Origin of the sequence: Dickeya oryzae (genome assembly GCF_009372235.1) — a bacterium.
GTDB lineage: Bacteria > Pseudomonadota > Gammaproteobacteria > Enterobacterales > Enterobacteriaceae > Dickeya > Dickeya oryzae.
This window is the reverse complement of the sequence record NZ_ML762920.1, coordinates 913682-1015630: the sequence shown is the minus strand read 5'-3', so window position 1 is coordinate 1015630 and position 101949 is coordinate 913682. Positions and strand designations below refer to the sequence as shown.

Sequence of the window (101949 nt, the reverse complement as noted above, 5' to 3'; positions counted from 1 at the left end):
AGTGGTGGGTGATGACGGGATCGAACCGCCGACCCCCTCCTTGTAAGGGAGGTGCTCTCCCAGCTGAGCTAATCACCCCCGCTGTGTGGAGTCGCATTATAGGGATAGTTGACTATGAGTCAACGCTTTTTAAAACGAAAATGGTCGTTCGTTGTAAAATTAGTCGATATGCCGTATTTCTGGGCGTTGTCGTTGAATCCCTGCGCATTTTAGCGCGAAGAGACTGGCCTCGACGTGGTTATGGCGTTGAGGAATCGAGGGGGAGTGATAGAATATTGCCCACTTTAAGCAGGCTGTGTCTCGCGCTGACAGCGCGCACCCTTGATGGCGGGGCGCAGTCCGGAATCCTGGTTGGTGTTAACCGACCGTTGCTGTCTAATTAAGGCCGTAATCCCAATGAAAATCAAAACCCGCTTTGCGCCCAGCCCGACTGGTTATCTTCATGTTGGCGGTGCCCGTACCGCACTGTATTCCTGGTTGTTTGCCCGTCATCATGGCGGCGAATTTGTTTTGCGTATTGAAGATACCGATCTGGAGCGTTCGACCAAAGAGGCGATTGACGCCATTATGGATGGCATGAACTGGTTGAATCTGGACTGGGATGAAGGCCCGTACTATCAGACCAAGCGTTTTGATCGCTATAACGCGGTCATCGATCAGATGCTGGAAAACGGTACGGCTTACAAATGCTACTGCTCTAAAGAACGTCTGGAAACGCTGCGTGAACAGCAGATGGCTAATGGTGACAAGCCACGCTATGACGGCTGCTGCCGTGATTCTCATGAACACCATGCTGATGATGAACCGCATGTGGTGCGTTTTCGCAACCCCCAGGATGGTTCGGTGATCTTCGATGACCGTATTCGCGGGCCGATTGAATTCAGCAACCTTGAGCTCGATGATCTGATCATCCGCCGTACCGACGGTTCACCGACCTATAACTTCTGTGTGGTTATCGACGACTGGGATATGGGGATCACCCACGTTATTCGTGGCGAAGACCATATCAATAATACGCCGCGTCAGATCAATATTCTCAAAGCGCTGGGTGCACCAGTGCCGGAATACGCGCACGTTTCCATGATTTTGGGCGACGACGGTAAGAAGCTGTCCAAGCGCCACGGTGCCGTCGGTGTGATGCAGTACCGTGATGATGGCTATCTGCCGGAAGCATTACTCAACTATCTGGTGCGTTTGGGATGGGCTCACGGCGATCAGGAAATTTTCTCTATTGATGAGATGAAGCAGTTGTTCTCACTGGATGCTGTCAGCAAATCCGCCAGTGCATTTAATACAGAAAAGCTGCAGTGGCTGAATCACCACTATATTAACCATCTGCCTCCGGAATACGTGGCGACCCATCTGTCGTGGCATATCGAGCAGGCTGGTATTGATACCCGTACTGGTCCTCAGTTAAGCGAACTGGTGACATTGCTGGGCGAGCGCTGCAAGACGCTGAAAGAGATTGCCGAGTCCTGCCGCTACTTCTATGAAGAGTTTGCAGAGTTCGATGCTGATGCCGCGAAGAAACACTTGCGTCCGGTAGCACGTCAGCCGCTGGAATTGGTTCGCAGCAAGCTGGCTGCCATCACTGACTGGACACCAGAAAATATTCACCATGCTATTCAGGGCACGGCCGACGAATTGCAGCAAGGGATGGGTAAAGTAGGGATGCCGTTGCGTGTGGCGGTAACCGGTGCAGGCCAGTCACCGGGCGTGGATGTGACGGTGCATGCCGTCGGTCAGTCACGTACACTGACGCGTATCGATCGGGCACTGGCGTTTATCAGTGAGCGCGAAGCCCAGCAATAATCCTCTATTGTCGGGATAGTGACTCTTCAAAACCCTGGCTTGCCAGGGTTTTTTTACGTCCAGTATCCACTCTTGCAATCGCCATCATTTTTAAAATGATGGCGATTGACTACCGTGACGCAACCGGAATATCAGGCATTGAGTGCCTGATTCAGGTCGTCCAGTAAATCTTCTATTGCTTCGATGCCGACTGACAGGCGAATCATTTCCGGTTTAACGCCAGCCTTAGCCTGTTCTTCTGGTGTCATCTGGCGATGAGTGGTCGATGCCGGGTGGCAGGCTAACGATTTGGCATCACCAATATTGACCAGCCGTTTAAAAATTTTCAGGGCGTCATAGAAGCGTACTCCCGCGTCGTAACCGTCTTTGAGGCCGAACGACAGAATAGCTGACGGGGTACCTTTCATGTATTTCTGTGCCAGAGCGTAATGCGGGTGATCCGGCAGGCCAGCGTAGCTGACCCAGGCTACGCTGGGGTGCGACTGCAGGTATTCCGCCACTTTTTTGGCATTTTCCACATGCCGCTCCATGCGCAGCGACAGTGTTTCTAACCCCTGCAGTAATAAGAAGGCATTCATGGGAGCGAGCGCTGAACCGGTGTTACGCAGTGGAACGGTGCGGGCGCGGGCAATAAAAGCGGCTGGGCCGAATGTCTCGGTATAGACCACGCCATGATAGGCCGGTTCGGGGAGATTCAGGCCCGGGTATTTTTCAGGGTATTGCGACCAGGGGAATGTCCCGGCATCCACAATGACACCACCGAGTGAGTTACCGTGACCGCCAACGTATTTCGTGATCGAATGCACGACGATGTCTGCACCGAATGCAATCGGTTTGCACAGTACTGGCGAGGCCACGGTGTTATCCACCACCAGCGGTACACCATGCTGGTGAGCAACCTGTGCCAGCGCTTCAATATCGACAATATTGCCCGCTGGATTGCCGATACTTTCGCAGTAGACCAACCGGGTTTTCTCATCAATCAGTTCTGCGATAGCTTGCGGTGAGTCATCCGCTGCGAAACGGACTTCTACCCCGAAACTCGGCAGCATGTGAGCAAACAGGGTATAGGTGCCACCATATAACTGTGGGGTCGACACAATATTGTCACCCTGACGGGTCAGCGTTTGAATCGCATAAGTTATGGCGGCACTACCGGCAGAAACCACCAGCGCCGCAATACCACCTTCCAATGCCGCCAGACGTTGTTCCAGCACATCATTGGTCGGGTTCATAATCCGCGTATAGATATTGCCTGGGACGGCAAGGTTGAACAGATCTGCACCGTGCTGTGCATTCTCGAATTCAAAGGCGACATTTTGATAAATCGGCACGGCTACGGCTTTGGTGACGGGATCGGAGGTAAAACCATGGTGTAGAGCGAGTGTGGCATCTTTCATGTCTGGAAAACTCCGGTAGATGAAATAATGACGCATTGTTAAGGTTTTTGTGAAAAGTAAGAAAAACTTTTTTGTCATAAGCTAATAGCAAACACGCTTGATTTGCAGCGTTTTTTACCTTTGGGGTAAAACGTGCGTTGCTGCATGACACCTGGCGTCTTGCGTTGACGGCTTTTTCAGCGGTTGATCGGAGAAATGGATTTTGGCGTTGACAGGGGTAGGGGCGTTGCATATCATGCGACCCGTTCACACGATACTGTGTCGGTACGGGGCTATAGCTCAGCTGGGAGAGCGCTTGCATGGCATGCAAGAGGTCAGCGGTTCGATCCCGCTTAGCTCCACCAAACCTTCATCCCAAAAGGTCTGGTTATCGATAGTGTCATCAGATGTGGGGCTATAGCTCAGCTGGGAGAGCGCTTGCATGGCATGCAAGAGGTCAGCGGTTCGATCCCGCTTAGCTCCACCATATTTCTTCGCAGTACTTCCCTTGTTCCTTCCTTTTATTTTCTTACGGTTCAACCAGTTTTTTGCTTTTATGCTGCTGATGATGCGTCATTGCCTCTGACCAGCAAAGGCAATGACAAACCCGCTATTGGACGTTTTCTGGTAACCGGGGTGTCCAGTCGATGGGCGAATCTCCCTGTTGCTCCAGCAACTGATTGGTTTTCGAGAAATGATGGCATCCTAAAAAACCACGATGCGCGGATAACGGCGACGGATGCGGTGCTTTCAGAACATGGTGCCGTTGTGTATCAATAATGCTGCCTTTCTTCTGTGCATGTGATCCCCACAACAGAAATACGATCCCTTCCCGGTGTGCGTTCAGATTTTCTATCACTTTGTCGGTGAATGTTTCCCAACCCAGATTTGCGTGTGAATGTGCTTTGCCTGCTTCCACCGTCAGTACGGTATTCAGCAGCATCACGCCTTGCTGCGCCCAGCTTTGTAAAAAGCCGTGGGAGGGAATTTCAAATCCAGCAATATCGTTAGCCAGCTCTTTGTAGATATTGACTAAAGAAGGGGGAGCCGGCACGCCCGGGCGCACTGAAAACGATAACCCATGCGCCTGATTCGGGCCGTGGTACGGATCCTGCCCCAGAATCACGACTTTGACGTCGTGAAACTCAGTAAAGCGGAAGGCGTTAAAGACATCTTTTTGTGGCGGATAGATAACCTTGCCTGCCGCACGTTCCTGATGGACAAACGACAAGGTGTTAACAAAGTAAGGCTGTTCTTTCTCTTGGGCCAGCACATCGTGCCAGGTCAGGGAAGTGGTCATGGCAAGGCTCTTTGCTCAATCGGGTAAATGGCGACAACCTGGGTACGCAGGTTCAGCCTGATTCATCAGTTCAGGTGACTAAGATTACCGTCAAACACGGCAGAGGGAAAATTATTCGCGGCCTTTTATTGCTGGTAAATGGTGGGTTGCGAAATTTTTTTAAAATTTACAAAAATAATTGCATCGTGAGTTTTGGGGTAAATTGATATAAAACAATTAATTATACGCCAGCCCTCAAGTGGTGGGTGGTTAAAATTGACTTGCATCAAAGAGTGAGAGGGGAAGGGCTGGTATACAGAGTGTTAGATTCGATTGGTTTTGCGCTGGCGTTAACGTTGCTGGCAGTTTGTTATCAATCGTGGATTTTGTATTCGGTTCAATAGACGCCGCTTAACGGAGGCAATAATGGTTACAGGTATTCAAATCACCAAAGCAAATAACAATGCCCTGGTTAACTCTTTCTGGCTGCTGGATGAAGAGAAATCTCAGGCGCGTTGTGTCTGTGCCAAATCGGAGTTTAACGAAGATCAAATCGTGGCTATCAGCGATCTGGGGCAGTTCGAATATCGCGAAGTACCACTGGAAATCAAACCGGAAGTGCGCGTTGAGGGTGGCCAGCATCTGAACGTGAACGTATTGCGTCGTGAAACACTGGAAGATGCAGTGAAGAACCCGGAAAAATACCCGCAGTTGACCATTCGTGTGTCGGGTTATGCCGTTCGTTTCAACTCGCTGACGCCTGAACAACAGCGTGATGTCATCGCCCGTACCTTTACTGAAAGCCTGTAAGTACGTCGGCAAGACAGAGCGTCAGGCGAAGAACGATAGCTTTACCTGAACATGCGTTATACAAGCTATCGTCATGCAAACCATGCCGGTCACATAATGTGTCCGGCATGTTTTTTATGGCATGGTTTTTATGAGACGGTTTTTATGGCGTGGGATTAGCAGGTATCGATAGCCTGACACTGATTTTCAGTTGTCCCTAAAAACACAGGGAGCCATTTGGCTCCCTGTGCGGTTTAACGGTCAACACACTTGCTTTAGGTATTATCTGCGGGTTTTTCTTTCGGTTGTTCCGCTGACGCTTTGGCGCTGGGCTGACGACGTTTACCGATATTTTTACTATCGCGGTGGCGCACCTTGACCTTTGCCTTCTGCTTTTCTTTCTCTTTTTCTTTCTGCTCTTTGCGCTTAGCCAGCACTTTCTTCGATGGCTTACCCGTAGATTTGGGGCTTGGCGCACGGGTACTCGGGCGCAATTCATCAATGACGCGCGCTTTCAATGGCTCGTTCAGATAACGACCAATTTTATCGAGCAGCAGATAGTCATGCGCCTCGACCAGCGAGATAGCGCAGCCTTTACGGCCCGCTCGTCCGGTACGGCCAATGCGATGCAGATAAACGTCAGACGTGCGAGGCAAATCGAAGTTGAACACGTGGCTGACATCCTGAATATCCAGACCGCGTGCGGCGACGTCGGTAGCAACCAGCACTTTCACTCGGCCTTCACTCAACCGTTTGATGGCTTCATTGCGTTTGGCCTGCACCATTTCTCCTTCCAGGTAACAGGATTCGATGCCAGCAGATCGCAACCAGTCTACCAGTTCATGCACTCGCTCACGTTTGCGCACAAACACGATGGAACGCGTGACGTCCGGCTGTTTGAGCAGGTTGCTGAGTAGCGCGGTCTTGTGCTGAATATCGTCGGCACGGTAGTACCATTGCAGGATTTTTTTACGCTCACGCCGTGACGGTTCGGCTTCCACTTCTATAGGGTCATTTAGCAGTCGCTCAGCAAAATCCTGAATAGCATCCCCTTCAAGCGTTGCAGAGAACAACATGGTCTGCTTACGCCAGCGAGTTTCACCGGCAATATGCTCGATGTCCTGCGCAAACCCCATGTCCAACATGCGGTCTGCTTCATCCAGAATCAGGGTTTCTACTGCACGACAGTCAAAATTCTCTTCTTTGATGTATTGCAATAAACGACCCGTCGTGGCGACAACCACATCCTGATTTTCGCTAAACACCTCGGCGTGGTTCATATAAGCCACCCCGCCGGTGATGGTCGCAATGTCCAGATGAGTATGAGCTGCTAACGCCCGAGCCTGATCGGCCACCTGCATCGCCAGTTCCCGGGTCGGTGTCAGTATCAGGATCCGCGGCGGGCCGGATTTTTTACGTGGAAAATCCAGCAAGTGTTGTAAAACCGGCAGCAGATAGGCTGCGGTTTTGCCGGTTCCGGTCGGCGCGGAGCCTAGTACATCACGCCCTTCCATCGCCGGAGGAATTGCCTCGGCCTGAATGGCGGTCGGACGGCTGAAGCCCATGTCGCGCAAGGCGTCAAGCAGGCTATCATCAAGATCAAACTCGGAAAAATTGGTCGCAGTCATGGTCTACCTCTGTTCGGGGCGCTGATTATAGACGCATTGGCGGGGTTGTTCATCTGTTTAAGCGGCATTCGCCACTTTTCCCGGGCGGGTGTTTCTCCTATGCTAGCCGCAGTTTGACAACAATACGGCATAAATACGGCATAGCAATGACCTTCCAGCAGCATACACCGGCTCCGCGCGCCGGAGGATTTACTTTTAAACAGTTTTTTGTCGCGCATGACCGTTGCGCGATGAAAGTGGGAACCGATGGCGTGTTGCTGGGCGCATGGACACCACTGCATCAGGAAACGCGGATACTCGATATCGGCTGTGGTTCCGGCCTGTTGGCCTTGATGCTGGCGCAACGCAGTGGCGGGCAGGTACCTATCGACGGTGTAGAGCTGGATTCCGCTGCCAGTGCGCAGGCGGCAGACAATGTGGCATTGTCGCCCTGGGCTGACGCTATACGAATTTATCAGACCGATATTCTGGCCTACGCTCGGGATACTGCTTCGCGTTACTCGTTGATCGTGAGTAATCCGCCCTATTTTTCCCCCGGTGTGGATTGCGCATCGACCCAGCGTGCACAGGCGCGTTATACCACCACGTTGACACACGACGCGTTATTGGATTGCGCCAGTCGGCTACTGATGCCTGAGGGGCGATTTTGTGTCGTCTTGCCGGTAAGTGGGGCGGAAGATTTCTTAACGTTGGCACAGCAGTTGGCATGGCGTGCTGATATCCGCGTCGATGTGGCGGACAGTGCGAGTCGGCCGATCAATCGGGTGCTGCTGTCACTGCGGCGTGCAGGTGAGTCAGAGATAAGCGCGATAGCGGTGAATCGAACGTCGTTAATCATTCGTGATGACGACCGCCAATATTCGTCGTCTTTTCAGACCTTGACGCGGGATTTTTATTTGTCGATGTGAAAGGCAATTCAGGCAGGGATGCGCTCTCCTGAGCAGCGCGTTTTTGCCCGGTAGGTGAAGGGATGCTGCCGGGGGAGACCCGGCAGCGGCACTGAGTTATGCATTAAGGATGAAGTATCGTGGGGTGTGAGTCTGGCGAACGTTCTGGATAATCGAGCGTGTAGTGCAACCCCCGGCTCTCTTTACGCTCCAGCGCACAGCGCACAATCAATTCTGCGACCTGAACCAGATTGCGTAGCTCCAGCAGATTGTTAGAGAGACGGAAGTGGGCGTAATACTCACTGATTTCCTGCTGTAGCAGTGTGATGCGCCGCAGTGCACGCTCCAGTCTTTTGGTGGTGCGCACAATGCCGACATAATCCCACATAAATAGCCGCAGCTCATGCCAATTATGTTGAATCACGACCCTTTCATCCGAGTTTTCTACCTGGCTTTCATCCCAACGAGGCAGTGATTCCACCAGTGTTTTTTCGGGTAAGTGCTGCAAAATGTCTTCGGCGGCAGACCAGCCATATACCAGGCATTCCAGCAGCGAGTTCGATGCCATACGGTTGGCACCATGCAACCCGGTATAGCTGACTTCGCCAATGGCATACAGGCCGTCCAGATCGGTACGCCCTTGCTGGTCAACCACGACGCCGCCACAGGTATAATGCGCGGCGGGAACAACAGGAATAGGTTCCCGGGTCAGATCAATGCCCAGTGACAGTAACTTTTCGTAGATAGTCGGGAAGTGCTGCGTGATAAAGTCCGCGGGTTTATGACTGATATCCAGATACATGCAGTCTACGCCCAGACGTTTCATTTCATGATCGATAGCCCGGGCGACAATATCACGTGGTGCCAGTTCTGCCCGCTTGTCAAAATCGGGCATGAAGCGGCTGCCATCTGGCCGGGTTAACCAGGCACCTTCACCCCGCAGCGCTTCGGTCAGCAAAAAATTGCGGGCCTGTGGGTGATACAAACACGTCGGGTGGAACTGGTTAAACTCCATATTGGCTACCCGACAGCCCGCCCGCCAGGCCATAGCGATGCCGTCCCCGGAGGAAATATCAGGGTTGGTGGTGTACTGGTAAACTTTGGCAGCACCGCCGGTGGCGAGTACCACGGCTTTGGCGCGACAGGATTCAACGTGCTCTTTTTCGCGGTTCCACAAATACGCGCCGACAACCCGTTTGTGGCCCGGCAAGCCGAGTTTGCTGGAGGTGATCAAATCCACCGCATTGCAACGTTCCAGCAAGACAATATTGGGGTGTTGTTTCGCCTGGCTCACCAGCGTGGTTTCTACCGCTTTGCCTGTGGCGTCTGCCGCATGCAGGATACGGCGATGACTATGGCCACCTTCGCGTGTCAGGTGGTAGCGTGCTTCGCCATGCGGTGCGGGTTCGGTGTCGAATAACACGCCTTGATCGATAAGCCACTGCACGCAGTGACGCGCGTTACGGGCAATAAACGAGACAGCTTCCCTGTCGCATAAACCGTCGCCAGCAATCAGGGTATCGTTGATATGGGCGTCAATGCTGTCGGTTTCATCAAAGACGGCGGCTATCCCGCCTTGTGCGTAGAACGTAGCGCTTTCGCTAAGCGGGCCTTTACTCAGCACCATGACACGTGCATGGGGTGCCAGACGTAGCGCCAGTGATAATCCAGCGGCTCCGCTGCCGATAATCAGCACATCACAGTGGTAGTCTGTAACTGAAGACATCATGATCGTTGTTTAATTTATAAAACGGTATTTTTGAATCTAGCACAATATTTATCTTAAATGCACGTGGGTGTTTAGTGTATTAAACATTGTGGGTGTAAAAAGGTGGAACGGGGTGCCAGCAACGGGCTTTTGACGTATGATTTGCCCATTGGTTGGGGAACGTCATGAGAATAAAACCCCACAGAGCAGCACGGTGACACGCAGCAGGTATCCGACAGGATGCAAAAAAAGCGTCGTCTGGTGGAACTTTATGACATTAAAAGACTCCAAGCCGATGCTTGCTCGATTTCAGATATATGGCTGGCAGTACATGACTTAGGCGTGGCGACACGGTTTTGGGGAGACATTATCTCGGATGAGCGAGCAGTTAGCGGATCAGGTGCTGGTTGAGCGGGTCCAGAAAGGCGACAGAAAAGCGTTTAATTTACTGGTCGTTCGTTATCAGCATAAAGTGGCGAGTCTGGTATCGCGTTACGTCCCCTCAGGGGATGTACCCGATGTAGTGCAGGAGTCGTTTATTAAAGCCTATCGCGCGCTGGAGTCGTTTCGTGGCGAGAGTGCCTTTTACACCTGGTTGTACCGCATTGCCGTGAACACGGCGAAGAATTATCTGGTGGCTCAGGGGCGACGTCCTCCCTCCAGCGATGTGGATGCGAACGACGCTGAAAATTACGAAAGTGCCAGCGCGTTGAAAGAAATATCGAACCCTGAGAATTTAATGTTGTCTGAAGAGTTACGACGGATCGTTTTCCATACTATCGAGTCATTGCCCGAAGATTTACGTCTGGCAATTACGTTGCGTGAACTGGATGGGCTGAGTTATGAGGAGATCGCCGACATCATGGATTGCCCGGTCGGTACAGTTCGCTCGCGCATATTCCGCGCACGGGAAGCGATTGATAATAAAGTGCAACCGCTTATTCAGCGTTAGCTTGTTCTTAGCGTTACTCATGACGGGTTTGACAAGGTAAGGTGAAGTTATGCAGAAAGAAAAACTTTCCGCTTTAATGGATGGTGAGGCAGTGGATAATGCGCTGCTAGGCGCCTTGTCCAAAGACGATGCATTGCAGCAAAGCTGGCAGCGTTACCATCTGGTACGTGACACGTTACGAGGGGATATCAGTGAAACGCTGATGCAGGTTGATATCGCTTCGCGTGTGGCAGCCGCCCTCGAACAGGAACCGGTTCCGTTTAAAACGAAAGCCGAGCCGGAATCTCAGCCGCATCCTCAGTCCTGGCAGGCGTTGCCGTTCTGGCACAAAGTCCGTCCACTCGCCAGTCATCTGACACAAATTGGTGTGGCCGCGTGCGTTTCGCTGGCAGTGATTGTTGGTGTTCAGCACTACCAGCAAAGCAACGTCGTTAGCGATACTATGGCGGAAAACACGCCGGTATTGAGCACGTTACCGGTGATGGGGGGCTCCGCTTCTCCAGTGAGTCTGAGCGTGCCTGCGGAAAATAGCGTAGCGCATGCCGGACAGCGTCAGATGCAGGCGCAGCATGAGCGTATTAATGCGCTGCTGCAGGATTACGAACTGCAGCGCCGTGTGCATTCTGATCAGCTCCAGTTGCAGCAGCAAGGGAGCCAGCAACAGGCCGCCGTACAGGTGCCTGGTACTCAGTCATTAGGAATTCAACCGCAGTAATGAAGCGCTTCTGGTTTGCCGCATGTGTATTGCTGGGCAGCCTGTCTTATTCCTCCCTCGCCCCGGCAAGTGATTCCGGGGCGTTGTTGCAGCAGATGAGCAGCGCCAGCCGATCATTAAATTACGAAATTTACTACATCAATGTTTCCCGTCAGGGCATTGAGTCATTGCGCTACCGGCATTCGGTACAAAATGGCGAAACGCTGGCTGAACTTATTCATCTGGATGGTCCGAAGCGCGAAGTGATTCAGCGTGGTGGCGATATCAGCTATTTCGAAGCGGATGCCGAACCTTTTACGTTATCTGGCGATCACATTGTCGATTCGTTGCCAGCACTGATTTTCGCCAACATTGAGCGTTTGTCTGCTTATTACGACTTTATTCCTACCGGTCGTATCCGTCTGGCTGATCGCCAGGGCGATGTTGTGAGGATAGTCTCGCGGGATGGCACGCGTTTCAGTTATATCGTCTGCCTTGATGCGGAGTCTCGCCTGCCATTGCGGGTCGATCTGCTCGATCAGAATGGCGAGTTGCTGGAGCAGTTCCGGGCGATTTCTGTCACAGTGGATAAAAATGTGCAGCTAGCCATGAAACCACTTGATAAAGTCAGTCAGCCGCCCTCTCTCAGTATTTCTACGACGTCTGTTGCCGATTTTAACTGGACGCCGGAATGGCTGCCGGTTGGTGTTGAAGAAGTGTCGCGCAGTCAGCGTCCTCTGCCGGGCGTGACCGGTCTGACAGAGTCGCGTCTTTATAGCGATGGCTTGTTCAGCTTTTCCGTTAATATCAGCCCCGTAGGGGAAAACCACCCTGACCAGAATGCCTCGTTGGGGCGCAGAACTATCCATACCGAAGTACGGAATAACCGTGAAATCACCGTGATTGGTGAGTTGCCGTTGGCAACCGCCAAACGTATTGCGGATAACGTGCTCTTCAAGGCGCAGCCATGATTAAAGAATGGGCGACGGTGGTATCGTGGCAGGCGGGTATCGCCGTGTTGCATTGCGAACAACGCTCCGGGTGTCAGAGTTGCCAGTCCCGTACATCATGCGGCACCGGTTTATTGAATCAGATGGGTGGTGCGCCAACGCACCAACTGAGCGTTGCGTATTCGCAGCCTTTGTCTCCTGGTCAACGGGTAGAAATCGGTCTGGCGGAGTCCAGCCTGCTGCGATCGGCAATGCTGGTTTATCTGCTGCCGTTGCTGGGTCTGATGCTGGGGGCCACACTGATGCAATACTGGCTGGAGAACGAACTGGCAACAGTCATCGGCGCCTTTGTCGGCGTGGCGGTGAGTTTCGCTCTGGTAAAGCGTTTATCCGCGAAAATTAGCAATAATCAGCGTTATCAGCCGGTGATTCTGCTGGTGTCTTTGCCTGAAAATCTACTGCGAACCGATATGACGCCGGAGCGTTGAAACGCAGGTGGCCAGCAGGGTAGCAGGCTGGTGGCCGGTTTGCTTTTTTCCCTTTAATGACTTTTTACCTCTGCTTTCATCTTCTCATCCATAACCTTGCCATAATCAAGAAATTGATTCGATGCGCCATGACTAGGTTTTCCTCCGCATGGCATGTAGAATGCTGCGATTCAGGTATATGACAGTAGCTATGGCTGTCATCACATTGCGCATGCCGTTCGGCAAGAATTTCAGAAATACCAAGGTAGAAAAACTTTTATAATGAAGCATATACGAAATTTCTCCATTATTGCTCACATCGACCACGGTAAGTCGACGCTCTCTGATCGCATCATCCAAATTTGTGGTGGCTTGTCCGAACGTGAAATGGAGGCGCAAGTGCTGGACTCCATGGATCTGGAGCGTGAGCGTGGTATTACCATCAAAGCTCAGAGTGTGACGCTGGATTACAAGGCTTCCGACGGCCAGACTTATCAGCTCAACTTTATCGATACCCCCGGACATGTCGACTTCTCCTATGAGGTTTCCCGCTCACTGGCGGCCTGTGAAGGCGCATTGCTGGTCGTGGACGCCGGGCAAGGGGTTGAAGCGCAAACGTTGGCTAACTGCTACACCGCGATCGAAATGGATCTGGAAGTGGTGCCCGTGCTGAACAAGATTGACCTGCCAGCGGCGGATCCTGATCGCGTCAGCCAGGAGATCGAAGATATCGTGGGTATCGATGCGACCGACGCGGTGCGCTGCTCTGCCAAAACTGGCGTCGGTGTGCCGGATGTGCTGGAGCGCCTGGTGCGTGATATTCCGCCGCCGGAAGGCGACCCGGAAGCACCGTTGCAGGCACTGATTATCGATTCCTGGTTTGATAACTATCTGGGCGTGGTATCGCTGATCCGTATTAAAAACGGTACGTTGCGTAAAGGCGATAAAGTCAAAGTCATGAGCACCGGCCAGGTGTATAACGCCGAGCGTTTAGGGATTTTCACCCCTAAACAGGTGGATCGTGATGCCTTGCAATGTGGCGAAGTTGGCTGGCTGGTCTGCGCCATCAAAGATATTTTGGGTGCCCCGGTGGGTGATACCCTGACGTTGGCGCGTAAGCCCGCTGACAAACCACTGCCGGGCTTTAAAAAGGTCAAACCGCAGGTTTATGCCGGTTTGTTCCCGGTCAGTTCCGACGATTATGAAGCGTTCCGTGATGCATTGGGTAAACTCAGCCTGAATGACGCATCGTTGTTCTACGAGCCGGAAAGCTCTACCGCGCTGGGCTTTGGTTTCCGCTGTGGTTTCCTGGGGCTTTTGCACATGGAAATCATTCAGGAACGTCTGGAGCGTGAATACGATCTTGACCTGATCACCACGGCACCGACGGTGGTGTACGAAGTGAAAACCACCAGTAACGAGGTTATCTATGTCGACAGTCCGTCCAAGCTGCCGCCAGTCAACAACATCGAAGAATTGCGTGAGCCGATAGCCGAGTGTCATATGCTGTTGCCGCAGGAATATCTGGGTAATGTGATCACCCTGTGCGTGGAAAAACGTGGTGTGCAGACCAATATGGTCTATCACGGCAATCAGGTGGCGCTGACCTATGAAATTCCGATGGCGGAAGTGGTACTCGACTTCTTTGATCGCCTCAAGTCCACCTCACGTGGTTATGCATCGCTGGATTACGGTTTCAAACATTTTCAGGCATCAGACATGGTGCGTGTGGATGTGTTGATCAACGGCGAACGTGTGGATGCGCTGGCGCTGATCACCCACCGTGATAACTCAATGTATCGCGGTCGTGAGCTGGTGGAAAAAATGAAAGATTTGATTCCACGCCAACAGTTCGACATCGCGATTCAGGCGGCGATCGGCAACCATATTATTGCCCGTTCTACCGTCAAACAGCTGCGTAAAAACGTTCTGGCGAAATGTTACGGCGGCGACGTCAGCCGTAAGAAGAAACTGCTGCAGAAACAGAAGGAAGGGAAGAAACGCATGAAGCAGGTAGGGAATGTCGAGCTGCCGCAGGAAGCGTTTTTGGCCATTCTGCATGTTGGAAAAGAAAGCAAATAACCCTGAGGAGTTGGCATGGCCAATATGTTTGCCCTGATTTTGGCATTGGCAACGCTGGTGACTGGCGTTGTCTGGTGTCTGGAGCGGTTCAAATGGGCGCCGGCTCGGCGTGCCAAGATTTCTGCGTTGAGCCAGCAGGTGGGTGGTGCTCTCGATGAGAAAGCGCTGGCGAGCAGCATCAAACAGCCGGGGTGGGTGGAAACGTTCGCGTCAGTCTTTCCTGTGCTGGCGCTGGTGTTTGTCGTGCGTTCATTCATCTTCGAACCGTTTCAGATCCCTTCCGGTTCGATGATGCCAACGCTGCTGATCGGGGATTTCATTCTGGTCGAAAAATTTGCTTACGGCCTCAAGGATCCGATAACGCAAACGACGCTGATTGAAACCGGGCATCCGAAGCGTGGCGATATCGTGGTATTTAAATACCCGGAAAACCCGCGTCTGGATTACATCAAACGTGTGGTAGGGTTACCGGGTGATCGTGTGAGTTATGACCCTATCTCCAAGCAGGTTACCATCCAGCCGGGATGTGGCGATAAGTCGAGCTGCACCAGTGCGTTACCGGTGACCTATAGCAACGTTGAACCCAGCGATTTTGTACAGACGTTTAGCGGCAGCGGACGTGAGATGACCAGCGGTTTCTACCAGATTCCGGTGGGCCAGAAAAGCGAAGGTATTCGCATGGCGACCCGCAAGGAAACACTGGGCGATGTGACGCACAATATTCTTGCTGTACCGGGCGCTCAGGACCGACTGGGAATGTACTATCAGCAGCCCCGCCAGCCCCTGGGGAGTTGGGTGGTGCCCGCTGGTCATTATTTCATGATGGGGGATAACCGCGATAACAGTGCCGACAGCCGTTATTGGGGATTCGTTCCAGAAAGAAACCTGGTGGGTAAAGCAACGGCTATCTGGATGAGTTTTGAAAAACAGGAAGGTGAATGGCCCACAGGTGTGCGTTTAAGTCGCATCGGTGGTATTCATTAATCGAATGTAAATAAACTCGCAGCATATTTGCGACTTCCGTTGTAGAATATTTCTGAATAATAAATGCTGGCTCCCGGGCGGGAGCCACTGCAAACGAAACAGTTTTGACTTAAGTGTAGTGGCAAGGCAGGGCTGTTCCGTATGCTGTTGTTTAAAAAGGCATTATAGATCTATTGGTAGCACATGAACCCCATCCTGATAAATCGTTTACAAAAAAAGCTGGGCTATACTTTCCAACAATATGACCTTTTATTGCAGGCACTGACGCATCGTAGCGCCAGCAGTAAACATAACGAGCGACTGGAGTTCCTGGGGGACTCCATTCTGAGTTTCGTTATTGCCAATGCGCTGTATCACCGTTTTCCCCGCGTGGATGAAGGTGATATGAGTCGGATGCGTGCAACGCTGGTGCGCGGTAATACACTGGCGGAAATTGCCCGAGAGTTCGAATTGGGCGAATGCCTGCGCCTTGGTCCTGGTGAATTGAAAAGTGGTGGCTTCCGCCGTGAGTCTATTCTGGCGGATACCGTCGAAGCATTAATCGGCGGTGTATTTCTGGACAGTAATATCCAGACTATCGAGAGGCTTATTCTGTCGTGGTATCAAACCCGTCTGGATGAAATAAGCCCTGGAGACAAACAAAAAGATCCGAAAACCCGTCTGCAAGAGTTCTTGCAGGGACGCCACTTACCGCTGCCGACCTATCTGGTGGTGCAGGTACGTGGCGAGGCGCACGATCAGGAATTTACGATTCATTGCCAGGTCAGCGGGTTTAGCGAGCCGGTAGTGGGTACTGGGTCTAGCCGTCGTAAAGCCGAGCAAGCGGCGGCGGAGCAGGCCCTGAAAAAGCTGGAGCTTGAATGAGCGAAGAACAGACCTACTGCGGCTTTGTCGCGATCGTTGGCCGACCGAATGTCGGTAAATCCACCCTACTGAACCAGTTGCTGGGGCAGAAGGTGTCTATTACCTCGCGTAAGCCGCAGACGACGCGTCACCGTATTATGGGGATCCACACTGAAGGGCCGTATCAGGCTATCTACGTGGATACTCCAGGGCTGCATATCGAAGAAAAACGCGCTATCAACCGCCTGATGAACCGGGCGGCCAGTAGTTCAATCGGTGACGTGGAACTGATCATCTTCGTGGTTGAAGGTACCCACTGGACTGACGATGATGAAATGGTAGTGAACAAGCTGCGCGATCAGAAAACGCCGGTGCTGTTGGCTATCAATAAAGTGGATAACGTCACGGATAAAACGAAGCTGCTGCCGCATATCCAAATGCTGAGTGAAAAGATGAATTTCCTCGATGTGGTCCCGATCTCTGCAGAGAAAGGCACTAATGTCGATACCATTGCCGCGATTGTGCGTAAGCATCTGCCGCAGGCCATTCACCATTTCCCGGAAGACTATATCACCGACCGTTCACAACGTTTCATGGCATCGGAAATCATTCGCGAAAAGCTGATGCGTTTTCTGGGTGAAGAACTGCCGTATTCGGTGACGGTGGAGATTGAACGTTTTGTCGCTAACGAACGTGGTGGTTACGATATCAATGGCCTGATTCTGGTAGAGCGTGAAGGCCAGAAAAAGATGGTGATTGGCAACAAAGGCAGCAAGATTAAAACCATCGGTATCGAAGCGCGTCAGGACATGGAACAGATGTTTGAGGCCAAGGTTCATCTGGAATTGTGGGTGAAGGTTAAATCTGGCTGGGCGGACGATGAGCGTGCGCTGCGTAGCCTGGGTTACATTGACGACCTGTAAGGCATACGCCGATGGAAGGCTGGCAGCGCGCATTTGTCTTGCATGGGCGACCTTACAGTGAAACCAGCCTGTTGCTGGATCTGTTTTCTGAGAATGAAGGCCGTGTTCGGGTGCTGGCAAAAGGTGCCCGGGCGCGGCGTTCCAGCCTTAAAGGGGCGCTTCAACCCTTTACACCGCTGCTGGTACGCTGGGGTGGACGAGGCGAAGTGAAAACGCTTCGTAACGCTGAGCCTGTTTCTCTCGCATTGCCGTTGAGTGGTTCATTGCTCTATAGCGGTTTGTATGTGAACGAGCTGCTGACGCGTGTGCTGGAGCTGGAAACCAATTATTCCGCCCTGTTTTTCGATTATCTCCACTGTTTACAACAATTGGCTGCCACCAACGGATCGCCAGAACCGGCATTGCGTCGTTTCGAGTTGGCGTTGCTGGAACATCTGGGGTATGGCGTCGATTTTCTGCACTGTGCCGGTAGCGGTGAACCCGTTGCCGATACCATGACCTATCGTTACCGTTCAGAGAAAGGCTTTATTGCCAGCCTGGTGGTAGATAATGTCAGCTTTACCGGACGTGAATTGCAGGCGCTGGCGTCAAGAGAGTTTCCCGACTCCGATACATTGCGTGCCGCCAAACGTTTTACTCGTATGGCGCTGAAACCTTATCTTGGCGGCAAACCACTGAAGAGTCGGGAGCTGTTTCGCCAGTTCATGCCGAAACCCTATAAAGCGCTACCGGATGAAAAGATCTAGAACCTGCCGGGTACCGCCAGCGCTGGCCGGGGTGTACACTGCGGCGAAGACTTAATTATTGAAGGATGGATCATGGCTGAGTTGTTGTTGGGCGTAAATATCGATCATATTGCCACCTTGCGTAATGCTCGTGGTACCGCATATCCCGATCCGATTCAGGCGGCGTTTGTCGCAGAACAGGCGGGAGCAGACGGTATCACCGTGCATTTGCGTGAGGATCGTCGCCATATTACCGATCGCGATGTGCGTTTATTACGTCAGACCATCCAGACCCGCATGAATCTGGAGATGGCGGTAACGGATGAAATGCTGGCGATAGCCTGTGAGCTGAAACCGCATTTCTGCTGCCTGGTGCCGGAAAAGCGTCAGGAAGTGACGACGGAAGGCGGGCTGGATGTAGCGGGGCAGCTTGCGCGTATCACATCGGCGGTAGCGCAATTACGTGAAGCAGGGATTCAGGTTTCGTTATTCATCGATGCCGATCGCACACAGATAGATGCCGCCGTTGCCAGTGGGGCACCTTATATTGAAATTCATACCGGTGCTTATGCTGATGCGCAAGACGATGTGGCCCGGCAACAGGAGTTTGAGCGCATCCGCGATGCGGCGACCTATGCGGCGTCTCATGGTATCAAGGTTAATGCCGGTCATGGTCTGACTTATCATAATGTCCTGCCGATTGCGGCGCTGCCGGAAATGCATGAACTGAACATCGGTCACGCGATTATCGGGCGTGCGGTGATGAGCGGGTTGGCACCGGCGGTGGCTGAGATGAAAACACTGATGCGGGAAGCGCGTCGCTAATGGCAATTTTGGGTCTCGGTACGGATATTGTTGAAATCACCCGTATTGAAGCGATCGTCGGCCGTTCCGGCGATCGCCTGGCTCGGCGAGTGCTCAGTCCCCTGGAATGGGTACAATATCAATCCCACTCTCAACCGATTCGCTTTTTGGCTAAGCGCTTTGCGGTTAAAGAAGCCGCCGCAAAAGCGTTAGGCACCGGTATTCGCGACGGTTTGGCCTTTGCCCAGTTTGAGGTGGTAAATGATGCGTTGGGTAAACCCTGTTTACGGTTTCTGGCGCGCGCCGCTGAACTGGCGCAAGCCTTGGGAGTGCAGCATGTGCATGTGTCGCTGGCAGATGAGCGACACTACGCCTGCGCTACGGTGATTATCGAAGGGTAAAGTTGAATGGCATTATGCTGAGCGGGTATTACAGCTGGTCGGCATGGTGCAACAGGACGAATTTTTCCCACAACTGCTCGTGATTTTCTGGGTGATTCGCGTCTTTGATAATGGTGTTGTCGATAGGGCAGACCTTTTGGCAGGTCGGCATATCGTAATGCCCGACGCATTCGGTACAGCGTAGTGGGTCAATTTCATAGATCTCATCCCCCATCGAGATGGCTTGATTGGGGCATTCCGGCTCACACATATCGCAGTTAATGCATTTCGCGGTAATCAGTAGCGCCATGTTTTCTTTCCTTTCATCAATCAGCCGCCGATTATACTCTTCTACGGGCCAGTTACACAGCGTGGTTATGGTATAAACAATGCCGTTAGAGAAGGGCTCAAAAAGCGAGTTTATTCGATTGATTGACGGACTATACGACAAAGACATTAATCACTATTATGCGATCGTAGTGCATAATTTCTCATAGCTTTTTGATATAAAAAAACAAAAAATTCCCATGCAATGTGTCCGTCATATTCGCTTTGTACTGTAACTTGCATTACAGTCAACCCAGATGAAGATTGTCGGGGTGAAGTCGATAAACTCATGTGTGCATGTGGTATACTTGATCTGTAAGCATCTCCTTCAATGGCGGAATACATAGTGCAGCAAAACAGTCACTTTAATCAGCCCGGCTCTGCAGCCTCTATTTCCGGGGAGGCACTGCTTACAGATGCTGATTACTGTCACAGCTGCCATCGGCGATACAGATTTCAGCCCATTTATCGCACGTCAGGTCGTTTAATGGGCATTGAGTTACTGACCGCCGTTTTTCATCCATCCATGCCGCAGACGTTTTTATCCCCAGAACAGTATTTTGCCCGCCTGAGTGTTGAAGAGCGCTTGCAAATTGTCATTGAGCAGCTTCAGCTACTTAGCCAGTGGCACGACCGCTTTGTTCGTGATGGGTTACGCGCTTCCGTCAATATTGATGGTCTGACGCTACTGGCTTTGCAGGAAAGCCGCGAGGCCAAAGCACTGCTGGCTACCATGCCCTGGCTGCGTTTTGAGTTAGTTGAAAGTCTGGCTGTATTGCCCCATGACGTATTGGCGTCACTTCCCGAAGCGAACCAGCTCTGGCTGGATGATTTCGGCTGCGGTGTCGCGAATTTTTCCTCGCTGGCGCAAGTAAAATACGATTGCATCAAGATTGCTCGTGAGCTTTTCATTATGCTGCTACAAAGCGAAGAGGGCAGAAAGCTGTTCCCGTCACTGGTTTCTTTGATAGCCACTTACTGTACTGATGTGGTGATTGAAGGGGTTGAAACGCAAGAAGAGTGGGAGATAGTCAGGCAGTCCAATGCTTCTGCTGCCCAAGGGTATTTCCTGTCTCGACCTCAACCATTTGAAAATATGGAAGATCTCCGTTCAGAGCTGTAATTATGCCTGCTTAATATTCCTGAGTCACTACTGCTTATTTGATTAGAGTAAGTCCTCTCGACTCCCGCAAACCCTATCTCCGGCTCAATAATCCCTTGAGGGGAAAAGGGAAATCCATCTCCCCCAAATATACCGTATAAAATAAATGATTAGATTGCTAGTTATGGACTTTTCATTTTTTATGCCTTGTTTTTTATATAAATATAGTGTTTTATGTGGCCGAGGCGCTGTTTTCTGAACAGGGAAACTGTGACGATAGCTGAAAAAAACAGCGATCATAAGAGAAATAATGGACTAAATTTTAAAGATATAACCATTTGATTTATAAATACAAAAAAATAAATGTTTGCTACCAACGATCAAAAATCGTCTGGTGATAGTTTTTTTTGATTAAAATAATGTGACTTATCGGTATAATTGATTTGCTTACGAAAAATTGATAGTCAAAATACTGCGCTACGAAATCTGTAAAAAGCCGTATCAAAATATTAGCCAGGCTTATGTCTATAACGATCATTAATATAACTGATTAAGCTAATTCTCTTGATTTTATTATTTAGGTCTGCACACAGCGATATAATGGAGGCTTTATGCTGTCGTTTTTATGGCTATGAACCTGTCCTGCAGAGCTGGATAGTTTTTTCATTCATCCTTTCTACTCTCCGGAAATGTGCCAACCCTGAAAATCCATACGAGGGGAGTTATTACCGGGATTTTTCGTCTTCAGTGATGCGATTTGTTCGTTCAGGACCGCTTCGGGCCTGAGGAGAGTGTTATTGTGTATGAAATTATAATAACCCTATTAATAGTGCTCTTGGGGATTTCTACTGCAAGAAGCCGTAAATTTCAGGAAAAAGCCGACTCAGAACAAAAAAAGCAAGACTTCCTGAATATGGTGTTCTTCGCCGCCGAGTACAGCCCATCATCCATTATGATCGCTAATGAAAGCTGTGAAATCGTGTACGTGAACCGTCAGTTCACTGTGATGTCGGGTTATGAAGCGGAAGAAGTGATCGGTCGTAAAACCAATATATTAAGTTCGGGCATGACCAACGCCAGCGTGTATGAAGAACTGTGGTCTACCCTCAATAAAGGTGAGATTTGGAACGGCGAGTTTGTCAACCGTAAGAAAAACGGGCAGTTATATTGGGAAAAAGCCAGCATCGTCAAAATATATAATAAAGCCAGTGATGCGGTTCAATACGTCAGCATAAAAATGGATATCACTGAGCGCAAGACTCAGGAACACCATGACAACTCCTATAACCGCGCACTGGAGCTACTCTCGAGTGGTGCACCGTTGAAAGATATCCTGGATGCGATCATCTTCAGCGTTGAGGAGAAAAACCCTGGGCGGATCGTCTGTTCTGTGCTGTTGGTTGATAAGGAAAAGAAATGCCTGACGTTGGGGTCTGCGCCCAGTTTGCCGGGCTTTTACAAGAATGCGATTCACAACGTGAAAATTGCCGATGGGGCGGCGTCGTTTGGCTCGGCTGCGTACTCTGGTAAACGTGTGATTGCTGAGGATATCTCCACACATCCGCATTGGACGTTGTATAAAGGTCTGGCATTGTATGCTGGCCTGCGTTCTTGCTGGTCTGAGCCCATCTTTGGGCAGAACAAAGAGATTCTGGGGGTACTGAGTGTTTATCACCGTAAAGTGTATTCCCCAACGGAGGATGAAATCGCCTCTATTGAGAAATCAGCACAGTTGGTGGCTGTCGCCATCGAGCGTTATCGTGCGATTGATATGCTGCGTCGTAGTGAAGAGCACTACCGGCAACTGGCTCATTACGATTCGCTGACCTCGCTGGCTAACGGGTTGACCTTCGCTGAGCAGATGGAGCAGGCTATCCAGTTGTCACGGCAGACAGGCCGGAAGATCGCACTAATGTTCCTCGACCTGGATAAATTTAAGCAGATTAACGACACCTTTGGTCATGCCACCGGGGATTTACTGCTCAAAGAGGCGGCGGCGCGTATGCGTGGTGCGGTACGTGAAACGGATACGGTGTACCGCCGTAGCGGTGACGAATTTATTATTCTGCTGCAGGGAATCAAGGAAGTTGAAAATACGTTGTATGTCGCTGATAAGATTCATCATGCCCTCAACGAACCTTTTTATATCGAGGGTAAGAAACTGGATATTTCATGCAGTATTGGGATAGCGCTGTATCCCGAACATGGAACTGATTCGCTGACATTAGCCATTAACGCAGATGCGGCAATGTATCAGGCGAAGGCATTAGGACGAAGCCAGACCCAAATCTACCATGATCTGAATACACACCAGTAGCGCCGAGGCGTTATCTTTCCCGCAAGGCTTCCATCCGGGCCTGTCGTATTGGCTTTAGCAGATAGCTGAGCAATGTCTTCTTGCCAGTAATAATATCCATATGCGCTACCATGCCAGGAAGGATCAGTAGTGGTTTGTCTATAGTCCCCAGGAAGTTGCTCTGTGTGCGTAAGCGAACCAGGTAGAAGCTGTTACCGGCTGGGTCTGTCATTGCATCCTGGCTAATCTGTTCGATACACCCTTTCAGGCTGCCAAATGTGGTGTGATCATAAGCGGCGAACGTGATTACCGCCTCCTGGCCCGGACGTAAAAACGCTATATCCTTCAACGGGACTCGGGCTTCTATCAGTAGCTTGTCATCCAGCGGCGTAATTTCCACCAATGTGCGGCCCGGTAACACTTGCCCATTAGTGGTATCGACCAAAATATGCTTGACCATACCCCGCACGGGCGATACGACCAGTGACAGCTCATTCGGGGCATTTACTGAGGCCTTTTCCTGTTGTGGGCTATGATCCAGCCGCATCAGTGGGTCGCCGATATTAACGATTTGCCCTTCCCGGATGTATAGCTCATTCAATTCACCCGTAACGGTTGCCTGTACCCGGTATTGTGGTGATTGACTGAGAGTCTTGCCCGTCGCACTGACGACTTCATCCATTTGTGCCATGCCCGCCCAGCCAACCAGAAACATGGTGAAGGCCAGCATAATCCAGATTGATAACCGAATGAGGCGGGGCGTATCTTCCACCAATGCCTCCCCGACTGCGGTCAGTGCGTGCGAGTCCTGCTGGTGATGGTTGGATAAATACGCGTTGAGATAGCGAGTGAATTTAGCGAGACGCATTGATCTGTCCCTTCTTTAATGCATCCAGCACGATGGCTTTGGGACCGTCGGCGATAATACGTCCTTTATCCACGATAATCAGTCTATCCACCAGCGTCAGCATGGATACCCTGTGTGTCACCAGCAATAATGTTTTGTTGGTAAGGATGGCTTGCAGGGCCTGTTTAAAGCGATCTTCACTGCTGTTATCCATCGCACTGGTGGGCTCATCCAGAACCAGGATAGGTGGGTTAAGCAGTAGGGCTCGGGCAATCGCTACCGCCTGCTTCTGTCCACCCGACAGGTTCATTCCTCGCTCGCCCACCTGCAGGTTATAGCCATCCGGGTGTAACCGGGCGAAATCATTGACACCTGCGATATCGGTGACTTTCAGCATGGCGTCGTCCTCAACGTAGCGGGCACCACAAATAAGGTTATCCCGCAGCGTACCGCTGAAGAGATGGATATCCTGCGGCACGTAACCGACATGATGGCGGAGATCGGCAACATCGAGCTGGCGTGCATCGACACCGTCAATCAACAGGCTGCCGTGGGTGGGGGGATAGAGGTTGACGATTAACTTTTCCAGCGAGCTCTTACCCGAGCCGGTTCGGCCTATGATGCCGACTTTTTCACCCGGCTGAATAGACAGATTAATATCGATCAGAGCACGGCTTTTCTGTTCGGGATAACTAAACGTGACGTCACGAAACTCAATACCACCCTGGATGTTTTCTCGTTTTAGTGCAGCGTGTTGCTCGCCACGTTCCTGCGGCAGCAGCATCAATTCCTGGGTGTCTTTCAGCGTTAGCCTGGCGTGCTGGTAGCGGATAACCCACTCGGATATCGGCCCCAGGGTCAGCAATGCACGACTATTGAGCAGGTAACAGGCAAACAGCGTACCCAGCGTCAATTGGGCGTTTTGCAACTGGTAGACCCCAACGACTATCACGATGACACTGGCGAGGTGTTGGCAGGCTTGTGTCAGATGCAAGGTGCAGGCTGATAACGTTTTCACCCTTAATTCCAGTCGACTAATCTCACCGCTGATGTGTTCCCACCGGTGCTGGCGTTCGCCTTCTGCGTTATTGATTTTAATGGCGTCCAACCCGCTCAGTGTCTCGGTCAGCAGCGCCTGGCGTTCATCCGTTAGTTGTAGGGAATGGACTTGTGCTGTCAGTATGGGTTTTTGAAACAGCCAGTTAATCACCAATACCAGTGGTATCGTCAGCAATGGTACCCAAAGCAGTTGACCACCTAAGATACCGAGTAAGATCAACATCAGCAGTGCGAAGGGAAAGTCTATCAGGCTACTCAGTGATTGCGACGATAACGTATCACGCAGAGCGTGAAACTCCCGCACCCGATGCGCTATCGCACCGATTCGTGCCGGGAACGCTGAGCGCATCATGCCAGTCAGCCGCTCGAATAGCGTGGCAGAAAGAATTAAATCGGTTTTTTTACCTGCAATATCCAGGCAGACGCTGCGCAAGATGCGCAGAATAAGGTCGAATAGCAGTGCAATACCGAGACCGGAGGCCAGCACCCATAAGGTGGCTGTCGTTTGATTGGGGATAACCCGATCGTAGACTTGCATAACAAATAGCGGAATGAATAGCGCGATGATATTGATGAGCAGACTGGCGGCGATGGCATCAAGATAAAGAGGGCGAGACAGTTTCAGTGTGTCACGCCACCAGGCTTTGCTGCGTGTCAGTCGTGTCGCCGTCGGGGCATCGAAACGATGGGCTGGCTGCGCGAACATGACCAATCCCAGATAGTTCTGCTGCAGCGTATTGTGGTCGACCATGATTTCGCCACCTTCGGTTTCGCCGGTCATCAGACGGGCATTGCCGTCTTCAGTCCAGCCCAGCAGGATGGCTGCCCGACCTTCACGCAGCAGCAACATCGCTGGCAGCGACATGCTGGGTATCGCGCTTAACGAGCGTTTGAGTATGCGGGCGCGTAAACCGGCACGCGCTGCGGCACGGGGCAGCAGACTGGTGGATAAACGCAGATCTTCCAGGGGTAATCCTGCCGTCAGTGTGGCGCGGCTGGTCGGCTTCCCCTGCAATTGGCACAAGGCCAACAGACAATCCAGTAAGGGATCATCATGGCGGGCGCGAGGGTCTTGATGTTGTAGAGAATGCGGATATTCTCCGCCGCCTGGTGGCTGCTCATGGTGCGTATTCATGTCGCTGCACATTCCTTAGCTATCGTGACTGCTTGCAGGCAAGGCGATCACAGATAAAAATAACAATAAACAAAAGTGAGCAATATGGCCTGATTTTGTTGTTTTTTCTGGTTTTGACTGGCAAGCATTATTCCTGGCGAATCTTATCAGGCCGTTTGACGATGCAGAAAGATGCCAGTCGGTTTCTCTGCTCAAGTGCGAACTCTAGTGTATTGGTCAATATAACTGACATTTTGATGCGATATAATACGCCCATTAATTCTTGTATTGATCACATTTTAGCGGGCTATCGACTCTACTCGAAACGTGGATAGCGGCGGATAATATTCTGGATAGCTTGCCGGGGGCTGGCGAAAATGCCATTCTGATAGGTGGCCTGACGGTGTGGCGATAGAAAATCGTAGTCACACCTTCAGGCTTCGTCGCAGGACATATTGCCCGTACGGCGTGACAAACTCCATCCAGCGGCGGTGTGTTATTCATTAATGCGGCTGCCTTGTTCGGGTGAAGACGATGGATTCTCGTGTCGGTATCCTCTGGCAGACACAGCAGTAATACGGACTTAGCAAGGTTGCACCAGTACGCAGCTCTGTGCACCGTGGGCGTGTGTTTGAGGCCGTTATGTCTATCGGCTTGCAGCGTGGTAATAAAATGAAATCCTAATCAAGAGTGGAGGTTCCTCCTGTCGTGGGATTCTCTTCTATTGCTAATAAAAAAGGGCTTGGTATGTTTTACATTTTGCGTGACAGCAACGGGCATCTTATCAGGGTAGAAAGATCGCCGTTTCCGGAAATGAGTGGTGAACTGCCGGATAATTCAGTCGAGGCAGCGGCATGGCTGCATAACCAGCGGGCTATTCTGGCTAAAATCGAGCGCTTGCGCAGCAGCGATCTGGAAATGGTACGCGTACTTGAAGACTTGATTCAGGTGCTGATCACCAAAGGACAGATTAGTATCACGGATTTTCCAGCGGCGGCGCAGCTTAAACTCGTCAACCGGGCACGGGCGCGTGAAGAACTGGGTAATCTGGAGTCACTGATCCGTGAGGATGAAGATAAAATCTTCTGATGCTGATAAGTACCGACAAAACGGCTTGCCAGTTACCTTGCAAGCCGTTTTTTATTGGTCCGACAAATGGCAGAGTGATGATCACCTGCCGACGACACGGAGCAAACCGCTAATCAAGGTGGCTGATAATGGTAAACGATGAGAAAAGTATCGATTTTGGTACGCTGGTTTCGGAAACACGCCATCCTGCATCCATGAATTTGGATCAGTTGTCCACGCTGGAAATGGTCTCCTTGTTCAATCAGGAAGATCACCGGGTACCGGAAGCGGTGCGCAAAGTCCTTCCCGCTGTTGCTCAGGCAGTGGATGCGGCTGCAGGTTGCCTGAAGGCGGGAGGTCGAATGATTTATCAGGGTGCGGGTACCAGCGGCCGCCTTGGGGTGTTGGACGCATCCGAATGTCCACCTACCTTTGGCGTGCCGCATGGCGTGGTGGTGGGATTGATTGCCGGTGGATCCGGCGCATTGCTAAAGGCGGTAGAGGGGGCGGAAGATAACCCCGCACTCGGTGAAGCGGATTTGGTTGCGCTGACGCTGACTTCTCGCGATATCGTCATCGGTATTGCCGCCTCAGGGCGAACACCCTACGTGATTGGTGGCTTACGTTATGCCCGGACGTTGGGTTGCCGTACCGTTGCCATTTCCTGCAATCCTCATTCACCGATTGCACAAGAGGCGGAGATTGCGATTTCTCCATTGGTGGGGCCTGAAGTGTTAACCGGTTCCACACGGCTGAAATCTGGTACAGCACAAAAACTGGTATTAAATATGATTTCCACCGGTGCGATGGTGCGACTGGGGAAGGTATATCAGAACCTGATGGTAGATGTGAAAGCCACTAACGTAAAACTGGTCGATCGAGCCTGCCGTATTTTGATGGAGGCTACCGGGGTTGATCGGGAAACGGCACAGCAGTGTCTGGCGCAAACCGATTATGACGTCAAACCGGCGATAGTCATGGTGGTGGCAGGATGTGATGCACAACAGGCCAGGCAACGGTTAGTACAGAGCGATGGATACCTGCGTGATGCGTTATATAAAGAAAATGCGAAAAACCAAGAGGAATAATGAGTAGTCCGATGGATGATGAATTCTGGATGCGCCACGCGTTGTCATTGGCACAACGAGCCTGGGATGAAGGTGAAGTGCCGGTTGGCGCGGTGTTGGTGCAGGGAAATCAGGTGATTGGCGAGGGCTGGAACCGGCCGATTGGTCGCCATGATCCCACTGCCCATGCAGAGATCATGGCATTGCAGCAAGGAGGGCAAGTGCTGCAGAACTATCGCCTGTTAGACACTACCCTGTATATCACGCTGGAGCCGTGCGTGATGTGTGCTGGAGCCATGATTCATAGTCGTATCAGTCGGCTGGTGTATGGCGCGGCGGATGCCAAGACGGGAGCCGCTGGCTCGCTGGTGGATATTTTGCGTCATCCAGGAATGAATCATCAAATAGCCATAACCGACGGTGTGTTGGCGGAAGAGTGCTCAGCACTGCTGAGTCGTTTTTTCCGTATGCGCCGTCAGCAGCAGCGTGAAGCGCGTGCCGGGCGTGATATTTCACATGGTACTTCACATGATACTTCCGCCTGAATGGGGCCGCGCAGAATAACAAGGTCCGAATCGTAGCGACCCGAACCGTGGTGAATAGGGTTGCAGGAACCGCTTAGCGGGGGCGTGTGGCGGTCAATTGCTCTGGTGGTACGGCGGGGTAGGCGCTGCCCGCCAGTTGCTGTTGTAACGCCCGGCTTTCTTTCTCTGAAAGATACCCCACCAGACTGACCATGTAGCGTCGGATATTTTCCACATAGTCATAAGCCTCCTGACCACGCGCATAACCGCTGGTGGTTTGGGAGTAGTAGCGTTTTTGACTCAACATCGGCAGGCGTATTTTGACGTCTGCCCAACTGTCTGGATTTCCCTGCTGTTTTTCTGTCAGCTTACGGGCATCCATCATATGTGCGTACCCCATATTATAGGCCGCCAGCGCAAACCAGATACGCTCGTCCACCGGGATGGTGGCAGGGACTTGCTGCATCATTTGGCTTAAATATCTGGCTCCGCCGCGAATGCTTTCCTCCGGGTTGAGCCGGTTGACCACATCCAGACTTTCAGCGGTATTGCGCGTCAGCATCATCAAACCACGTACCCCGGTTGGCGAGGTAGCCAGTGGGTTCCAGTGCGATTCCTGATAAGAAATCGCCGCCAGCAGTTTCCAGTCTATTTCCCGGGCGTATTTCTCGAACAGCGGACGTAAACCCGGCAATGTGTTGTCGATAGCGCTGAGGAACGTGGTGGTATCCACATAGTCGAATTCGCCGACATGCCCCAGATACTTCTCTTCCAGACGGGCAAGGGTGCCGTCTTCCATCACCTGACTAAAGAAGTCGAGCAGTGCGGCAGAAAGACTGTCATCACGGTTTTGCCGCATATACCAGGTCACTGGCTCTTCGTCGCTAAGATCGAATGACACCGCTAACTGAGGGTGGATTCGCTGCATCAGACCAATGTTGATTGAGTCAGCGATGGTGTAATCCAGTTTCCCTTCAGCGACCTGTTTTAGCAGATCCAGTTCAGAGACATCGGTGGCAACTTCCCAGCTCAGTTGCGGATATTTTTCGGCTTTCAGATCACGCAAGGTCGCGGCATGTGCCGAGCCAGACAGTACGGTCAGTTTACCCTGCAATTTGTCCAACGAGGTGGGACGCGCGCTCCCCATACGGTAGACCAGTTGCTGCGATACGGAATAATAGGAAGGGCCTGCCTGGAAGCGGTTCAGACGTTCCTGGTTATAGATGAGGCCTGCCGCCAGCAGGTCGGCATTGTCGTTATCCAGATCGCTGAATAAATCGTCAACATTTTGACGCACCGAAACCACCAGCCGCACGCCGAGGTAGTCGGCGAATCGCTTAGCCAGTTCATAATCCAGCCCGGTGGGGGAACCGTTGCTGAGGGTATAGGTCAACGGAGAGGTCACGGTGCTGATGCGTAGCTCGCCACGTGAAAGGATTTGCCTTAACTGGACGTCCTGATGACTGCGCCAGGGAATATTTGGCCACAGTGCCAGCGTCAACAGCAAAGCGATTACCCCGATGAAAACATAATTTATCGTTAAACGCTTCAATGAGTTGTCTCTCGGCGGCCAGTCGGCCTGTCTGTCTGTAACGGCAGTTTCTTATTACGTCTGTCCCAGAGTCGGGGGGCATTTTGCTTAACAAACCGCCAGTGTGCAACTGTTATTCGTTTGTCTATTGTTTGACCACAGAACCTCTGCAATGTTTAACAATCGCTACGCAAACGGTTTCGTCACGCGTCACTATTCTCTATAATAGCCCGCGTTTCCCCCCTGTAGCGCCCTGACGCACTGTCTCCGGTGCCTCGAAGACGAGAGAAATTTAGATGATGGAAATACTGCGTGGTTCACCGGCCTTATCGGCTTTCCGTATCAATAAACTGTTGGCCCGGTGCAAGGAATACCAACTGCCCGTTAGCGACATTTATGCCGAATACGTCCACTTCGCCGATGTGAACGCTCCGCTAAACCATGAAGAACAGTCACGACTGAGCCGCCTGCTGAAATACGGGCCTTCTCTCGCTGAGCATGAGCCTACCGGGCGGCTGATTCTGGTGACCCCGCGTCCGGGCACCATTTCTCCCTGGTCTTCCAAGGCTACCGACATTGCGCACAATTGCGGCCTGCAAAAAATTCGTCGTCTGGAACGTGGCCTGGCGTTTTACATTCATGCACCGACATTAAGTGATGCCCAGTGGAAAGAACTGGCGGCACTGCTCCATGACCGCATGATGGAAAGCGTCTTTGACGACCTGCAACAGGCTAACCTGCTGTTCTCTCAGCACCAGCCGACCGCGCTTAAGCGAGTCGAAATTCTGCTGCAGGGCCGTCCGGCTCTGGAAGAGGCCAACCTGCGTTTGGGGCTGGCGCTGGCTGATGACGAAATGGATTATCTGCTGGAAGCCTTTACTAAACTGGGGCGCAATCCAACCGATATCGAACTCTATATGTTTGCTCAGGCGAATTCTGAGCACTGCCGCCATAAAATCTTCAATGCCGATTGGGTCATCAACGGTGAAACACAGCCGAAGTCGCTGTTCAAGATGATCAAAAACACCTTTGAGCATACACCGGACTATGTGTTGTCTGCCTATAAGGACAATGCGGCAGTGATGGAAGGGTCGGCGGTAGGCCGTTTCTTCCCTGATCCACAAGGCGCTTATGCCTACCATCAGGAAGACGCACATATCCTGATGAAAGTGGAAACCCATAACCATCCGACGGCTATTTCACCGTGGCCGGGTGCTGCGACTGGCTCCGGCGGTGAAATCCGTGATGAAGGCGCTACTGGGCGAGGCGCGAAACCGAAAGCCGGTCTGGTCGGGTTCTCGGTATCTAACCTGCGTATCCCCGGTTTTGTTCAGCCGTGGGAGCAGGATTTCGGTAAGCCGGACCGTATCGTCAGCGCGCTGGATATCATGACCGATGGCCCACTGGGTGGCGCGGCCTTTAATAATGAATTTGGCCGTCCGGCATTGACCGGCTATTTCCGTACCTATGAAGAAGCGGTAGACAGTCATAACGGCGTTGAAGTACGTGGTTATCACAAACCTATCATGCTGGCAGGTGGGATCGGCAACATCCGTGCGGAACATGTCAAGAAAGGCGAAATTAGCATTGGCGCCAAGTTGATTGTGCTGGGCGGGCCTGCGATGAATATCGGCCTGGGGGGCGGTGCTGCATCGTCTATGGCATCAGGCCAGTCTGACGCGGATCTGGATTTTGCCTCGGTGCAACGTGATAACCCGGAAATGGAGCGCCGTTGTCAGGAGGTTATCGATCGCTGCTGGCAGCTTGGCGAGCAAAACCCGATCCTGTTTATCCATGACGTCGGTGCTGGTGGCCTGTCCAACGCCATGCCGGAACTGGTCAGCGACGGTGGACGCGGCGGTCGTTTCGAACTGCGCGATATCCTGAATGATGAACCTGGGATGAGCCCGCTGGAAGTCTGGTGCAACGAATCACAGGAACGTTACGTGCTGGCAGTAGCACCGGAACAACTGGCGCTGTTCGATGAGATATGCCGTCGTGAACGCGCGCCTTATGCCGTCATTGGTGAAGCGACGGAAGAACAGCACCTGACACTCAGCGATCGCCACTTCAACAATAAGCCGATCGACATGCCGCTGGACGTACTGCTGGGCAAAACGCCGAAAATGCTGCGTGATGTCGAGCGTAAAGACGTTGAAGGCACCCCACTGAATCGCGAAGGCATTTATCTGGCGGAAGCGGTTGAACGCGTGCTGCACTTGCCTGCGGTGGCGGAGAAAACCTTCCTTATTACCATCGGTGACCGTACGGTGACCGGGATGGTGGCGCGTGACCAAATGGTTGGGCCGTGGCAGGTACCGGTGGCAGATTGCGCCGTGACAACCGCCAGCCTGGATAGCTATTACGGCGAAGCGATGTCAATTGGCGAACGCGCGCCGGTGGCATTGCGTAACTTTGCCGCATCGGCACGTCTGGCGGTCGGTGAAGCGCTGACTAACATCGCCGCGACACATATTGGCGACCTGAAGCGTGTGAAATTGTCTGCCAACTGGATGGCTGCGGCTGGGCATCCGGGTGAAGACGCTGGTTTATACGAGGCGGTGAAGGCTGTTGGTGAAGAACTCTGTCCGGCGCTGGGGTTGACGATTCCGGTGGGTAAAGACTCCATGTCGATGAAAACCCGCTGGCAGGAAAATGGCGAAGATAAATCGGTAACTGCACCGTTATCGCTGGTGATTTCTGCGTTTGCCCGCGTAGAAGATGTACGCCATACCGTTACACCGCAGTTGCGTACCGACAAAGACAACGTACTGCTGATGATCGACCTGGGTGGCGGACATCACGCATTGGGCGCAACAGCGCTGGCTCAGGTTTATCGTCAACTGGGTCGTAAAACGGCGGATGTGCGTAATCCGGCACAGTTGGCTGGCTTCTTCAATGCAATGCAGGCATTGGTGGCGAACAAGGCACTGCTGGCATACCACGACCGTTCAGACGGCGGTTTGCTGGTCACGTTGGCTGAAATGGCGTTTGCCGGTCATTGTGGCGTTAAAGCCGACATCAGTTCTATGGGTGAAGATGCGTTGGCCGTGCTGTTCAACGAAGAGCTGGGCGCTGTTATCCAGATAGAGGCTTCTCGCCGTGCCGAAGTTGAACAGGTGTTGGCTGAGCAGGGTCTGGCAGAGTGCGTGCACTATCTGGGGCAGGCACAAGCAGGTAACCACTTCATCATCCACAGTGGCAACGAGGTGGTGTATCACGAAAGCCGCACTACGCTGCGTAACTGGTGGGCAGAGACGACCTGGCAAATGCAGCGCCTGCGTGATAACCCACAGTGCGCGGATCAGGAGCACCATGCGAAATCTGATGACAACGATCCAGGGCTGAATGTCGCACTGACTTTCGACCTGCGTGAAGACATCGCCGCACCATTTATCAGCCGTCAGGCGCGTCCCAAAGTGGCGGTCTTGCGTGAGCAAGGTGTCAACTCGCATGTAGAAATGGCGGCAGCGTTCCATCGCGCTGGGTTTGATGCCATTGATATTCATATGAGTGATCTGCTGGCTGGTCGCCGTAATCTGCAAGACTTCCAGGCGCTTGTTGCGTGTGGCGGCTTCTCTTACGGTGATGTGTTGGGGGCAGGTGAAGGCTGGGCGAAATCCATTCTATTCAACGATCGGGTGCGTGATGAGTTCGCCGCATTCTTCCTGCGTCCGCAAACGCTGGCGCTGGGGGTTTGTAACGGTTGTCAGATGATGTCCAACCTGCGTGAGTTGATACCAGGGGCAGAGCACTGGCCGCGTTTTGTTCGTAATAAATCTGACCGGTTTGAAGCACGTTTCAGCCTGGTGGAAGTGACCAGCAGCCCATCACTGTTCCTGCAGGATATGGCGGGTTCCCGTATGCCGATCGCTGTGTCGCATGGCGAAGGTCGTGTAGAAGTCCGTGACGACAGCCAGCTGTCTGCACTGGAACAGCATCAGTTGGTGGCACTGCGCTACGTGAATAATTATGGTCAGGCAACGGAAGATTACCCGGCTAACCCGAACGGATCGCCGAATGGTATCACGGCGGTGACCAGCGTGAGCGGGCGTGCCACGGTGATGATGCCACACCCGGAACGCGTGTTCCGCACCGTGAGTAACTCATGGCACCCGGAAGAGTGGGGCGAAGATAGCCCGTGGATGCGTATGTTCCGTAATGCTCGCCGCCAGTTGGGGTGATGTGTTCACATCTCTGTTATAAGAAAGGGGCTTTGGCCCCTTTCTTTTTTGTCTATAGAAAACCCCCAGTTAGGTTGTGGGTTCTTTTTGTCTCAAATCAGCGACAACAGTATGATAGTCTGTCTCCAAAAGGTGACATTTATTTTATTGATTCTAAAGTGTTATTTTTAATGGGCATTAGGGTGTCTTTTTTTAGCGACAAAAAGGCCTGATTTCACTGAGTAGCGGGAGAATAGCGAGAACAGTTCAGACCGCATTTTTAATATCTTCGCTGTATTATTTTTATTTTTCCTTTAATTTCAATTGATTGATAATTTTTGTTGATAACTGGCACGATGAGTGCATAATGGGTGCGCTGCTCATTCAACTGGTTATGATGCCGATCTAACAGACATGCTCATAACACCCGGAATGATGCCAAAAGATAAGGTGCCTATCGTCCACATTATTGATAACTGCCTTTGGGCTTTATCACACATCGGGCGACACGTTGAGTGAGGCACCGCCTATTCAGAGAAGAGACCCGGTCAGACAGTTATTGTGTGACCGGGTTTTGTTTTTAGGGCGACGTCACCGTGTCACTCCCTGCGCCTATGGCGCGTTCGTTCCTTTCTGGCTACCGCATGTTGCAAGGTTACATGGCATGATTGCGGCCATCTTCCCAAGATATTGATGGTCTGCATTTGAGCTGATACTGATAACGCGTACAATGGCGGGCGAGGTATCAGACGGTGTACTTTCGCAGGTAACGATATGATTTCGTTGAAACGTTGGCGTTTTTTCCCACGCTCTTTGCGGCAATTGGTCATCATGGCATTTCTGCTGGTGTTGTTGCCGTTGCTGGTATTGGCTTATCAGGCCTATGAGAGTTTGGATCACCTCAGTGAACAGGCGGCGGGGATCAATAGCACCACACTGGCAGATGCACGGCGCAGCGAAGCCATGACCAGTACGGCTATCAGCATGGAGCGCAGTTATCGTCAGTTCTGTGTGCTGGGTGATCAGACCTTGTCGCAGCTGTATCAAAATCAGCGTAAGCAGTATTCTCAGATGCTGGACGTGCATGCGCCGATTTTGCCTGACCCTTCTTATTATCAAAACCTGCGGCAATACCTGACGGAACTGACCGATATCCGTTGTCAGAACAACGGCCCGGCAGCCGCGTCTATTACCGTACTGGATAACTTCTCTCGCACCAATGCTCAGATGGTACAAGCCACACGTGAAGTCATTTTCTCACGGGGGCAGCAGTTACAGCAGGATATTGCTGAGCGTGGCCGTTTCTTCGGCTGGCAGGCACTGGTGTTGTTTCTGGTCAGTGTGCTGTTGGTGGTGCTGTTTACCCGGATGATCATCGGGCCGGTAAAAGGCGTCGAGAGCATGATTAATCGGCTGGGGGAAGGGCGTCCACTCGGTCAGCTCGTCAATTTTAGGGGGCCGACGGAAATTCGCTCTCTGGCACAGCGGATCATTTGGTTAAGCGAGCGCCTTTCCTGGCTTGAAGCGCAACGTCATGAGTTTTTGCGTCATTTGTCCCATGAGCTAAAAACGCCTCTGGCGAGTCTGCGTGAAGGCGCGGCGTTATTGGCTGATGAAGTGGTAGGCACACTGACGGACGACCAGAAAGAGGTGGTCGCGATTCTGGATAATAGCAGCCGCCACTTGCAGCAACTGATCGAACAATTGCTCGACTATAACCGTAAACTGGCGGATGCACCGGCTGGGCTGGAGCAGGTAGATGTCAACGATATCGTTAATATGGTGGTTGCCGCGCATAGTCTACCGGCTCGCAGCAAGCTGATGCAAACGCATGTCGAATTGAATGCGAAGACGTGTCGGGCGGAAACGACATTGTTGATGCGGGTGATGGATAATCTCTATTCCAATGCGGTGCACTATGGTCAGGAATCCGGTAACATTTGGATCCGCAGCCGCCAGATAGAGAACCGGGTTCAGATTGACGTCGCTAACAGCGGTACTCCCATTCCTGAATCAGACAAAAGTATGATCTTTGAACCTTTTTATCAGGGAACCCACCAGCGTAAAGGTGCGGTAAAAGGCAGTGGTCTGGGGTTAAGCATTGCGCAGGATTGTATCCGCCGTATGCAGGGTGAACTGAATCTGGTGGCGGTGGAGTATGCCGATGTCTGTTTTCGTATTGAATTACCATTAAACACTGAGAATTAACCATGATTGCACGGTTGTTGAGCCTTCTGCCGTTACGAAGCCTGGTGGTGTTGTTACCCGGCCTGGAGGTGATTGCCGCGCTGAAAAAACTGCTGTCCGGTTTACCCTTGCTGTTTTTGCTTGCTGGTTGTGCTCAGGACAGTGATAACCCACCTGTTGGTCGGCGAGAGGCTGAGATCGTCAGCCCGCCTAAAGCACAAGTTGCAGACTATCGTACCATGTCATGTGAGCAGGTGTGGCAGCTTCACAACACCGAGGCGATGAATAATGCGCTGTACTGGTTGCGCGTCATGGAATGTGCCTCACGTATGACGCCGATGCAGGCCCGGCAACAGACGCTGCTGGTCGGTGAAAATGACTGGAGTGGGTTATTCCGTCAGGCCATCTTGCTGGACAATGCCGAAACCACCCTGCAAGAACGTCAACAGATTATTGAACAACTGAATCGTCAGCGGTTGAATGTGCCGCTGACGTTATTGCCGCTGTTTCAGGTCTGGCTGGATAAACAGAATTTGATATTGACCCTGGCGGATGAGCGTCAGCGTTTTCAGCGTGCGCAGGAAAACAGCGATAAACAGCTGGAAGCGATGCACGAGCAGCAGACGCAATTACAGTCACAACTGGAAACTACGACACGTAAGCTGGAAAATTTGACCGATATTGAACGCCAACTGTCATCGCGTAAGCCGACACAGGGGGATTTGCCTGATGGTGAAAGCCGTCGGGGGAAAAACGCTGAGAGTGAAGCACCGCCGGCTGTGGCGAAAAAAGGAATGAAAAGCGAATGACCACCAGAAAATCCGCCACCCTGCTGTTGGTAGACGATGACCCCAGTCTGTTGAAATTACTGGGGATGCGCCTGACCAGTGAAGGATTTACCGTGATTACGGCAACCAGTGGTCAGGAAGCGCTGCGATTGCTGCTGCGGGAAAAAATTGATCTGGTGATCAGTGACTTGCGCATGGATGAAATGGATGGATTGGCGTTGTTTGCTGAAATTCAGAAGAATCAGCCGGGCATGCCAGTGATCATTTTAACTGCTCACGGGTCTATTCCTGAAGCGGTGGCGGCAACACAGCAAGGGGTGTTCAGCTTTCTGACGAAACCGGTCGATCGTGATGCGCTGTATAAAGCGATTGATGATGCACTCAAGCTTTCACCGCCGACCAGCGACGAAAGCTGGCGCGCCGCGGTGGTGACTCGCAGCCCAATTATGCAACGTCTGCTCGAACAGGCCAAAATGGTGGCACAGTCAGATGTCAGCGTGCTGATTAACGGCCAGAGTGGTACGGGGAAAGAAGTTCTGGCACAGGCGATTCATGCCGCCAGTCCGCGTGCGGGACGGCCATTTATCGCCATCAACTGCGGTGCGTTACCGGAACCTCTGCTGGAATCTGAATTGTTCGGCCATGCCAGAGGCGCTTTCACCGGTGCAGTCAGCCAGCGCGAGGGGCTATTTCAGGCTGCGGAAGGCGGGACGCTGTTTCTGGATGAAATTGGTGATATGCCGCTGGCACTGCAGGTGAAGCTGCTACGTGTATTGCAAGAGCGCAAGGTCAGGCCGCTGGGGAGTAACCGGGATCAGGATATCAATGTGCGGATCATCTCCGCTACGCATCGTGATTTGCCCAAGGCGATGGAAAAAGGCGAGTTCCGTGAAGATCTTTACTACCGCCTCAATGTGGTGAATCTCAAGCTTCCGGCATTGAATGAACGCGCAGAAGATATTCCATTGTTGGCGAACCATTTGCTGCGTGAAGCCGCGACCCGGCATAAGCCTTTTGTGCGCAGCTTTTCGACCGATGCCATGAAACGCTTGATGGCGGCCAGTTGGCCTGGCAATGTGCGGCAACTGGTCAATGTCATTGAGCAATGCGTCGCGCTGACCAGTGCGCCGGTCATTGGTGATGCACTGGTAGAACAGGCGCTGGAAGGGGAAAATACGGCGTTACCTACGTTTGCTGAAGCGCGTAACCAATTTGAGCTTAATTATCTGCGAAAATTGCTGCAAATTGCGAAAGGCAACGTCACGCAGGCCGCACGTATGGCCGGGCGTAACCGTACCGAATTTTACAAATTGTTGGCACGGCACGAACTGGACGCCAACGATTTTAAAGAATAGTGTTAAGTTATTGTGAATTGCATGGCCGATCATGATTTCGCCGTGCTGGCTCTTGCCGCTACATAGTGATGATTAGGATTTCACCATGAAAAAAATTGATGCGATTATTAAACCGTTCAAACTGGATGATGTACGCGAGGCGTTAGCTGAAGTTGGTATCACCGGGATGACCGTAACAGAAGTAAAAGGATTCGGGCGCCAGAAAGGCCATACTGAACTGTACCGCGGTGCCGAATACATGGTGGACTTTCTGCCGAAAGTAAAAATCGAGATCGTGGTGTCTGACGATATCGTGGATACTTGTGTGGAAACGATCATGAATACGGCACAGACCGGTAAGATCGGTGATGGCAAGATCTTTGTATTTGATGTCGCCCGCGTGATCCGTATTCGTACCGGTGAAGAGGATGAAACCGCTATCTGACCGGTTACTTTTGGCACATCGAAAGTAAAACAGCCAGCCGTTATCGGCTGGCTGTTTGTTATCAGCAACACGGTAATCGGTCAGGGGAGTGTTGGCGTCCAGTCACCCAGGACTTTGCTTTGGGTGTACTCTGCTGCCTGCGCGTCGGTCAACTGCCGACGAGCTGAGCTTTTTACCGCTCCGGCACCATAAGACTTGTACTCGAAGAAACGCGAGTCTTCCGGATAGAACCAGATGGTATTACCGTCTTTATTTTTGCCAGACATCTTGTCCCAGCCGTAAATATGGTTATCCATACTGGTATTCAGGAATACCGTCTGTCCAATGGCGTTCGGGTCCGCGTAACGTCCATCAGAGAAGGTCGTTGTCGGATGCCAGGGACGCCCCAACCCATAGCTCTGCGCTGGAACCGAGTCGCTTTCTTTAATTACGCGGCTGTTGGTGATCACCAGACCATACTTCTGGTTGATGTTGGTGCTGGGCGCGGTCAGGTAGCCAGAAACGCCGCTTTTCACATCGGCACGATAGCGTGAAACCAGATCGCAGTTATTGAACAGAGCCGTGCCGTCGCCAAAGATAAAGTCAACGGTGCCGCTGATTCGACAGTCAGAGAAGAAGCTGCGTCCACCAGATACATACAGCGTGTCCTGATAGCCGACCAGGCTCACATCGTTGAAGTAAGCGCGGTCGCCGCTTTTGGTCACGTAAAGCGCAACGGCCTGAGTATCCTTGATTTTAGTGCTGTCACTGTCACTTTTGGCCTGGTTGGCCGGGAAGTCAAAGTCGTTGCGGATAGTCAGTGATTGGGCGCTGAAATCTTTGGCGCTGATGGTCACCGTGCTGCTGCCTGCGGTTCCCCATTTGCTGCCGTCCGACTTCAGCGTTCCTGCGGCTATCGCTGCGGCGATAATGGTGCCGTTACGGCTTTCCCCTTTCAGATGCAGGTTATTACGGGTAATGGTCAGGCGCTCGTTATAGACGCCATTTTTGATCAGAATGACGAATGACGAGCTGCCAGCCGGTGCGCTGGCGATAGCATCGGCGATGGTTTTAAACGTTTTGCCGTCGCTGGCGGTTTTCGACACCACGGCATTGTAGGTGGTGGCGGCCTGAGCCTGATGAACGCTGAGGGCGACCATCAACGACAGCGCAAGGGTTCCAGAGAGCGTTTTTAACATACACATATTCCTTTAAGTAGTAGGTAACAGAAGTCCAGATGTTTTATGAACAGATAACATCCAATAAAACGTTGCTTTGCCTAAAACGAGATTTCTCCGCATTACTGAGCCGTTGCCTTCAACTTACCTGCCAATTCCCGTAGTGAAGGGGTCGCTTTGATCTGGTCTGCGACTATTGCCGCGACCGCCTGCGCGCCTTTTTGCTGGAAATGGGTGGTATCGGGTTGGGTCAGGCTGCCAGCCTGATTACGGTAATAAGGGTAGCGATCCGGATCGACGGCCAGCCAGTATTGTTGCCACTGCTGTCCATCACCCTGATTCGCCAGCGCCAGTGTTGCGGTTTCGACATCCAATAGCGGTACCTTGTTCTTGCTGGCGGTATCGCGGATGGTCTGGCTGTAATCGCCAACAAAGGCATAACCGCCCACTTTGTTCTGTTTTGTCAGATGGCTGTGAATCGCCGGTGTTCCATTTTTTCCGTCGGCGTTTTTGACGCGGGCTGTCGGGGTCAACAACACCGGTATCATACGATGCGCCCGTGCGTAACGGATGTAGCGTTCCAACGAAATCTGGAAAGACATATCCGGTTTACCCTGTGGGTATTGCGGTTTGCCATCTGCACTGTTGGGATAGGTGCAAAGGTTGGCGACATCGGCAGCTCCGCGAACGGCTTTCTGGCTATCGCAGTTTTGATCGTTATGCCCCATACCGATGAACAGGTAATCACCTGGCCGCATGAATGGCTCCATCTGACGGAACCACCCTTCGTAATAAAAATCGCGCGAACTGCGTCCTGAACGAGCACCGTTGACGACGGCGACATGGCTGTCTGGACGCAGTTGTTGTTCAAACACCTGTCCCCAGCCCATGCGCGGAAAGCGCGCTTTCTCGTAGGTCGCCGCTGTTGAATCGCTCACAATGAAAATACGGGTGCGAGCCTGTTCCAGTGCTTTGCGCTGCTGGCTGGCACTGGCGAGATCCAAGGGTTCATAACTGCCGGAGGCGTTTAGCCCGACAATCGGGTGGAATCCGATATCGGTCAGCACCGTGTGACCAGCCTCGCCGCTATCATTGTGATAATTACGGGCATGGTTGGTCACCTGGAGGATCCTGGTAAAAGCCGGTGTCAGGGGATTCGGATAGGTTAATGGATCGAACTGCGCGGGGGCGGCAATACCCGCCTGTTTCAGTGCATCATCAAACCCGGTATGGAATTCACGATAAGCGGTTTCCCAGGAGGCGACTGACAAGGGGGACAGCGTGGTGGCATTGAGTAGTTGCTGCGGGCCAATATAGCCAGCTGATGCAGCGATGTCAGATAAAATACGATCGGTCAGCGGATTGATATTGATACGATTTTCATGGCCGTCACGCAATTGAGGCACCAGTGCGCCCAGGCAAATGGCGCGAAGCTGATTACTCGTCAGGCAATTCTGTCCGCCCGCTTCTATAGCGGACAGGCGTAGCGGTGTGATCATTGAAGAGACATCGGCATAAAACCGCCCCTGGATATCGGTTTTCAGGCTGCGCTCTGCGCCACGCTGGTCTTTGATAAGCAAGGTAGCTGGAAAACGTATGTCACGATACATCACCTGACCGCTAATCAGCGTGTTGGGGGCAAGCGTTGTGACAGTTAACACCGGCTGCGTGGAAGAAGGTGGAGTGTCCGGTGCGGTGGCTGTCGCCAGCACAAAAGCAGAGGGCATACAACAAAGCAGCGAGCTGAGAAAAAGCGTCCGTTGCCAGGTAGTGGTAAACATGGTGGTGACCTCTTCTGCCTGCGATTGATGCAGTAAGCGGCCACTCGCTGGAGTGGCCGCTGTTGTTGGCAAGGGAATTACAGTTTGCCGTAGCCTGCGCTGCTGGTGATGCTGTTAGCCAGGCTGCTTGTCATGCTTTGAACCGAATATTTGTACGGCAGAGTGGGTTTGTAAGTGGTAAAGCTGCAGTTGTTTAACCCGGCCGCGCCACCATTGATCAGTGAACCATTGTCAGAGAGCACTTTGCTGTTGAACGATTTCACTACATCACAATTTGATTTCAAATTAGAGATGTTGAAGTAGTTACCTTCAGACAGAATGCTGCCGCTGGTGCCCAGACCAAAGCTATACAGGTAGCGGTAAACCTTAGCTTTCACGTCGCCCAGATAAACGTTGTTGTAAGCGTGGATGCTACCAAAGCGCACACGCGGAGTACGCTCGGTTACGCGGTCAAACACGTTGTTGTGGAAAGTAACGCGCAGTTTGCCGGAGTCCTGTGCGCCGTTGCTGTCGCTGTGGCCGATCAGAATGGTTTTGTCGTGCAGTTCGAAACGGCTGTTTGAAACGGTAACGTAGTCAGAGCCTTTCTTGATATCCAGTGCACCGTCATGCTGTACATAGGTTTCGCCATTTTTGGTGGTGTATTTGTCGTCGGTGAAGCTGCCATCGCTGATAGTGACATGGTCAACCCAGACGTTGGTTGAGTTATCGATAACGGATGCATCCCACTCGGCGTTCCAGCCATCACCAGTTTCATAATGCGGTGCGACGTCTACCGGCGTTTCGATATACAGGTTACGCAGGATAACGTTTTTTACGCCCTTGATAACCAGCGAACCGTTGGTGAATTTACCATTGCTGCCGATACCGATAATGGTGGTATTGGACGGAATGCTGAGCTGGCTGCGGGCTTTCTGGTCGTCAAAGCTGGTGTAGGCTTTGCCGCCGCTGATATCAATCGCGCCGGTTATCTGAATGATTTTGGGGTCGGAATCTGAGCCGTTCAGCGCGGCTTTAAATTCGCTGATACTTTTCACTGCATAGATTTTGGCTGATGCCGCCTTAGCGCCACCAGTCGTACCGCCATTTTGTGTCGCCCAACCGCTAGATGCGGCTTCGGTCGCTTTGCTGGTTTGCAAATCCGCGGCGTGAGCAGCGGAAGTCACCATCGCAGTAGCAATGATCGCTGCCAGTAAACTTTTTTTTCCTGCAGAAGACACACGAGAGTTATTCATAGACCGTTTCCTTGCGCTGTAGGCGCTAATCCAAAGTGCATTATTTAAAATCGAAAAACTGTTTGCTAAAAAATGAAATGCCATTTTGTCTTTCGGCAAGGCGGATTTTTAAGCATTTTTGATTGTATGTTTTGAGATCAAAATCTCGTTTTTTTTATGAGACTTATTAATTTTGTCTAAAATGTGATCGAGACCGGTAACTTTCGATAATAGATGTTGAATTAATTTTTCTATTAAATTCAGTGATATACTTTGGTGTTTTTGTCTGTAGTAAGGACGGCGGTTAACAATAGATTCGATTTTTATTAAATATAATTTTATTGATATGAGGGGCTTATGTCAGGCTGAACCCGCCAGCGCTGATGGTGAAAATCGGACCGGCGTGTGCAAAACACCGTTGTTGCAGAACTGAAAAATGTTGGAGTGAGAGGGACGATATTCTTGCTGAGGTAATGCGGTGGTAGATAGGGAAGCGGAGCAGAAACTGAGAGGCCACTGATGAGTGGTGGCCTCCATGATTGAGTAGAGAATTACAGTTTGCCGTAACCCGCGTTGCTGCTGATGCTGTTTGCCAGACTGGTCGTAATGCTCTGGGCTGAGTACTTGTAGGGGATTTTAGCGGTATAAGCGCTGAAACCAAAACTGCAACCGTTTAGATTGTACGCAGCACCGTTGATGATTGAGCCTTTATCGGAGAAGATCTTGCCGTTAAAGGCTTTGACCACGCTGCATTCTTTATCGCGACCACTGATCTTTTTGAGATTATCAATAGTAAAGGCGTTGGATTCAGACAGCAGGCTACCGCCGGTGCCGATGCCGAAGCTGTACTGATAACGGTAGGCTTTGTGGTTAACGTCGCCGATGTAGACGTTGTTGTAAGCATGCACGCTGCCGAAACGTACCCGAGGCGTTCGTTCACCGACGCGGTCAAACACGTTGTTGTGGAAAGTGACGCGCAGTTTGCCGGAATCCTGTGAGCCGTTGCTGTCGCTGTGGCCGATCAGAATGGTTTTGTCATGCAGTTCGAAACGACTGTTGGAAACGGTAACGTAGTCAGAGCCTTTCTTGATATCCAGCGCCCCGTCATGCTGGACATATTTTTCACCATTTTTAGTGGTGTATTTGTCATCGGTAAAGCTGCCATCGCTGATGGTCACATGGTCAACCCAAACGTGATCCGAATTATCGATCACGGCGGCATCCCACTCGGCGTTCCAGCCATCACCAGTTTCATAATGTGGCGCGACGTCCACCGGGGTTTCGATATACAGATTACGCAGGATGACGTTGCTCACGCCTTTGATAACCAGCGAACCGTTGGTGAATTTACCTTTGTTGCCGATACCGATAATGGTGGTATTGGACGGAATGCTGATCTGGCTGCGGGCTTTCTGGTCGTCAAAGCTGGTATAGGCTTTGCCGCCGCTGATATCGATAGCGCCAGTTACCTGAATAATCTTGGGTGACGAATCGCTTCCATTTAACGCCGCTTTAAATTCGCTGATACTTTTCACGGCATAGATTTTAGACGATGACGCTTTAGCGCCGCCGGTTGTACCGCCGCTTTGTGTTGCCCAGCCGGTAGAGGCGGTTTCTGTCGCTTTGGTGGTTTGCAGGCTGGCGGCAGACGCGGTGGATACCATCAGTGCAGTGGCGATGACGGCGGCTAACGCGTTTTTCGTGGTGTGGAGGGCAGAACGTCCGGCTATTTTCTGTCTCGAAACAGAAGACATAGATAAGTTGTTCATCACGATTTTCCTTATTCCTTGTTCACGCTGTGAATGTTCCAGGGGTATCTATGGATTAACGGTGTCTCAGAAAACGGAATAGCATTTCATCTTTTGGTTTGGCGACTATTCGTGTGTTTTTAGTGCCTGTTTTGTGAACTGTTTCACGATGATGGCAATCGATTTTGTTAACAAAAAATAATCTATTGACTGACTTTGTAACCTTGTGTTACGTGCGCGATTTTTATATTTCAAATAATATCAATGTGTTGGTTAGGTGATTGTCGCTGTTTAGTGTGGGTATGATTAAATAAATTGCGTATTGGTGAGTGGGGGATATAACGCTGGTCTAACCGGCGTGGAAGGACAGGATAAGCGATGAAAAGCAAAAGTGGTGTAAAAACGGCTGCTGATGCAGCCGTTGAAAACGCGAGTCCGTTGAAAACACGAAAAGAGAAATTACAGTTTGCCTGAGCCGGCTTTATCCGTAATGGATTGTGCCAGTGCGGCAGTCATTGGCTGAACGGTATAAACGTAAGGAATTGCACTGGTATAAGCGCTGAAACCACAACCGGATAGATCAACCGCACTGCCGTTTAGTGTGGAACCGTTATCGGAAAAAATGGAGCCGTTGAATTTCTTCACAATCTTACAGGCTTTGCTGGTGCTCAGATTCGCAATAGTGAAGCTGTTGCCTTCCGATAACACGCTGCCGCTGGTACCGATACCAAAGCTGTATAAGTAGCGGTAAACCGGATCTTTTACGTCACCTTTGAAAACGTTATTGAAACTGTGGATGCTGCCGTAACGTACGCGAGGAGCGCGTTCGGTGACGCGGTTGAACACGTTATTAAACAGGGTGACGTGTAGCTTACCTTTGTCCTGAGCGGAGTTAGTGTCGCTATGGCCGATCAGCATGGTTTTGTCGTGCTGATCGATAAGGCTGTTGGAGATGGTCACGTAGTCGGAGCCACGTTTGATATCCAGTGCGCCGTCATGCTGCACATAGGTTTCGCCATCTTTGGTGGTGTACATGTCATCAGTGAAGCTGCCGTCAGTGATGGTGACGTGATCAATCCACACGTGGTGCGCACCATTGGTGATATTCATGCCATCCCACTCGGCATTCCAGCCATCACCCGCTTCGTAGTGCGGCTCGACATCAATCGGCGTCTGAATATAGACGTTACGAATGATGACGTTGTTGGTACCGTCGGTGCCATCAATAATCAGCGAACCGTTGAGGAATTTTGCGTCGCTACCAATCCCGATAACGGTGGTATTAGCGGGAATCATAATCTGGCTGCGGGCTTTTTGATCGGCAAAGTCTTTGTAAGGTGTACCGCCGCTGATATCAATCGTCCCTTTTATCTGGATAATCTTCGCAACGGTACCAGCGCTCAATGCACTAGTGAATTCGCTGATATTCGTGACGATGTAGATATTGTTGCTGCTTGCGGCCGCCCCGCCAGTGGTCGCGCCGTTTTGCGACGCCCAGCCGACAGAAGGGGCCGATTCCAACGCTTTATTGTTAATCAGCTCAGCGGCGGACACGCCAGAGGTCATCACGCCAGCTATCAGGGTAGCCAGCAGATAGGTTGAAGAGCGGGTAAAAGAACGTCCTGATGATGTGTTCATCATATTTTCCTTAGTTGACGCTTGTTTGAGTATTAAAATTTTCCATATATATCGAAAGGCATTTTTTATTTATTGCCCGCAAGGACATCACGTCATGAATTTCACTATTTATTAACTTTGCTGCATTAACAATAATGAATATGTGTTGCTGATGTCGCTGAAGGGCTGCCAATGAATACGATCTATTTATTTATTTTTCAATTGAAACAAATAATGAAACACTGTTTTAAATGTAACATTGTGTTTTTTATCTCTGATTAGAATAGATTGCTATGGCTTTCTTTTTATTCGGGAATAAAGCAAAAAATGATAACTCGCGTTATTTTTTTGTATGACGAGTAGGGAGTTGAAAATGTTCTCAAAAAAGCTGTGATGAGTTTATTTGGAAACACGCTTCCAGTATTTTTTTAGAAAATAAAACAGGCCGGATGATCGGCCTGCTGACATTGTAGAGGTAAAAATAGAGGTAAAAATATTGTTGGTGTGAGCTATATCACTTTGTGTGGACCAAAACATTCATAATGAATGTGTGATTCGGTAACTCCCGCTTCCAGCAATTGCCGGGCGGCAAATTGCATAAAAGCAACCGGACCGCATAAATAGCACTGTAGGTCTGCCACCGGCAGTGATGTGGGAAGGTCCTGCAACGCCATTAAGCCGTGGAAAATTACAGGGTGTGGTGTCGCTTGTGGTGGCGTTTCCCGATACCAGATATAGGATTGCAGTTGCGGCAATGCCGTACCAAGGTTGGCGACTTCATCCGCGAAGGCGTGTACTTCTGGGTTTTCTGCCGCATGCAGCCAGAAGATGTCACCCTGATGGTATTGCTGTTTCAGACTATGCAACATGCCGAGCATCGGCGTCTGGCCGACCCCCGCGGAAATCAGCGCCACCGGTGTTGATGGCGCAACATCCAGAAAGAAATCGCCGTGCGGTGCAGCCAGTTCAATGATGTCACCTTCACGGGCTATCTCATGCAGGTAACCCGATACACTGCCCATGGCTTCACGTTTGACCGCGATACGGTAGTAGCGTCCATTGGGTTCAGTCGTTAGTGAGTACTGACGAATTTCCTGATGTTCAAGGCGCTTATCACGGATATAGACCGCCAGATACTGGCCCGGACGGTATGCAGCGATAGGGCCGCCATCCGCCGGTTCCAGCGTGAAGCTGGTAATCAGGCTGCTCTGAGGCTGTTTTGATACGATACGGAACGGTCGCGTGCCATACCATCCCCCGTGTTGTTCGGCGCTGTGCTGATAAATGTCACTTTCCCGCTGGATAAAGACGTCTGCCAGTACATTGTAGGCTTTGCCCCAGGCATCCAATACCGCCTGACCCGGCTTTAGCATTTCTTCAAGCGTGGCTAGCAGGTGAGTACCTACTATCTGATATTGCTCCGGACGGATGGTAAAGCTGGCATGTTTCTGGGCGATTCGCTCGACAGCAGGCAGCAGCGCAGGCAGGTTTTCAATGTGTGTCGCATAGGCACAAATCGCATTGAATAACGCTTCGCGCTGATCGCCATTACGCTGATTGCTCATATTAAAGATATCTTTCAATTCCGGATTATGCTGAAACATCCGTTGGTAAAAGTGCGCGGTTAACGCCGGGCCAGTTTCGACCAGTAACGGTATCGTGGATTTAATGGTGGCGATGGTTTGTTGATCCAGCATGGTGAACCCCTTCGTTATTGTTATTAAGTTGCATTCAAAATGCATGTTATTGCAAAGGGCTCTGCCTGTAAATACCTCGGTGCAAGGGGGCAAAGGGAAGGGCGACGATGGTGTGCATGAAAAAAATGCAGGTGACGAATGAGAAAAAGTCAGCCAGAACGATAAATCCCAGCAGGATGGGAAGCCTTGTGTAGCCTGTAGCTAATCGTTTGCGTAAAAACCTCTGTCAAGCTCTATCATCCCCGGTCCAAAACGGTTTACACTATGCACCCACGGCCCCCTGGGGTGATTTTAATAAAGAAGCACGTTAGCTGAGTCAGGAGATGCGGATGTTAAAGCGTGAAATGAACATTGCCGATTATGATGCCGAGCTATGGCAAGCAATGCAGCAAGAAGTGGTGCGTCAGGAAGAGCACATTGAACTGATTGCGTCAGAAAACTATACCAGTCCACGCGTCATGCAGGCCCAGGGGTCTCAGCTGACTAACAAATACGCCGAAGGGTATCCGGGCAAACGCTACTACGGCGGTTGCGAATACGTCGACGTGGTTGAACAACTGGCGATCGATCGCGCGAAAGAACTGTTCGGCGCTGATTATGCCAACGTTCAGCCGCACTCAGGTTCTCAGGCTAACTTTGCTGTCTACACCGCGTTACTGCAGCCGGGCGATACCATTCTGGGTATGAACCTGGCGCACGGTGGACACCTGACTCACGGCTCCCCGGTTAACCTGTCCGGTAAGCTGTATAACGTCGTGCCTTACGGCATTGATGACAGCGGCAAGATCAACTATGACGAAATGGCTGAGCTGGCACGCACGCACAAGCCGAAGATGATCGTGGGTGGTTTCTCCGCTTACTCCGGTATTGTGGACTGGGCGAAAATGCGTGAAATCGCTGACAGCATCGGCGCTTACCTGTTCGTCGACATGGCGCACGTCGCGGGTCTGGTTGCGGCGGGTGTTTACCCGAACCCGGTTCCGCATGCGCACATCGTGACGACCACGACGCACAAAACCCTGGCGGGCCCGCGTGGTGGCCTGATCCTGGCGAAAGGCGGCGACGAAGACCTGTACAAGAAACTGAACTCTGCCGTGTTCCCGGGCGGACAGGGCGGCCCGCTGATGCATGTTATCGCGGGTAAAGCGGTTGCGCTGAAAGAAGCGATGGAGCCAGAGTTCAAGACCTACCAGCAGCAGGTCGCGAAAAACGCCAAAGCGATGGTGGAAGTGTTCCTGTCTCGCGGCTTCAACGTGGTGTCTGGCGGTACCGACAACCACCTGTTCCTGCTGGATCTGGTCAGCAAGAATCTGACCGGTAAAGAGGCGGATGCTGCACTGGGTCGTGCCAATATCACCGTCAACAAAAACAGCGTGCCGAACGATCCGAAGAGCCCGTTCGTGACTTCCGGTATCCGTATTGGTACACCAGCGGCAACCCGTCGTGGCTTCAAAGAAGCGGAAGTCCGTGAACTGGCTGGCTGGATTTGCGATGTGCTGGACAATATCAATGACGAAGCTGTTATTGAGCGCGTCAAACAGAAAGTGCTGGACATCTGCGGCCGTTTCCCTGTTTACGCCTGATAATCCAGCCTGATCTGCCCGGCTTTGTCGGGTAGGTTGCCAACGCCAGCCTTAGGGCTGGCGTTTGTTTTTCTGTTTCCCGTTTGCTTCCCGTTGCGTCTGTTCCGGCTCTCTGACAGAGTAACCGACCGTAGAGGGGAGACAACATGGTTTTACAATCCACATATTGGCTGGCACTCAGCTATTTCACCTATTTCTTCAGCTATGGCATTTTTTTGCCTTTTTGGGGCGGCTGGCTCAACGGCGAAGGGCTATCTGCTGAGGCGATCGGCATTCTGCTGGGTGCCGGGCTGGTGGCCCGATTTATTGGCAGTCTGTTCATTACCCCGCTGGTAAAAGACCCTGCCCGGTTGATTAGCGTATTGAGATTGTTGGCACTGCTATCGGTGCTGACATTCATTGGGTTCTGGTTGGGCAGCGCCTGGCTCTGGCTCCTGATAGTCATGGCAGGGTTTAACCTGTTTTTTGCGCCCTTGATTCCACTGACGGATGCGCTGGCTGCGACCTGGCAAAAACAGATTCCGCTCGATTATGGCCGGGTGCGCGTCTGGGGCTCCATTGCGTTTGTGATAGGCTCTGCCGTAACCGGGCAACTGGTCGCCGTCTGGGGGCATCAGGCGATTTTAGTCACCCTGGCGGTGGGATTGCTCTCAATGCTGCTGGGGATGATGTTACGACCGCATGTGATGCCCGCTTCGGTAAAACGTCACCAGACACACACTGCCGCTACGCCATGGCGTGTTTTGCTGCGTGAGTCTGCGGTCTGGCGTTTCTTATTGTGTGTGTCTTTGTTGCAGGGGGCGCATGCCGCTTACTACGGCTTTAGTGTGATTTACTGGCAGCAGGCGGGATATTCGGCGGCGGTTATCGGCTATCTGTGGTCGCTGGGTGTGGTCGCGGAAATCGTGGTTTTTGCATTGAGTAAGCGCCTGTTTGGGCATTGGAGTGCATCTGGGCTGCTGATATTGTCTGCATTGTGCAGCGTGGTACGCTGGAGCCTGATGGGCGCGACGGTGTTGCTGCCGTGGTTAATTGTGATGCAGATTTTGCATTGCGGCACCTTTACGGTTTGCCATCTGGCCGCGATGCGGTTTATCTCTTCCCGTCACGATGCTGACGTACTGCGCTTACAGGCGGCGTATTCCGCGCTGGGCACAGGGGGCGCGGTTGCGGTGATGACGGTCGTATCAGGGTTCCTGTTTGAGCATTTGCAAGGTGGAACCTTTTGGATAATGGCAGTGCTGGTGTTACCTGCGTTCATGTTCCGTCCGCAGATGAGTACTCGCTCTCGCTAAGTGAATGGGCGTCAGTGTCAGGTGAAACGGTCAGGATAAACAATGTTACATTATAACAATTTAGGCTTTTCATTCCGTTGGGTAAGCTGCCTGTTATTGACACTGCTAGCGTTATCCGGCCCGGCATTCGCCCATCCACACAGTTTTATCGATATGAAAACGACGGTGGAAGGGAAAGACGACCTGATAACCGGATTGCGTATGAACTGGACGATGGATCCTATTACTTCCGCCGATTTGCTCTATGATGCCGGTAACGCGGCGAAAGATTCCGACGTGTGGAAAAAGCTGGCGGCAGGCGTGATGGCGAATGTGCTGGGGCAGCATTACTTCACCGACGTTTATCGCAACGGAAAGCCCGTGAAATACCTGCCGCTGCCAACAGAATATCATCTCTCCCGCGCGGGTAATAAGGCGGTACTGGAGTTCGTATTGCCGCTTGCTCACCCGCAGCCACTGGCCGGCGCACCGCTACTGATTTCCACCTATGATCCTTCCTACTTCGTGGATATGTCGTATAAAGACGATAAAGCGATTCAGATTAGCGCGGCGCTGGCCGCACGCTGTAAAACCACGCTGATGACACCTAAACCCGATGCCTCGCTTCAGTCCTATGCGTTGTCGCTGGATAAAAATGCGCAACCCTCTCAGGATATGGACCTTGGAAAACAGTTTGCTCAACAGGTTACATTGCAATGTCAGTAAATCGCTCGCGAGTTTCCCCTAATTATTTGCACTGGTGGCCGCTGGCGTTGTTTGTGCTACTACTGGGGGTTGCTGCATGGCTGGCGTGGGTCTGGTGGCCATCGCTCTTGTTGCAAAGTGTTGAATGGCAGCGATCTTTACATCAACAGATGTCGGATTTGATGGAGCAGGTGCATGCCAGACCTCAACAGGCTGGCTGGACGCTGGTGATGTTTAGCCTGGTCTATGGTGTGCTGCATGCTATTGGTCCCGGTCATGGCAAAGTGGTGATCGCCACTTATCTGGCGACGCACCCGTCCCGACTGAAAAGCAGCCTGCAACTGACTCTGGCAGCCGCGTTGTTACAGGGGCTGGTGGCGATTATTTTGGTGACCGTCGTGCTGGCGGTGTTGCAGCTTTCCAGCCGGACTTTGCATCTCAGCAGTTTCTGGATGGAAAAACTCAGCTTTGTGTTAGTGACAGGGCTTGGGGGATGGCTGTGTCTGCGTGCGTTTCGACGCCTGCTGACGGTGTTGTTCCCCCAGTCTAAACCGCGAATTCACGCATTAACGCCGCTGAACGCACCGGCGCCGGGGCGTCGGCTGACACCGCCTGTCACACGCCATCAGCATGACGCGCATTGCGGGTGCGGCCATCAGCATGTGCCGTCGGCAGACACGTTAAACCACAGTGATGGCTGGCGAACCCGCCTGATGGTCGTATTGGCGATGGGAATGCGCCCGTGTTCTGGTGCGATCCTGGTGTTGTTATTCGCCAAAGTGCTGGATGTGTTTGTCTGGGGTGTGATCTCTGCGTTGACCATGGCGCTAGGAACGGCGCTGACAGTTTCGCTGTTAGGTGTGGCGGTATTGTTCTGCCGTCGTCAACTGGAGCGTTTAAGCCGTGATGGGACACCTTCCCGCTGGCAACCCTTTCTCTGGTCGGCCTTATCGCTAGCCGGTGGCATGATGCTGACCTTTGCCGGTATTGTGCTTTATCTCACCAGTCAACCCGATGTTATGGGCGGCATCCGGCCATTGATGGGGTAAGTACCGTTATCTCCCTTCGCATCGTCATCTGGCCCACAGTTTTCCAAATAGCAGTTCCCTAACGCTCAGTTTCCTAACATTCTGTGCGTTAAGCAGCACTGCTATTTTGTAAAGCAGAAGGAGCGTTGATACCGCGCTATGTTGTCTGCCTGCATCTTCTGTTCATTTCCTGTCCATATAGCGACTTATCCTGTTCTTTTCCTGTGAAAAATATTGCTCCCAAGCTGAGGCAACTTTATTATTTCATTGAATGATAATCAGTCTCATTATCCATTGGGTGATCAGGGAATAGCAGAATGAAAAAGTGGTTGTGTGCTGTTGGCATGGTATTGGGGTTGGCGTCGGCCGTCAGGGCGGCACCGATAGTGATTGAAGATGTTAGCGGCAGAACCGTTGAGATCAAATCTGAAGTCAAACGGGTGATTTTGGGGGAAGGGCGGCAGATTTATCTGCTGGCGGCTTTTGATACCGATGCACCATTCCAGCGCGTGGTCGGCTGGCGGGATGATTTGCCGAAAGCAGACTACGATGGCTATCTGGCTTATGAGAAGAAGTATCCGCAGATTAAGCACTTGCCAACCTTCGGCGGAGCTAAAGACGGTACGTTCAACGTAGAACAAGCCGTGAATCTGAAGCCGGATTTGGTGCTGATGAATCTGGAAGCGAAAGCGGCGACCGATGAGGCTAAGCTGATTGAAAAGCTCGGCGGGTTGGGCATCCCGGTGGTCTTCATCGACTTTCGGGAAAAGCCTTTTGAAAACGCAGAAAAAAGCATTCGCATCATGGGGCAACTGCTGAGGAAACCAGAGCGTGCTGAGGCCATTATCCAATTCCGTCGTCAGCAGATTGATGTCGTGACCGAACGCCTTAAACAGTATCAGGGGCCTCGCCCGAAAGTTATGATCGATCGCGCAGGTGGGTATGACGAAGAGTGCTGCATGTCATTCGGCAATGAGAACTTCGGAAAAATGGTGGAAGCCGCCGGTGGCGTGAATATCGCTAAAGGTATTATTCCAGGTACATTCGGTACGCTAAACCCGGAGCAGATCATCAGCGCGCGCCCGGATGTGGTGATCGTCACCGGCGCTAACTGGAAAAACTACAATACCGCCAACGGTTGGGTCGGTGTTGGCCCCGGAGCTGACAAGTCACAGGCGTTGCAGCGTTTGCAGAAACTGATGGAACGCCCTGCATTTAAAACCTTGCCAGTGGCCACCAACGGTAAGGCGCATGCCATCTGGCATCAGTTTTATGACAGCCCGTATCAGTTTGTCGCAATTCAGGTGATAGCGAAGTGGCTGCATCCGGATTTATTTAAAGATATCGATCCCGATGCGACCTTCCGTACCTTCCATGAGAAATTCCTGCCGCTGCCGTATCAGCCTGGTTATTGGGTGACGCTACCGGCGAAATCCTGACAGACGACTGCCGCCTTCACGGGCGGCTGATAGCTCAATAAAAAAGCCCTGAACCAGTAACTGTTCGGGGCTTTTTTCAGTGCTTATTAGACGGATTAGCAGGTTTGCAGCGGGAATTTCACAGCCGTGGTTCAGTGACCAGCCCGTCGATCATCACTTGTGGAATACCGCGCGAGCAGCGTTCAATGCGGCCACGCACGCCATACACCTGAGCCAGACTGTCTTCACTGATCACGTTAGCGGGTTCGCCGTCTGCGATCAGTTTGCCGTCTTTGAGCATCAACACATGGTCGCCATGACGCAGCGCGATATTAATGTCGTGTACGACGACTACCGTCACAATATTTCGCTTACGGGTTTCCTGGCGGACCAGGTCCATGACGTGATACTGGTAATTGAGATCCAATGCGCTGAGTGGTTCATCAAGCAATAGCAGTGAAGGCTGGCGGATCAGCGATTGTGCCAGCCCGACCAGCTGTTTCTGACCACCAGAGAGTTGATCCAGATAGCTCATTGCCAGATGCGAAATACCCAGTTGCCTGAGCAGCGCCAGCACTTCATCTTCGTGACTGCTGTGATGCAGTCCGCCGGATGCACGCTGAGCGACGATAATCGATTCCAGTACATGGAGATGTACGCCTGCGGGCAATGATTGCGGCAGATACACCACTTTTTCCGCCCGTTTGGCGAAAGGTAACTGCATCAGGTTGACGTCATCCAGTAACAGGTCGCCTTGCGCCTGTCCTAAACCGGCCAACGCGCGCAGCAGTGTCGATTTACCGCTACCATTTGGCCCCAACAATACCGTTATTTTACCGCGTGGCAGGAGTGGCACCGACAGGTCGTTAATGATGTTTCGTTTGGAGTAACCGGCAGAAAACCGTGAAATCGACAACCCATTGTGACTCATACGTTCCCCCGGTTACGCAGAATAATACTCAGGAAGAAAGGAACCCCTACCAGCGAGGTGACAATCCCAACCGGAATAATGACGCCGGGCAGCAGGTTTTTGGACGCGACTGACGCTAGCGACAACACCAACGCCCCCGTCAGGGCACTAGCCGGTAGATAAAAACGGTGGTCTTCACCGAAAATCATACGGGCGATGTGCGGGGCGACCAGACCGATAAAACCAATCGGCCCGACGAACGCGACCGATAGAGCCGACAATAAACTGATGCGCAGCAACGTCGTCAGACGCAAACGGCGTACGTTGATACCAAAGCTGATGGCGCGATCTTCACCTAAACGCAGTGCGGTCAACTTCCATGAACTCATCATGGACAGCGGCATCACCACAGCGAGAACGGCCAGCAGAATACCGAGTTTCTCCCAGGAGGAGCGGGCCAGGCTACCCATCGTCCAAAACACCAGCCCTTGCAGCGTATCTTCGTTGGCGACGAACTGCAAAACGGAGACCAGCGCGTTAAACGTGAATACCAGTGCTATACCGAATAACACCACGCCAGAGGTCGCCACCTTCGTCCAGCGGGTAATACCATCCAACAACAGAGCCGCCAATAGCGCGAACAGGAAGGCGTTAGCCGAAATGAACCATTGCGCTGGCACGCCGGGAATACCAATCCCCAGTACGATTGCCAGCGCCGCGCCAAACGCCGCCGCCGACGAAACCCCCAGCGTGAATGGGCTGGCTAGCGGGTTATTCAAAATGGTTTGCATTTCTGCACCGGCCAGCCCCAGCGCCAAACCGACCACCACCGCCATTAAGGCGTAGGGCAGACGGATGTCCCAGACGATGACCCGGCTACCAGCATCGGCGTTAGCCGGGTCGGTCAGTGTCTGCCACAGTACATCAAGAGGCAGGCCGGAAGGGCCGAGCATAAAGTCCAGCAGCAGGGAGGCCACAATCGCGACCGCCATCACCGCCATGATCACCAGCCGATGGCGGATGACGGCGTTGTACTGGGTTATCGCGCTGTTTTCAGCCGTGTTGACACGGCTGATGGAGGATTCGGTGGTTACACTCATGGGTTAATTAGCCAGTTTACGGGCAAACACAAAATTGTCGTCAGGCAAGGTGGTGAAATGGCGAACGATGTAATGATAGGTCTCGTCCGGGTTCAGATTGCTGAACTGCTTCGGATACACCGCTTTGGCCAGATATTCCATACCAACAATGTTGTACGGATGGTTATAGAAATGGTGGTAAATCCCATAGACCTGACCTGCTTTAATGGCAGGAACCTGGTCAATACCGGTACGGCTCAGCAGTGCTTTGGCTTTTTCCTGGATATCGCTGTCGCTGGCACCATAGCCAAATGGCAAAATTTTGCTGGTACCGTTACCACGTTTGGAACCGGTCATGATGTAGGTATCCGGTTTTTCACTGATCACTTTTTCCAGTGAGACAAAACCCGATGCTCCCGGCAGCAAACCAGATCCGATGTTTTTCGCGCCGATGGCTTCCAACAGGCCACCCCAGCCATTGTGGGCGTGAGTAAAGCAACACGCATCAGAGTTGCCAGCGATAGGTTCGATAAAGACGGTGGGTTTGGGGGCGATACCGGCGGTCACTTTTTGAATATCGTTAAAGTGCTGGCGGTAAAAATCAGTATAGGCTTTGGCATTTTCTTCACGGTTTAACACCTTGCCAAGCAAGTCAACGCTGGGAGCGGTGTTTTGAGCCGGGTTGATTTCATAGTCCACAAACACCAGCGGAATGTGCAGCGCGTTCAGTTTGCTGATGACACCATTTTCCATCAGTGCCGGTTTGGCGCGCAGTTGGGCAATCATCAGGTCTGGTTTTTTAGCCAGAATACTTTCCAGCTCCACGTCACCTTTGTCGCTGAACCCCATGTCGAGGATGCCCTCAGATTGTGGCCATTTTCCCTTCAACAGATCCCAGGTGGCGGTGTCTTGTTTCTTGGGCAGATTGTTCCAGGCAACCAGTCGGTGGAACGGATTATCGCGATCTAACAACGCCATCGACATGATGTCGCGCCCGTCCTGCAATACAACGCGCTGCGGTTCCTGGTTGATGGTGACGTGCTGTCCGTCGATATCGGTCACGGTGAGGGGATACTGGGTGGCCAGGCTGGCAAAAGAGGTGGTCAGTGTGGTAGCCAAAAAAAGAGAACGCCATGATTTCTTTAACATAACTTATCCTGTCATTAACCGCTGTGTGTAGGTCAATCCTGAGTCAACTGAATGAGAAATGAATGAGTTTAATAATTATTATCATATAAGGTTAAACTCTTACTCAATAGGGTTGAGTTGTAAAGAAAAATAACAGAGAAAAATCATAGCGTGGGCATGGCTGATGACATGCCCACAGGAAGGGTTAGCGCTTGAGCGCGTCGCTTAACTGGTCGCGGATGGTGGACAGCAGGGATTTCACTACGCGCGGGTTACCCGCAACAATGTTACCGGAAGCAAGGTAGTTATGACCGCCGACGAAATCGGTCACGATGCCGCCAGCTTCACGCACCAGCAGTTCGCCGCCAGCAAAATCCCAGGGTTTCAGGCCGATCTCAAAAAAGCCATCTACGCGGCCTGCTGCCACATAGGCCAGGTCGAGCGCAGCGGAACCGGTGCGGCGGAAGTCGGCGCACTGGCTGAACAACGCCTCCAGTACACGCAGGTAGCTGGCGCTGTGCTGCTTGTGTTTGAACGGGAACCCGGTGGCAAGAATAGTGCCATCCAGATCACGGGCGTTACCGCCGCGCAGGCGATAGCCGTTTAACTGTGCGCCCTGACCGCGAGTGGCGGTAAACAGTTCATTACGCATGGGGTCGTAAACAACCGCGACTTCGGTGCGGCCTTTGACGCGAACAGCGATGGAAACAGCAAAATGGGGGAGACGTTTGATGAAGTTGGTCGTGCCATCCAGGGGATCGATAACCCATTGCACGTCCTGATCCTCACCCACCATTTCACCGCACTCTTCACCAATGATGGTGTGCTGCGGGTAGGCTTTACGGATTACCTCGATAATCAGGCGCTCTGCATCGCGATCAACGTTAGTGACAAAATCGTTAGTGCCTTTCTGGCTGGCCTCAACGGCGTCAGGCGTTTCATAGTTTTTTGCAATCAAGTTGCCGCCTTTGCGCGCTGCGCGCACGGCGATGTTAAGCATCGGATGCATGGTATCGTCCACAAGAATGTTAAAGAACAGAAAACGGCGCGGAGTATAGCAGATTGCAGGAGAAAGAGAAAACAGAGAAGTTTGTGTTAACATACGCCGGTTTTCCGTTTCGTATGACAGAGTCCGCATGTTAGAGAATATACGCATTGTGCTGGTGGAGACGTCGCATACCGGCAATATGGGGTCAACGGCCAGGGCGATGAAAACCATGGGCCTGACTAATCTTTGGCTGGTTAATCCGCTGGTCAAACCCGATTCGCAGGCAATCTCCTTGTCTGCTGGCGCCAGTGATGTCATTGGCAACGCTACTATTGTTGATACTCTTGATCAGGCGCTGGAAGGATGCGGTCTGGTGGTGGGTACCAGCGCCCGTTCCCGCACGTTACCCTGGCCGATGCTGGAACCACGCGAATGCGGTGTGCGCAGTATTCAGGAAGCGCAGCACGCACCAGTGGCTATCGTGTTCGGTCGCGAACGCGTAGGGCTGACGAATGATGAACTGCAAAAATGCCACTATCATGTGGCGATCCCCGCTAATCCTGAATACAGCTCGCTCAATCTGGCGATGGCTGTACAGATCCTGTCTTATGAGGTGCGCGTCGCCTGGCTGGACCGCCAGCAACAGGGCGAAGTGGCACACGAAGAGAGCCCTTATCCGCTGGTAGATGATCTGGAGCGCTTTTATCAGCATCTGGAAGAAACGCTGCTGCATACCGGTTTCATCCGTCAGTCCCATCAGGGACAGGTGATGAACAAGCTGCGCCGGTTGTTTACCCGTGCCCGTCCTGAAACGCAGGAGCTCAACATTCTGCGCGGCATTCTGAGCGCTATCACCAAAACGACGCCATCGGACCCGTCGCAGAATAATCATTGAATAAGAGTGGATTGAGAGCGGTTATTGGGAATACGTGCTGTGCCGGGGTAATAGTTGAGTTATTTACTTGGTTAAATAGTTGACTAAAACACTCAGGAATGTCAGACTTATGACTGTGCTATGTATACTTGACTCATAATACTTGTCTTAATAATACATGTTTATCTTACGGATACCACTAACATGAGACTGACATCTAAAGGCCGCTACGCCGTTACCGCCATGCTTGATGTGGCGCTGCATTCAAAGGAAGGCCCGGTTCCGCTGGCGGATATCTCCGAGCGTCAGGGTATTTCGCTTTCTTATCTGGAACAGCTGTTCTCTCGCCTGCGTAAGCATGGGCTGGTTGCCAGCGTGCGTGGTCCAGGTGGTGGTTATCTGTTGGGCAAAGACTCTGCCGAAATCGCTGTCGGCTCGGTTATCTCAGCGGTGGATGAATCTGTGGATGCCACGCGCTGCCAGGGGAAAGAAGGGTGTCAGGGCGGCGATCGCTGTCTGACCCACACGCTGTGGCGTGATTTGAGTGACCGCATCAGCGAGTTTCTCAATAACATCACCCTGGATGAATTGGTCAATAACAAAGAGATTCTGGACGTCGCGGATCGTCAGGATGCTGACGTGCGTCGTACCGCCAACGGACGCATACAAGAAACCATCAACGTCAACTTGCGTGCCTGAAAGAAAAAAGAACGAAACGCCTTGAACGTTTTGAAGTGATGTACGGAGTTTAAGAGCAATGAAGTTACCCATTTATCTGGATTATTCCGCTACCACACCGGTCGACCCGCGCGTAGCCGAAAAAATGATGCAGTTTCTGACGCTGGACGGTACGTTCGGCAACCCAGCCTCACGCTCTCACCGTTTTGGTTGGCAGGCGGAAGAGGCGGTAGATATCGCCCGTAATCAGGTGGCTGAACTGGTTGGTGCGGACCCGCGCGAGATCGTTTTCACTTCTGGCGCTACCGAATCCGACAATCTGGCTATCAAAGGTGCAGCGAATTTCTATCAGAAAAAAGGCAAGCACATCATTACCAGCAAGACCGAACACAAAGCTGTGCTGGATACCTGCCGTCAGCTTGAGCGCGAAGGGTTTGAAGTGACTTACCTGGCACCACAGCGCAACGGCATCATTGATTTGAAAGAGCTGGAAGCGGCTATGCGTGATGACACTATCGTGGTGTCCATCATGCATGTGAATAACGAAATCGGCGTGGTACAGGACATCGCGACCATCGGCGAAATGTGTCGTAGTCGCGGCATTATTTTCCATGTCGATGCTACTCAGAGCGTAGGCAAGCTGCCGATTGATCTCAGCCAACTGAAAGTTGACCTGATGTCTTTCTCCGGTCACAAGATTTACGGTCCGAAAGGGATTGGCGCGCTGTATGTGCGTCGTAAGCCGCGTGTGCGTATTGAAGCGCAGATGCATGGCGGTGGCCACGAACGCGGTATGCGTTCTGGTACCCTGCCGGTCCATCAGATTGTCGGTATGGGTGAAGCCTATCGCATTGCTAAAGAAGAAATGGCTGAAGAGGCTGTTCGCCTGCGCGCTCTGCGCGATCGCCTGTGGAACGGCATCAACGATATCGAAGAAGTGTACCTGAACGGCGATTTGGAGCAGGGCGCACCGAATATCCTGAACGTCAGCTTCAACTATGTGGAAGGTGAGTCGCTGATCATGGCACTGAAGGATCTGGCGGTGTCTTCCGGTTCGGCTTGTACCTCTGCCAGCCTGGAGCCTTCTTATGTGCTACGTGCACTGGGGATGAACGATGAACTGGCACACAGCTCCATCCGCTTCTCTCTGGGTCGCTTCACGACTGAAGAAGAAATTGACTACACCATCGATCTGGTTCGTAAATCCATCGGCCGTCTGCGTGACCTGTCTCCGCTGTGGGACATGTTCAAGCAAGGCGTGGATATCAACAGCATCGAATGGGCGCACCATTAATTCGCAGGAATCAGGACGTATATTATGGCTTACAGCGAAAAAGTAATTGATCACTATGAAAATCCGCGCAATGTCGGCTCGTTCGATTCATCTGATCCGAGTATCGGCAGCGGTATGGTGGGCGCACCGGCCTGTGGTGACGTGATGAAACTGCAAATCAAGGTCAACGAGCAGGGGATTATCGAAGATGCCCGCTTTAAAACCTACGGTTGCGGTTCCGCTATCGCTTCCAGCTCGCTGGTCACTGAGTGGGTGAAAGGCAAAAGTCTGACGGAAGCCGAATCGATCAAGAACACCCAAATCGCCGAAGAACTGGAATTGCCGCCGGTGAAAATTCACTGCTCTATTCTGGCTGAAGACGCTATCAAAGCCGCCATCGCCGATTACAAGAGCAAACGTAGCGACAAATAACAGGCAGATGAATTAGAGGTTTGCTATGTCGATTTCCCTGAGCGACAGTGCTGCACAACGTGTTAATGCTTTTATGGCTAACCGCGGCAAAGGTATCGGTTTGCGTCTGGGGGTGAGAACTTCTGGTTGCTCCGGTATGGCGTATGTGCTGGAATTTGTTGATGAATTGAACACCGATGATGTGGTGTTCGAAGACAAGGGCGTGAAGGTCATTATTGACGGTAAAAGCCTGGTCTACCTTGACGGTACCGAGTTAGATTTCGTCAAGGAAGGGCTGAACGAAGGCTTCAAATTCAATAACCCTAACGTTTCCAGCGAGTGCGGTTGCGGCGAAAGCTTTAATGTTTAATGTCTGACCGCTGGCCGGTCTGTTGACTGGCTCCCGCCGTGTGGTGTGCTTGTGTATATAGCACGGCGGGCGTGCATGAATTGTCTGCGAACTCAGAGCACACTATGGATTACTTTACTTTATTCGGGCTGCCGATTCGCTATAAGGTGGATGGCAGCCTGCTTGCTTCCCGGTTTCAGGAACTGCAGCGCCAGTTTCATCCTGACCGCTTTGCCGCCAGCCCGGAACGCGACCGTATGATGGCGCTACAACAGGCCGCCACCATCAATAATGCCTATCAGGCGCTAAAGCACCCACTGAAACGCGCCGAGTATATGCTATCTTTGCACGGCTTCGATTTGAGCAGCGAACAGCATACGCTCCATGATACTGCATTCCTGATGGAGCAGATGGAACTGCGCGAAGAGCTCGATGAGATTGAGCGCCGACCGGATGCGGAAAGTGCGCTGGCAGCATTTGCACAGCGTCTGCAAGGGATGACCCGCCAGCGTAGCGAGCAAATGGTGAGCGAGCTGGATGCTGAATCCTGGTCGGATGCAGCGGATACCGTGCGTAAACTACGCTTTTTTGATCGACTCCAGCAGCAGGTCGAACAACTCGAAGAACAATTGCTGGAACGATAAGTCACATTCAATCCGGTAGGGCAATCATGGCCTGGTGTCATCGTTGCCCGCCCGCCAATTGATGGAAGCTCAATATGGCCTTATTACAAATCAGCGAGCCAGGACTGAGTGCAGCGCCGCATCAGCACCGTTTGGCTGTTGGCATTGATCTGGGAACCACCCACTCTCTGGTTGCCACGGTCCGAAGTGGTGAGGCACAGACGTTGCCTGACCATAACGGGCGTCACCTGTTACCGTCCGTTGTGCATTATGACGCTGACGGGCATACCGTTGGTTGGGAGGCGCGTCAGCAGGCGGCCATTGACCCGGTTAACACCGTCAGCTCCGTCAAGCGCTTAATGGGACGGTCACTGGCTGACATCCAGCAGCGTTATCCTCATCTGCCTTATCAGTTTACCGCCAGCGAAAATGGCCTGCCGGTGTTGCAAACCGCTGGTGGTGCACGCAATCCGATTCAGATCTCGGCCGACATTCTGTCTGCGCTGACCCGCCGTGCTGAAGAAGCACTCAATGGGTTACCTGACGGCGTGGTGATTACTGTGCCGGCTTATTTTGATGACGCCCAGCGTCAGGGCACCAAAGATGCCGCCCGTCTGGCTGGTCTGCATGTGCTGCGCCTGCTCAATGAACCGACGGCGGCGGCGATAGCCTATGGTCTGGATTCAGGTCAGGAAGGTGTGATTGCCGTATATGATCTGGGCGGTGGTACCTTTGATATCTCTATCCTGCGTCTTAGCCGTGGGGTATTTGAAGTGCTGGCGACCGGCGGTGACTCGGCATTGGGTGGGGATGATTTTGACCATCTGCTGGTTGAGTGGATCCGCGAACAGGCCGGTATCGTCGTGCGTGATGATCATCAATTGCAACAGACGCTGCTTAATACTGCGGTACAGACTAAGATCGCCCTGAGTGACTCGCACTCTGTGCCGGTATCGGTCGCGGGCTGGCAAGGTGAGATTACCCGTGAACAGTTCAATGCGTTGATTGCACCGCTGGTGAAACGCACGCTATTGTCTTGTCGTCGCTCGCTCAAAGACGCGGGTGTTGATGTAGATGACGTGAAAGAAGTCGTCATGGTTGGTGGTTCTACCCGTGTCCCGTTGGTGCGTGAGCAGGTGGGCGAATTCTTTGGTCGTACGCCGTTGACCTCTATCGACCCGGATAAAGTGGTGGCTATTGGCGCGGCCATCCAGGCGGATATCCTGGTCGGTAACAAGCCTGACAGTGAAATGCTGTTGCTGGATGTTATCCCGCTGTCGCTGGGACTGGAAACCATGGGGGGACTGGTCGAGAAAGTGATTCCGCGTAATACCACGATTCCGGTAGCGCGCGCGCAGGAGTTCACTACCTTCAAGGATGGCCAGACCGCGATGATGATTCACGTGTTGCAGGGTGAACGCGAGCTGGTCCAGGATTGTCGTTCGCTTGGCCGTTTCACGCTGCGTGGCATTCCGCCAATGCCTGCAGGTGGTGCACATATCCGGGTCACCTTCCAGGTGGATGCCGACGGGTTGCTGAGCGTTACCGCGATGGAGAAATCCACCGGGGTGGAAGCCTCAATTCAGGTGAAGCCGTCTTATGGTCTGAGCGATGATGAAATCGCCACCATGATCACCGACTCTATGCAGAACGTGCAGAGTGATATTAGCGCGCGCAGGCTGGCAGAACAGCGGGTGGAAGCCACGCGCGTGCTCGAAAGCCTCAACAGCGCGTTGGCGGCCGATGCCGCGTTGCTCTCCCCGCAAGAGCGTGCGGCGATAGACGCTGCCAGTTTACATTTGCAGCAAGTTGCACAGGAAACCGATGCCTCAGCGATTGAGGCCGCGATTAAAAAACTAGATCAACAAACCCAGGAATTCGCTGCCCGCCGGATGGATGAATCTATCCGCCGTGCGCTGGCGGGGCATTCCGTGGACGAGGTATAACATGCCCAAGATTGTTTTTCTGCCGCATCAGGATTTGTGTCCGGAAGGGGCGGTTTTAGAAGCGAACAGTGGTGAAACCATTCTGGACGTGGCATTGCGTAATGGTATTGAGATAGAGCATGCCTGCGAGAAATCCTGCGCTTGTACCACCTGTCATTGCATTGTTCGGGAAGGGTTTGATTCGTTGGCGGAAAGTACCGAAGACGAAGACGACATGCTGGACAAAGCCTGGGGACTGGAACCGGAAAGTCGCCTGGGGTGCCAGGCGCGTGTCACCGATGAAGATCTGGTGGTAGAAATTCCGCGTTATACCATTAACCATGCACGCGAACATTGATGGGGTAACTCATGGGACTAAAATGGACCGATAGCCGCGAAATCGGCGAAGCGCTGTACGACTTGTATCCAGATACCGACCCAAAAACCGTGCGTTTCACCGATCTACACCGCTGGATTTGCGAATTGGATGAGTTTGACGACGAACCTGATGCGTCAAACGAAAAAATTCTGGAAGCTATCCTGCTCGTGTGGCTGGATGAAGCCGAATAACTAAATTAGTCAACGGGCTACCTTGAGGTGGCCCGTTTTCTCTTTTTTCATCATGGCGATAGTGGGCTGACAAGAGCAAGGCCCAATTTGGAGTAGATGTATGACAACTGAAGCGATGCTGATTACCCTTTCCCATCAGCCAGCAGACTCACGCTGGGGTGAGAAAGCCTCGTTAACCGCCAATGAGCAGGGATTTACCATTCATCTGTCCGGCAACAAGCCGCAGACCATCATTCAGCGCGCTGCCCGTAAAATCGATGGGCAAGGTATCAAACACGTCAAACTGGCTGGTGATGGCTGGGATCTGGAAAGCAGTTGGGCGTTCTGGCAGGGATACCGTGGGCCGAAAGGCAAACGTACGGTGGCGTGGGCCACGTTACCTGAAGCGCAGCAGCAGGAGCTGGAGCGCCGTCTGAAAATCGTTGACTGGGTGCGTGATACCATCAACCTGCCTGCGGAAGATTTGGGGCCGGAGCAACTGGCTACCCGTGCGATTGATCTGCTGTGCAGCGTGGCGGGCGACGCTATCTCCTATCGCATTACCAAAGGCGAGGATCTGCGCGAGCAGAACTATGCTGGCCTGCATACCGTTGGTCGCGGTTCAGAACGTTCGCCGGTATTGCTGGCGTTGGACTACAACCCGACTGGCAACGCAGACGCACCGGTGCTGGCCTGTCTGGTTGGTAAAGGCATCACCTTTGATACCGGTGGTTATAGCCTGAAAGGCAGCAGCTTCATGGATTCCATGAAGTCGGATATGGGCGGTGCGGCGCTGGTAACAGGCGCACTGGCACTGGCGGCAGCTCGTGGTTTGCAACAGCGTGTGAAACTGTATCTGTGTTGTGCCGATAACATGGTCAGCGGCAACGCGTTCCGTCTGGGTGACATCATTCGTTATCGTAATGGTAAAACCGTCGAAGTCATGAATACCGATGCGGAAGGGCGTCTGGTTCTGGCCGATGGTCTGATTGATGCCTGCGAGCAGAATCCGCAGTGGATTGTGGATTGTGCCACCCTGACCGGTGCGGCTAAAACGGCGTTGGGGAATGACTACCACGCGCTGTTTAGCTTCGATGATGCGATGATTGATTCGCTGATGGAGAGCGCCCGTCGTGAAGACGAGCCGTTCTGGCGTTTGCCGCTGGAAGAGTTCCATCGCCAGCATTTACCGTCTAACTTCGCTGAACTGAATAATGTGGCCGGCGCGGCCCATACTGCCGGTGCCAGCACGGCGGCGGCGTTTCTGTCTCACTTTGTGAAAAACTACCAGCAGGGCTGGTTGCATATCGACTGTTCTGCCACCTACCGTAAGTCGGCGGTGGATCAATGGTCTGCTGGTGCAACCGGTTTAGGTGTGCGTACGCTGGCTGATTTCCTGCTGCATAAAGCGGGTTAACCAGGTTCAGGCAACGTGAAGACGACAACAGGGAACCGATGTTCCCTGTTGTCGTTACTGTGCTGACTGCTCATGTTAAGCATTGAGGAGAGTTATGGAGTTTTCACCCCACAATCGGCTGGAAGAGGTGTTAACGCTGGCGGCATCGGAACCGGCGCACCGTCCTGAGTTTTTCAGTGAATTGCTGGAAGCCACGGTATACGTGCTCGGCCACAGTGAAGAACACGAAGTATCCGGCGATGCCATCTCGGCAGACAGCGGCCTGGAATTGCAGCATTGGGAGAAACCCGATGGTGATTCTGCTATCCCGTTTTTTTCTTCGCTGGAAGCGTTACAACTGGCGGTGACCGATGAACAGGCATTTCTGGCGTTACCGGCCAGAACGCTGTTCGATATCACCCGTGGTGCCACGCTGTTTCTGAACCCGAAGTTACCGTATGGCAAAGAGTTTCTGCCGCAGGAGATTGAGCACCTGTTGTCCGCTGAGGGTAATGGTCTGGTGGAACAGCATGTGCTGGATGGCGATACCGAATTGAAAATCGGTATTCCGGCAGAGATGCCAACACAGATGATTGAATCGCTGACCCAATTGTTCAGCAAGCACCGTAACGTCAAGCGGGCGTTTCTGGCGCAGATTCAGGAGCCCGATGAAGAACAACCGCATTTGCTGATTGGTCTGGATATCTATGGCGATGAGGTGGAGGCGTTGATTCAGGCTACCGGTTCGGTGGCAACGGATACGCAGCCCGATGACCGTCCGATTGATATTTGTCTGGTCAATAATGAAGAACCCGGTATCAGTCATTTCCTGATTCGTCACACTACGCCGTTTTACGAACGCAAATGGGGCAGCTTCCTGCGCGAATTCAAAAATAACGTGCAGGCCTAGCGGGAACGCCGTGATAGCGGGTTCGCAGTAAATGCAGTGCACATCAAAACGACACAGGCTGACAGCGCCTGTGCCGTTTTTTATGCATCGAATGTCTGTTTAGCCGCTCATCATCGCTAGCCGGTAACGACCGGCACGTCATCACGTGCGCCCCATTCACTCCAGGAACCGTCGTAGAGCGAAATGTGTGGTGCATTGAGTACAAACAATGCCAGTAGCACGACCGATGCCGTTACCCCAGAGCCGCAACTGGCGACAATCGGACGCTGAATATCAACACCAGCCTGATGAAAGATGGCAGCCAGTTCATCCGCTGGTTTTAGTGCACCCTGGTCAACCAACAGGTTCCAGGGAACGTTGAAACTGCCAGGAATATGCCCACGGCGTAACCCAGGCCGGGGTTCATCCACTTCACCGAGAAAGCGCGGCGCAGGGCGAGCATCAACGATTTGTTCATCACCGTTGTGGCAAAGCTTTAGCACGTCATCAAACGAGCGGATGGTGCCTGCGGCTGGCGTTTGGGCGTGGAATACGTTAGCAACCGGCGACACGTTTCCTTGTTCCAGCGCGAAGCCCTGCTGTTTCCAGCCAGCCAGACCGCCACTGAGGATAGAAATGCGTTGAGCACCGGCCAGTCGCAGCATCCACCAGGCCCGTGGTGCAGAAAACAGGTTGCCTTCATCGTAAATCACCAGATGCTGTTGCTCGCTCAGCCCCAGTTTGCCCAGTGCGTCAGCAAAGGTCGTGGTATCTGGCATCATGTGCGGCAGAGAGGTGTGGTGGTCAGAAAGGGACTCAATATCGAAAAACACCGCGCCCGGCAGATGTTCTGTACGGTATTCGGCGGCAACATCGCGCGTATCGTTGCCTGGCGGCAGCATGCGAGCGTCAATCAAGGCGATATCGGCATCGTGACGATGCGTATTCAGCCAGGACGCGCTAACAAATAGCCCAGCGGCAGATGTAGACATAAAACCTCCCCGTATGGATCGATTCGACCGATCCTGCATGTGTCAATTGATGGCATTGTCAGTAATATTTCTGTGCTGAGCAAGGTGTCTGATACAGCGTCATGGCCTGGGCCAGATTTGTTATCACCGTGCAGGTAGCGTACCGACAAAGAGGATAAATTTTTTTTACGAAAATGTTATTTTCCTGATGGGAAAGTCATGACAGTGCCTCTATAATCGGCGCCACTTTACACGGGCTGGTATTATAATTTTATCTAACCAGCTGTTATGACATGTTATTGGATGAGGCCACTATGACGGTAGAACGTACCTTCTCTATTATCAAACCAAACGCAGTTGCCAAAAACGCGATCGGCGCGATTTATGCCCGTTTCGAAAGCGCGGGTTTCACTATTATTGCCTCTAAAATGCTGCACCTGAGCCGCGAACAGGCCGAAGGGTTCTACGCTGAGCATAAAGGCAAACCGTTCTTTGACGGTCTGGTGGATTTTATGACCTCTGGCCCTATCATGGTGCAGGTGTTGCAGGCGGAAAACGCTGTACAGCGTAACCGCGATATCATGGGCGCTACCAACCCGGCTAACGCGCTGGCTGGCACCCTGCGTGCTGACTATGCTGACAGCTTCACCGCGAATGCGGTACACGGTTCAGATTCTGTGGAATCTGCCGAGCGTGAAATCGCTTATTTCTTCAGCGCTGACGAAATTTTCCCGCGTAGCTAACCGCTCGCGTAGCTAACCGCTATAGTCGGCCAGACACGCGCTTCCCGGTGAAATAATCAGGCTGAGGTAGCGCGGGTGTTATAAAATTTGTACAATGCCGCGCCCTGGGTGAGCACGCGCTTAACCAGGGCGTTTCTTTATCCGTTTCCCTTTCGCGCCATAACGTGTAACAACGAGGCCATGAGTCAATTTATGTCTGAGCAAACCGTATCTTCCGCCGTTGCTGTATCCGACGCTATCGCCGTTGCCGCCAGCAGCAATGAAAAAATCAACCTGTTGGATTTCAATCGCCAGCAAATGCGTGCCTTTTTTGCGCAGCTGGGTGAAAAACCGTTCCGTGCCGATCAGGTCATGAAATGGATCTATCATTACTGCTGTGATGATTTTAACCAGATGACCGACATCAATAAGGTACTGCGCGGTAAGCTGCAGGCGATCGCGGAAATTCGGGCACCGGAGGTCGTAGACGAGCAACGCTCTTCTGACGGTACCATCAAGTGGGCGATTCTGGTTGACGGCCAGCGCGTGGAAACGGTGTACATCCCAGAAGATGACCGTGCCACGCTGTGTGTGTCCTCACAGGTGGGGTGTGCGCTGGAGTGCAAATTCTGCTCTACCGCGCAGCAGGGGTTTAACCGCAACCTGCGCGTATCTGAAATTATCGGGCAGGTGTGGCGTGCGGCGAAAATTATCGGTGCCGCTAAAGTGACAGGGCAGCGACCTATTACCAACGTGGTAATGATGGGGATGGGGGAACCGTTGCTGAACCTGACCAATGTTGTACCGGCGATGGAAATCATGCTGGATGATTTTGGTTTCGGCTTATCTAAACGTCGGGTGACGCTGTCAACGTCTGGGGTTGTCCCTGCGCTGGATAAACTGGGCGATATGATTGATGTGGCGCTGGCGATTTCCCTGCATGCGCCAACGGATGAAATTCGTAACGAAATCATGCCAATTAATAAAAAGTATGATATCGAGACTTTCCTGGCGGCGGTACGACGCTATCTGGACAAATCCAACGCGAATCAGGGGCGTGTCACGGTAGAGTACGTGATGCTAGATCACATCAACGACGGCACCGAGCATGCGCATCAGTTGGCAGAATGCCTGAAAGACACGCCGTGCAAGATAAACCTGATCCCCTGGAACCCGTTCCCCGGCGCACCTTATGGCCGCAGTTCCAACAGCCGGGTTGACCGCTTTTCCAAAGTATTGATGGAGTATGGTTTTACGACTATCGTGCGTAAAACTCGCGGTGATGATATCGATGCGGCATGCGGTCAGTTGGCGGGAGAAGTGGTGGATCGCACCAAGCGTACGCTGAAGAAAAAGATGGAACGCGATACGATTGCGGTAAAAACCGTCTGAAAATGATGTCAAATCAACCTGCTTTCTGAGGAAAGCAGGTGATAAATACGTTTTCGGGGCTTATCATACGGTGGGGTCATTGAAGGCCCGGCGGCAGCGTTATAGCGTTGCTGGTTGATGACAGGCTGTGGTAAGTCATCGATTGCGTTAACATGTCACAGCGGTGACGAGCCAGGATGGCTGCAAGGAGTATCAGGGATGAAACGGATGTTGCCGGGAAAACGTGCGGTGTTGGTCGCAGGTAGTGTATTGCTGGCTGGGTGTGTGCACTCGCCGTCGAAGCAGGCTAACCCTGCTGCGGCACAAACGCGGTTGCAACTCGGGCTGGAATATCTGGCCCGGAATAATCTTGATGCGGCGCGTGATAATCTGCAAAAAGCAGAGCAACTCGCACCGGATGATTACCGCACCCAGTTAGGTATGGCGCTGTACGAGCAGCGTATTGGCGAAAACCCGGCGGCTGAAAAACGCTATCGACGTCTGTTGCGACAGGTGCCCGCTAACGGCGGCGTGATGAATAATTACGGTGCGTTTCTCTGTGGTTTAGGGCAGTATGTAGCGGCGCAACAGCAATTTGCCGCTGCCGCGCAACTCCCTGATTACCATCAGGTTGCCGATGCGCTTGAGAATGCGGGATATTGCTTTCTCAAAGCCGGGCAGTCAGATGAGGCAGGCCAGTGGCTCAGTCGTGCACTGAGATACGATCCTGCGAAAGGCAATCGGCTTCTGGCGGAGGCGGAAAATCGTTTCAACGCCGGGCGCTATGATCAGGCGCGATTGCTCCTGAATATGTATCAGTCACAACTTGCGGCAAGCGCCGAAAGTGTGTGGCTACAGATTCGTTTCGCCGCGCTGGCGAATCATCATGACGAAGTAGAACGTTATGGCGGGTTGCTGGCGCGAAGTTTTCCACAATCCAAACAGTACCAGCAGTTCTTAGCTAATGAATACTGAAGCCACTCAAGATAATACTGCAGCAACGATAATGACTCCTGGCGAACGTTTGCGTGAGGCACGCGAGCAACTGGGATTGACGCAACAGGTTGTTGCTGAACGGTTATGCCTGAAACTATCGACCGTTCGTGAAATAGAAGATAACAATACGCCTGCTGGTCTTGCTCCTACTTTTCTTCGCGGTTACATCCGCTCCTATGCCCGACTGGTTCACCTCCCCGAAGATGAATTATTGCCGATGCTGGAAAAGCAGGTTATGCCAAGTCGCGTTTCCAATGTGGCACCGATGCAGAGTCTGGCATTAGGTAAAAGCCGCAAAAAGCGAGATGGCTGGTTGATGTTGTTCACCTGGCTGATTTTGATCGGCGTGTTGGGGCTGACCGTCGCCTGGTGGTGGCAGAATCATCAGGCCCAACAGCAGGAAATCAATTCGATGGTGGATCACGCCACCGCTTCCCAGAACCGTAATGGCGGGCAGGCAAGCGATGTAAACACTGATCCGGAGCCGGTGGATACCGACGATAATACGGCGGTGAATAATACAGCGGCGAATAACGCGACGGCGAATAACGGGCAGCCTATTGCACTGAACTCACCGGCCGCAACACCGTCTCAACCGGCTGCGTCGACGCCGGTTGCACCGGCAGCGAATAATACGCCTGCAGTGGCGGGGGGCGCGTCTCAGGCTCCTGCGTCGTCTGATCAGCCTTTGTTAAACCAGACCGCTACCGCACCGGCCAGCGCGGCGACTACACCGGAAGCATCAGGTGCTATCGTGATGCGTTTCACCGCAGATTGCTGGTTGGAAGTGGTGGATGCTGCCGGTAAAAAGCTGTTCAGCGGCGTACAGCGTAGCGGCAGTGTATTGAACCTGACCGGCCAGGCGCCGTACCGGTTGAAAATCGGCGCGCCGGGTGCGGTACAAGTCGAGTTTCAGGGCAAGCCGGTTGATTTGAGCCGGTTTGTCAAAAGCCATCAGGTGGCTCGTATTACGCTGACGGCAGAGTAATCGTGCCGTCGCACTGGCAATTGTGGAGAAGAAGTGATGCATAATCCCGCACCCATCAACCGCCGCAAATCAACCCGGATTTATGTCGGCAAGGTGCCTGTCGGTGACGGTGCACCGATTGCAGTGCAGTCGATGACCAATACCCGTACTACCGATGTTGACGCGACAGTCAGACAGATTAAGTCGCTCGAGCGGGTCGGTGTGGATATCGTGCGTGTGTCGGTGCCGACGATGGATGCTGCAGAAGCATTTCGTCTGATTAAACAACAAGTGGATACACCGCTGGTGGCGGATATCCATTTTGACTACCGTATTGCGCTGAAAGTAGCGGAATACGGGGTTGATTGTCTGCGTATTAATCCTGGCAACATCGGTAGCGAAGAGCGCATTCGTTCGGTGGTGGATTGTGCGCGCGACAAAAATATTCCGATTCGCATCGGCGTCAACGCCGGTTCTCTGGAAAAGGACTTGCAGGAAAAGTATGGCGAGCCGACGCCGGAAGCGTTGCTGGAATCCGCCATGCGCCATGTGGATATTCTCGATCGCCTTAATTTCCATTCGTTCAAGGTCAGCGTGAAGGCGTCGGATGTCTTTCTGGCGGTGCAGTCCTATCGCTTGCTGGCGTCTCGTATTGATCAACCGCTGCATTTAGGCATCACAGAAGCGGGTGGCGCACGTAGCGGAGCGGTGAAGTCAGCGATTGGCCTTGGCTTGCTGCTTTCTGAAGGCATCGGTGACACCCTGCGGGTGTCGCTGGCGGCGGATCCGGTGGAAGAGGTCAAAGTCGGTTTTGATATCCTCAAGTCACTGCGTATTCGTTCACGCGGCATTAATTTTATTGCCTGCCCGACCTGCTCACGTCAGGAGTTCGATGTTATCGGCACCGTGAACGCGCTGGAGCAGCGACTGGAGGACATCATCACGCCGATGGATGTTTCCATTATCGGTTGCGTGGTCAACGGCCCGGGTGAAGCGCTGGTCTCGACGCTGGGTGTGACCGGCGGCAATAAGAAGAGCGGTTTTTACGAAGATGGCGTACGCCAGAAAGAGCGCTTTGACAACGACGATATGATCGATCAACTGGAAGCCAGGATCCGCGCCAAGGCGTCTATGCTGGATGAAAAACAGCGTATCGCCGTCAATATGGTGGATAAGTGATCCATCCGGCCAGTCTGGATGCGATCCGGTACGAATTCCTGAACTGAAGCACCCGATGATGGCGGCAGCGACATTGAAGACATTGCGTCGTTGCTTCTATAATCGGGTCTATTTTTTAACAGCGCATTACTTTTTGAAAACGCATAGAGAACTGACGTGGCAAAGAATATTCAAGCCATCCGTGGCATGAACGACTACCTGCCAGCCGAAACGGCACTGTGGCAGCGTATTGAAGATAGCCTGAAACAGGTACTCCGCGGGTACGGCTATAGCGAAATTCGTACCCCGCTCGTCGAGCAGACTTCGTTGTTCAAACGTGCGATCGGCGAAGTGACCGATGTCGTTGAAAAGGAAATGTACACGTTTGAAGACCGCAACGGCGACAGCCTGACATTGCGTCCCGAAGGGACTGCGGGGTGCGTTCGCGCCGGGATTGAACACGGTATTCTGTACAATCAGGAACAGCGGTTGTGGTATACCGGCCCGATGTTCCGTCATGAGCGTCCGCAGAAAGGGCGCTATCGTCAGTTCCATCAGTTGGGTTGCGAAGTGTTTGGTCTGAAAGGACCGGACGTGGATGCGGAAATGATTCTGATGACCGCCCGCTGGTGGCGTGTATTGGGGATCGATCAGCATGTTAGTCTGGAACTGAACTCCATTGGTTCTTTGGATGCCCGTGCGCGTTACCGTGATGCGCTGATCGCGTTTCTGGAACAGCATAAAGATCTGCTGGATGAAGACTGCCGGCGTCGTATGTATACCAACCCGTTGCGGGTACTGGATTCCAAGAATGCGCAGGTGCAGGCGTTACTGGATAACGCACCGGTACTGACCGACTATCTGGATGATGATTCTCGTGCGCATTTCGATGAATTGTGTGAACTTTTAACGCAGTCAGGTATCCCATATAAGATTAATCCACGGCTGGTTCGTGGGCTGGACTATTACAACCGTACTGTTTTCGAATGGGTGACCACCAGTCTGGGATCGCAGGGAACGGTGTGTGGCGGTGGTCGTTATGACGGCATGGTTGAGCAGCTTGGTGGTTCCAGTACCCCGGCGGTGGGTTTTGGCATGGGGCTGGAGCGTCTGGTGCTGTTGGTGCAAGAGGTCAATCCGGCGTTTGCCGCGCCACCTGCCGTTGATGTCTATCTGATTTCATCGGGTGCGGGTACGCAACATGCAGCAATTCGCCTGGCGGAAAACGTGCGTGACGCGCTGCCGCAACTGAAATTGATGACCAACTACGGTGGCGGTAACTTCAAAAAACAGTTTGCCCGTGCGGATAAGAGTGGGGCTCGGGTTGCGTTGGTGCTGGGTGAAACCGAAGTAGCGGCCGGGCAGGTCGTGCTGAAAAACCTGACCAACGGCGAGCAGGAAACTCTGTCTCAAGCGGATGTAGCGGCGCGCCTGGCGGCGTTACTGAATTAAGGAGAAAGGCAGCGTGGAAGTTTATACCACTGAGAACGAACAGGTTGAGGTAATTCGCCGCTTCTTTGCTGAAAACGGCAAGGCGCTGGCTATCGGCGTGGTGCTGGGTGTCGGTGCCCTGGTCGGTTGGCGCTTTTGGCAAAATCATCAGGAAAGCAGCGCGATGGCGGCTTCCGCTGCCTATCAGCAAGTTACCGAATCGCTGTCTGCCGGTACGGCGGAAGGCGTTGCTGGTGCTGAAAAATTTGCTGTCGGTGATCACGGCAATTATGGCGCGCTGACGGCACTGGCGCTGGCGCACCAGTTTGTTGAAAAAAATGATATCGCCAAGGCTGAGCAGCAGCTCCGCCTGGCGTTGAGCCAAACCAAAGATGGCGATCTACAGGCGATGATTAACCTGCGTCTGGCTCGCGTATTATTGCAGCAGAAGAAGCCGGATGAGGCGTTGAAGACGCTGGATGCCATCAAGCTGGAAGGTTGGGCGGCGATGGTCGCTGACGTCCGCGGTGATGTGCTGGCGAGCAAAGGCGACAATCAGGGCGCTCGAGATGCTTACAGTAAAGGCATGGCGGCAAAACCTTCTCAGGGTCTGCAATCCCTGTTGCGTATCAAACTGAATAATCTGCCCAGCTAAGAGGGACTTCATGCAACTGCGTAAAACACTTTTGGTCGGACTGGTCTCTATTACCCTGCTGAGCGGCTGTTCGCTGTTTGATCGCGAGGAGGACGTTGTCAAAATGTCTCCTCTGCCGCAGGTGACCAACCAGTTTACCCCCACCAAAGTCTGGAGTCGCTCCGTTGGGGACGGTACGGGGGAGTTCTACTCCAATCTGCATCCGACCTGGCAGGACAGCCGCGTCTATGCCGCCGATCGTCACGGTACGGTAAAAGCGTTGGATCTGAATAGCGGTGAAGAGAAATGGCGCGTCGATCTGGCGGAGAAAACCGGTCTGCTGTCCAGCAATCGTCCGGCATTGCTGTCAGGTGGCGTTTCCGTATCGGGTAACCATGTTTATGTCGGCAGCGAGCGGGCGCAGCTTTTTGCTCTGAATGCTGATGATGGCTCGTTGCAGTGGCAGACCAAAGTAGCGGGTGAAGTATTATCCAGCCCGGTGGTCAGTGATGGTGTGGTCATTATTCACACCAGTAACGGTATGCTGCAGGCGCTTAGCGAATCTGACGGTACTATCAAATGGACGGTAAACCTGGATATGCCGTCACTGTCGCTGCGTGGTGAATCTGCGCCGACAACCGCGTTTGGTGCCGCTATTGTCGGTGGTGACAATGGCCGCGTAAGCGCAGTCACGATTAATCAGGGTCAGTTGATCTGGCAGCAGCGCATCTCTCAACCTGGCGGCGCAACTGAAATCGCTCGTTTGAATGATGTCGACACCACCCCAGTTGTCGTGGGTAACGTCGTGTATGCGCTGGGATATAATGGCAACCTGACGGCACTGGATCTGCGTTCTGGACAGATTACCTGGAAGCGTGAAATTGGGTCGGTAAACGATTTTATTGTTGATGGCGATCGCATTTATCTGGTGGATCAGGATGATCGCATCATCGCGCTGAATACCAACGGTGGTGTGGTGCTCTGGCGGCAGAGCGATCTGTTACACCGCAATGTAACCGCACCGGCGCTGTATAACGGTTATCTGGTTGTTGGTGATGCCGAAGGCTATATGCACTGGGTGAATACCACTGACGGCCGTTTTGTGGTTCAGCAGAAAGTCGACGGCTCTGGTTTATTGAGTAAACCGGTAGTGGCCAGCGACAAACTGCTGGTGCAAGCCAAAGGTGGCGAGGTTTACGCGTTTACCCGTTAACCGCTGTGCAGGTTCGGGACGGATGGCGAGGCCATCGTCCCTGTAACGGCTCCTGATGCTGTCAGGGGCCGTTTCGTCTTTTATCTTCAGCAGCGTTTTCTGCTGTAACGAATTGAACTATAAGCAATAGAGGTTGTAACAATGATACCTGTCGTCGCGCTGGTCGGGCGCCCGAATGTGGGGAAATCCACGCTGTTTAATCGCTTGACGCGTACCCGTGACGCATTGGTGGCGGATTTCCCTGGGCTGACGCGTGACCGCAAGTATGGTCGTGCCGAGGTGGAAGGGAATGAGTTCATCATCATTGATACCGGTGGTATTGACGGTACTGAAGATGGTGTGGAAACGCGCATGGCCGAGCAGTCGCTGCTGGCGATAGAAGAAGCGGATATTGTGCTGTTTCTGGTGGATGCCCGCGACGGCCTGATGCCGGCGGATCACGCCATCGCTCAACACTTGCGCTCGCGTGAAAAAGACACGTTTCTGGTAGCTAACAAAGTTGACGGTATTGATATCGATACCGGCATTGCCGATTTCTATTCGCTTGGTCTGGGTGACGTCTACCCGATTGCCGCATCCCATGGCCGTGGCGTGACCTCATTGCTGGAAAAAGTGCTGTTGCCGTTTGCCACTGAGCCGCTTCAGGAAGCTCGTGAATTAACTGAAGAAGAAGCCAATGCGGCTTACTGGACGGAACAGCTTGGTGAAGGCGGTGATGATGGCATTGAGGGTGATGATGTCGATGGCGAGGCGCCAAATTTCGAAGGACTGCCGATTAAACTGGCCATCGTGGGGCGTCCAAATGTCGGTAAATCGACACTGACCAACCGTATTCTTGGGGAAGATCGGGTGGTGGTGTACGACATGCCTGGCACCACGCGAGACAGTATCTATATCCCGATGGAGCGTGATGGTCGCGACTATGTGTTGATCGATACTGCCGGGGTGCGCAAACGCGGCAAAATTACCGATACTGTAGAAAAGTTCTCGGTGATCAAGACATTGCAGGCAATTGAAGACGCTAACGTCGTATTGCTGGTGATCGATGCCCGTGAGGGGATTTCTGATCAAGACTTGTCGTTGTTGGGCTTTATCCTCAACTCGGGCCGCTCACTGGTTATTGTGGTGAATAAGTGGGATGGGTTGACGCAAGAGGTTAAGGATCAGGTAAAAGAAACCCTCGATCTGCGCCTTGGGTTTATCGATTTTGCCCGCATCCACTTCATTTCAGCATTACACGGCAGTGGCGTGGGTAACCTGTTCGAATCCGTTAATGAAGCCTATGAGTGCTCTACCCGACGGGTAGGGACGGCAATGTTGACCCGTATCATGCAGATGGCGGCTGACGATCACCAGCCACCATTAGTACGTGGCCGTCGCGTGAAGCTGAAATATGCGCATGCCGGGGGGTACAATCCGCCGATCGTGGTGATCCACGGTAATCAGGTCAAAGATTTACCGGATTCCTACAAGCGCTACTTGATGAATTACTACCGGCGCTCACTGGATGTGATGGGAACCCCCATCCGTATTCAGTTCAAGGAAGGGGAAAACCCGTTTGCCAACAAACGCAACACGTTGACGCCAAATCAGCTGCGTAAACGTAAACGCCTGATGCAGCATATCAAAAAAGGCAAATAAGCCGTGATAGCAGGGCCGAATTAATTCGCCGGGGCAGAAGCAATTCTGCCCCGTTTTTCATACGGGGAACGAGAGGGAGACGATGGACGCTTATTGTCCCGACTGTCAGCAACCGATGGTATGGCGTGCCAGCGATCGGCAGCATGACGCTCAACACAGCCGCAACGACCAGTACTATTGCGAGGCGTGCCAGCGTGATTTTCTTCGTCTGACGCGATGCCCGGAATGTGAACAGCCATTGCAGGTGCTACGTGCCTGTGGCGCAGAAAACTATCTGTGTGCCAACGGCCATGGCTTGATTTCGCGCTCCCGCGTGGTGGTATGTTACCAGCCGCTGTAGTTCTGTGTAGTTCTGTGTAGTTCTGTGTAGTGCTGTGTATTTCTGTATGGTGTGGTGCTGTAGCCGTCAGAGGGCTTGCTCTTCGTCGACCAGCCCATTACGCCACAGGGCTTCCAACTCGGACGAAGCGTGCTGTTCGGGGATCAGCAATACCCAGTCAGCCTGGTGGCTATCCTGTGTATTGCAGTAGTGAATATGGATTCGGTAGTAGAACTGATCACCACGACCAGGGGAACCAGGCTGACCTGGCTCCTGTGCCGCAGGCAGGGCGTCATGCAGCACGGCACGGATTCTTTCTTTTTGTGTTGCGGGTACTTCTGCCAACGAAAAGCGACGCGGGCCAGCCAGTCTCGGGATCCAGGCAAAACCGCCTTCGCGTGCCAGCTCAATAATCACATCGTCCGTTAAATCCGGCAGGTTATTCCTGTTCGTGCTCATTGATGATTCCCGTATCAATCCCAACCTGATGCCAGGCTCGCAGCACGGCGTCAGCAACCGCTTCATTGAAGCGCCGCTTCGCGTGCTCTACGGTAAATCTGGCAAAGATGGAGAAATCAGCATTCTGCGGTAGATCTTTGTCGCACACGGTGTCATACCAGATTTGACCGGCTTTTTCCCAGGAATAGCCTCCCAGCGCCATTGCGGCGAGGTAGAAGGCACGGCTGGGGATACCCGAATTCAGATGCACACCGCCGTTATCTTCACGGGTGTTGACGAAGTCACGCATATGGGCGGGTTGTGGGTCGGTACCCAGCAGCAAATCGTCATAGGCAGTGCCGGGGCGGGACAGCGAGCGTAGCCCTTTACCGTCAATACCTTCGGCAAGTAGCCCCTCGCCAATAATCCAGTCTGCCTGCTGTACTTTCTGGTTGCGGTAGTATTGTTTGACCATTGAGCCAAACACGTCGGCGAGCGATTCGTTGAGTGCACCTGACTGGCGGAAGTACAGTAAATTGCATTCGCTTTCTACCACACCGTGCGACAGCTCATGGGCGATAACATCCAGTGCGATGGTGAAACGATTGAAAACCTTACCGTCACCGTCGCCAAATACCATCTGTTGTCCATTCCAGAAGGCATTTTGGTAATCCTTGCCGTAGTGAACGCTGCCAGTCAGTGATAATCCTTTATTATCCAGTGAGTTGCGACCAAAAATTTTCCAGAAAAAGTCGTAGGTGATACCCAGATAATTGTAGGCTTCATCAGCAGCGACATCCCCATTTCCTGGTTGACCCTCTGCCCGAATCCGCTTGCCCGGTAATGCCTGCTGGTGCTCTGCATCGTAGATGTCGCGCTGTACCTGACCGGCGGGGCGCTCCTCGTGCTCATCAGGATGGACGACCGGAGCGACCATCAGAGATTGCACGTGCATCAGAGTGTGTTGCGCACAACGACGCTCTTCATCTGATCCATTATTAATGATGCGATGCAGAATGTAGGGCGGAATGATGCTACGGGCGGATTGCATACTTCATCTCCTTATGCCTGACAGTATGGTGCAACATATGATTAACACTGATCTACCACAATTACGACACGATAAGTATAGCCTAATCACTGAATATTTTTCGGCTGACGTTTTGCACGCGGTTTAGTAGATTCTTTTTTTATTTCAGTTACCTGACTCTCGACCCAGCCATCCTGTAACCGGGTTTTCAGTTTATCGCCTTTGGTGACCTGAACCGTTTGCTTCATGACCTTGCCATCCGAAGTGGTGGTGACACTGTAGCCACGGGCTAGCGTTGCCAGCGGGCTGACGGCTTCGAGATGGGAACAGGCTTCGCCAAACTGTTGTTTATACTGGCTAAGTTGCTTTTCCAGCGCATGATGCAGACGATAGCGCAGCTGCTGTATCTGCTGTTGGGCGCGATGCAATCGTGACTGTGGCTGGTGTTGCTGCAAACGCTGGGCGAGACGTTCCTGACGGCGCGTTTGCTGGCGCAGATGCAATTGGATCGCGTCATCCAGACGTTGGCGTAGCCGAATCAATTGGGTTTGCTGCCGTGCCAGACGGAGTTGTGGATGTTGCTGATGTAACCGATGTTGTAACCGGACAAATTGCTGCTGGCGCTGTGCCAGATAATAATCCATCGCCATTTCCAGCCGTTGGCGCTGGGCGCGAATTTGCCTCAGCAGCTCCAACTGGTTACGGCTGACCAGTTCTGCGGCTGCCGAAGGCGTCGGTGCTCGCAGGTCCGCCACGAAGTCGGCAATAGTCACATCGGTTTCGTGGCCGACCGCACTGACAACCGGAATTCGGCTGGCGAAGATGGCCCGTGCCACTCGCTCGTCGTTGAAACTCCACAGGTCTTCCAGTGAGCCGCCGCCGCGACCGACAATCAGTACATCACACTCTCCGCGCAGGTTAGCCAGCTCAATTGCCCGCACAATCTGACCCGGTGCATCCACACCTTGTACCGCTGTCGGATAGATAACGACCGGTAGCGACGGGTCACGGCGCTGTAGAATGTGCAAAATGTCATGCAATGCCGCACCGCTGGCAGACGTAATCACGCCAACCTGACGGGCGGGTTTGGGAAGTGGTTGTTTGTAGTGTTGGTCAAATAGCCCTTCGGCCGACAAACGCTGTTTCAGCTGTTCGAACTGTTGTTGCAGCAACCCATCGCCAGCCGGGTGCATGCTTTCCGCCAGCAACTGGTAGTCGCCACGCGGTTCATATAGTGTGATGGTGGCGCGAATCAGCACCTGTTGTCCGTTTTGCGGCCGAAAGGTCACCCGGCGGTTGCTGGTGCGAAACATGGCGCATCGCACCTGAGCGCGCTCATCTTTGAGCGTGAAATACCAATGTCCTGAGGAGGGTTGGGAAAAATTGGAAATTTCTCCGGACAGCCAAACCTGGCCCATCTCACCTTCCAGCAACTGTTTTACTGTCTGATTAAGGCGGCTGACGGTAAATATGGCAGATGACGGCAATGAAGACATTGTGACCCGGATCAAATAATAAAACAGAGAGTTAATCTACCAATACTACCGGTCAATGGGTCGTTCGCAAGCGTTTTTATAAAAAAATGCTGGAGGCAATCGATTTCGGCCTGTATAATGCCGCGGCAATATTTTATCTAATTCCCATCCTCAATCCCGGTGAGATATTGCCATGCTACGAATCGCTAAAGAAGCACTGACCTTCGATGATGTTCTCCTCGTTCCTGCCCATTCCACCGTTCTGCCCAACACGGCTGATCTAAGCACACAACTGACTCAACGTATCCGTTTGAACATTCCTATGCTGTCTGCCGCTATGGACACCGTGACCGAATCTGGTCTGGCAATTGCGCTGGCACAAGAAGGCGGCATTGGTTTCATCCATAAGAACATGTCCATTGAGCGTCAGGCGGAAGAAGTGAGCCGCGTAAAACGCCATGAAAGTGGTGTGGTGGTTGACCCGCAGACGGTAACGCCAGAAACGACACTGCGTGAAGTCAAAGCGCTCACCGAACGTAACGGTTTTGCCGGTTATCCGGTGGTCACGACCGGTAATGAGCTGGTCGGCATCATCACGGGTCGCGACGTTCGCTTCGTTACCGATCTGGACCGCCCGGTCAGCGCGGTAATGACCCCGAAAGAACGTCTGGTGACGGTCAAAGAAGGCGAAGCGCGCGACGTCGTGCTGCAAAAAATGCACGAGCGTCGTATCGAAAAAGCGCTGGTGGTGGATGCGCAGTTCCGTCTGGTTGGGATGATCACAGTAAAAGATTTCCAGAAAGCGGAACGTAAACCGAACGCGTGTAAAGATGAGCACGGCCGTTTGCGTGTTGGTGCGGCAGTCGGTGCGGGTGCGGGTAACGAAGAGCGTATTGACGCGTTGGTTGCCGCTGGCGTGGACGTCTTGCTGATTGACTCCTCACACGGTCATTCTGAAGGGGTGTTGCAGCGTATTCGTGAAACCCGTGCCAAATACCCGGATTTGCAGATCATCGGTGGTAACGTCGCGACGGGTGCTGGTGCGCGTGCGCTGGCCGAAGCCGGTGTCAGTGCCGTGAAAGTCGGGATTGGCCCTGGCTCTATTTGTACTACCCGTATCGTAACCGGTGTGGGCGTACCGCAGATTACGGCGATTGCCGATGCAGTCGACGCACTGGAAGGCACCGGGATTCCGGTGATTGCTGACGGTGGTATCCGTTTCTCTGGCGATATCGCCAAAGCGATCGCCGCAGGTGCCGCCTGTGTGATGGTCGGTTCCATGCTGGCGGGTACGGAAGAATCGCCGGGTGAAATCGAACTGTATCAGGGCCGTGCGTTCAAATCTTACCGCGGCATGGGCTCGCTGGGTGCGATGTCTAAAGGTTCGTCCGACCGTTACTTCCAGTCTGACAATGCAGCTGACAAGCTGGTACCGGAAGGTATCGAAGGTCGTGTGGCTTATAAAGGCCGCCTGAAAGAGATCGTGCATCAGCAGATGGGCGGTTTGCGCTCCTGCATGGGTCTGACCGGTTGTGCGACCATTGATGCGCTGCGTACCAAAGCTGAATTTGTGCGTATCAGCGGTGCCGGTATTCAGGAAAGCCATGTCCACGATGTGACCATTACCAAAGAGTCGCCGAACTATCGTATGGGCTAAGCGCTTACCGGCTGATTTACTGTTACGAACCCGGTAAACTTACCGGGTTCAATTTTTCTTTCGCTCCGTAGTGGAATACGCCTCTCATGACAGAAAACATTCATCAACATCGCATTCTTATTCTGGATTTCGGCTCGCAATACACGCAACTGGTGGCACGTCGCGTACGTGAACTGGGCGTATACTGCGAACTGTGGGCATGGGATGTCACCGAAGCGCAAATTCGCGAGTTCAACCCGAATGGCATCATCCTTTCCGGCGGCCCGGAAAGTACCACCGAGTTTAATAGCCCGCGTGCGCCGGAGTATGTTTTCCAGGCTGGTGTACCGGTACTGGGCGTCTGTTATGGCATGCAGACCATGGCGATGCAGTTGGGCGGCAAAGTAGAAGGCTCCAGCGAGCGTGAGTTTGGTTATGCTCAGGTTGAAGTCAAATCCAACAGTGCGTTGGTTCGCGACATTCAGGATGCTGTCAGCGCCAGCGGTGCGCCCTTGTTAGACGTATGGATGAGCCACGGCGATAAAGTGACCGCTATTCCGGCGGATTTTGTTACTGTTGCCAGTACCGATACCTGCCCGTATGCCATCATGGCGAACGAAGAAAAACGCTTCTATGGCGTGCAGTTCCACCCGGAAGTGACCCACACCCGTCAAGGCCAGCGCATGCTGGAGCGTTTTGTCCGTGATATTTGCCAGTGTGAAGCGCTGTGGACACCGGCCAAAATCATCGACGACGCCGTTGAGCGTATCCGTCAGCAGGTTGGTGGAGATAAGGTGATTCTTGGCCTGTCCGGTGGGGTTGACTCGTCGGTGACGGCGTTGCTGCTGCACCGTGCGATTGGTGAACGCCTGACCTGTGTGTTTGTGGACAACGGTCTGTTGCGTTTGAACGAAGCCGAGCAGGTGATGGAAATGTTTGGCGACCAGTTCGGCTTGAACATCGTGCATGTTCCGGCGGAAGAGCGTTTCTTATCAGCTCTGGCGGGTATTGATGACCCGGAAGCCAAGCGTAAAACCATCGGTCGTGTCTTCGTTGACGTGTTCGATGAAGAAGCCGGTAAGCTGACCGATGTGAAATGGCTGGCGCAAGGCACTATCTATCCGGACGTGATCGAATCCGCCGCTTCCGCTACCGGCAAAGCGCATGTGATTAAATCGCACCATAACGTCGGTGGTTTGCCGGATGATATGGCGCTGGGTCTGGTTGAGCCGCTCAAAGAGCTGTTCAAAGACGAAGTACGCAAGATTGGTCTGGAATTGGGCCTGCCGTATAACATGCTGTACCGTCATCCGTTCCCGGGGCCGGGCCTTGGCGTGCGTGTGCTGGGTGAAGTGAAGAAAGAGTATTGCGACCTGTTGCGTCGCGCCGATGCCATCTTCATCGAAGAACTGCACAAAGCAGAACTGTACGACAAAGTCAGCCAAGCGTTCACGGTGTTCCTGCCGGTACGCTCCGTTGGTGTCATGGGTGACGGTCGCAAATACGACTGGGTTGTTTCGCTGCGTGCAGTCGAAACTATCGACTTCATGACTGCGCACTGGGCGCACCTGCCGTATGAATTCCTCGGCCGCGTTTCCAACCGTATTATCAACGAAGTCGACGGTATCTCCCGCGTGGTATACGACGTTTCTGGTAAGCCGCCAGCAACGATTGAGTGGGAATGATTTAACGTCTGGCAACAGCCTGCACGTAAAAGCAGTAAAGTACCTCTAAGCTCGCGTAACTGCGGGCTTTTTTGTTTTTGTATCTGGCACTTTCTGGCAGCTGTTAGCAACGGGAAGCACGGTTTTTTCAATGGAATTTTTGATGGTACTCTCTGGTTTCGAATTCAGGTTTGAAAAAGTACCATGTGATAAATTTCGGTTGAGTTATGGTATTTATTTTTTATAACTCAATTAAAAACAGAGAGTTAAACAACTTTTCTGAATTTTTTACAACATGGTATTTTTGATAAAGGAAAACAATAAAACATGTTGACTGACACCAGGCTGCGTCACCTTAAGCCGAAGGAGAAACTCTATAAAGTTAATGACCGTGATGGTCTGTATGTTGCGGTCACTCCGGCTGGAACTATTTCATTTCGTTATAACTATTCAATAAACGGAAGACAGGAGACCGTTACTTTTGGCCGCTATGGTGTTGGAGGGATCACGCTTGCAGAAGCGCGTGAACGGCTCAATGAAGCTAAAAAAATGGTTGCCAGTGGAAGATCGCCAGCGAGGGAAAAAGCTAGAGATAAAGCGCGTATCAAAGATGCGGAGACTTTTGGTGCATGGGCTGAGAAATGGTTACGCGGTTATCAAATGGCTGAATCGACGCGTGATATGCGGCGTTCGGTATATCAAAGGGAGTTGAAGTCAAAATTTGCGCAGCAGAAATTGACCGAGATTACACATGAAGACTTACGCGCATTAACCGATAACATTGTCGAGAGAGGGGCACCGGCGACAGCTGTGCACGCCAGAGAGATTGTATTGCAAGTCTATCGCTGGGCTATTGAGCGCGGTCAGAAGGTTGAGAATCCCGCTGATCTGGTACGGCCTGCAAGCATAGCGAAATTTGAGCCTCGTGACAGGGCATTGACGCCAGTTGAAATTGGTCTGATGTATCGGTACATGGAACGGGTAGGAACGACGCCATCAATCAGAGCAGCGGTTAAACTTTTGCTGTTAACGATGGTACGTAAAAGTGAGCTTACTAACGCAACCTGGAACGAGATCAATTTTAGTGAGGCATTATGGACGATACCAAAGGAGAGGATGAAACGACGTAATCCACATTTGGTTTTTCTTTCCAGACAGGCAATGGATATTATGATTGCTCTCAAAACCTTTGCCGGTAGCTCTGATTTTATCCTTCCTTCGCGGTACGATTCCGATGCGCCAATGAGTAGCGCTACTTTAAACCGGGTTTTGACACTGACGTATCGTCTGGCTCAGAAAGAAGGGGAGTTGTTACCTAAGTTTGGTCCCCATGACTTACGGCGTACTGCCAGCACCTTGCTACATGAGGCCGGGTACAATACTGACTGGATTGAGAAGTGCCTTGCCCATGAACAAAAGGGGGTACGAGCTGTTTATAACAAGGCTGAATATCGTGAGCAGAGGGCCGAGATGCTACAAGATTGGGCGAATATGATTGATGAATGGACTAGTAAGTAGTTAATAATCAGTAATTTAAGTGGATATACTTCTTGTATCTACGCCAGGAGAGCAATTTTAGCCGCTAAAATTTACTGAATCTTTACTGGTTTTATCTGGATTGCATAAATAGGAAAAATAAAAGTGCCTGAGTTGTCTGTAATTATACAATGGATGAATCAATACCCTAAGACCGGCTGGCTATTGCTGTGTATCTATATTGCACTCGGTGTAGTTCGTCACAGAGTAATTAATGCTGAATCTGGAAGTGTATTTCGTGGACTACTCAATCTTAGGAAGCGCCGGCTAGAGCAAATGCTGACACAGCCATATTTGAATAAAAATGCGGTCCGTCTGGCAAAGCGTGAGCTTCGTCAGCGCAGCCTTTATCGGCTCACAGGCTTGTATAATTATCGGCTGCAGGATTTGGCTGTAATAATGTGTGATCGTTATGGGGTGCGGGCTGGTTATCTCAAGCCGTGGCGTAACTGGCTTGAAGAACGGGATGGACGGATTGTGTTCAACAGGAAATGGCATTGTTTTCGCTGGCGTCTTTTTCTGGTAGGTCAGATTGTAAACACAGTTCTACTAATATTATTCATTATGTATATAGTTTCTCATTCTTCGGCCGAAATGATCGCACCGCTTATGTTACTCTTCATGCTTGTATGGTGGTTTCCTTGGCTAATGATCACCTCGGTACCTACCCCTAGGTGGACTCGCGAAATGGAAGTCTATCTTGAGAAATTTAACGCTGAACAGACCATGGTTTAAACTGTTCTTTGTTACCATGCATTCAGAGTGAATTGTCAGAGTTTTGGAAGATTCCATCCTACGAGTAATACTCACAAGGTAATTCACATAATCAATAGGTTAAATCATAAGCTTCTTGACCCTACATGAGAAGACGAATTTTAGCTGCTAAAAGTTTAGGCATATTTGGACTAAAATGCCACCGACATGATTCTAATAATTAAGCCAGTACCTAATGAGCCAAGAGAAGACAACTGTAAACGCCCCTTGGCTTAGACTTGCTTTCAGGAAAGCGAATGCTTTTTATGGTCAGGGACAAGTAAGGGGATGAGCCATTGCATAACCATAAAACCAATTCGTTCTATGTCATTACAGATCGGCTTCAGTGATTTACTGGTGAGGTAGTATCACTGTGATCCGTTTTGCATAACGCTTACAGCTGCGCTACAAACAATAAACTATAATACTGTATTTTCAAAATCATCAATTTGAAGCAGGGTAATCGCGAAAAACCACTCGTAAGTGGCTGGTTATAATTCAATAAAGTGGATGATATTAAGACTTAAACTTCCACCATAATAGCTCGTGGATATACTATTTTAAATATAAAATTCTTTCCTCACAGACGCTAAGGCCTTGGACACAGCCTGCTTTGTCATAGTTGTGTAGTGATTTTTTTCTAAAACCTGTGCGGTTTCAAACTGGTTAAAACCTTGGTGTTTTAATATGATTATTTTTTTCTTAGTATCAGTGAATTTGGAGTCAACCATTCGTCTGGCAATATTCCTAAGTTTATCTAGATCTGCTGGGGTTAAAGTTTGGCCCTGCATCCACTCATGAAAATAGGTATCAATCAATATATCCCCTGTGTTTGCGTTAGCTTTATGCGGTTTAGCGCATTGCCGTCTAAGCCTTATTAATTCTTTATTGAACTGTTCGAGAGACCGCTTTCCTTGTCTGTATTTTGGATTCCATAGACCATTGGTGAGTTTGGGCCTATGGTCAGAACAATATCGATGACTAAGGACCTGTTTTTCATGAACGGGGAACTCATTATCGTTAGCAACAAATTCTGATATCTCACTGATCAACTTGGAAAATTCGGTTAGATTACCGCAGAACTCGCAATAACCGAGCTTACGCTGTGAATTTATAGTTACTCCTTTTGCAGGAGAGGATTTCTTCGGCCGCTTGGATGCGCACTCACTGACTAATTCAATAAGAGACTCAATCGTAGCGGTAAAGCATTTATCAAGAGAAGTTTGTTGATCTAAAGTCAGAACGAAATTACGCAAAAGAAGTCTTTGTGCCTGTACTACGACGTTTAAGCCCACTTTTTTAAGTACATCACTAAATCCTAGATTTACTCCAGAAATGTAGTCTTTATGACTTGGTGGCAGGGAATTTACATAAGCAGCTACTGCTGGATCAATAACTTCTTGTATGAGACGCAGTATTGGATACCTCCGTGAAAATATGGAGTACGGATAACTACGCTCTACAAATAATTTAATTGCAGCTGCAACTGTGAGGTCACAGCCTTCCCAGATAGTAATTTTCATGTCAACCATTTTAGCCAATGAATAGGTTTTAGCAAGTGGTAATGCTTGGCATTGTATAGGCCTGATTGGAAACAGGAGGAAGGCAGATGCAAACAAAGGCACATAGCACGCTCATTAACAGAAAAACACTTCTGGAAATGATCCCATTGTCAGCCCGCACTATTTATAACCTTGAACAGCGAGGCGAGTTTCCTCGCCGTATAGCACTTACTAGCCGAAATGTTGCATGGCAGTTATCCGAAGTAGAACAGTGGATTGCGGATCGTAAATCAGCAATGTTTAAAGCGGCCAGACCCGGTGTTGTTTTAGGTAGGTAACAGCAATGTCATTGAACATAATGGAAGCATTTGAAGCTAAGCCACAACCAATTGACTACGTCTTGCCTAATTTGGCTATTGGTACTATCGGAGCGATTGTTTCTCCGGGAGGCGCTGGAAAGTCAATGCTGGCATTACAATTGGCTGTGCAGATTACTTGTGGTGTAGATCTTTTAAACTTTGGTGAATATCCGACTGGGTTGGTGGCATATTTACCTGTGGAGGACTCTGAAACCATCGTTCACCATCGTTTATATGCTTTGGGAAAATATCTAACAGCACGTCAGCAGCAGATTGTAGCTGATAAGCTACTGGTCGAACCTTTGGTAGGGAAGTGTCCAAATATTTTCTTGCCGGATTGGAGCAACTTGATCAATGAAGTTTCAAAAGGTAGACGTTTAATAATTTTGGATACTCTTCGCCGTTTCCACCAGGAGGATGAGAATAATAGCGCAGCAATGTCCAAAGTCATTGGAAAGCTAGAAGGTATTGCTGCTGATACTGGATGTTCGATTATATTTCTACACCATTCAAACAAAGGCGCTGCCACGATGGGGGTTGGTGATATACAGCAGGCAAGCAGGGGTAGTAGCGTCCTGGTTGATAATATACGGTGGCAATCTTATCTGGCGGGCATGACCGCCTTGGAAGCGAAGACGTATGGTATTTCTGATGATGTTCGAGGTCAATTTGTTAGATTTGGAATAAATAAAGCAAATTATGGAGAACGTGCGCCAGATCGTTGGTTACAGAGACATGAGGGGGGAGTATTAAGGGTAACGCAACTCAAATCGAAGAATAAAAAACAAATAGCAAAAGAATGTATGTCTTCATGGAGTGGTGCAGAAAATGATAACTGGTAATAAAGTTACACCTACTAGTACAGCTCTGCAGGCTAGAGTCATTCTGTACCAACCAAGTCAACGTCCCTTGGCGCTGAAGGGACAGTGGATGGAGACTAGTTTTGGTCGTTGTCGAGTTACCGGAAGACTAGGACAACGTCATGCGGATATTGTCGAAACAATGCTCTATGTGGCCGAGAAACGTCGAGAAATTTCTGATGGAGGAATCGAATTATTAGTAGATCCAGCGAAAGTACGCCGAACTCTATCCGATGCACAATACAGTTATGATCGAATTAAAAAACTACTTGTTGATCTACGAGTGGCAACTGTTGAAATAGTAACACCAGATTTAGAAAAACACGGTTATTCCATTCTAGGCGGTTTAATTGACCATGTCGTGCCCTCACCAATGACTAGGCGTAATCCTCTAACTGGTGGTGAACGTAACCTGTGGAGAGTGCGCTTAGGTGTTGCATTAGTAATGTTGTTGAAGCGAGATTTGCATTTTCATCATGATCCAGGCCCCATTGCTCGTCTTCAGCATGGTATTAGCCAAGCAGTTGCACGTCATATATTAACACATAAGCACGATCCTAAAGGCGGCTGGCATATTGATACATTAATTTTAGCTGTCAGTGGTGAAGGTACTAATAATATGACATTACGTAACTATCGGCGGAGATTAAAAGAAGATAGCAAACAATTTCTAGCGATTGGCATTGAGATACAAAATTCTAGGATAAAACGAGCTACAACGGCCCGGTAGCGTGTCGTTACGGCCCGGCGATGTGCTGTAACGGCCCGCCAGTGTGCTACAGAGGCCTGATTTTTTAACTCCTTTGCAGGTTATTCAGGATCAATCAGTATATTCAGGCTTTGAAATCACCTGCCTGAGCAGGCGCTTTCAAATCTAGAATCGGCCAAAGGCCGATGGTTGTACGCCAGAAGAAGAGATTACTTACACGTTTGGTATATTGACACTTGAGGTAGATTTTATGACATATGAGGTACGCCCCTAGCTTTAGGCATAGGAAGGCAGATTTTAGCCGCTAAAATCTGCAATGCACATGCTCTGACAAGGAAGTAAAAAAGTACATCAGAAAATAAAAGACTTCTTACAATATATCGAAACATAAATACAGTTGGTGGACGTCCATTTATAACTACTAAAGGTCATTTTCAAAAGGGAGAAGTATAGTTTCCTTGCAAAAAACACATTTGCTGCAGAAATTTACTCGAGTAATCCTATATTAATACGCTAAGAAAACACATCCTATACACTGAAATACACATTGTCGTGCACAGATATACAACGGCAACTGCAGGGCAGGACATGTAAAGTAGGCCCACCGTTACGGTGTTCCAACTTTACCACTCCCTATTCGCCGCATCGCGGCTCAAGGGCGTCCTGCTCTGCGAGGCTGCCAGGCTACCGCCTGTATGGAGAGCTATATGAAAGTTACTCAGACTAGAAAAAATAGTACGCCAATAAAAGTTTATTGTTTACCCGAAGAAAAAATTCTCATCCAAGAAAATGCAGAAGCATCTGGATTAAGTGTTGCCTGTTTTGTTCGTAGAGTTGCAATGGGTTATCAGGTTGATTCTATCGTAGATATAAAACAGGTTAATGAACTTAGCCGAGTAAATGCTGATCTTGGAAGACTTGGCGGATTACTTAAATTATGGCTCGCAAATGATCCTCGAACAGTTGATTTTTCACCCACACTGATAAGAACCTTGCTTGCGAAAATAGAATCAACTCGGCAAGAACTAAGGAACATTATGGATAAAATCTTGGATAAATAATGTGTGGTTTCCTATATACCTGTGTCTGTTAACAGACAGAGTGTTAAATATTACTAATCTGTTGAAAAAGAGGTGAACAAATGAATTTAAAGTTCCGAGTGGTTTCATCACAAAGAAGGATTTTAGCCGCTAAAAAAGCTTTAATAGTTCCTTTCGTGGCGTCCGTCATGGCATTACCGGTGAAGGCCGGAATTCCCGTTATTGATGGCACTAATGTGGTTCAGACCACAATCAGCGCAGTTAACAACGTTCAGGCTGTGACTAAACAAATCCAGCAGTACCAGACGCAGCTGCAGCAGTATGAAAACATGCTGCAGAACACCGTAGCTCCTGCGGCCTATATCTGGGACCAGGCAAATTCAACAATTAATAAATTGTTGCAGGTGCAGGATACCCTTAATTACTACAAGAATCAGGCCGGGAGTCTCGATGCGTACCTGAAACGATATCAGGATGTTAACTACTACAGGTCATCACCTTGCTTTAACAGCAATGTTGAATGTACCTCGTCTGAAATTAGCGCATTGCGTGAAGCTGAACAGAACAGTTCAGGGGCACGTAAAAAGGCCAATGACGCGCTATTTAAGGTAATTGACGAACAGCAGAACACCCTGCAGAGCGATGCTGATAACCTTGCAGATTTGCAAACTCAGGCAACCGGCTCACAAGGGCAAATGGAAGCTATTCAGGCCGCTACCCAGCTTGCCAGTGCGCAGACAAACCAGTTACTGCAAATCCGCTCGCTTCTGGTAGCTCAACAAAACGCTGCGGCAACACTGGCACAGGCTCAGGCCGATAAAGAAGCCCAACAAATAGCTGCTGATGAGAAAGTATTAGCTGGACAGAACACACCAAGCCCGAAGCGAATTTGGTGAGGAACAACTGAATGAAAAATAAAATTATGATGGTTTTTATTCTAATCATTTCAATGATTATATGTTCTTGCGAAAAAAACGATAACGTTTGCTCATCGACGCCAGATAATAAATTTGATGCACATAGATCCGATAAGTGTGCATTGCGTAGTAATAACAATCCAAGCCCTAAACGAGAATGGTAATCATGAAAATAGTAAGTAAGCTCACCTTTTTAGGTATTATCCTTTTCTTTTCTATAAATGCCTATGCTGGTCAATTAGATAGTAGCGGGCTACTTGATATTTTATTAGATAAGTTTCAACAAGTAGCCAGTACATGGACAACAGTAATTGCTGACTATGCAAATTGGCTCTTCTGGGGGCTGGTATTAATAAGTATGGTTTGGACATTTGGTATGATGGCGATGCAAGGGGAAGGGTTGACAGGCGTACTTGCTGAAATAGTTCGCTTTTTTGCCGTCGTTGGTTTTTTTTATTATCTTTTAATCAACGGCCCATCCATATCGCAATCCATAATTAATTCAATGAGACAACTTGCAGCAAACGCGTTAGGAATAAGTACTGGTATTTCTCCATCAAGCATAGTTGATATGGCGTTTGCGATATTAACAAAGGTCAGTTCAGCCGCATCAATTTGGTCGCCAATGATATCCACCATTATGATAACGGTCGCGATAATCGTTTTGGTAGTGATGTCCCTTATAGCGATAAATATGCTAATCATGTTGGTTTCTGCATGGGTGTTATGTTATGCAGGAGTTATATTGCTTGGATTTGGTGGTTCGAAATGGACCTCTGATATAGCAATTAATTACTTACGAACTGTTTTATCGATTGGCATTCAATTATTCACGATGACATTAATTATTGGGATTGGACAATCATTTTTAGATCAATATTTTTCTCTTATTAAAGATGATGTTCCTGATCTAAATAGTCTTATTGTTTTGCTTTTGGCGTCAATTATCCTATTAGTATTAACGAATAAGCTACCACTGTTGTTATCAGGTGTTGTAGGAGGGGGATCTTTACAAGGGATTGGTGGATTTGGGGCGGGTATGATTACCGGCGCTGCCGCTACTGCCATCAGCGGTGCTGGATCAATGGCAATGGGGGCATCAGCTCAACTCAGCGGCGGAGCCTCTGCATTAAAGGCAGCGTTCGAGTCTGCGCAAGCTGCCATGGCCGAAGAATCTGGTTCAGGTGGTGGAGGCAGTTCCGGTGGAGGATTTGGCGGCGGGGAAGATACCGGTTCTGTAGATACTTCCGGAGGCCAACCCTCAGGCAGTTCCGGTGGTTCGTCAGCAGGGAGCAGTTCAGGTAGCGCCAGAGGAGGAAGTCAGGGGTTTGCTTCATTCTCACGAGCTGGCCGCATGGCAAGCCATATGGGAAGCAGCATGGCCAACGGAGCTGCTGAGTACCAGAAAATGAAGCGAAGTAGCAATTCTTCTCGTGTCCAACAAACTATTGGAGGGGAGTTGGCGACTCAGATACGTAAGCAGACAGCTACTCATCGGGATAACCGCGAACATGATGATTTTGCCGGAGATAGCTTATCCGGCAATAATAATTCTTGAATCAAGCGCATCAGTTTACGGGGGGCGCGAGCTGACGCTTCCACTGAGCGAACTTTACTTCTGCAACTCAAAGGAAAAACTATGTCCAGGACTTCCGATTCACGGTTACGCAATGAGGGCTTTCGTAAAGCAGAGGCTTCCCTGAGACTTGAAGGAATGGACCCCAGTGGTACGCCACTGTACGAGTCCATTAAGACACGTATTATTTCAGGTGAACTGACGTATGAGCAGGGGCGTTCAGAGATTCTTGCATACTACACAAAAGCAGATACTGACGGGCCTGTGACAGTGGGAGAGATGCTGGTAGAGGAATTTTTAAAACCGCTGAACATGTCTCATGATGAACTGGCGGAAGCTATGGGTATCTGCAAGCAGTATATTGACGATATTATCTGCGGTTTGCGTCGTCTTACGGATGATGAGGCTCGCGTTCTTGCTGTCATATTTGGTACTGATGAGGATTTTTGGAGCAATCTGCAGATGTTGCAAGATCGGAAGGAACGACGGCAGAAATAATAACTCATATGCCATGATATCTGTACCCCCTCAAGTGTCATGAAAGTAGTCCTTCAAGGCATAGCAACATGAAACACCTTCGATTATCAGATAACGTTCTTATCGTTGATTTTCATGACTTATAATAGTGTGCTTTTATTGTCTGGCGAGTGAATCAACCATTCTGTAAGTATCCTAGCCAGACTAGATTGTTTAATATTAATACCGAGTGATTGGCTAATCTTGACTGTGTCTCGAATGAGATACATAATCAAGGAGGTCTGACACGAGGAGAAATACGATGGCTGCTCAAACATCCATGCTACACATCCGTGTAGACGACAAGCTGAAGGCCGATGCGACCGAAAAGCTCGCTAACGTTGGTCTATCCGTCTCGGATGCCGTGCGAATTTTCCTGACTCGCGTCACCAAAGAAGGCGGTTTGCCTGCGGGACTGACAACTGACCCGGAAGCCCATGACAAATGGTTCCGCGCCAAGGTGTTTGAGGCTTTGACGGACAGCCAGCCAGGAGTGCCACATCAGCAGGTAATGGACGAGGCGCAAGCCCTGATCGACAGAAAGCGCCGTGCCCGAGCTTGAATGGTCACAATCGGCCCGAGCTGACCTATTGGTAATCGTCGATTATATCTCAGACGACAATCCTGACGCCGCTCAATGGCTGAAAGATGATATAGAGGCCAAGGCAGCTAAGCTTCCTGAACATCCGAAGCTCTATAGCTCTATCGAGGGGGCCGGATAGAGGGCTCGCGGGAAATGGTCGTTCGGGCAAACTACATTGTTGTTTACAAGGAAGACTCTTTTGCCGTGCGTATCCTGCGTGTGCTGCACGCAGCGCAACAGTGGCCGCCAGTTCAGGAGTAATAGGCATGACCATTAAGGTCAGGCGCGGGGGTTACCGTCTTTACCAAATTGAGGATTTAACGGGTTGGCTCGTGCGGGTCCGTAAAGAGAAGCTCATTGCAAATACTTAAAACTGATTCAGCACTTAGAATAGATCTTATCCATGATTTCCTGTTCGGAAAGCGACGTATAGCTCGGCACGACAGGAATACTGCATTGGAGATAAAGGGACATAAATGCACAAACATGATCCAGTTCGACAAGTCAGTTTTATTCAGCAGGCTTTATCCCAGAATCGCAAGCCGATAGGGTTCTTCATTGGTGCCGGTTGCCCCTTCTCTATACGTGTCAACGAACGGGTGGAAGATGGTAAGACTCTTTCCGATCCGCTCATATGGGATGTAGCAGGTCTAACTCGCGTCATCGCTAAACGTCTATCCAGTCCTGATGACACAGCCCCATCCACTTGGGACAAGATCGTAAAGATTGTGGTGGACGATGGAGGTGATGGAGGAAATATTGAATTAATCCTAAGTCGAATCCGAGTTTTTGCGAGTGTCGCCGGTAATGGGGACGTTCGGGGTTTGTCAGCCAAGGAGTTGCTCAAACTCGACGAAGACGTTTGCGGAGTTATATCGACGGAGGTGACTCGCTTCCTCCCTTCTAAGGATAGTGCCTATCATAATTTAGCTATATGGAGCCGCGCCATCCGCCGCGAGCGCCCGGTTCACCTATTCACGACCAATTATGATCTCTTGATGGAGCAGGCGCTGGAGGAAAGCTCCGCTCCATATTTCGACGGTTTTATAGGATCTCGGAAGGCGTTCTTTGATCTCGGAGCAGTAGAAGATGAAGGTCTATTGCCGCCTCGTTGGACTCGCCTCTGGAAAATCCACGGCTCGCTCAACTGGCGCTTAGAAAATGGTACGGCTGTAGTCCGTAGTGATCAAAAGACCGATGAGCAGAGCTATCTTATCTACCCGTCGCATCTGAAATATGATCAAAGTCGTAAAATGCCCTACCTTGCGATGCTTGATCGCTTAAAGGCATTCTTACTTGCACCATCCGCACTGCTCTTTATCTGTGGATATTCTTTTGCTGATGAGCACATCAATGACGTCATTTGTCGAAGCCTTGAAACTAACCCCACCGCACATGTTTTCGCCTGCGTATTCGGGCAGCTCGAAGATGAAAAATATGCTCTTGCTCGTCAGTGTGCATTGGCAACTCCGAATTTGAGTCTGCTTGGGTTTGACAAAGCGATCATTGGTCGCAATTTGGGTAACTGGGTGAGCGACGACATCGACGCATTACCATTGCCCCCTGGAGTCCTCGTGAAGAGTGGCGATGAGATAACACTGAGGCTTGGTGATTTTGCTGCGCTAGGGGCGCTTCTGCGAGGCCTCGCTGGTGCTGGAGCGGCCGATGATGAAGCCTGAATTATCAAGTAAGGCGACCGTGATTGGGACGGTTCAAGATGTCAGCGGCACCTCAGTCAGCGTAACGCTTACATCCGATCGTTTTTCTGGATTGAGCTTCGTGCACGGTCAGGGTCATAAAATTGGCCAGATAGGAAGCTTCGTCAAAATACCCGTTGGTTATGTTGATTTATATGGCATTGTTTCGCAGGTCGGTGCCAGCGCCGTTCCTGAAAAAGCCCTTCAGACGATGCCGAATGGACTTCGTTGGATGACGATCCAGTTGATCGGGGAAGGCTATAGGTCGGGAAAATTTCAACGTGGTATATCCCAGTATCCAACATTCGAAGACGAGGTCCATCTCGTTTCCGAAGTCGACCTTCAAGCAATCTATGGGCGATCTGATAAACAAAATCATTTGGTCCGTGTAGGATATGTTGCTGGAAGTGAGTCGATTGACGCCTTGGTCGATGTGAACAAACTTGTTACTCGTCATTCTGCGGTAGTCGGAACTACGGGGTCGGGGAAATCGACGACAGTGGCGGGGCTGCTCAATGTTCTTTCTGATGGAGCACGCTTTCCCTCAGCACGTATTATCGTGCTTGACCTGCATGGTGAATATGCAAAAGCGCTGGCCGATCGGGCTAATGTTTTCAAGATCAATCCCGATGGTCGCAACGCCAATGAACACCAGTTATGTATTCCGTTCTGGGCTTTGAATTTTGACGAGTTGGTCCGCGTCACTTTCGGCGTCCTACCGACAGACGGTAAAGCACGTAATATTATTCTTGAGCGAGTCCTTGCAGCGAAAGTTAAAACTTTGTCTGCGCAGCCGAATTGTGGGATAGACGCCAGCAGTATTACAGCTGATAGTCCTGTTCCTTTCTCGCTAAACAAGCTTTGGTATGATCTTTATTGTCACGAGTTCGGGACTTACTTTAGTGCAGGTGGTGCAAACCCTGCCGACAAAACGACTTGGGCTTACGAGTGTGATAAAGCCGGAGCGCCAATAGTCGGTGATGCTCAAGCAGGTATCCCTCCTCGCTTCCGTAAAGTAAAAAATGTCGCTGCTGACGCCGAAAAAATTAATTATCTCCCCGATCCACTGAATATCAGAAGTGCCCTCGAGGCACTGGGGGCAAAACTTCGCGTCGCTCGTTATGACTTTCTACTGAAACCAGGAAATTGGCATCCTGAGCTTGATGGTTCAACCACGAGTGATCTTGCCAAACTGGTTAGTCAGTGGTTGGGAAATGATCGACCCATTACGATACTAGATCTATCGGGCATTCCGTCCCCAGTCACAAATGACATTATTGGCAACATTTTGAGAATTCTCTATGATTGCTTATTTTGGGCGAGAAACCTCTCCGAAGGAGGTCGAGAACGACCGTTGCTGATTGTTATGGAGGAGGCTCACAGCTACCTCGGTGATAGCGGTAATAGCGCAGCGTCAGTTGCAACCCAGCGAATTGTGAAGGAAGGCCGCAAGTACGGTATTGGGGCAATGATCGTGAGTCAGCGTCCTGCGGAGATTAACGCGACCATATTGTCGCAATGTGGTACCTTCTTTGCGATGCGTTTGAGCAATGCAACAGATCGTTCTCATGTTACAAGTGCTCTTTCGGACAACTTAGAAGGTCTGACGAGTATGTTACCAGTCCTGCGTACTGGTGAGGCGATCATACTCGGAGAGGCCGTTGGATTACCGATGCGAACAATGATCCAAGCTCCGCCAAGGGACCGAAGACCAGATAGTCAGGATCCACTGATCTGCGATGAGGTGATGCCCGAAGATTCGATGTCACCCGGAGGTTGGAACCTGCGGAGTCATATAGTGCCAGACTACCGCCATTTTGTTGAGACTTGGCTTCAACAGAATCCCGTCACTCATTCACCGAAGAAAGGATAAGATCATGGCTTGGAGAGAATTTGCACCTTTTACGTCGTCCAATTTATCTGCTGTTCGTTATGACCCAGAGCAGAGTCTGCTCGAAGTTGAATTTCTTAACGGCGGTCGTTATCAATATTATGATGTTCCTGAGCAAGTGGCCCAGGCCTTTGAGCAAGCAGAGTCAAAGGGCGTTTTCCTCGCGCATAGCATCAAAGGGCACTTTAGATATAGCAGGGTATAATAAATGGCTATTGTAAATCTCAATCAGAAGAATGGCCGAGTTCAGTTATCTGCCTTTGAAGTTGAGAATAGGATTCTGTTCGAATTTTTCAATAAACTTCCGTCTTCCGATCGTGACGCTCAATTTCACAAGGCGTTATATATCGGTGTTTTAGCGCTAATGGAGGATCGGCTTTCAAGTTTCCTTGCGCGAACCAGTAATGAGCTTGGCACAGAGTTAGAGAGCTTAAAGCTCATATTTGACATGAAAAAAGAGCTGTTTTATCGCTCAGCCGTAAAAGGCATATTGGCTGAGGCTAATATCGCTGATTATCTAATTGAATTTCTTGAGCGCCAGAAGATTTCCGATAAAGTCGAACTAACAGGAGATCGGGTGGGCTCAATCCGCAGGAACAAGACAGGTGATATTGTTTGCCATCTCAACGGTGAGAGCGAAAAAAGAATCGTCATAGAATGTAAATTCGATAAAAGCATTCGTCTGGGCGATATACAAACTAAGGATGTTTTCACGAAGAACGCTGATACGGCATGGAGCCAATTGCTTGAAGCTCAAGCAAATCGTGAAAGCCATGCCGGAATCATTGTTTTTGATGTTTCACTTGTCGATAGCAGTATTCTTAACGTCGTCCAAGATGTCCGATTCGTTCCCGGGATTGGTATGATCGTAATAGTTGATTCCCAAAAAGGAGATTATAGAAATCTTTCGATCGCTTACATGCTCGCTCGTGACATTGCTTTGAATGCAAAAGCGGTCGACCTCGATACTGACGTTCTGAGAGCTATCGTTACTCGCTTGATCAAAGATGCGCGCGAGATAAGTCTTGTGAAGAACCTAATTTCTGCAAATATTGATAACTTAAAGCAGATTCTCCAACAAATTGAGAAAAGTGTTCTTCTTGCAGAATTTAATCAGCGTTATCTCTCTAAATTTCTTTCCGAAGGTACTCTTAATAAGGAAGATATGCTTGCTTTTTATGCGGGCGATGAAATAAAGGAGCGTTTCAGACTGGCTGAACGCGAGATCGCTGAGCTATGAGCGTAGGTCGACAATGAACAAAAGCGCGTAAACCCCACTGGTTTAAACGCTTCTGCCGGATAAAGAAAAATAATTGATTCCTTGAGCGTTTGTTATAATGTTTACTCCGCCTTGTCTAAAAATATACCTAGCCGATTCTGAAGCTCTTCGAAACGTTCTTTACTTTCCTGTTCGTTGGCGCTCGGAACACCCGCATCTTTGGCTATCTCTTTAGTGGCATCGTTAAGCCTTGATAGCAAAACTTTAAATTTTGACAAGCTTTCTTCTTCTATCATGTTGTGTCGAATACAGCAAAAAGTTACAGCTTCTACAAAGGTGCTAGTCACTATTCGTGACATCATTACCGAGTACGAACAAGCCTCAAATGCAATTAAATACCTAGCTTCTGGAGGAAGTTGAAGTGTCATCATATGAAGAATTGTATCTTCGGCGGTCATATGACTTGATCCACTTAATCTATGATAGATTGAGAAATAATCACACGCTTTCCCCAGTGTCTCAAAACGTTTAAATAGTGAATTCCACCACAGATCATTGTATTCACGTGGTGTAACAGAAAAATTAGTTTTAGCCAATTCAACGTAATCAGAGTAAGTTGAAATCGCAGTTATTCGTTTGTCAATTAATGGAATTACTTGCGCTGCATACTCTTTCGTCGATACTTCTTTTTTCCATTCATTGAGTTTGCGAGTATGTTCATCATACCATTTAGCCATGTATGCCGTAATTGTACGTTCATCACCATGCAAGGCCATATACATCAGATTGATAGATGACTCTTGAACGACTCGAGCTAGGGCTTCTGCACTAGGAAAGCATTGCGTAGCAACGCAACATAGCATTCCCTCGATTTGTTCAAAGATTCTGCCTATTAAATTAAGATGGGAATGGACAATAAAGGCATCTTTCTCGGTTTGATTATCAATATACGCTATATGGTTAAACGAAAGCTTATTGGCTTCAGTTGCACATTCAAGAGCGACTTGAATACTTGATAAATTGATATTTTTATCAAATCCACACTTCTTTCTAAACTCAGTTAAATGATTCACTGAAACCTCTTTTAAAACATAACGAAAAGAACAGTTGCAAAATATATGGTACTACATTTTGCGGAGGAAAATTCGGAAAATATCTTTTGTCAATTTATTCGTCTTATTATGTATCGTTACCATTCTATTTCATTAAATTGATCACGAACATAATGAACTAAATCAGTATGAGAATATATAAACTCTTGTACAATATTACTGACTTCAGTACTAACATAATCAATCTGGTCAGGGGAAAGACATTGCTTATTTAAAACCATATTCCCACGGTCATCACTTACATAAATATTGTCACATGGTTGAGGTATAGAAACTAAGTTAAACATGTCGCTAATAGTTATAAGATTTAACCCACTAATACTTCCAGTAATCCAACAATTCAGTTTTTCTATATTTGATATAAATGTAGTCCATTTTATGTCCAACTGTCTATCTTGAAATGGATAAAGATGTGGATTTCCCTTGAGAAAATTATCGAACATATCCTTCGCTTCGAAACGAATAGAAACTCGGTTAGGAAGTTCCATTGACATTCCTCTTAATTCTAAGATTGGAATGTATTTGAATAAAGTATTTAAAGCTAAAAGATCTTCAAAATATCCTCGATTATTATTAAGTCT

General features: G+C 51.0%; 93 protein-coding genes and 3 tRNA genes (1 of these 96 running past the window's edge). 70 read left to right on the top strand and 26 right to left on the bottom strand.

Annotation, left to right across the window (positions count from 1 at the left end; genetic code table 11):
- Positions 1 to 2: 2 nt before the first annotated feature.
- A tRNA-Val gene (locus FAZ14_RS04490) sits at positions 3 to 78 on the bottom strand.
- Between the two features lie 318 nt (positions 79 to 396).
- Here FAZ14_RS04490 and gltX point away from each other — a divergent pair.
- The gene (gene gltX, locus FAZ14_RS04485) at positions 397 to 1812 is read left to right on the top strand and encodes a glutamate--tRNA ligase (protein WP_153508102.1); all 1416 of its coding nucleotides are present in this window, start codon (positions 397 to 399) and stop codon (positions 1810 to 1812) included.
- Between the two features lie 131 nt (positions 1813 to 1943).
- On the opposite strand, the gene FAZ14_RS04480 is transcribed toward gltX, so the two are convergent.
- The gene (locus tag FAZ14_RS04480; RefSeq protein WP_153508101.1) at positions 1944 to 3212 is read right to left on the bottom strand and encodes an O-acetylhomoserine aminocarboxypropyltransferase/cysteine synthase family protein; all 1269 of its coding nucleotides are present in this window, start codon (positions 3210 to 3212) and stop codon (positions 1944 to 1946) included.
- Positions 3213 to 3480: 268 nt separating this feature from the next.
- On the opposite strand from FAZ14_RS04480, the gene FAZ14_RS04475 reads away from it, so the two are divergent.
- Positions 3481 to 3556, top strand: a tRNA-Ala gene (locus tag FAZ14_RS04475).
- Between the two features lie 46 nt (positions 3557 to 3602).
- Positions 3603 to 3678: transfer RNA gene (locus FAZ14_RS04470), tRNA-Ala, on the top strand.
- Between the two features lie 123 nt (positions 3679 to 3801).
- On the opposite strand, the gene ung is transcribed toward FAZ14_RS04470, so the two are convergent.
- Positions 3802 to 4491, bottom strand: coding sequence for a uracil-DNA glycosylase (gene ung, locus FAZ14_RS04465; protein ID WP_153508100.1), 690 nt, complete (start codon positions 4489 to 4491; stop codon positions 3802 to 3804).
- Positions 4492 to 4896: 405 nt separating this feature from the next.
- On the opposite strand from ung, the gene grcA reads away from it, so the two are divergent.
- Positions 4897 to 5280: an autonomous glycyl radical cofactor GrcA gene (grcA, locus tag FAZ14_RS04460; RefSeq protein ID WP_012885760.1), complete on the top strand. Its 384-nt coding sequence runs from the start codon at positions 4897 to 4899 to the stop codon at positions 5278 to 5280.
- A gap of 254 nt (positions 5281 to 5534) precedes the next feature.
- On the opposite strand, the gene srmB is transcribed toward grcA, so the two are convergent.
- Positions 5535 to 6887, bottom strand: coding sequence for an ATP-dependent RNA helicase SrmB (gene srmB, locus FAZ14_RS04455; protein ID WP_016941790.1), 1353 nt, complete (start codon positions 6885 to 6887; stop codon positions 5535 to 5537).
- A 146-nt stretch (positions 6888 to 7033) separates the two neighbouring features.
- Here srmB and trmN point away from each other — a divergent pair, with 146 nt between their 5' ends.
- Positions 7034 to 7795 (top strand): tRNA(1)(Val) (adenine(37)-N(6))-methyltransferase TrmN, encoded by a 762-nt coding sequence (gene trmN, locus FAZ14_RS04450; RefSeq protein WP_153508099.1) that lies wholly within the window; start codon positions 7034 to 7036, stop codon positions 7793 to 7795.
- A 103-nt stretch (positions 7796 to 7898) separates the two neighbouring features.
- On the opposite strand, the gene nadB is transcribed toward trmN, so the two are convergent.
- On the bottom strand, positions 7899 to 9503 hold the full coding sequence (gene nadB / locus FAZ14_RS04445) for an L-aspartate oxidase (protein WP_420890240.1): 1605 nt from the start codon (positions 9501 to 9503) through the stop codon (positions 7899 to 7901).
- A gap of 355 nt (positions 9504 to 9858) precedes the next feature.
- Between nadB and rpoE the strand changes: the two genes are divergently transcribed.
- The 11 genes from rpoE (at position 9859) to acpS (ending at position 19307) form a co-directional block, all read left to right on the top strand.
- The gene (rpoE, locus tag FAZ14_RS04440) at positions 9859 to 10434 is read left to right on the top strand and encodes an RNA polymerase sigma factor RpoE (RefSeq protein ID WP_016941793.1); all 576 of its coding nucleotides are present in this window, start codon (positions 9859 to 9861) and stop codon (positions 10432 to 10434) included.
- A gap of 49 nt (positions 10435 to 10483) precedes the next feature.
- Complete coding sequence (gene rseA, locus FAZ14_RS04435; RefSeq protein WP_016941794.1) at positions 10484 to 11149, top strand: anti-sigma-E factor RseA; 666 nt, start codon at positions 10484 to 10486, stop codon at positions 11147 to 11149.
- Positions 11149 to 12099, top strand: coding sequence for a sigma-E factor regulatory protein RseB (gene rseB / locus FAZ14_RS04430; RefSeq protein WP_023640494.1), 951 nt, complete (start codon positions 11149 to 11151; stop codon positions 12097 to 12099). The genes rseA and rseB overlap by 1 nt, the downstream gene beginning before the upstream one ends.
- Positions 12096 to 12566 (top strand): SoxR-reducing system protein RseC, encoded by a 471-nt coding sequence (gene rseC, locus FAZ14_RS04425; RefSeq protein ID WP_153508097.1) that lies wholly within the window; start codon positions 12096 to 12098, stop codon positions 12564 to 12566. Before rseB ends, rseC begins: the two co-directional genes overlap by 4 nt.
- 261 nt (positions 12567 to 12827) lie before the next feature.
- Positions 12828 to 14627, top strand: coding sequence for a translation elongation factor 4 (gene lepA, locus FAZ14_RS04420; protein WP_016941797.1), 1800 nt, complete (start codon positions 12828 to 12830; stop codon positions 14625 to 14627).
- 15 nt (positions 14628 to 14642) lie between these two features.
- On the top strand, positions 14643 to 15611 hold the full coding sequence (gene lepB, locus FAZ14_RS04415) for a signal peptidase I (RefSeq protein ID WP_038926540.1): 969 nt from the start codon (positions 14643 to 14645) through the stop codon (positions 15609 to 15611).
- 183 nt (positions 15612 to 15794) lie between these two features.
- Positions 15795 to 16475 carry a ribonuclease III gene (gene rnc, locus FAZ14_RS04410; RefSeq protein ID WP_012885750.1) on the top strand — a complete coding sequence of 227 codons (681 nt, stop codon included), beginning with the start codon at positions 15795 to 15797 and terminating at the stop codon, positions 16473 to 16475.
- Positions 16472 to 17377, top strand: a complete 906-nt coding sequence (gene era / locus FAZ14_RS04405) for a GTPase Era (protein WP_153508096.1) — start codon at positions 16472 to 16474, stop codon at positions 17375 to 17377. The genes rnc and era overlap by 4 nt, the downstream gene beginning before the upstream one ends.
- Before the next feature lie 11 nt (positions 17378 to 17388).
- Entirely contained in the window at positions 17389 to 18123 is a 735-nt protein-coding gene (gene recO / locus FAZ14_RS04400; protein ID WP_153508095.1) for a DNA repair protein RecO, read from the top strand.
- A gap of 72 nt (positions 18124 to 18195) precedes the next feature.
- Positions 18196 to 18927, top strand: a complete 732-nt coding sequence (gene pdxJ, locus FAZ14_RS04395) for a pyridoxine 5'-phosphate synthase (RefSeq protein WP_153508094.1) — start codon at positions 18196 to 18198, stop codon at positions 18925 to 18927.
- A complete protein-coding gene (gene acpS / locus FAZ14_RS04390; RefSeq protein WP_153508093.1) occupies positions 18927 to 19307 on the top strand; it encodes a holo-ACP synthase in 381 nt (126 codons plus the stop codon). The genes pdxJ and acpS overlap by 1 nt, the downstream gene beginning before the upstream one ends.
- A gap of 28 nt (positions 19308 to 19335) precedes the next feature.
- On the opposite strand, the gene FAZ14_RS04385 is transcribed toward acpS, so the two are convergent.
- Positions 19336 to 19596, bottom strand: a complete 261-nt coding sequence (locus tag FAZ14_RS04385) for a YfhL family 4Fe-4S dicluster ferredoxin (protein WP_016941803.1) — start codon at positions 19594 to 19596, stop codon at positions 19336 to 19338.
- A gap of 348 nt (positions 19597 to 19944) precedes the next feature.
- Between FAZ14_RS04385 and pdeH the strand changes: the two genes are divergently transcribed.
- On the top strand, positions 19945 to 20736 hold the full coding sequence (gene pdeH, locus FAZ14_RS04380) for a cyclic-guanylate-specific phosphodiesterase (protein ID WP_016941804.1): 792 nt from the start codon (positions 19945 to 19947) through the stop codon (positions 20734 to 20736).
- Between the two features lie 778 nt (positions 20737 to 21514).
- Positions 21515 to 23032, top strand: coding sequence for a sensor domain-containing protein (locus FAZ14_RS04375; protein ID WP_029456391.1), 1518 nt, complete (start codon positions 21515 to 21517; stop codon positions 23030 to 23032).
- Positions 23033 to 23042: 10 nt separating this feature from the next.
- On the opposite strand, the gene FAZ14_RS04370 is transcribed toward FAZ14_RS04375, so the two are convergent.
- Together FAZ14_RS04370 and FAZ14_RS04365 are read right to left on the bottom strand one after the other, a co-directional pair.
- A complete protein-coding gene (locus FAZ14_RS04370) occupies positions 23043 to 23879 on the bottom strand; it encodes a beta-barrel domain-containing protein (protein ID WP_016941807.1) in 837 nt (278 codons plus the stop codon).
- Positions 23866 to 26052, bottom strand: coding sequence for a type I secretion system permease/ATPase (locus tag FAZ14_RS04365; protein ID WP_016941808.1), 2187 nt, complete (start codon positions 26050 to 26052; stop codon positions 23866 to 23868). The genes FAZ14_RS04370 and FAZ14_RS04365 overlap by 14 nt, the downstream gene beginning before the upstream one ends.
- A gap of 726 nt (positions 26053 to 26778) precedes the next feature.
- On the opposite strand from FAZ14_RS04365, the gene FAZ14_RS04360 reads away from it, so the two are divergent.
- The 3 genes from FAZ14_RS04360 (at position 26779) to tadA (ending at position 28711) form a co-directional block, all read left to right on the top strand.
- On the top strand, positions 26779 to 27120 hold the full coding sequence (locus FAZ14_RS04360; protein WP_029456392.1) for a tryptophan synthase subunit beta: 342 nt from the start codon (positions 26779 to 26781) through the stop codon (positions 27118 to 27120).
- A 128-nt stretch (positions 27121 to 27248) separates the two neighbouring features.
- Positions 27249 to 28187, top strand: coding sequence for an N-acetylmuramic acid 6-phosphate etherase (murQ, locus tag FAZ14_RS04355; RefSeq protein ID WP_016941810.1), 939 nt, complete (start codon positions 27249 to 27251; stop codon positions 28185 to 28187).
- Entirely contained in the window at positions 28187 to 28711 is a 525-nt protein-coding gene (gene tadA / locus FAZ14_RS04350) for a tRNA adenosine(34) deaminase TadA (RefSeq protein ID WP_016941811.1), read from the top strand. The genes murQ and tadA overlap by 1 nt, the downstream gene beginning before the upstream one ends.
- 73 nt (positions 28712 to 28784) lie before the next feature.
- Here tadA and mltF read toward each other — a convergent pair whose 3' ends face one another.
- Complete coding sequence (gene mltF, locus FAZ14_RS04345; protein ID WP_153508092.1) at positions 28785 to 30242, bottom strand: membrane-bound lytic murein transglycosylase MltF; 1458 nt, start codon at positions 30240 to 30242, stop codon at positions 28785 to 28787.
- Positions 30243 to 30517: 275 nt separating this feature from the next.
- On the opposite strand from mltF, the gene purL reads away from it, so the two are divergent.
- From purL to glnB, 5 genes are all read left to right on the top strand, one after another.
- Entirely contained in the window at positions 30518 to 34405 is a 3888-nt protein-coding gene (gene purL / locus FAZ14_RS04340) for a phosphoribosylformylglycinamidine synthase (RefSeq protein ID WP_016941813.1), read from the top strand.
- Between the two features lie 753 nt (positions 34406 to 35158).
- Positions 35159 to 36592 (top strand): sensor histidine kinase, encoded by a 1434-nt coding sequence (locus FAZ14_RS04335; protein WP_153508091.1) that lies wholly within the window; start codon positions 35159 to 35161, stop codon positions 36590 to 36592.
- 2 nt (positions 36593 to 36594) lie between these two features.
- Positions 36595 to 37380 (top strand): two-component system QseEF-associated lipoprotein QseG, encoded by a 786-nt coding sequence (gene qseG, locus FAZ14_RS04330; protein ID WP_016941815.1) that lies wholly within the window; start codon positions 36595 to 36597, stop codon positions 37378 to 37380.
- Positions 37377 to 38714, top strand: coding sequence for a two-component system response regulator GlrR (gene glrR / locus FAZ14_RS04325; RefSeq protein WP_012885733.1), 1338 nt, complete (start codon positions 37377 to 37379; stop codon positions 38712 to 38714). Before qseG ends, glrR begins: the two co-directional genes overlap by 4 nt.
- An 85-nt stretch (positions 38715 to 38799) precedes the next feature.
- Entirely contained in the window at positions 38800 to 39138 is a 339-nt protein-coding gene (glnB, locus tag FAZ14_RS04320) for a nitrogen regulatory protein P-II (protein WP_012768836.1), read from the top strand.
- Positions 39139 to 39218: 80 nt separating this feature from the next.
- On the opposite strand, the gene pemA is transcribed toward glnB, so the two are convergent.
- The 6 genes from pemA to hmpA all read right to left on the bottom strand — a co-directional run bounded on the left by pemA (position 39219) and on the right by hmpA (position 48352).
- Positions 39219 to 40316 carry a pectinesterase PemA gene (gene pemA, locus FAZ14_RS04315; protein ID WP_038926546.1) on the bottom strand — a complete coding sequence of 366 codons (1098 nt, stop codon included), beginning with the start codon at positions 40314 to 40316 and terminating at the stop codon, positions 39219 to 39221.
- A 101-nt stretch (positions 40317 to 40417) separates the two neighbouring features.
- The gene (gene paeY / locus FAZ14_RS04310; protein WP_016941817.1) at positions 40418 to 42076 is read right to left on the bottom strand and encodes a pectin acetylesterase PaeY; all 1659 of its coding nucleotides are present in this window, start codon (positions 42074 to 42076) and stop codon (positions 40418 to 40420) included.
- 77 nt (positions 42077 to 42153) lie between these two features.
- Complete coding sequence (locus FAZ14_RS04305) at positions 42154 to 43311, bottom strand: polysaccharide lyase (protein ID WP_016941818.1); 1158 nt, start codon at positions 43309 to 43311, stop codon at positions 42154 to 42156.
- A 530-nt stretch (positions 43312 to 43841) separates the two neighbouring features.
- The gene (pelE2, locus tag FAZ14_RS04300; protein ID WP_016941819.1) at positions 43842 to 45059 is read right to left on the bottom strand and encodes a pectate lyase PelE2; all 1218 of its coding nucleotides are present in this window, start codon (positions 45057 to 45059) and stop codon (positions 43842 to 43844) included.
- 438 nt (positions 45060 to 45497) lie between these two features.
- A complete protein-coding gene (gene pelA, locus FAZ14_RS04295; protein WP_338084598.1) occupies positions 45498 to 46679 on the bottom strand; it encodes a pectate lyase PelA in 1182 nt (393 codons plus the stop codon).
- Between the two features lie 485 nt (positions 46680 to 47164).
- Entirely contained in the window at positions 47165 to 48352 is a 1188-nt protein-coding gene (gene hmpA / locus FAZ14_RS04290) for an NO-inducible flavohemoprotein (RefSeq protein WP_153508089.1), read from the bottom strand.
- A gap of 329 nt (positions 48353 to 48681) precedes the next feature.
- On the opposite strand from hmpA, the gene glyA reads away from it, so the two are divergent.
- From glyA to FAZ14_RS04265, 5 genes are all read left to right on the top strand, one after another.
- On the top strand, positions 48682 to 49935 hold the full coding sequence (gene glyA / locus FAZ14_RS04285) for a serine hydroxymethyltransferase (protein WP_012885725.1): 1254 nt from the start codon (positions 48682 to 48684) through the stop codon (positions 49933 to 49935).
- Positions 49936 to 50081: 146 nt separating this feature from the next.
- Positions 50082 to 51230: a 3-phenylpropionate MFS transporter gene (locus tag FAZ14_RS04280; protein ID WP_153508088.1), complete on the top strand. Its 1149-nt coding sequence runs from the start codon at positions 50082 to 50084 to the stop codon at positions 51228 to 51230.
- A 42-nt stretch (positions 51231 to 51272) separates the two neighbouring features.
- Positions 51273 to 51935: a DUF1007 family protein gene (locus tag FAZ14_RS04275; RefSeq protein WP_029456394.1), complete on the top strand. Its 663-nt coding sequence runs from the start codon at positions 51273 to 51275 to the stop codon at positions 51933 to 51935.
- Positions 51926 to 52963: a nickel/cobalt transporter gene (locus FAZ14_RS04270; RefSeq protein ID WP_153508087.1), complete on the top strand. Its 1038-nt coding sequence runs from the start codon at positions 51926 to 51928 to the stop codon at positions 52961 to 52963. The genes FAZ14_RS04275 and FAZ14_RS04270 overlap by 10 nt, the downstream gene beginning before the upstream one ends.
- Positions 52964 to 53259: 296 nt before the next feature.
- Entirely contained in the window at positions 53260 to 54381 is a 1122-nt protein-coding gene (locus FAZ14_RS04265) for an ABC transporter substrate-binding protein (protein ID WP_016941825.1), read from the top strand.
- A 118-nt stretch (positions 54382 to 54499) separates the two neighbouring features.
- Here the strand turns inward: FAZ14_RS04265 and FAZ14_RS04260 are convergent, their stop codons facing one another.
- The 4 genes from FAZ14_RS04260 to suhB all read right to left on the bottom strand — a co-directional run bounded on the left by FAZ14_RS04260 (position 54500) and on the right by suhB (position 58486).
- Positions 54500 to 55291, bottom strand: a complete 792-nt coding sequence (locus FAZ14_RS04260) for an ABC transporter ATP-binding protein (RefSeq protein WP_016941826.1) — start codon at positions 55289 to 55291, stop codon at positions 54500 to 54502.
- The gene (locus tag FAZ14_RS04255; RefSeq protein ID WP_016941827.1) at positions 55288 to 56370 is read right to left on the bottom strand and encodes a FecCD family ABC transporter permease; all 1083 of its coding nucleotides are present in this window, start codon (positions 56368 to 56370) and stop codon (positions 55288 to 55290) included. The genes FAZ14_RS04260 and FAZ14_RS04255 overlap by 4 nt, the downstream gene beginning before the upstream one ends.
- A 3-nt stretch (positions 56371 to 56373) precedes the next feature.
- Positions 56374 to 57498: an ABC transporter substrate-binding protein gene (locus FAZ14_RS04250; RefSeq protein WP_029456395.1), complete on the bottom strand. Its 1125-nt coding sequence runs from the start codon at positions 57496 to 57498 to the stop codon at positions 56374 to 56376.
- Between the two features lie 184 nt (positions 57499 to 57682).
- Positions 57683 to 58486 carry an inositol-1-monophosphatase gene (gene suhB / locus FAZ14_RS04245; protein WP_029456396.1) on the bottom strand — a complete coding sequence of 268 codons (804 nt, stop codon included), beginning with the start codon at positions 58484 to 58486 and terminating at the stop codon, positions 57683 to 57685.
- Positions 58487 to 58613: 127 nt separating this feature from the next.
- Here suhB and trmJ point away from each other — a divergent pair, with 127 nt between their 5' ends.
- From trmJ to sseB, 11 genes are all read left to right on the top strand, one after another.
- Positions 58614 to 59360: a tRNA (cytosine(32)/uridine(32)-2'-O)-methyltransferase TrmJ gene (gene trmJ / locus FAZ14_RS04240; RefSeq protein WP_016941829.1), complete on the top strand. Its 747-nt coding sequence runs from the start codon at positions 58614 to 58616 to the stop codon at positions 59358 to 59360.
- A 183-nt stretch (positions 59361 to 59543) separates the two neighbouring features.
- Complete coding sequence (iscR, locus tag FAZ14_RS04235) at positions 59544 to 60038, top strand: Fe-S cluster assembly transcriptional regulator IscR (protein WP_016941830.1); 495 nt, start codon at positions 59544 to 59546, stop codon at positions 60036 to 60038.
- Positions 60039 to 60096: 58 nt separating this feature from the next.
- Positions 60097 to 61311 carry a cysteine desulfurase gene (iscS, locus tag FAZ14_RS04230; RefSeq protein ID WP_153508086.1) on the top strand — a complete coding sequence of 405 codons (1215 nt, stop codon included), beginning with the start codon at positions 60097 to 60099 and terminating at the stop codon, positions 61309 to 61311.
- 24 nt (positions 61312 to 61335) lie between these two features.
- Positions 61336 to 61722, top strand: a complete 387-nt coding sequence (gene iscU / locus FAZ14_RS04225; RefSeq protein ID WP_012885713.1) for a Fe-S cluster assembly scaffold IscU — start codon at positions 61336 to 61338, stop codon at positions 61720 to 61722.
- A gap of 25 nt (positions 61723 to 61747) precedes the next feature.
- Positions 61748 to 62071, top strand: a complete 324-nt coding sequence (gene iscA / locus FAZ14_RS04220; RefSeq protein ID WP_012885712.1) for an iron-sulfur cluster assembly protein IscA — start codon at positions 61748 to 61750, stop codon at positions 62069 to 62071.
- A 104-nt stretch (positions 62072 to 62175) separates the two neighbouring features.
- Positions 62176 to 62694 (top strand): co-chaperone HscB, encoded by a 519-nt coding sequence (hscB, locus tag FAZ14_RS04215; protein ID WP_038905248.1) that lies wholly within the window; start codon positions 62176 to 62178, stop codon positions 62692 to 62694.
- A gap of 74 nt (positions 62695 to 62768) precedes the next feature.
- Positions 62769 to 64619: a Fe-S protein assembly chaperone HscA gene (gene hscA, locus FAZ14_RS04210; protein ID WP_038926551.1), complete on the top strand. Its 1851-nt coding sequence runs from the start codon at positions 62769 to 62771 to the stop codon at positions 64617 to 64619.
- A 1-nt stretch (position 64620) separates the two neighbouring features.
- Positions 64621 to 64956 carry an ISC system 2Fe-2S type ferredoxin gene (gene fdx, locus FAZ14_RS04205; protein WP_016941835.1) on the top strand — a complete coding sequence of 112 codons (336 nt, stop codon included), beginning with the start codon at positions 64621 to 64623 and terminating at the stop codon, positions 64954 to 64956.
- An 11-nt stretch (positions 64957 to 64967) separates the two neighbouring features.
- On the top strand, positions 64968 to 65168 hold the full coding sequence (gene iscX / locus FAZ14_RS04200) for a Fe-S cluster assembly protein IscX (RefSeq protein ID WP_012885708.1): 201 nt from the start codon (positions 64968 to 64970) through the stop codon (positions 65166 to 65168).
- A 100-nt stretch (positions 65169 to 65268) separates the two neighbouring features.
- Positions 65269 to 66564, top strand: a complete 1296-nt coding sequence (gene pepB, locus FAZ14_RS04195; RefSeq protein ID WP_153508085.1) for an aminopeptidase PepB — start codon at positions 65269 to 65271, stop codon at positions 66562 to 66564.
- A gap of 94 nt (positions 66565 to 66658) precedes the next feature.
- The gene (sseB, locus tag FAZ14_RS04190) at positions 66659 to 67453 is read left to right on the top strand and encodes an enhanced serine sensitivity protein SseB (protein ID WP_153508084.1); all 795 of its coding nucleotides are present in this window, start codon (positions 66659 to 66661) and stop codon (positions 67451 to 67453) included.
- 116 nt (positions 67454 to 67569) lie between these two features.
- Here the strand turns inward: sseB and sseA are convergent, their stop codons facing one another.
- Positions 67570 to 68424 (bottom strand): 3-mercaptopyruvate sulfurtransferase, encoded by an 855-nt coding sequence (sseA, locus tag FAZ14_RS04185; protein ID WP_153508083.1) that lies wholly within the window; start codon positions 68422 to 68424, stop codon positions 67570 to 67572.
- A 293-nt stretch (positions 68425 to 68717) separates the two neighbouring features.
- On the opposite strand from sseA, the gene ndk reads away from it, so the two are divergent.
- From ndk to FAZ14_RS04135, 10 genes are all read left to right on the top strand, one after another.
- On the top strand, positions 68718 to 69146 hold the full coding sequence (ndk, locus tag FAZ14_RS04180; protein WP_012885704.1) for a nucleoside-diphosphate kinase: 429 nt from the start codon (positions 68718 to 68720) through the stop codon (positions 69144 to 69146).
- Positions 69147 to 69338: 192 nt separating this feature from the next.
- Positions 69339 to 70517, top strand: a complete 1179-nt coding sequence (gene rlmN / locus FAZ14_RS04175; RefSeq protein WP_016941839.1) for a dual-specificity RNA methyltransferase RlmN — start codon at positions 69339 to 69341, stop codon at positions 70515 to 70517.
- A 198-nt stretch (positions 70518 to 70715) separates the two neighbouring features.
- On the top strand, positions 70716 to 71471 hold the full coding sequence (gene pilW / locus FAZ14_RS04170; RefSeq protein ID WP_038926556.1) for a type IV pilus biogenesis/stability protein PilW: 756 nt from the start codon (positions 70716 to 70718) through the stop codon (positions 71469 to 71471).
- On the top strand, positions 71461 to 72480 hold the full coding sequence (rodZ, locus tag FAZ14_RS04165; protein ID WP_153508082.1) for a cytoskeleton protein RodZ: 1020 nt from the start codon (positions 71461 to 71463) through the stop codon (positions 72478 to 72480). The genes pilW and rodZ overlap by 11 nt, the downstream gene beginning before the upstream one ends.
- A gap of 36 nt (positions 72481 to 72516) precedes the next feature.
- Complete coding sequence (gene ispG, locus FAZ14_RS04160; protein ID WP_016941842.1) at positions 72517 to 73638, top strand: flavodoxin-dependent (E)-4-hydroxy-3-methylbut-2-enyl-diphosphate synthase; 1122 nt, start codon at positions 72517 to 72519, stop codon at positions 73636 to 73638.
- A gap of 156 nt (positions 73639 to 73794) precedes the next feature.
- Complete coding sequence (hisS, locus tag FAZ14_RS04155; protein WP_038926559.1) at positions 73795 to 75069, top strand: histidine--tRNA ligase; 1275 nt, start codon at positions 73795 to 73797, stop codon at positions 75067 to 75069.
- 13 nt (positions 75070 to 75082) lie between these two features.
- Positions 75083 to 75703, top strand: coding sequence for a YfgM family protein (locus tag FAZ14_RS04150; protein ID WP_016941844.1), 621 nt, complete (start codon positions 75083 to 75085; stop codon positions 75701 to 75703).
- A 10-nt stretch (positions 75704 to 75713) separates the two neighbouring features.
- Positions 75714 to 76895 (top strand): outer membrane protein assembly factor BamB, encoded by a 1182-nt coding sequence (gene bamB, locus FAZ14_RS04145; protein WP_153508081.1) that lies wholly within the window; start codon positions 75714 to 75716, stop codon positions 76893 to 76895.
- Between the two features lie 141 nt (positions 76896 to 77036).
- Positions 77037 to 78536, top strand: coding sequence for a ribosome biogenesis GTPase Der (der, locus tag FAZ14_RS04140; protein ID WP_153508080.1), 1500 nt, complete (start codon positions 77037 to 77039; stop codon positions 78534 to 78536).
- Between the two features lie 82 nt (positions 78537 to 78618).
- On the top strand, positions 78619 to 78876 hold the full coding sequence (locus FAZ14_RS04135; protein WP_153508079.1) for a zinc ribbon domain-containing protein: 258 nt from the start codon (positions 78619 to 78621) through the stop codon (positions 78874 to 78876).
- 66 nt (positions 78877 to 78942) lie between these two features.
- Here FAZ14_RS04135 and FAZ14_RS04130 read toward each other — a convergent pair whose 3' ends face one another.
- The 3 genes from FAZ14_RS04130 to xseA form a co-directional block, all read right to left on the bottom strand.
- Complete coding sequence (locus FAZ14_RS04130) at positions 78943 to 79314, bottom strand: protealysin inhibitor emfourin (RefSeq protein ID WP_153508078.1); 372 nt, start codon at positions 79312 to 79314, stop codon at positions 78943 to 78945.
- Complete coding sequence (locus FAZ14_RS04125) at positions 79295 to 80344, bottom strand: M4 family metallopeptidase (RefSeq protein WP_016941849.1); 1050 nt, start codon at positions 80342 to 80344, stop codon at positions 79295 to 79297. The genes FAZ14_RS04130 and FAZ14_RS04125 overlap by 20 nt, the downstream gene beginning before the upstream one ends.
- 86 nt (positions 80345 to 80430) lie before the next feature.
- Positions 80431 to 81819 (bottom strand): exodeoxyribonuclease VII large subunit, encoded by a 1389-nt coding sequence (gene xseA, locus FAZ14_RS04120; protein WP_029456399.1) that lies wholly within the window; start codon positions 81817 to 81819, stop codon positions 80431 to 80433.
- A gap of 172 nt (positions 81820 to 81991) precedes the next feature.
- On the opposite strand from xseA, the gene guaB reads away from it, so the two are divergent.
- The 4 genes from guaB to FAZ14_RS04100 all read left to right on the top strand — a co-directional run bounded on the left by guaB (position 81992) and on the right by FAZ14_RS04100 (position 87369).
- Entirely contained in the window at positions 81992 to 83455 is a 1464-nt protein-coding gene (gene guaB, locus FAZ14_RS04115) for an IMP dehydrogenase (RefSeq protein WP_019845942.1), read from the top strand.
- An 86-nt stretch (positions 83456 to 83541) separates the two neighbouring features.
- A complete protein-coding gene (gene guaA / locus FAZ14_RS04110) occupies positions 83542 to 85119 on the top strand; it encodes a glutamine-hydrolyzing GMP synthase (RefSeq protein ID WP_038905233.1) in 1578 nt (525 codons plus the stop codon).
- 306 nt (positions 85120 to 85425) lie between these two features.
- Complete coding sequence (locus FAZ14_RS04105; RefSeq protein WP_089633363.1) at positions 85426 to 86616, top strand: tyrosine-type recombinase/integrase; 1191 nt, start codon at positions 85426 to 85428, stop codon at positions 86614 to 86616.
- Positions 86617 to 86739: 123 nt separating this feature from the next.
- Positions 86740 to 87369, top strand: coding sequence for a hypothetical protein (locus FAZ14_RS04100; protein WP_096220562.1), 630 nt, complete (start codon positions 86740 to 86742; stop codon positions 87367 to 87369).
- A gap of 578 nt (positions 87370 to 87947) precedes the next feature.
- Here the strand turns inward: FAZ14_RS04100 and FAZ14_RS04095 are convergent.
- Positions 87948 to 89012: a LuxR family transcriptional regulator gene (locus FAZ14_RS04095; protein ID WP_077271248.1), complete on the bottom strand. Its 1065-nt coding sequence runs from the start codon at positions 89010 to 89012 to the stop codon at positions 87948 to 87950.
- Here FAZ14_RS04095 and FAZ14_RS04090 point away from each other — a divergent pair.
- The 14 genes from FAZ14_RS04090 to FAZ14_RS04035 all read left to right on the top strand — a co-directional run bounded on the left by FAZ14_RS04090 (position 88997) and on the right by FAZ14_RS04035 (position 100277).
- Positions 88997 to 89227 (top strand): helix-turn-helix transcriptional regulator, encoded by a 231-nt coding sequence (locus tag FAZ14_RS04090; RefSeq protein WP_023308174.1) that lies wholly within the window; start codon positions 88997 to 88999, stop codon positions 89225 to 89227. The two genes, FAZ14_RS04095 and FAZ14_RS04090, sit on opposite strands and share 16 nt — an antisense overlap.
- A gap of 5 nt (positions 89228 to 89232) precedes the next feature.
- Positions 89233 to 90090: a helicase RepA family protein gene (locus FAZ14_RS04085; RefSeq protein ID WP_089633364.1), complete on the top strand. Its 858-nt coding sequence runs from the start codon at positions 89233 to 89235 to the stop codon at positions 90088 to 90090.
- Complete coding sequence (locus FAZ14_RS04080; RefSeq protein WP_089633365.1) at positions 90077 to 90838, top strand: ABC transporter ATPase; 762 nt, start codon at positions 90077 to 90079, stop codon at positions 90836 to 90838. Before FAZ14_RS04085 ends, FAZ14_RS04080 begins: the two co-directional genes overlap by 14 nt.
- A 686-nt stretch (positions 90839 to 91524) precedes the next feature.
- Entirely contained in the window at positions 91525 to 91878 is a 354-nt protein-coding gene (traJ, locus tag FAZ14_RS04075) for a conjugal transfer transcriptional regulator TraJ (protein ID WP_001588179.1), read from the top strand.
- 80 nt (positions 91879 to 91958) lie between these two features.
- On the top strand, positions 91959 to 92753 hold the full coding sequence (gene trbJ / locus FAZ14_RS04070; RefSeq protein WP_153508077.1) for a P-type conjugative transfer protein TrbJ: 795 nt from the start codon (positions 91959 to 91961) through the stop codon (positions 92751 to 92753).
- A gap of 187 nt (positions 92754 to 92940) precedes the next feature.
- Positions 92941 to 94332 (top strand): P-type conjugative transfer protein TrbL, encoded by a 1392-nt coding sequence (trbL, locus tag FAZ14_RS04065; RefSeq protein ID WP_153508076.1) that lies wholly within the window; start codon positions 92941 to 92943, stop codon positions 94330 to 94332.
- Between the two features lie 81 nt (positions 94333 to 94413).
- A complete protein-coding gene (locus tag FAZ14_RS04060; RefSeq protein ID WP_153508075.1) occupies positions 94414 to 94848 on the top strand; it encodes a HigA family addiction module antitoxin in 435 nt (144 codons plus the stop codon).
- 280 nt (positions 94849 to 95128) lie between these two features.
- Positions 95129 to 95428 carry a type II toxin-antitoxin system RelB/DinJ family antitoxin gene (locus FAZ14_RS04055; RefSeq protein ID WP_153508074.1) on the top strand — a complete coding sequence of 100 codons (300 nt, stop codon included), beginning with the start codon at positions 95129 to 95131 and terminating at the stop codon, positions 95426 to 95428.
- Positions 95415 to 95588, top strand: a complete 174-nt coding sequence (locus FAZ14_RS20370; protein WP_268906956.1) for a type II toxin-antitoxin system RelE/ParE family toxin — start codon at positions 95415 to 95417, stop codon at positions 95586 to 95588. Before FAZ14_RS04055 ends, FAZ14_RS20370 begins: the two co-directional genes overlap by 14 nt.
- Positions 95589 to 95602: 14 nt before the next feature.
- Positions 95603 to 95710, top strand: coding sequence for a hypothetical protein (locus tag FAZ14_RS20445; protein ID WP_268904479.1), 108 nt, complete (start codon positions 95603 to 95605; stop codon positions 95708 to 95710).
- A 215-nt stretch (positions 95711 to 95925) separates the two neighbouring features.
- Positions 95926 to 97128 carry an SIR2 family NAD-dependent protein deacylase gene (locus FAZ14_RS04045; protein ID WP_153508073.1) on the top strand — a complete coding sequence of 401 codons (1203 nt, stop codon included), beginning with the start codon at positions 95926 to 95928 and terminating at the stop codon, positions 97126 to 97128.
- The gene (locus tag FAZ14_RS04040) at positions 97115 to 99019 is read left to right on the top strand and encodes an ATP-binding protein (protein WP_206670624.1); all 1905 of its coding nucleotides are present in this window, start codon (positions 97115 to 97117) and stop codon (positions 99017 to 99019) included. The genes FAZ14_RS04045 and FAZ14_RS04040 overlap by 14 nt, the downstream gene beginning before the upstream one ends.
- Positions 99020 to 99023: 4 nt before the next feature.
- Entirely contained in the window at positions 99024 to 99242 is a 219-nt protein-coding gene (locus FAZ14_RS20240) for a KTSC domain-containing protein (RefSeq protein WP_165690315.1), read from the top strand.
- Between the two features lie 3 nt (positions 99243 to 99245).
- Entirely contained in the window at positions 99246 to 100277 is a 1032-nt protein-coding gene (locus FAZ14_RS04035; protein WP_153508072.1) for a hypothetical protein, read from the top strand.
- A 101-nt stretch (positions 100278 to 100378) separates the two neighbouring features.
- On the opposite strand, the gene FAZ14_RS04030 is transcribed toward FAZ14_RS04035, so the two are convergent.
- Together FAZ14_RS04030 and FAZ14_RS04025 are read right to left on the bottom strand one after the other, a co-directional pair.
- The gene (locus tag FAZ14_RS04030; RefSeq protein ID WP_153508071.1) at positions 100379 to 101329 is read right to left on the bottom strand and encodes a DUF5677 domain-containing protein; all 951 of its coding nucleotides are present in this window, start codon (positions 101327 to 101329) and stop codon (positions 100379 to 100381) included.
- A 116-nt stretch (positions 101330 to 101445) separates the two neighbouring features.
- A protein-coding gene (locus FAZ14_RS04025; protein WP_153508070.1) for a hypothetical protein crosses the window boundary here: on the bottom strand, positions 101446 to 101949 show its 3' portion. The gene runs 294 nt beyond the window's last position; 504 of the gene's 798 nt are visible here — the last part of the coding sequence; its start codon lies beyond the right edge, outside the window — the gene reads right to left on this strand; its stop codon occupies positions 101446 to 101448.

Excerpts from the sequence above, each read along its gene's own strand:
- gltX (WP_153508102.1), top strand. The coding sequence starts at position 397 with ATGAAAATCAAAACCCGCTTTGCGCCCAGCCCGACTGGTTATCTTCAT.
- FAZ14_RS04480 (WP_153508101.1), bottom strand. The coding sequence starts at position 3,212 with ATGAAAGATGCCACACTCGCTCTACACCATGGTTTTACCTCCGATCCC.
- ung (WP_153508100.1), bottom strand. The coding sequence starts at position 4,491 with ATGACCACTTCCCTGACCTGGCACGATGTGCTGGCCCAAGAGAAAGAA.
- grcA (WP_012885760.1), top strand. The coding sequence starts at position 4,897 with ATGGTTACAGGTATTCAAATCACCAAAGCAAATAACAATGCCCTGGTT.
- srmB (WP_016941790.1), bottom strand. The coding sequence starts at position 6,887 with ATGACTGCGACCAATTTTTCCGAGTTTGATCTTGATGATAGCCTGCTT.
- trmN (WP_153508099.1), top strand. The coding sequence starts at position 7,034 with ATGACCTTCCAGCAGCATACACCGGCTCCGCGCGCCGGAGGATTTACT.
- nadB (WP_420890240.1), bottom strand. The coding sequence starts at position 9,503 with ATGATGTCTTCAGTTACAGACTACCACTGTGATGTGCTGATTATCGGC.
- rpoE (WP_016941793.1), top strand. The coding sequence starts at position 9,859 with ATGAGCGAGCAGTTAGCGGATCAGGTGCTGGTTGAGCGGGTCCAGAAA.
- rseA (WP_016941794.1), top strand. The coding sequence starts at position 10,484 with ATGCAGAAAGAAAAACTTTCCGCTTTAATGGATGGTGAGGCAGTGGAT.
- rseB (WP_023640494.1), top strand. The coding sequence starts at position 11,149 with ATGAAGCGCTTCTGGTTTGCCGCATGTGTATTGCTGGGCAGCCTGTCT.
- rseC (WP_153508097.1), top strand. The coding sequence starts at position 12,096 with ATGATTAAAGAATGGGCGACGGTGGTATCGTGGCAGGCGGGTATCGCC.
- lepA (WP_016941797.1), top strand. The coding sequence starts at position 12,828 with ATGAAGCATATACGAAATTTCTCCATTATTGCTCACATCGACCACGGT.
- lepB (WP_038926540.1), top strand. The coding sequence starts at position 14,643 with ATGGCCAATATGTTTGCCCTGATTTTGGCATTGGCAACGCTGGTGACT.
- rnc (WP_012885750.1), top strand. The coding sequence starts at position 15,795 with ATGAACCCCATCCTGATAAATCGTTTACAAAAAAAGCTGGGCTATACT.
- era (WP_153508096.1), top strand. The coding sequence starts at position 16,472 with ATGAGCGAAGAACAGACCTACTGCGGCTTTGTCGCGATCGTTGGCCGA.
- recO (WP_153508095.1), top strand. The coding sequence starts at position 17,389 with ATGGAAGGCTGGCAGCGCGCATTTGTCTTGCATGGGCGACCTTACAGT.
- pdxJ (WP_153508094.1), top strand. The coding sequence starts at position 18,196 with ATGGCTGAGTTGTTGTTGGGCGTAAATATCGATCATATTGCCACCTTG.
- acpS (WP_153508093.1), top strand. The coding sequence starts at position 18,927 with ATGGCAATTTTGGGTCTCGGTACGGATATTGTTGAAATCACCCGTATT.
- FAZ14_RS04385 (WP_016941803.1), bottom strand. The coding sequence starts at position 19,596 with ATGGCGCTACTGATTACCGCGAAATGCATTAACTGCGATATGTGTGAG.
- pdeH (WP_016941804.1), top strand. The coding sequence starts at position 19,945 with ATGGCGGAATACATAGTGCAGCAAAACAGTCACTTTAATCAGCCCGGC.
- FAZ14_RS04370 (WP_016941807.1), bottom strand. The coding sequence starts at position 23,879 with ATGCGTCTCGCTAAATTCACTCGCTATCTCAACGCGTATTTATCCAAC.
- FAZ14_RS04365 (WP_016941808.1), bottom strand. The coding sequence starts at position 26,052 with ATGAATACGCACCATGAGCAGCCACCAGGCGGCGGAGAATATCCGCAT.
- FAZ14_RS04360 (WP_029456392.1), top strand. The coding sequence starts at position 26,779 with ATGTTTTACATTTTGCGTGACAGCAACGGGCATCTTATCAGGGTAGAA.
- murQ (WP_016941810.1), top strand. The coding sequence starts at position 27,249 with ATGGTAAACGATGAGAAAAGTATCGATTTTGGTACGCTGGTTTCGGAA.
- tadA (WP_016941811.1), top strand. The coding sequence starts at position 28,187 with ATGAGTAGTCCGATGGATGATGAATTCTGGATGCGCCACGCGTTGTCA.
- purL (WP_016941813.1), top strand. The coding sequence starts at position 30,518 with ATGATGGAAATACTGCGTGGTTCACCGGCCTTATCGGCTTTCCGTATC.
- FAZ14_RS04335 (WP_153508091.1), top strand. The coding sequence starts at position 35,159 with ATGATTTCGTTGAAACGTTGGCGTTTTTTCCCACGCTCTTTGCGGCAA.
- qseG (WP_016941815.1), top strand. The coding sequence starts at position 36,595 with ATGATTGCACGGTTGTTGAGCCTTCTGCCGTTACGAAGCCTGGTGGTG.
- glrR (WP_012885733.1), top strand. The coding sequence starts at position 37,377 with ATGACCACCAGAAAATCCGCCACCCTGCTGTTGGTAGACGATGACCCC.
- glnB (WP_012768836.1), top strand. The coding sequence starts at position 38,800 with ATGAAAAAAATTGATGCGATTATTAAACCGTTCAAACTGGATGATGTA.
- pemA (WP_038926546.1), bottom strand. The coding sequence starts at position 40,316 with ATGTTAAAAACGCTCTCTGGAACCCTTGCGCTGTCGTTGATGGTCGCC.
- paeY (WP_016941817.1), bottom strand. The coding sequence starts at position 42,076 with ATGTTTACCACTACCTGGCAACGGACGCTTTTTCTCAGCTCGCTGCTT.
- FAZ14_RS04305 (WP_016941818.1), bottom strand. The coding sequence starts at position 43,311 with ATGAATAACTCTCGTGTGTCTTCTGCAGGAAAAAAAAGTTTACTGGCA.
- pelE2 (WP_016941819.1), bottom strand. The coding sequence starts at position 45,059 with ATGAACAACTTATCTATGTCTTCTGTTTCGAGACAGAAAATAGCCGGA.
- pelA (WP_338084598.1), bottom strand. The coding sequence starts at position 46,679 with ATGATGAACACATCATCAGGACGTTCTTTTACCCGCTCTTCAACCTAT.
- hmpA (WP_153508089.1), bottom strand. The coding sequence starts at position 48,352 with ATGCTGGATCAACAAACCATCGCCACCATTAAATCCACGATACCGTTA.
- glyA (WP_012885725.1), top strand. The coding sequence starts at position 48,682 with ATGTTAAAGCGTGAAATGAACATTGCCGATTATGATGCCGAGCTATGG.
- FAZ14_RS04280 (WP_153508088.1), top strand. The coding sequence starts at position 50,082 with ATGGTTTTACAATCCACATATTGGCTGGCACTCAGCTATTTCACCTAT.
- FAZ14_RS04275 (WP_029456394.1), top strand. The coding sequence starts at position 51,273 with ATGTTACATTATAACAATTTAGGCTTTTCATTCCGTTGGGTAAGCTGC.
- FAZ14_RS04270 (WP_153508087.1), top strand. The coding sequence starts at position 51,926 with ATGTCAGTAAATCGCTCGCGAGTTTCCCCTAATTATTTGCACTGGTGG.
- FAZ14_RS04265 (WP_016941825.1), top strand. The coding sequence starts at position 53,260 with ATGAAAAAGTGGTTGTGTGCTGTTGGCATGGTATTGGGGTTGGCGTCG.
- FAZ14_RS04260 (WP_016941826.1), bottom strand. The coding sequence starts at position 55,291 with ATGAGTCACAATGGGTTGTCGATTTCACGGTTTTCTGCCGGTTACTCC.
- FAZ14_RS04255 (WP_016941827.1), bottom strand. The coding sequence starts at position 56,370 with ATGAGTGTAACCACCGAATCCTCCATCAGCCGTGTCAACACGGCTGAA.
- FAZ14_RS04250 (WP_029456395.1), bottom strand. The coding sequence starts at position 57,498 with ATGTTAAAGAAATCATGGCGTTCTCTTTTTTTGGCTACCACACTGACC.
- suhB (WP_029456396.1), bottom strand. The coding sequence starts at position 58,486 with ATGCATCCGATGCTTAACATCGCCGTGCGCGCAGCGCGCAAAGGCGGC.
- trmJ (WP_016941829.1), top strand. The coding sequence starts at position 58,614 with ATGTTAGAGAATATACGCATTGTGCTGGTGGAGACGTCGCATACCGGC.
- iscR (WP_016941830.1), top strand. The coding sequence starts at position 59,544 with ATGAGACTGACATCTAAAGGCCGCTACGCCGTTACCGCCATGCTTGAT.
- iscS (WP_153508086.1), top strand. The coding sequence starts at position 60,097 with ATGAAGTTACCCATTTATCTGGATTATTCCGCTACCACACCGGTCGAC.
- iscU (WP_012885713.1), top strand. The coding sequence starts at position 61,336 with ATGGCTTACAGCGAAAAAGTAATTGATCACTATGAAAATCCGCGCAAT.
- iscA (WP_012885712.1), top strand. The coding sequence starts at position 61,748 with ATGTCGATTTCCCTGAGCGACAGTGCTGCACAACGTGTTAATGCTTTT.
- hscB (WP_038905248.1), top strand. The coding sequence starts at position 62,176 with ATGGATTACTTTACTTTATTCGGGCTGCCGATTCGCTATAAGGTGGAT.
- hscA (WP_038926551.1), top strand. The coding sequence starts at position 62,769 with ATGGCCTTATTACAAATCAGCGAGCCAGGACTGAGTGCAGCGCCGCAT.
- fdx (WP_016941835.1), top strand. The coding sequence starts at position 64,621 with ATGCCCAAGATTGTTTTTCTGCCGCATCAGGATTTGTGTCCGGAAGGG.
- iscX (WP_012885708.1), top strand. The coding sequence starts at position 64,968 with ATGGGACTAAAATGGACCGATAGCCGCGAAATCGGCGAAGCGCTGTAC.
- pepB (WP_153508085.1), top strand. The coding sequence starts at position 65,269 with ATGACAACTGAAGCGATGCTGATTACCCTTTCCCATCAGCCAGCAGAC.
- sseB (WP_153508084.1), top strand. The coding sequence starts at position 66,659 with ATGGAGTTTTCACCCCACAATCGGCTGGAAGAGGTGTTAACGCTGGCG.
- sseA (WP_153508083.1), bottom strand. The coding sequence starts at position 68,424 with ATGTCTACATCTGCCGCTGGGCTATTTGTTAGCGCGTCCTGGCTGAAT.
- ndk (WP_012885704.1), top strand. The coding sequence starts at position 68,718 with ATGACGGTAGAACGTACCTTCTCTATTATCAAACCAAACGCAGTTGCC.
- rlmN (WP_016941839.1), top strand. The coding sequence starts at position 69,339 with ATGTCTGAGCAAACCGTATCTTCCGCCGTTGCTGTATCCGACGCTATC.
- pilW (WP_038926556.1), top strand. The coding sequence starts at position 70,716 with ATGAAACGGATGTTGCCGGGAAAACGTGCGGTGTTGGTCGCAGGTAGT.
- rodZ (WP_153508082.1), top strand. The coding sequence starts at position 71,461 with ATGAATACTGAAGCCACTCAAGATAATACTGCAGCAACGATAATGACT.
- ispG (WP_016941842.1), top strand. The coding sequence starts at position 72,517 with ATGCATAATCCCGCACCCATCAACCGCCGCAAATCAACCCGGATTTAT.
- bamB (WP_153508081.1), top strand. The coding sequence starts at position 75,714 with ATGCAACTGCGTAAAACACTTTTGGTCGGACTGGTCTCTATTACCCTG.
- der (WP_153508080.1), top strand. The coding sequence starts at position 77,037 with ATGATACCTGTCGTCGCGCTGGTCGGGCGCCCGAATGTGGGGAAATCC.
- FAZ14_RS04135 (WP_153508079.1), top strand. The coding sequence starts at position 78,619 with ATGGACGCTTATTGTCCCGACTGTCAGCAACCGATGGTATGGCGTGCC.
- FAZ14_RS04130 (WP_153508078.1), bottom strand. The coding sequence starts at position 79,314 with ATGAGCACGAACAGGAATAACCTGCCGGATTTAACGGACGATGTGATT.
- FAZ14_RS04125 (WP_016941849.1), bottom strand. The coding sequence starts at position 80,344 with ATGCAATCCGCCCGTAGCATCATTCCGCCCTACATTCTGCATCGCATC.
- xseA (WP_029456399.1), bottom strand. The coding sequence starts at position 81,819 with ATGTCTTCATTGCCGTCATCTGCCATATTTACCGTCAGCCGCCTTAAT.
- guaB (WP_019845942.1), top strand. The coding sequence starts at position 81,992 with ATGCTACGAATCGCTAAAGAAGCACTGACCTTCGATGATGTTCTCCTC.
- guaA (WP_038905233.1), top strand. The coding sequence starts at position 83,542 with ATGACAGAAAACATTCATCAACATCGCATTCTTATTCTGGATTTCGGC.
- FAZ14_RS04105 (WP_089633363.1), top strand. The coding sequence starts at position 85,426 with ATGTTGACTGACACCAGGCTGCGTCACCTTAAGCCGAAGGAGAAACTC.
- FAZ14_RS04090 (WP_023308174.1), top strand. The coding sequence starts at position 88,997 with ATGCAAACAAAGGCACATAGCACGCTCATTAACAGAAAAACACTTCTG.
- FAZ14_RS04085 (WP_089633364.1), top strand. The coding sequence starts at position 89,233 with ATGTCATTGAACATAATGGAAGCATTTGAAGCTAAGCCACAACCAATT.
- FAZ14_RS04080 (WP_089633365.1), top strand. The coding sequence starts at position 90,077 with ATGATAACTGGTAATAAAGTTACACCTACTAGTACAGCTCTGCAGGCT.
- traJ (WP_001588179.1), top strand. The coding sequence starts at position 91,525 with ATGAAAGTTACTCAGACTAGAAAAAATAGTACGCCAATAAAAGTTTAT.
- trbJ (WP_153508077.1), top strand. The coding sequence starts at position 91,959 with ATGAATTTAAAGTTCCGAGTGGTTTCATCACAAAGAAGGATTTTAGCC.
- trbL (WP_153508076.1), top strand. The coding sequence starts at position 92,941 with ATGAAAATAGTAAGTAAGCTCACCTTTTTAGGTATTATCCTTTTCTTT.
- FAZ14_RS04060 (WP_153508075.1), top strand. The coding sequence starts at position 94,414 with ATGTCCAGGACTTCCGATTCACGGTTACGCAATGAGGGCTTTCGTAAA.
- FAZ14_RS04055 (WP_153508074.1), top strand. The coding sequence starts at position 95,129 with ATGGCTGCTCAAACATCCATGCTACACATCCGTGTAGACGACAAGCTG.
- FAZ14_RS20445 (WP_268904479.1), top strand. The coding sequence starts at position 95,603 with ATGGTCGTTCGGGCAAACTACATTGTTGTTTACAAGGAAGACTCTTTT.
- FAZ14_RS04045 (WP_153508073.1), top strand. The coding sequence starts at position 95,926 with ATGCACAAACATGATCCAGTTCGACAAGTCAGTTTTATTCAGCAGGCT.
- FAZ14_RS04040 (WP_206670624.1), top strand. The coding sequence starts at position 97,115 with ATGATGAAGCCTGAATTATCAAGTAAGGCGACCGTGATTGGGACGGTT.
- FAZ14_RS20240 (WP_165690315.1), top strand. The coding sequence starts at position 99,024 with ATGGCTTGGAGAGAATTTGCACCTTTTACGTCGTCCAATTTATCTGCT.
- FAZ14_RS04035 (WP_153508072.1), top strand. The coding sequence starts at position 99,246 with ATGGCTATTGTAAATCTCAATCAGAAGAATGGCCGAGTTCAGTTATCT.